At 45.7% G+C, this 115343-nt stretch carries 87 protein-coding genes (1 of these 87 running past the window's edge); 63 read left to right on the forward strand and 24 right to left on the reverse strand.

The window, feature by feature from the left end; translation table 11 throughout:
- Positions 1-1393, forward strand: a 1393-nt coding sequence (locus ACE3K2_RS24490; protein WP_421896106.1) for an S-layer homology domain-containing protein, incomplete at its 5' end; no start/stop codon positions are given.
- Positions 1394-1661: 268 nt separating this feature from the next.
- The gene (locus tag ACE3K2_RS24495; RefSeq protein ID WP_421896109.1) at positions 1662-3785 is read left to right on the forward strand and encodes a 5'-nucleotidase C-terminal domain-containing protein; all 2124 of its coding nucleotides are present in this window, start codon (positions 1662-1664) and stop codon (positions 3783-3785) included.
- Positions 3786-3876: 91 nt separating this feature from the next.
- Here the strand turns inward: ACE3K2_RS24495 and ACE3K2_RS24500 are convergent, their stop codons facing one another.
- On the reverse strand, positions 3877-4413 hold the full coding sequence (locus ACE3K2_RS24500; RefSeq protein ID WP_421896112.1) for a PadR family transcriptional regulator: 537 nt from the start codon (positions 4411-4413) through the stop codon (positions 3877-3879).
- A 217-nt stretch (positions 4414-4630) separates the two neighbouring features.
- Here ACE3K2_RS24500 and ACE3K2_RS24505 point away from each other — a divergent pair, with 217 nt between their 5' ends.
- The 4 genes from ACE3K2_RS24505 (at position 4631) to ACE3K2_RS24520 (ending at position 8223) form a co-directional block, all read left to right on the forward strand.
- Positions 4631-5899, forward strand: coding sequence for an L-lactate MFS transporter (locus ACE3K2_RS24505; protein ID WP_421896115.1), 1269 nt, complete (start codon positions 4631-4633; stop codon positions 5897-5899).
- Between the two features lie 345 nt (positions 5900-6244).
- Entirely contained in the window at positions 6245-6790 is a 546-nt protein-coding gene (locus ACE3K2_RS24510) for a 50S ribosomal protein L25 (protein ID WP_421896118.1), read from the forward strand.
- Between the two features lie 171 nt (positions 6791-6961).
- On the forward strand, positions 6962-7579 hold the full coding sequence (locus ACE3K2_RS24515) for a hypothetical protein (protein WP_421896121.1): 618 nt from the start codon (positions 6962-6964) through the stop codon (positions 7577-7579).
- A gap of 311 nt (positions 7580-7890) precedes the next feature.
- Positions 7891-8223 carry a hypothetical protein gene (locus tag ACE3K2_RS24520; protein WP_421896124.1) on the forward strand — a complete coding sequence of 111 codons (333 nt, stop codon included), beginning with the start codon at positions 7891-7893 and terminating at the stop codon, positions 8221-8223.
- A 115-nt stretch (positions 8224-8338) separates the two neighbouring features.
- Here the strand turns inward: ACE3K2_RS24520 and ACE3K2_RS24525 are convergent, their stop codons facing one another.
- Positions 8339-9061: a YheC/YheD family protein gene (locus tag ACE3K2_RS24525; RefSeq protein WP_421896127.1), complete on the reverse strand. Its 723-nt coding sequence runs from the start codon at positions 9059-9061 to the stop codon at positions 8339-8341.
- Positions 9062-9298: 237 nt separating this feature from the next.
- Between ACE3K2_RS24525 and ACE3K2_RS24530 the strand changes: the two genes are divergently transcribed.
- The 5 genes from ACE3K2_RS24530 to ACE3K2_RS24550 all read left to right on the forward strand — a co-directional run bounded on the left by ACE3K2_RS24530 (position 9299) and on the right by ACE3K2_RS24550 (position 17033).
- Positions 9299-10393, forward strand: a complete 1095-nt coding sequence (locus tag ACE3K2_RS24530; RefSeq protein WP_421896130.1) for a GtrA family protein — start codon at positions 9299-9301, stop codon at positions 10391-10393.
- A complete protein-coding gene (locus tag ACE3K2_RS24535) occupies positions 10393-12684 on the forward strand; it encodes a glycosyltransferase family 2 protein (RefSeq protein ID WP_421896133.1) in 2292 nt (763 codons plus the stop codon). Before ACE3K2_RS24530 ends, ACE3K2_RS24535 begins: the two co-directional genes overlap by 1 nt.
- 11 nt (positions 12685-12695) lie before the next feature.
- Complete coding sequence (locus ACE3K2_RS24540; protein WP_421896136.1) at positions 12696-14549, forward strand: hypothetical protein; 1854 nt, start codon at positions 12696-12698, stop codon at positions 14547-14549.
- A 235-nt stretch (positions 14550-14784) separates the two neighbouring features.
- Complete coding sequence (locus ACE3K2_RS24545; RefSeq protein ID WP_421896139.1) at positions 14785-15993, forward strand: ATP-binding protein; 1209 nt, start codon at positions 14785-14787, stop codon at positions 15991-15993.
- A 275-nt stretch (positions 15994-16268) separates the two neighbouring features.
- Entirely contained in the window at positions 16269-17033 is a 765-nt protein-coding gene (locus ACE3K2_RS24550; protein WP_421896142.1) for a leucine-rich repeat domain-containing protein, read from the forward strand.
- A 157-nt stretch (positions 17034-17190) separates the two neighbouring features.
- On the opposite strand, the gene ACE3K2_RS24555 is transcribed toward ACE3K2_RS24550, so the two are convergent.
- Positions 17191-18282 (reverse strand): GntR family transcriptional regulator, encoded by a 1092-nt coding sequence (locus ACE3K2_RS24555; protein WP_421896841.1) that lies wholly within the window; start codon positions 18280-18282, stop codon positions 17191-17193.
- Between the two features lie 440 nt (positions 18283-18722).
- Here ACE3K2_RS24555 and ACE3K2_RS24560 point away from each other — a divergent pair, with 440 nt between their 5' ends.
- The 5 genes from ACE3K2_RS24560 (at position 18723) to ACE3K2_RS24580 (ending at position 25685) form a co-directional block, all read left to right on the forward strand.
- The gene (locus tag ACE3K2_RS24560) at positions 18723-20339 is read left to right on the forward strand and encodes a xylulokinase (RefSeq protein WP_421896144.1); all 1617 of its coding nucleotides are present in this window, start codon (positions 18723-18725) and stop codon (positions 20337-20339) included.
- A gap of 1 nt (position 20340) precedes the next feature.
- A complete protein-coding gene (locus ACE3K2_RS24565) occupies positions 20341-21036 on the forward strand; it encodes an L-ribulose-5-phosphate 4-epimerase (RefSeq protein ID WP_047840995.1) in 696 nt (231 codons plus the stop codon).
- Between the two features lie 272 nt (positions 21037-21308).
- Positions 21309-22727, forward strand: a complete 1419-nt coding sequence (gene araA, locus ACE3K2_RS24570) for an L-arabinose isomerase (RefSeq protein ID WP_421896147.1) — start codon at positions 21309-21311, stop codon at positions 22725-22727.
- Positions 22728-22886: 159 nt separating this feature from the next.
- Positions 22887-23657: an AAC(3) family N-acetyltransferase gene (locus ACE3K2_RS24575; RefSeq protein WP_421896149.1), complete on the forward strand. Its 771-nt coding sequence runs from the start codon at positions 22887-22889 to the stop codon at positions 23655-23657.
- 333 nt (positions 23658-23990) lie between these two features.
- Positions 23991-25685 (forward strand): histidine kinase N-terminal 7TM domain-containing diguanylate cyclase, encoded by a 1695-nt coding sequence (locus ACE3K2_RS24580; RefSeq protein ID WP_421896152.1) that lies wholly within the window; start codon positions 23991-23993, stop codon positions 25683-25685.
- A gap of 72 nt (positions 25686-25757) precedes the next feature.
- Here the strand turns inward: ACE3K2_RS24580 and ACE3K2_RS24585 are convergent, their stop codons facing one another.
- Complete coding sequence (locus tag ACE3K2_RS24585; RefSeq protein ID WP_421896155.1) at positions 25758-26105, reverse strand: helix-turn-helix domain-containing protein; 348 nt, start codon at positions 26103-26105, stop codon at positions 25758-25760.
- A gap of 164 nt (positions 26106-26269) precedes the next feature.
- Between ACE3K2_RS24585 and ACE3K2_RS24590 the strand changes: the two genes are divergently transcribed.
- Together ACE3K2_RS24590 and ACE3K2_RS24595 are read left to right on the forward strand one after the other, a co-directional pair.
- Positions 26270-27073 (forward strand): DNA-binding protein, encoded by an 804-nt coding sequence (locus tag ACE3K2_RS24590; protein ID WP_421896158.1) that lies wholly within the window; start codon positions 26270-26272, stop codon positions 27071-27073.
- Between the two features lie 116 nt (positions 27074-27189).
- Positions 27190-27915, forward strand: a complete 726-nt coding sequence (locus tag ACE3K2_RS24595) for an NPCBM/NEW2 domain-containing protein (protein WP_338589529.1) — start codon at positions 27190-27192, stop codon at positions 27913-27915.
- 82 nt (positions 27916-27997) lie between these two features.
- On the opposite strand, the gene ACE3K2_RS24600 is transcribed toward ACE3K2_RS24595, so the two are convergent.
- Both ACE3K2_RS24600 and ACE3K2_RS24605 read right to left on the reverse strand, forming a co-directional pair.
- Positions 27998-28456, reverse strand: a complete 459-nt coding sequence (locus ACE3K2_RS24600) for a hypothetical protein (RefSeq protein ID WP_421896162.1) — start codon at positions 28454-28456, stop codon at positions 27998-28000.
- Between the two features lie 15 nt (positions 28457-28471).
- Positions 28472-29629, reverse strand: coding sequence for a WXG100 family type VII secretion target (locus tag ACE3K2_RS24605; protein WP_421896165.1), 1158 nt, complete (start codon positions 29627-29629; stop codon positions 28472-28474).
- Between the two features lie 151 nt (positions 29630-29780).
- Between ACE3K2_RS24605 and ACE3K2_RS24610 the strand changes: the two genes are divergently transcribed.
- Positions 29781-30323 carry a hypothetical protein gene (locus tag ACE3K2_RS24610; protein WP_421896168.1) on the forward strand — a complete coding sequence of 181 codons (543 nt, stop codon included), beginning with the start codon at positions 29781-29783 and terminating at the stop codon, positions 30321-30323.
- Between the two features lie 99 nt (positions 30324-30422).
- Here ACE3K2_RS24610 and ACE3K2_RS24615 read toward each other — a convergent pair whose 3' ends face one another.
- Entirely contained in the window at positions 30423-30848 is a 426-nt protein-coding gene (locus ACE3K2_RS24615; protein WP_421896170.1) for a hypothetical protein, read from the reverse strand.
- 230 nt (positions 30849-31078) lie between these two features.
- Between ACE3K2_RS24615 and nikA the strand changes: the two genes are divergently transcribed.
- The 6 genes from nikA (at position 31079) to ACE3K2_RS24645 (ending at position 38134) form a co-directional block, all read left to right on the forward strand.
- On the forward strand, positions 31079-32629 hold the full coding sequence (nikA, locus tag ACE3K2_RS24620; RefSeq protein WP_421896173.1) for a nickel ABC transporter substrate-binding protein: 1551 nt from the start codon (positions 31079-31081) through the stop codon (positions 32627-32629).
- Positions 32629-33576, forward strand: coding sequence for a nickel ABC transporter permease (nikB, locus tag ACE3K2_RS24625; protein ID WP_421896176.1), 948 nt, complete (start codon positions 32629-32631; stop codon positions 33574-33576). The genes nikA and nikB overlap by 1 nt, the downstream gene beginning before the upstream one ends.
- Entirely contained in the window at positions 33573-34427 is an 855-nt protein-coding gene (nikC, locus tag ACE3K2_RS24630; RefSeq protein WP_421896179.1) for a nickel transporter permease, read from the forward strand. The genes nikB and nikC overlap by 4 nt, the downstream gene beginning before the upstream one ends.
- Complete coding sequence (locus tag ACE3K2_RS24635; RefSeq protein ID WP_421896182.1) at positions 34424-35224, forward strand: ABC transporter ATP-binding protein; 801 nt, start codon at positions 34424-34426, stop codon at positions 35222-35224. Before nikC ends, ACE3K2_RS24635 begins: the two co-directional genes overlap by 4 nt.
- Positions 35221-36219: an ABC transporter ATP-binding protein gene (locus ACE3K2_RS24640; protein WP_421896185.1), complete on the forward strand. Its 999-nt coding sequence runs from the start codon at positions 35221-35223 to the stop codon at positions 36217-36219. The genes ACE3K2_RS24635 and ACE3K2_RS24640 overlap by 4 nt, the downstream gene beginning before the upstream one ends.
- Before the next feature lie 409 nt (positions 36220-36628).
- Entirely contained in the window at positions 36629-38134 is a 1506-nt protein-coding gene (locus ACE3K2_RS24645; protein WP_421896188.1) for a malate:quinone oxidoreductase, read from the forward strand.
- Between the two features lie 116 nt (positions 38135-38250).
- On the opposite strand, the gene ACE3K2_RS24650 is transcribed toward ACE3K2_RS24645, so the two are convergent.
- Positions 38251-41346 carry an ATP-binding protein gene (locus tag ACE3K2_RS24650; protein ID WP_421896191.1) on the reverse strand — a complete coding sequence of 1032 codons (3096 nt, stop codon included), beginning with the start codon at positions 41344-41346 and terminating at the stop codon, positions 38251-38253.
- Between the two features lie 177 nt (positions 41347-41523).
- Between ACE3K2_RS24650 and ACE3K2_RS24655 the strand changes: the two genes are divergently transcribed.
- From ACE3K2_RS24655 to ACE3K2_RS24665, 3 genes are all read left to right on the forward strand, one after another.
- Positions 41524-42660, forward strand: coding sequence for a response regulator (locus ACE3K2_RS24655; RefSeq protein WP_421896194.1), 1137 nt, complete (start codon positions 41524-41526; stop codon positions 42658-42660).
- Positions 42661-42871: 211 nt separating this feature from the next.
- On the forward strand, positions 42872-48001 hold the full coding sequence (locus ACE3K2_RS24660) for an S-layer homology domain-containing protein (RefSeq protein ID WP_421896197.1): 5130 nt from the start codon (positions 42872-42874) through the stop codon (positions 47999-48001).
- A 330-nt stretch (positions 48002-48331) separates the two neighbouring features.
- Positions 48332-50440, forward strand: a complete 2109-nt coding sequence (locus ACE3K2_RS24665; RefSeq protein WP_421896201.1) for a TerD family protein — start codon at positions 48332-48334, stop codon at positions 50438-50440.
- 89 nt (positions 50441-50529) lie between these two features.
- Here ACE3K2_RS24665 and ACE3K2_RS24670 read toward each other — a convergent pair whose 3' ends face one another.
- On the reverse strand, positions 50530-51261 hold the full coding sequence (locus ACE3K2_RS24670; protein WP_421896204.1) for a glycosyltransferase: 732 nt from the start codon (positions 51259-51261) through the stop codon (positions 50530-50532).
- A 286-nt stretch (positions 51262-51547) separates the two neighbouring features.
- Here ACE3K2_RS24670 and ACE3K2_RS24675 point away from each other — a divergent pair, with 286 nt between their 5' ends.
- The 6 genes from ACE3K2_RS24675 to ACE3K2_RS24700 all read left to right on the forward strand — a co-directional run bounded on the left by ACE3K2_RS24675 (position 51548) and on the right by ACE3K2_RS24700 (position 57593).
- Positions 51548-52420, forward strand: a complete 873-nt coding sequence (locus ACE3K2_RS24675) for an AraC family transcriptional regulator (RefSeq protein WP_421896207.1) — start codon at positions 51548-51550, stop codon at positions 52418-52420.
- 350 nt (positions 52421-52770) lie between these two features.
- Positions 52771-54396, forward strand: a complete 1626-nt coding sequence (locus tag ACE3K2_RS24680) for a rhamnogalacturonan lyase B N-terminal domain-containing protein (RefSeq protein WP_421896210.1) — start codon at positions 52771-52773, stop codon at positions 54394-54396.
- A 213-nt stretch (positions 54397-54609) separates the two neighbouring features.
- Complete coding sequence (locus ACE3K2_RS24685) at positions 54610-55587, forward strand: SMI1/KNR4 family protein (protein WP_421896213.1); 978 nt, start codon at positions 54610-54612, stop codon at positions 55585-55587.
- 367 nt (positions 55588-55954) lie between these two features.
- A complete protein-coding gene (locus tag ACE3K2_RS24690) occupies positions 55955-56689 on the forward strand; it encodes an SDR family NAD(P)-dependent oxidoreductase (protein ID WP_421896216.1) in 735 nt (244 codons plus the stop codon).
- A 66-nt stretch (positions 56690-56755) separates the two neighbouring features.
- On the forward strand, positions 56756-57175 hold the full coding sequence (locus tag ACE3K2_RS24695; protein WP_421896219.1) for a MarR family winged helix-turn-helix transcriptional regulator: 420 nt from the start codon (positions 56756-56758) through the stop codon (positions 57173-57175).
- Positions 57176-57206: 31 nt separating this feature from the next.
- On the forward strand, positions 57207-57593 hold the full coding sequence (locus ACE3K2_RS24700) for a winged helix-turn-helix transcriptional regulator (protein WP_421896222.1): 387 nt from the start codon (positions 57207-57209) through the stop codon (positions 57591-57593).
- Positions 57594-57640: 47 nt separating this feature from the next.
- On the opposite strand, the gene ACE3K2_RS24705 is transcribed toward ACE3K2_RS24700, so the two are convergent.
- Positions 57641-58711 (reverse strand): SDR family oxidoreductase, encoded by a 1071-nt coding sequence (locus ACE3K2_RS24705; protein ID WP_421896225.1) that lies wholly within the window; start codon positions 58709-58711, stop codon positions 57641-57643.
- Between the two features lie 259 nt (positions 58712-58970).
- Positions 58971-59468 carry a DinB family protein gene (locus tag ACE3K2_RS24710; protein ID WP_421896228.1) on the reverse strand — a complete coding sequence of 166 codons (498 nt, stop codon included), beginning with the start codon at positions 59466-59468 and terminating at the stop codon, positions 58971-58973.
- A 176-nt stretch (positions 59469-59644) separates the two neighbouring features.
- Here ACE3K2_RS24710 and ACE3K2_RS24715 point away from each other — a divergent pair, with 176 nt between their 5' ends.
- The 11 genes from ACE3K2_RS24715 to ACE3K2_RS24765 all read left to right on the forward strand — a co-directional run bounded on the left by ACE3K2_RS24715 (position 59645) and on the right by ACE3K2_RS24765 (position 73355).
- Positions 59645-60808: a response regulator gene (locus tag ACE3K2_RS24715; RefSeq protein WP_421896231.1), complete on the forward strand. Its 1164-nt coding sequence runs from the start codon at positions 59645-59647 to the stop codon at positions 60806-60808.
- Positions 60805-63948: an ATP-binding protein gene (locus ACE3K2_RS24720; RefSeq protein WP_421896235.1), complete on the forward strand. Its 3144-nt coding sequence runs from the start codon at positions 60805-60807 to the stop codon at positions 63946-63948. The genes ACE3K2_RS24715 and ACE3K2_RS24720 overlap by 4 nt, the downstream gene beginning before the upstream one ends.
- Before the next feature lie 168 nt (positions 63949-64116).
- Positions 64117-65436 (forward strand): ATP-binding protein, encoded by a 1320-nt coding sequence (locus ACE3K2_RS24725; protein WP_421896238.1) that lies wholly within the window; start codon positions 64117-64119, stop codon positions 65434-65436.
- Positions 65408-66301, forward strand: coding sequence for a response regulator (locus ACE3K2_RS24730; RefSeq protein WP_421896241.1), 894 nt, complete (start codon positions 65408-65410; stop codon positions 66299-66301). Before ACE3K2_RS24725 ends, ACE3K2_RS24730 begins: the two co-directional genes overlap by 29 nt.
- A gap of 330 nt (positions 66302-66631) precedes the next feature.
- Positions 66632-67429, forward strand: coding sequence for a transporter substrate-binding domain-containing protein (locus ACE3K2_RS24735; protein WP_421896244.1), 798 nt, complete (start codon positions 66632-66634; stop codon positions 67427-67429).
- A gap of 17 nt (positions 67430-67446) precedes the next feature.
- Positions 67447-68103, forward strand: coding sequence for an amino acid ABC transporter permease (locus tag ACE3K2_RS24740; RefSeq protein ID WP_249913114.1), 657 nt, complete (start codon positions 67447-67449; stop codon positions 68101-68103).
- Positions 68100-68822 (forward strand): amino acid ABC transporter ATP-binding protein, encoded by a 723-nt coding sequence (locus tag ACE3K2_RS24745; protein ID WP_421896247.1) that lies wholly within the window; start codon positions 68100-68102, stop codon positions 68820-68822. Before ACE3K2_RS24740 ends, ACE3K2_RS24745 begins: the two co-directional genes overlap by 4 nt.
- Positions 68823-69053: 231 nt before the next feature.
- Positions 69054-70064, forward strand: a complete 1011-nt coding sequence (locus ACE3K2_RS24750; RefSeq protein ID WP_421896250.1) for a FecCD family ABC transporter permease — start codon at positions 69054-69056, stop codon at positions 70062-70064.
- Positions 70061-71086, forward strand: a complete 1026-nt coding sequence (locus ACE3K2_RS24755; protein WP_421896253.1) for a FecCD family ABC transporter permease — start codon at positions 70061-70063, stop codon at positions 71084-71086. The genes ACE3K2_RS24750 and ACE3K2_RS24755 overlap by 4 nt, the downstream gene beginning before the upstream one ends.
- Before the next feature lie 24 nt (positions 71087-71110).
- On the forward strand, positions 71111-72052 hold the full coding sequence (locus tag ACE3K2_RS24760) for an ABC transporter substrate-binding protein (protein ID WP_421896256.1): 942 nt from the start codon (positions 71111-71113) through the stop codon (positions 72050-72052).
- Positions 72053-72230: 178 nt separating this feature from the next.
- Positions 72231-73355 carry an SGNH/GDSL hydrolase family protein gene (locus ACE3K2_RS24765; protein ID WP_421896259.1) on the forward strand — a complete coding sequence of 375 codons (1125 nt, stop codon included), beginning with the start codon at positions 72231-72233 and terminating at the stop codon, positions 73353-73355.
- Positions 73356-73471: 116 nt separating this feature from the next.
- Here the strand turns inward: ACE3K2_RS24765 and ACE3K2_RS24770 are convergent, their stop codons facing one another.
- On the reverse strand, positions 73472-74038 hold the full coding sequence (locus ACE3K2_RS24770) for a dihydrofolate reductase family protein (RefSeq protein WP_421896262.1): 567 nt from the start codon (positions 74036-74038) through the stop codon (positions 73472-73474).
- Between the two features lie 69 nt (positions 74039-74107).
- Between ACE3K2_RS24770 and ACE3K2_RS24775 the strand changes: the two genes are divergently transcribed.
- From ACE3K2_RS24775 to ACE3K2_RS24790, 4 genes are all read left to right on the forward strand, one after another.
- Positions 74108-75016: a helix-turn-helix transcriptional regulator gene (locus tag ACE3K2_RS24775; RefSeq protein WP_421896265.1), complete on the forward strand. Its 909-nt coding sequence runs from the start codon at positions 74108-74110 to the stop codon at positions 75014-75016.
- A 59-nt stretch (positions 75017-75075) separates the two neighbouring features.
- Positions 75076-76002, forward strand: a complete 927-nt coding sequence (locus tag ACE3K2_RS24780; protein WP_421896268.1) for an oxidoreductase — start codon at positions 75076-75078, stop codon at positions 76000-76002.
- A gap of 269 nt (positions 76003-76271) precedes the next feature.
- On the forward strand, positions 76272-76541 hold the full coding sequence (locus tag ACE3K2_RS24785; protein ID WP_421896271.1) for a CD3324 family protein: 270 nt from the start codon (positions 76272-76274) through the stop codon (positions 76539-76541).
- A gap of 179 nt (positions 76542-76720) precedes the next feature.
- Positions 76721-77269: a hypothetical protein gene (locus ACE3K2_RS24790; protein ID WP_421896273.1), complete on the forward strand. Its 549-nt coding sequence runs from the start codon at positions 76721-76723 to the stop codon at positions 77267-77269.
- Between the two features lie 189 nt (positions 77270-77458).
- Here ACE3K2_RS24790 and ACE3K2_RS24795 read toward each other — a convergent pair whose 3' ends face one another.
- The 3 genes from ACE3K2_RS24795 to ACE3K2_RS24805 all read right to left on the reverse strand — a co-directional run bounded on the left by ACE3K2_RS24795 (position 77459) and on the right by ACE3K2_RS24805 (position 80825).
- Positions 77459-78103, reverse strand: a complete 645-nt coding sequence (locus ACE3K2_RS24795) for an ABC transporter ATP-binding protein (protein ID WP_421896275.1) — start codon at positions 78101-78103, stop codon at positions 77459-77461.
- Position 78104: 1 nt separating this feature from the next.
- Positions 78105-80324 (reverse strand): bacteriocin-associated integral membrane family protein, encoded by a 2220-nt coding sequence (locus tag ACE3K2_RS24800; protein ID WP_421896278.1) that lies wholly within the window; start codon positions 80322-80324, stop codon positions 78105-78107.
- A gap of 114 nt (positions 80325-80438) precedes the next feature.
- Positions 80439-80825, reverse strand: a complete 387-nt coding sequence (locus ACE3K2_RS24805) for a lactococcin 972 family bacteriocin (RefSeq protein ID WP_421896281.1) — start codon at positions 80823-80825, stop codon at positions 80439-80441.
- Between the two features lie 583 nt (positions 80826-81408).
- Here ACE3K2_RS24805 and ACE3K2_RS24810 point away from each other — a divergent pair.
- The 4 genes from ACE3K2_RS24810 (at position 81409) to ACE3K2_RS24825 (ending at position 93208) form a co-directional block, all read left to right on the forward strand.
- Complete coding sequence (locus ACE3K2_RS24810; RefSeq protein WP_421896284.1) at positions 81409-83607, forward strand: ATP-binding protein; 2199 nt, start codon at positions 81409-81411, stop codon at positions 83605-83607.
- 4 nt (positions 83608-83611) lie between these two features.
- Entirely contained in the window at positions 83612-84310 is a 699-nt protein-coding gene (locus tag ACE3K2_RS24815) for a response regulator transcription factor (RefSeq protein ID WP_421896287.1), read from the forward strand.
- A 410-nt stretch (positions 84311-84720) separates the two neighbouring features.
- A complete protein-coding gene (minD, locus tag ACE3K2_RS24820) occupies positions 84721-85524 on the forward strand; it encodes a septum site-determining protein MinD (protein WP_421896290.1) in 804 nt (267 codons plus the stop codon).
- A gap of 589 nt (positions 85525-86113) precedes the next feature.
- Positions 86114-93208 (forward strand): InlB B-repeat-containing protein, encoded by a 7095-nt coding sequence (locus ACE3K2_RS24825; RefSeq protein ID WP_421896293.1) that lies wholly within the window; start codon positions 86114-86116, stop codon positions 93206-93208.
- Between the two features lie 71 nt (positions 93209-93279).
- On the opposite strand, the gene ACE3K2_RS24830 is transcribed toward ACE3K2_RS24825, so the two are convergent.
- Complete coding sequence (locus tag ACE3K2_RS24830) at positions 93280-93636, reverse strand: winged helix-turn-helix transcriptional regulator (RefSeq protein ID WP_421896844.1); 357 nt, start codon at positions 93634-93636, stop codon at positions 93280-93282.
- A gap of 153 nt (positions 93637-93789) precedes the next feature.
- Here ACE3K2_RS24830 and ACE3K2_RS24835 point away from each other — a divergent pair, with 153 nt between their 5' ends.
- A complete protein-coding gene (locus ACE3K2_RS24835) occupies positions 93790-94398 on the forward strand; it encodes a flavin reductase family protein (protein WP_421896296.1) in 609 nt (202 codons plus the stop codon).
- Positions 94399-94541: 143 nt separating this feature from the next.
- Here ACE3K2_RS24835 and ACE3K2_RS24840 read toward each other — a convergent pair whose 3' ends face one another.
- The 3 genes from ACE3K2_RS24840 to ACE3K2_RS24850 all read right to left on the reverse strand — a co-directional run bounded on the left by ACE3K2_RS24840 (position 94542) and on the right by ACE3K2_RS24850 (position 98848).
- On the reverse strand, positions 94542-96410 hold the full coding sequence (locus ACE3K2_RS24840) for an AbfB domain-containing protein (protein WP_421896299.1): 1869 nt from the start codon (positions 96408-96410) through the stop codon (positions 94542-94544).
- A 412-nt stretch (positions 96411-96822) separates the two neighbouring features.
- Positions 96823-98268: a DEAD/DEAH box helicase gene (locus ACE3K2_RS24845; protein WP_421896302.1), complete on the reverse strand. Its 1446-nt coding sequence runs from the start codon at positions 98266-98268 to the stop codon at positions 96823-96825.
- Positions 98269-98488: 220 nt separating this feature from the next.
- Complete coding sequence (locus ACE3K2_RS24850; protein ID WP_421896305.1) at positions 98489-98848, reverse strand: hypothetical protein; 360 nt, start codon at positions 98846-98848, stop codon at positions 98489-98491.
- 430 nt (positions 98849-99278) lie between these two features.
- Here ACE3K2_RS24850 and ACE3K2_RS24855 point away from each other — a divergent pair, with 430 nt between their 5' ends.
- A complete protein-coding gene (locus ACE3K2_RS24855) occupies positions 99279-100217 on the forward strand; it encodes a macrolide 2'-phosphotransferase (RefSeq protein ID WP_421896308.1) in 939 nt (312 codons plus the stop codon).
- A gap of 120 nt (positions 100218-100337) precedes the next feature.
- On the opposite strand, the gene ACE3K2_RS24860 is transcribed toward ACE3K2_RS24855, so the two are convergent.
- Complete coding sequence (locus ACE3K2_RS24860; RefSeq protein WP_421896311.1) at positions 100338-102629, reverse strand: 5'-nucleotidase C-terminal domain-containing protein; 2292 nt, start codon at positions 102627-102629, stop codon at positions 100338-100340.
- 253 nt (positions 102630-102882) lie between these two features.
- On the opposite strand from ACE3K2_RS24860, the gene ACE3K2_RS24865 reads away from it, so the two are divergent.
- On the forward strand, positions 102883-103845 hold the full coding sequence (locus ACE3K2_RS24865) for an endo-1,4-beta-xylanase (RefSeq protein ID WP_421896314.1): 963 nt from the start codon (positions 102883-102885) through the stop codon (positions 103843-103845).
- A gap of 106 nt (positions 103846-103951) precedes the next feature.
- On the opposite strand, the gene ACE3K2_RS24870 is transcribed toward ACE3K2_RS24865, so the two are convergent.
- From ACE3K2_RS24870 to ACE3K2_RS24880, 3 genes are all read right to left on the reverse strand, one after another.
- A complete protein-coding gene (locus ACE3K2_RS24870; protein ID WP_421896317.1) occupies positions 103952-105121 on the reverse strand; it encodes an MFS transporter in 1170 nt (389 codons plus the stop codon).
- Positions 105122-105430: 309 nt separating this feature from the next.
- The gene (locus ACE3K2_RS24875) at positions 105431-106771 is read right to left on the reverse strand and encodes a glycoside hydrolase family 30 protein (RefSeq protein WP_421896320.1); all 1341 of its coding nucleotides are present in this window, start codon (positions 106769-106771) and stop codon (positions 105431-105433) included.
- Between the two features lie 302 nt (positions 106772-107073).
- Positions 107074-108591, reverse strand: a complete 1518-nt coding sequence (locus ACE3K2_RS24880) for a leucine-rich repeat domain-containing protein (RefSeq protein WP_421896323.1) — start codon at positions 108589-108591, stop codon at positions 107074-107076.
- Between the two features lie 324 nt (positions 108592-108915).
- On the opposite strand from ACE3K2_RS24880, the gene ACE3K2_RS24885 reads away from it, so the two are divergent.
- From ACE3K2_RS24885 to ACE3K2_RS24915, 7 genes are all read left to right on the forward strand, one after another.
- Positions 108916-109806, forward strand: coding sequence for a diacylglycerol/lipid kinase family protein (locus ACE3K2_RS24885; RefSeq protein ID WP_421896847.1), 891 nt, complete (start codon positions 108916-108918; stop codon positions 109804-109806).
- A 147-nt stretch (positions 109807-109953) separates the two neighbouring features.
- A complete protein-coding gene (locus ACE3K2_RS24890; RefSeq protein WP_421896327.1) occupies positions 109954-110871 on the forward strand; it encodes an aldo/keto reductase in 918 nt (305 codons plus the stop codon).
- Between the two features lie 272 nt (positions 110872-111143).
- Positions 111144-112526, forward strand: a complete 1383-nt coding sequence (locus ACE3K2_RS24895; RefSeq protein WP_421896330.1) for a transcriptional regulator — start codon at positions 111144-111146, stop codon at positions 112524-112526.
- Between the two features lie 243 nt (positions 112527-112769).
- A complete protein-coding gene (locus ACE3K2_RS24900; RefSeq protein WP_421896334.1) occupies positions 112770-112940 on the forward strand; it encodes an aspartyl-phosphate phosphatase Spo0E family protein in 171 nt (56 codons plus the stop codon).
- Positions 112941-113039: 99 nt separating this feature from the next.
- Positions 113040-113420, forward strand: a complete 381-nt coding sequence (locus tag ACE3K2_RS24905; RefSeq protein ID WP_421896337.1) for a GntR family transcriptional regulator — start codon at positions 113040-113042, stop codon at positions 113418-113420.
- A complete protein-coding gene (locus ACE3K2_RS24910; protein WP_421896340.1) occupies positions 113417-114292 on the forward strand; it encodes an ATP-binding cassette domain-containing protein in 876 nt (291 codons plus the stop codon). Before ACE3K2_RS24905 ends, ACE3K2_RS24910 begins: the two co-directional genes overlap by 4 nt.
- Entirely contained in the window at positions 114289-114987 is a 699-nt protein-coding gene (locus ACE3K2_RS24915) for a hypothetical protein (RefSeq protein ID WP_421896343.1), read from the forward strand. Before ACE3K2_RS24910 ends, ACE3K2_RS24915 begins: the two co-directional genes overlap by 4 nt.
- Before the next feature lie 168 nt (positions 114988-115155).
- Here the strand turns inward: ACE3K2_RS24915 and ACE3K2_RS24920 are convergent, their stop codons facing one another.
- A protein-coding gene (locus tag ACE3K2_RS24920; protein ID WP_421896346.1) for a hypothetical protein crosses the window boundary here: on the reverse strand, positions 115156-115343 show its end. Its footprint extends 328 nt past the window's final position; 188 of the gene's 516 nt are visible here — the last part of the coding sequence; its start codon lies off the right edge, out of view; its stop codon occupies positions 115156-115158.

Below are 115343 nucleotides of genomic sequence, written 5' to 3' on the forward strand. Positions count from 1 at the left end.
TTCGAATAATTATGAGGTCTATACCACCCGGCCAACGGCGACGATTGTTGTAGCCGATACAACACTGACCATTGGCAAGACATCGCAGATAACGATCACATTCTCAGAGGCTGTGTCGGGTTTCGATAATGCGGATCTGACGGTTGCAAACGGTACACTGAGTGCTGTTCAATCATCCGATGGGGGTGTGACATGGACAGCAACGTTAACACCTCAAGCTAACGTGAGCAAATCAATCAACGTTATCACTCTACAGAATAATGGAGTGTCCAATGGTTACGGTAATGCAGGACAGGGGATAACGGAGTCCAATTCGTATTCCGTTTTCACTATACAGCCCGTACAATCCACAAGTCCGAGCAGTCCTTCTGTACCAATGGCTCCGATAGACAATACAGTTACTTCAACAACGGGTAAAATAACCGTTCCAATGAATAAATCAGGGTTGGTTAGCTTGGGCAAAGAGATTCAAATCTCCATTCCAGCGGGGGGATCACCTCAAGAACTTACATTATCGATTGATAAAGTGCCGAATACCGAAACGTTGCTAACCAATAAAGAGATTCTGGTCAGCTCGGTATTTGAGCTTATGAAGAATTTCAAGGAGAACTTCCTCAAGCCGGTCAAAATGACATTTGCATTTAATTCATCAGGACTTGAGAGTCATCATTCAGCAGCTGTATTTTATTATGATGAAGTGAATAAGGCATGGGAGAAAGTGGACGGAGGTATTATAAACGGGAACCAAATCACAGTCGAGGTCGATCACTTTACGAAGTATGCAGTCCTTGTTGTAGATAAAACCAGCGGAAAGCCCATCTTGAATAAGCCAGTTGAACCGACGACAGAAACTGGCTTTAGCGATATCTCGGGACACTGGGCAGAAGCAAGAATTAAACAAGCTTTAAGCAGCGGTATGATTACCGGTTATCCGGATGGAACGTTCAATCCGGGGAAAAACGTCACACGTGCCGAGTTCTCAGTCATGCTGATGAGTGCGTTGAATTCACAAAAAGCAGGAGTGGAACTGGTATTCTCAGATAAAACCGAAATTGGAGCTTGGGCCAAAATGGCAGTCTCGCAAGCCGTGCAAGAAGGCATTCTTAGCGGTTATCCGGATGGCACGTTCCGGCCAAACGCCAATATAACACGTGCCGAGATGGTAGTGATGGTTGCGAATGCGCTCAATGTATCTACTAAAGACAATGCTGCAACGTCTTTTTCAGATGAGAAATCCATTCCTGTTTGGGCAAAAACATCTGTGGCAGCGCTGAAGGAACTTGGCCTTGTCGAAGGTATGGGTAACAACGATTTCAATCCTAAATCACCATCCACCAGAGCAGAGGCTGTTGTTATATTAATGAACTTGTTAGATAAAACCACAGCAGAATAGTAGTTAACCGAGAAACAGCTTTACCTCTATAGAGAGTAAAGACATTGGGGTGAAAGATACGTTTGCGGTTGAGTGCTCCTGAGCTATTATATCAAGGAACTAAAGGCACCCTGTAGGGTGTCTTTAGTTTTATCCAGTAGTGACCATGCATCTCCACTATCAATCTACCAAACTTTTTTACATACATTTAATATAATCTATGACTTTTGTGAATTGAACTATGGTAAAATATCTCAGGATCTAAAATTGGAGAGGGGTTTTTTCATTCATGTCTTGGAAAAAAGTTTTGGGTAAAAGCACACTGCGTGTAGCCACTGCTGCACTGTTACTCACGCAACTATTGGGCGCAGCAGGCTCGGTCTCTGCCGCAGGCAACGATGTAGAAGTACACTTGATTGGAATCAATGATTTCCACGGTCAGTTGGATACGACATCCATTGTGGGTGATAAGAAGGCAGGATCGGCTCCAATTCTAGCAACCTATCTCAAAGAAGCTCAGGCAAAATATGAACATTCCCTACTCTTCCATAATGGAGACTCTGTTGGTGCATCAGCTCCAGTCTCATCTATGGATCGTGACGAGCCTACGATGGAATGGATGAACATGATGGGATTTGATGTAGGGTCTCTGGGTAATCATGAATTCGACCAAGGTATCGCTGCTTTGAAAGCACAGATCTTTGGTGGCCTTGATCCAAAAGAAGGTAAAGTAACTCATGCTGGTGCAAAATTTGATTACGTCAATGCTAACGTCATTGATACCGCTACTGGCAAAACATTGATCCAGCCGTATGTGATTAAAGAGGTAGGCGGCGTCAAAATTGGATTCATCGGATTAGTAACGAAGTCTACACCTGCCAAAGTATCCCCATCGGGTACAGCTGGTGTGCGTTTCTTAAGCGTAGAAGAAGAAGTTGAAGCCGTTAATAAATATGCGAAAGAGTTGCAAGATAAAGGTGTAGAAACGATCATTGTATTGGCACATGATCCGGCAACGACTAAAGAAGGCGTAACTACTGGAGAAGCAGCTGATTTGGCAAAAGCTCTCCCAGCAGATTCCCCTGTTGACGTTATCGTTGCAGGCGATAATCATGCTTTGGCTAACGGTGAAGTGAATGGAAAGTTGATTGTTCAAGCGTATTCCTATGGTACGGCTTTTGAAGATATCAAATTGATGATTGACCCTGCTACCGGAGATGTAACTGAAAAATCAGCTACGGTTACAACGACTTTCCAAGAAGGTGTAAAAGAAGACCCTGAGACGTTGGCTATTATTAAAAAATCATTGGATAAACATCCTGAGCTAACGAAGCCAGTAGGTACAACAGATGGTTCCGTCACTCGTACAGATGCTTATAATAACGAAGCCCCTCTAGGAAACCTGATTGCCGATGCAATGCGTCAAGCAGACTTTGGTGATAAAGCAAGCGCTGCTGACTTTGCATTTATGAACCCAGGTGGTATTCGTGCGGATCTGCCACAAGGCGATGTGACCTTCGCTGATCTTGCGAAAATCCAACCGTTCGGCAATACTTTAGTGAAACTGGAGCTGACTGGCGAACAGGTTAAAACCTTGTTGCAGCAGCAATGGGGTACCAATGCTGACGGTACACCTAATACCAAAACACTTCAAATCTCTGGTTTGAAATACACTGCAGATTTCAGTAAGCCGGTCGCGGAACGCGTTACGGGTCTTAGTCTTGAAGATGGAACAACGATTGATCCTGCAAAAACATATACGGCTGTAGTTAACAACTTTATGGCTGCAGGTGGAGATAACTATAAAGTGCTGCTGGATGCTAAATCATCTTTGGCAGGTCCGATCGACCTGGATGTATTCTACCAGTACATCGTAGATACGTATAAAGGCGGTAAAATCGAAGCTAAAAATGAAGGACGTATCACAAACCTGGCTGCATCTACCGAGCCAACAGAAACACCTGTATCTACAGAGGTCATCTCTCGTGCTGAATTTGTAAGTGCGCTGGTAGACCTGTTGAAACTGAACAAAGTAACGACAGCACCTGCATTCAAGGATGTAGCGGCTAATGCGACCTATGCAGATGCGATTGCTGAAGCTACGCAAGCTGGATTCATTCAAGGTTACGGCGGGAACTTCTACCCGGAACGTGATATTACTTTGGAAGAAGCAGCGACGATTTTGGCAAAATTGGTGAACAGCCCGGCATCTGAAGCAAATGCGGCAACAATTATTGCTGCTTTCGAGGATGGGAAATCCGTCTCTGCTTACGCAATTAATCCTATGGCAAAATTGATTGACAAAGGTATTCTGGGTGGAACAGACAAAAAGTCGCTTCAACCTAAACAAGGTCTTACTACGAAAGATGCCAAAGCTTTAATTGAAAAGGCAGTTGCAGCTAAAGCCTCATAATGTTGAACTTCATGTATTCATAATAAATATCAATTAAATAAACGACGAGGTCCATTCAAAGAAGGAGAATGGACCTCGTCGTTTTTAAGTTTTATTTGTGAGAATAAGCGATAATGCTTTCCAGCCATTGAATGATTATCATTTCGCGTTGAATTGCATAATCCAACACCAGATAATCTCCGAAATGCTCACTGTCCGCAGAAGGAATTTGACTATATCTTTCTTTTTTTTGTTGAAGATGTGTTAGTCGTTCCTGATGTTGAATCAGTTGATGATCCACCAGCTGTAATCGGGTTGCAGCATCAAGATGATGAGAGAAATACATTCGAAGCCGAAACACGTCTTTGGGCGTGGGTTCAATAGGCTCTTCTTTTTTCAACCATTGAACAAAATCATGCTTGCCTTTTTCCGTAATGGAATACAGCTTTTTCTCCAGAATTTCTCCACTAATTTGAATCTCGTACACGATCAGTTCCTCACTCAGCAATTTTTTCAACTCTGGGTATATCTGACTGTGCTTTGCTGTCCAAAATTCACCCAAATCCTTACTAAACTCTTTGCCTATATCGTAACCGGTCATGGGTTCCTTAGACAACAAACCTAATATTGCATATTTTAAAGTTCTCATAAGGCCCACCTTCTCTAGATAAATACGTATGAATTTTGTAATTATAACATAACTAGCCAATGAACCTTAATATAGATACAGATTTGAACGAACACGTTTATCAATTCATATAAATATGTACATGTTTTCATTGATATGATTTTTTGCCTGTGGTACTATTTAACTCGAAAGATAGTGAATTAATTCACAATATAAACATGAGGGAGAAAAGATCTCAGTGGAACTGACAAAAAAGAGATGGATTATTCTGATTGCAAGCTGTTTTATCAATCTGTGTATCGGCTCGATTTACGCATGGAGTGTATTTGCTGCACCAATGGCAGAGTATTTGAGCGGCATTACAGGACGTCTTTTAACTCCGGGGGATTTGGCTATTGCCTTTACAATCTGCAACTCGGTAGGGCCAATTACGATGATATCAGGTGGATGGATTAATGACAGGTTTGGACCGAAGAAAGTCATTTTGATTGGAGGCTTGTTATTCGGGGGCGGCATGATTCTGTCCGGATTTGCAACGTCTGTAGGATTTCTGGTGTTTGCTTATGGGATCGTACTCGGCTTGGGAACAGGGATGGTTTATGGGTGCACCATTAGTAACTCAATCAAGTTTTTCCCGGACAAACGGGGACTGGTCGGCGGTGTAACAACGGCTGCGTATGGATTAAGTTCTGTTATTATCCCTCCGATTGCCAATGCATTTATCAGTAATTCTGGGGTAACCTCTGCATTCTTTGTTACGGGTACTTCATTTCTTGTCATTGTCTGTGCCGCATCTTTCTTTATTGAAAAATGCCCATCCGATTTTGTTCCGTCAGGCTGGACACCTAAGACAGTCAACGTTAATTCATCTTTAAAAGCAGATAAGAACTGGAAGGGGATGCTAGCAAGCCCGCTATTTTACGTCATGATTCTGATATTAATAAGCGGAGCTTTTGCTGGTCTAATGTGTACGTCGCAAGCATCACCTATAGCTCAGAAAATGGTAGGTCTGTCTGCCGCAGCTGCGACAACCGTTGTTTCTGTCTTGGCTCTGTTTAACACGGGTGGACGTATCCTTGCGGGATATATTTCCGACAAAATTGGTCGAATCAATACGCTGGCAGTCGCTTCGCTCTTATCAGTAGCAGGACTCATCTTGCTGTATTTATCAGGTGGTAGCAATGTTGTGACATTTTATATCGGTATCTCTGCCATTGGATTGAGCTTTGGCTCCCTGATGGGAGTATTCCCCGGATTTACAGCCGATCAGTTTGGAGCCAAAAATAATAGTGTGAATTATGGAATCATGTTTATTGGATTCGCAATAGCAGGATACTTCGGGCCTTCGATTATGAGAAATGTATTCAGTGCAGACGGGAGTTATCAAAGAGCCTTTGTCATTGCAGCCATTCTGGGGTTGTCCGGATTTATTCTCACCTTTGTATATAAGTGGGTCGTCAAGTATCAGGAGAGAGCAGCTCATAAGAATCAGAAGGTTATCATCTAAAGTTTACGATATATCAGCTATAAGGAGTATGAGACCATTTGCTATATCCCCATGCAGGGTGTGTTTTTTGAATAAGGAAGCAGACATTTTTGATCATATGATGAGGTTAAATCGACAAATTGATGTTTCTATGATAGGGTGGAGGCATCCCATAGGCATTCTACTCTTCGGAGTAGAGTGCCTTCATGTATATTATGGGAGCTTACATTAAATGTATTTTAAATTCAATTGGATCGGTTATGGAGGTGGTGATGCTATGTTTCTCTCTTTAGCCCCAACAGGGGATGGTTGGATGAGTATGAAAATTGTGAAAATATCATTTAATAAAAGAGGAGCGAACATAGCATGACTACTCGTTTTCAAGCGGAGAACCGCATTCCATTAAATCCATCTCGGCTTAGGGATCTACGTAAATCCGGGCGTTTTCCAGGCGTTGTCTTTGGCAAAAATACGGAGAATCAGATGATTCATATTCCAACAATAGAATTTCAAAAATGGTTGAAGCAAGGAGCATCTGGTTTTATTGAATTGCAGTTTGAAGAGAAAGGCGCATTGACCGTATTGTTGGAAGACCTCCAACGTGATCCGGTTACACGAGATTTGCTTCATGTGGATTTTCAACAGGTGCAGACGAATGAGATCATGCGCACTAAAATTCCCGTCAAGTTCAACGGCACACCGATCGGCACAAAACAGGGCGGAGTCGTGCAAGTTCAATTAGCTTCTATTGAAGTGGAGGCCTTGCCGAGACACTTGCCAACTTCGATTGAATTTGACATTAGTACGATGGAACTTGGAGAAACGCTACATGTAAGTGATGCAACATTTGCAACAGAAGTAACGGTGATCTCTGAGGGAAATGAATCTCTTCTCTCTGTAGTTAAACCTTAACGATACCGAGTATGAACTACTAGAATAAGTCAAAATTAGCCGTACAGATAATAATCTGCACGGCTAATTTGTGCTTTCATTCGCAAAATCCAGATGTAAAGTAAGTAGACTCAGGACAGGTGCTCACTATAATGGAAATAAGATACATATACAGGGCGGTAGGCCAAAAAAATGGACAAATTAAAGAACGGCGGATTCTATACACTGAAGTTTTTCATAACTCCTGAAGAGTTGAAAGGTCTATTACAGCTCTTCGAGCAGAGACAGGTGCAATTCCATCATACCAATGCTGCCCGGACAGAGCATGATCTTAGTCAGGTGTATGAGGCGTATCAGACGTTCTATCAGTATTATGTGACAGGAGAACAGAGAAACGATGTTCGTCCCTTCTTTATATATTCCATTTCTGTTGCGTTCGATCGAGAAAGTTCAGGATTTTTTGTGAGAAATGAAGGTGTTTCTTTCCCATATCACGGACATTGGGCAGAGGATGAACTGCCGTGCATCATGCTTTCTTTTCCAAAAGGCGTTCAAGTTAATTTGGAAGATGAAAAAGGAAAATACTATATATATGAGGATATCCGGGGTCATAAGCCGCTAACCTATGCGCTTTTCGATGAAATTAGAGACTCTATCAAAAAAATGACAAAACCTCTTCGCTTCTCAGTCCATGATACCGATGCAATGAAGGAACAGAAGCCCTCGGTGCGTATAAGCCAGGATGCAATGCACGACTTGAGCCAATCCTGGATTTTCAATAAATATGGGCTTGTGATTCATGGCAAATAGGTAGCAAGCATGGTTGGCGGAGGCGGCAGAACAGAAGCATCCGTATTCGGGAACTACGACCATCTACGATATTCCATATCGACTTGATTAGCTCGTTACAATGATAGTAACCGTAGATCTATAATTCTCGAACCACCTTTGTACAGTGAAGGGTGGTTCTTTTCTTGTTTTCCTTGTATGAGTTACGACATCAAACGCCCCTCTCTCAACCATCGGACAAACACACTTTCTCGGTCTTGTCCACTTCTATCCCTGACCAAATCCAAATCCATTGCATCTAATAAACTATCAAAATAAAGGAGGTTTTGAGAATGGGAAATAGAAGAGTTCGGAGTTATCCCCCGGTTCGAATTTACAATTCCACACCATTTAATGCTACAGGAAGAGTAGAGTATGCATCTCTCTTTTGCAGCGATGACAACTATGCGGTACAGCGTGATGAGACTTGGCAGGCTTCTTCACGTGGAGTGTGCTTGGTGACAAGAATTACGGCAACGGTTAGAACACCGAGTGGCAACATCGAAGCTGAACCATATACGTCCTCGGGCACATCTTACAGCCAGTTTGCCATCATACAGGTAGGACCAAACCGTTTCCAGGTTACTCGTGTAGTAAGTACACCGAGACGAGGTTGCCGGAAGTAAGAATGAAGGATACGAACGTAATCTGAGCTGTAGTCCCCTTCAACCCAAAGAAAACGACTCGCCCAATCTACTAAGGGCGAGTCGTTTTCTTATCATGAAATTTAGAAATGGCGAATCAATGCTTCTGATACCATAATATGCGGCGATACATGGAGGAATCTTTCAGGCGTCGGAAAGGGCGCAAGTCGGGTTGATAGTTACCTTCAATAATCCAAATCCGAGCTTTATTGTCGATTCCGATGTCAAAGCCGACCTGTCTAAGATCGGGGTTGTGTTCTGCCAATTGTTTGGCAGCGAGGAGTGCAGTTCGTTCTGCCTGTACCAGCAAAGTTCGACCTCCGACACGTGCGAGTTGCAGTGCCTTAAGCGCAGGTAAGGTACGGCTGGCCACATTCGTGACTAGATATCCTCGCGATGCGACCTTGGCATAAGCGCCAGTTACTTTCCACTTCGATGGAGCTTCCTTTTTGCGTTGAACCATGATTCGAAGATCAAACGGTTTGTTACGGATTCGAGCCAGGTGCAGGCGTTGCTGGACAATGTAGGTACGATCTTTATAGGATTTGTCGAGCCATTCAAGCAGCTGATCTGTATTCAGCAGGGTAATGGTATGATTCTCATTCTGAATTCGATAGGTGTTGGAACGCTGACGTTCAATGAACACGATATCCCTTCCATAGCTTCCATTGCAAGGTTTCAGGACTAAGCCTGGGTAGTGTAGGAGCATGTTTGTTAAGGATTCCTTCTCAAGAAGCTGTGTTTCGGGTAACCGCTTGGCGAGTAAGGGCACACTGTGGAGCGTGCGATACTGCAACCATTTGTCTCGTTGAAATAACATCAGATCACTGCCTTTTTAAGGGTCTAACCTCATTCTAATTTATATAAGTCATCCATATAAGCTGTCATTGGTCTAAATTGGAGCGGAAAGTCACTGAATTTCAGTGCATACTTTACCAAGGTTCATGGAGATTCGAGATTGCAAACTTGTTCGTTTACTGTCCAACCCTACGATGGTATACTCACAATATTCAAACCAGAATTTTGAGAAAATATGTCGAATTGAGGCTTAATTAGGATGATGACAACTGAACAAAAGGACGGAACAATCATCCTTATCCCATCGCTGGAACCAGATGAGAGACTTCTATCCTATGTCCGTCAATTGAGAGACTATGGATTTATCAATATTGTCATAGTAGACGACGGATCGGGTGAGGCATATCAGCCCATCTTCGAGGAACTTGGAGAGAACGGATGCGCGCTGCTGAGACATGCGGAGAATCAGGGCAAAGGTGCTGCGCTCAAGACAGGCTTCCGTTATATTGCACAGCAATATGGAGCGGCTTCTTTTGTGGTTACTGCCGATTCGGACGGGCAGCATGCAGCGGAAGATGTATACCGTATAGCTCAAGAAGCCAGGCTTCATCCAGACTCGTTGGTGCTTGGTGTAAGGAATTTTAGTGAGGGGGACATACCGCCAAAGTCTTTGTTCGGCAATCGGATGACCTCCTTTATTTTTGCCATGCTCTATGGCAAGAAACTATCCGATACCCAGACAGGACTTCGTGCATTTGGTCCAGGGCTGCTTGCGTTTATGCAGGATGTGCGCGGTATTCGATTTGAATATGAGCTTCAGATGCTCATCTCGTGCATTCAATCCGGCATACCGATTCATACCATGCCCATCCAAGTCATCTATGAAAATGGCAATGCGGGAACTCATTTTAAAGCGATTCAGGATAGTGCTCGGGTCATGGGGGTGTTGTTCTCCAACTTCCTGCGGTTCATTTCATCGTCGGTGGCGAGTTCCGTTGTTGATCTGGGTATTGCCTGGTTTTTGATCGACGCGTTGCGGCCCGTACTTGGTGAGCAGCACTATCTAAGAATTCTGCTTGCAACCGTGATTGCGAGAGTGATATCCATTGTGGTCAACTATGTACTGAACAGACACTTTGTATTCCGTAAGGAAGATAGTCAGGGCAGTCTATGGCGCTATCTGACGTTATGTGGAGTGGTGATTTTGCTGTCCAGTACCGGCGTATATCTATTCCATACCGTTCTCTTCGTAGATGAGAAATTGGCGAAATTCGTCTGTGATGCCTTGCTGTTCCTGCTCAGTTTCCAATTGCAGCGAAGATGGGTATTTGCAGCAAGGAGGAAGCAGTTGTAGTGCAAAACGAAAAAAGACAGAATATCTTTTTTATCATCACGATGATTTTGATGTCGATATATCTGGTATGGCGTACGTTCTTTACATTGCCGTGGGGTGAAGGCGTGCTGAACGTCATCTTCGGTATACTGCTGATTTTGGCTGAAGCGGTCACCGTACTGACCACCTTTGAATTATTCTTTCAGAAGATGCAAAAAGAACGTACACAGCTCGACTTTCCAATCGTTCCGCCGGAGTATTATCCGGATGTGGATGTATTTATTGCTACGCATAATGAACCGGTTGATCTGTTATATAAAACCGTTAATGCCTGTACGTTCATGGATTACCCCGACAAGCAGAAGGTTCATATTTATCTCTGTGACGATGGAGCAAGACCTGAGGTGGAGGAGCTTGCCAGACAGTTTGGTGTGGGATATCTGGGGTTCCCCGGAAACAAGGATGCCAAGTCTGGTAATCTGAACAATGCCCTGAGCAAAAGCTCTTCTCCGCTCATTGCAACGTTTGATGCAGATATGATTCCACAGCACACCTTTTTGATGAAAACGGTACCCTATTTCATGCTCTCCACGTTTATTAAGGAGAATGAGGAATGGCGTCTTCGCCGAGATGATGAGATGGACCCTACGTTCAAGCTTGGGCTGGTACAGACGCCGCAGAGCTTCTACAATCCGGATCTATTCCAGTTTAATCTGTATGCAGAGCAAGGCATTCCGAATGAACAGGATTTCTTCTCCAGAGAAGTGAACATCCTGCGTAATGCCTCCAATGCGGTAGCCTATACAGGCAGTAATACAATCATTTCCCGGCAGGGTATGGAAGACATCGGAGGTTTTCCGCTGAATACCATTACCGAGGACTTTGAGACAAGCATCCGCTTGCAACAGGAAGGTTATATTACCTATGCAACGCAAGAGGTTCAGGCTGCCGGGCAGACAACAACAACAGTGAAGAGCATGATTAAGCAGCGGATTCGCTGGGCAAGGGGCATTATTCAGAGCCTGCAGAATACGCGTGCACCCGTATCCGGGAAGCTTCCTTTTTGGACGAGAGTGACTTACTTAAGCAGTTTCTTATATTGGTGGTCCTTCTTTAACCGGTTGATTTTCATTTTGGCGCCTATTTTGTTTGCGTTATTCGACTTCCAGATTGTGAACACAACCTTCTGGCAGATCTTAATATTCTGGCTTCCATCCTATTTCTTCTACAGTGTATCCATGCGATATCTGTCCAGCAATATTCGGAATCAGCGATGGAGTCAGGTTATCGATACAATATTTATGCCTTATCTCATCTGGCCTGTTCTCCTGGAAACGGTGGGCATTCGCGAGAAAAAATTCAAGGTTACCAACAAAAGCAGAGCGAACGGTCGACAATGGATGTCTGCTCTGTTATATGCACTTCCGCATATCTTCCTGCTGTTGCTCTCCATTGCAGCCGTGATTCGGTATGTCAACGGTAAGTACGGGATCGCGCTGTTCTTCAGCAGTATCATTATTTTCTGGCTGGTTCATAACATGATCGCGCTATGTTACGCCTTGTTCTTCATGATTGGCCGTCGTGCGTATCGGGAGACAGAACGGATTCGGGCACAGGAAGATGTTACGATTCACGACCAAGCCAACAATCTGCGATATCAGGCCAAGACGGTGGATGTATCCGAACAAGGGATAGCCTTCTATGTCCCTTATCCCATTTATTTGGCGGAGCAGAAGGTCATCTCTCTGATTGTCAAAACCGAGCGATATGAAGCCAATCTCGATGCAGTTATCGTGTATGTGAAACAGGATGGAGAGGGCTGGCGTTACTCCGCAACGGTTCAGCCAGTCGATGAGAATGATAACCGCCAATACATGCAGATCATCTATGACCGTAAACACTCATTGCCAGAGCAGATGAACATGTGGGATACGGCTTATGACGATATGTTACGTAATGTGAAAAAACGGATTGTACAACCCAGATCGGATCAGCGGAAAATGCCGCGGCTTTCCCTTCAGCTTCCAGTTCATTTCACGAATGGTGCCAGCTGTACGCTGCGCAGCTTCAATTATCGTTTCTTCTCCGCGAAGGAATTTCATGGTGATATTGCGGCAGGAGCGGTCGTTACTTTTTATACGAAGAGTAATATTGAAGTCATCCTGCAACATACGGGAAAAACGACAGTCCGTGAGCGCGAAGTACTCCTTTCGGTGGAGAATATCGATGATATTGTGGAGAAGGGCCTGATCGAGCAGTTGCTGACGGATCTGATTGAGCCACATTCCGATCGTTCCACCAGAGAAGGTTAGGGGAGATAATAATGCTCATTGTGCTTCAATTTGTGATGGGAGTTTTATTGATAATCTCCTTTGTTGGTTATATGCAGTTTGTTCGGAAGACACTTGCACTACGGTGGGAGTTTATCCCTGTATTTGTGTTTTCTGTGATAGCCTGCATCGTATATTTTGCTGGCTTGGCAGGTCAGCTCTTTATTGGAAGTATTATTGTGTTGATACTAGGCTTGTTTCTTTTTAGAGGTACGCTGGTTCGAGCTATCCGACAAAGGACCAAGCCGATTGTATTGTTCTCGTTATTTCAGTTTTCTTTTCTGGGCGGAACGTTCATCTTTTTGCTGGTTCTGTTCCAAAATGAATTGACACACTACGATAATTTCTCGCACTGGGCTATCGTTTTGAAGCAGATGCTGAGTACAAATGCCTTTCCGACACCAGACTCCAGCCTGATTGATTTTAAAAACTATCCGCTGGGGACTTCGTCATTTATTTATTATGTCTGTCGCTTCATGGGGCATTCCCAGTCCGTGATGCTTTTGGCACAAGGTCTGCTTATCTTTTCCTGTTTTTATGCCATGTTTGGTATCGTTTCAGAGAAGAAACGCTTTCTTCTGTACGCGTTTCTCGGACTCGGGTTATCAACGCTTTCTTTTTTCAACCTTACGATTCGGATCACCAATCTGCTTGTGGATTTCTTGCTTCCGATCTACGCGCTCGCGATCCTGGCGGTGATTTACCAATATCGGAATGAGATCAACAAGGCCTGTATTGTTGTTCTTCCGCTGGCGGGATTGCTGACGATCATCAAAAGCACAGGGATTATTTTCGCCGCGATCAGCCTGATCTTCCTGGTGTATACATGGCTGAGGAATGGGCAGCGCTCGAACTGGAAAGTCGGACTGGCTGTGCTGGGTACCCTTGGCGGTTCATTCCTTCCGTATTTCGGCTGGAGCTGGCGAATGGCGACGGTATTTCAAGGGGTTGATAACAAGTTCGAGGGTACAGCCGCGGTGATCAAAGCGGGCAAGACGGGAGAACAGAAATGGGAGATTCTGACGCTCTTCCTGAAATCAAGCATGGATATCACGTCCAGGCCTGTGCTCGGCATTGTAGTTTTCCAGCTTATCGCGATCGGAGCTTCGATATTTGCCGTTGTTGTGCTCAAGAAGAAGTGGAATTTATGGAAAGCTTTAATTGCGTTGGACGTTGTACTGGTACTGTACTATGCAGGCATACTGGCGTTATATCTCTTCTCCATGCCGGTCGATGAGGCTATTATCCTGGCAGGATTTGAACGTTATGCATCGAGTATCGTGGTCCTGTTCGCCGGTGGGTTGGTGTTGTGCGCTGCGATTGATCTGGAGCGTTCATTCCACTATCGGATTGGTGAAGTGCCTGATTATCAATCCTTTAAGACGGTCAAGACGAAAGGTCATTATCAAAAAGGCATTATCGGGTGTATGGCGGTTGCAGCCACCATTCTCTTGTCTGAATACAATGGTATCGTGTCTATCGCCAAAAGCTATGATACAACGCTCCCTTACAAGATTCATGCGGTTACCGGTGATCGGTGGTATCCAGGTGGGCAGGAGGATAACAACCGATATCTCTTTTACGCCTCAGATAAGGACCAGCAGGTCACGAACTATTACATGCAATATGTAGGGAAGTATTTCTTGTATGCTCCACATGTAGACGGGATCGTGTTGTTCTATGAGGATAATATGGACAACCTTCTGAGCAGTTACGATTATCTGGTGGTTGTCGAAACGGATCTCAACGCAAAATATTTGTTGAAAAAGCATTATGGCATCGACATGCAAGAGGGTATCTACAAAATCACCCGTTTCGGCGATCAGATCGTTCTTACGTTGACTTGAGTCAGTGGGTGAAGTTGTATTCCGGACAGTCGAACTGGATAGGCCCCGTATTGGAGGAGTGTGCAAAAACACACTTAAAAGCTGTACGGACATCATCCGTATGGCTTTTTAGTGCTCGTCAAATAAGATACAATGATACTTGTAGATAGCGGAAATCCGCATTGAAGAGAAGCTTCCATGATATTATGTTGGGGCCGTATCCACACGTCTAAATCCATCTCAAAGTGGTGAACTCATGAAGGAACTGCACAACCCGATTAATCGGAAAACGTATTACATTTCCATGCTAACCATCATTGCTCTGATGTTATCTGGATTAGTCCTGTCCACGACCGAGTTGAACGGGATTACCGCGGGGTATGTGATCCATTGTCTATGTGTTACCGTGCTGTCGGTATGTTTATTGATGTATCCAAAGGTAGAGACATTTCCCTTTCGATTAAGCATTATTCTGATTGGATTCGCTTACTTCTACACGCTTGCTTTTTTATATCCCCAGTCATGGACCACCTATATTCTCATCTGTCTTCTTCCCGCCCTCGCCATCCTGTTCTATGATCTGAAATTGTTCTATTGCTCATTGACTCTTAACGGGATTATGATTCTCATTACGTTTGGCTACAATCTTCTGTATAACCAAGGAAACGAGTATGCGTATTTACATACGGATGTGGTAGGCAATTTTATTAATATTATGGCGAGTCAAATCATTCTCTTTCTTATTTTTCACCTGACCTTTTCTCGGATGAGAAAGCAACAACTGTATTTTGAACAATTACAGCAATCGGAACGTTTGAAAATGATTGCCCATTTAACTGCTGCTGTTGCCCATGAAATTCGAAATCCGGTGACGGTTGTAAGAGGTTTCTTGCAGTTATATCGAGAAGATACATCTTTTGAGCAACCGGTGAGGAATAAGTTTGCTTTAATGATTGATGAACTGAATACCGTCGAGCAGGTGACCTCCCAATTCCTGACCCTTGCCAAACCCAATAGAGAACTAAGGCCAGAGAAGGTCGATGTTAAAGAGGTTCTTGAAGGAGTAACGGGTCTGCTCAGCTCCTACGCGATGTTATCGAATAAACATATAGAGGTACAGGTGGAAGAGGGCTGTCTAATTCTCATTAATACCATTGAGTTCAAGCAGTTACTGATTAATCTTATCAAAAATGCGTTAGAAGCTTCGGATGCAGGTACGACCGTCCAAGTGACAGCGAAGCGAGTGAAGCAGTGGGTGGAGATGCAAATAACGGATCAGGGAAGCGGCATGACAGAAGAAGAGTTGAAGTCGCTGGGGACTCCGTTTTATTCATTGAAAACCAATGGGACGGGACTTGGTTTAATGATCTGTTACAGTATCGTGGAAAAGTATAACGGGAATATCGAATACCGGAGCGCGAAAGAGCAGGGCACCTCGGTGACTATTCGCTTTAAAATCGATTAGGCTTAATAATGAGATAGCGACAGTTGGGACAAAGTGATCTTTCTCACCACTGCCGCTATTCGCCTATTGCGTGTGAAGGAATATCCTTTTCCGAACGAACCAGTTTCCTCTGAAGAGTACATAGATGAACACCTTGGACAGTGCTGCAATCACTGAAGCCAAAGAAACAATGGCCCCACTTGCATGAAGAACGAAATAGGGATGAGATAATACCCATGTAATTTATTCCAGATCATGGTATATTCCTAGTATTAAATAATGTAGGGAGATTCTATATGCATAATCAATTCATCAAAAGGTTGATCGTTTTATGTATGGTTTTTGTATTATTACCGGCAACGAGCGTTTTGGCTGCGTCGTCACTTATTAAGGACCCTGTCTTGGCCAAAGTGATTCGAGCAGATCTGAAGCTATCGGCTAAGAAGGCAATAAAGGCTGGCGATTTGAAAAAATTAAAATCCATCTATGCTATGGAAACGAAAAATAAGATTTCCAACTTGCAAGGTCTTGAATACGCCGTTAATATGACGGATCTATTCTTGCCTGGTCAAAATATAAAAAATATTAAGCCACTCAACAAGTTGAAGAAATTGACGTTCTTAGCTGTTGAAGGCAATCAGATTACAGATATCTCACCGCTTTCAGGCCTCACTAATCTGCAAAATCTGGTTATGGACAATAACAAAATCAAAAGCCTGGCTCCATTAAAAAGTATGCCTAAGCTGACCAGTCTGCTCGCCAGTGGGAATCAGGTGAGTGATCTTAGTCCTCTACAGAAATTAAAGCTGGAATGGATCATTATGAATGATAATAAAATTCAGGATCTGACACCTTTAAAAAATCATCCGACCTTGGAGTATCTTTATGTAGAAGATAATCTCATTAAGGATATTTCAGTGCTCGAAACCATCCCGCATCTGACAGAGGTATATTTGGCGAACAATCCGTTGAATGATCGAGCAGAGCAGGTTGTGAAAAACCTGGAGAAGAAAGGCGTCGTTGTAAGTTTGGTAAGCGAAGAAGCGGATCAGGCGAAGTAGTTTTGATTAGATAAGATGTATATGTACATGTAAGAAAAGGTTAATCCCTCATTATATTGAACAAAAAGAAAGAAGGCCGCAGATATTCTCGCGGTCTTCTTTAAGTGTGTTGGACAGAAACGCTCGGTAACAACTTACCGGCCGTCCCACAGCAATATTACTCCACTTCGATCTCCTTCACCGTCTCTCCCTCAACCAGCGTTGGTTGATAGTAGGTGTTCGTTGGCAGATCTTTTTTGCCTTGCAAATTCTTGATTACCCAGTCGGCAGCATCACGGCCCATTTGTTCTTGGGGATGGGTTAGCGTGGTGAGCCGAATGTTGGCGTTCTTGGCGATATACGAATTGTCCTGACCAATGATGGATAACTCATCCGGGATCGAGATACCCAGTTGCCTGCAAGCGTGCACGACCTCCAGCCCCACCTCGTCGTTATAACAGACGATTGCGGTGAGCGAATCCCTGTTTTCGTCCAGATACGTGGCTACATTGGAAGATAACTCTGGTTTTGAGGCGGTATCAAAGGAAAGTACTTGTTCCGGGTGGAACCGTAACTTCGCTTCACCCAGCGCTTTGATGTACCCCTTCATTCGGTATTTCCCTTGCAAATCATCCATTTTCGCAATAATGCCGATTTGGGTATGACCCTTGGCGATCAATTCCCGTGTAGCAAGATAACTGGATTGCACGTCATCCAGGCAGAAGAACGGAACCTCCAACTCTTCATAGAACGCATTAATCATCGTAAACGGTACATCCTGCTCCTTGAATGAGAGGTAGTACGCAATATTGGGATTATAGAGATTACTTTTGGTCGGTTCGACAATCAGGCCATCCACACCGTAGGAGAGCATCATTTCGAGTGCTTTTTTCTCCTGTGCCACATCATTATTGGTGCTGGCCAGCAGTAACGAGTAGTTGTCCTCATTCAGACGACTCTCAATGCCGCGAATAATGGAAGGAAAGATATAATCGGAAATGTACGTCGTGATCACACCAATCGTTTTCTTGGATGTATTACCGCCTGAGCGTGATCGATACTGATTGCTAACGTAGGTGCCTGACCCCTTTTCGCTTCGTAAAAATCCCTCATTAGATAACTCCAAAATAGCCTTCCGTACCGTCTGGCGACTTACGGTGTAGCTTTCCTGTAATGCCAGCTCGGTTGGAATCTGTTCGCCTATGCTATATGTCCCTGAAAGGATATGACTTTTTATATCATCAATGATGACCTGGTATTTTGGCTTCACGTAGTCCACTTCTTTCATCGTTACTCATCTATATTAACGTCGTTATTCCAATAGTTGTACGTACATATTCTAGCATGATTCAGATGGGAAGCAAATAAAACCGAACATTTTTTGAAATAAACCGTACATATCCGGCTTTTTTCATGGAGGTGTACCTTACAGCATAGCCGTTTTATAGCCGTATAAGACCTTTGAATGGTCAAATAGAGTACAATATGTGTTCTTTGTAAGTATAACTATTATATATTATTGACAAATGTACGTACAAAAAATATACTAAGGCTGTCAGAAAAGGAAAGCGCATTCTTTTAAGAAGACAGATTTTTTGAACCACCTTTATACCAAAATCGTGATTAGTCACTGCCATAAGTAGAAGTTTCACCTTATATATGCATCCTATGGGATGTGAAATCGCGACCGGAGAGGGGATACACGTGATTATGAGTCAACAGGACTTGAAAGAAGCCATTACCAATGGTGCTACTTCACTCGGGATTGAATTTGGATCAACGCGGATTAAGGCGGTGTTGATTGACGAGCGTTTTGAGACCATTGCGTCAGGCAGTTATGAATGGGAGAACCTTCTGAAAGACGGATATTGGACGTACAACCAGGAGGATATCATCACAGGTCTGCAGACGGCTTATCGTGAGATGAAGCAAGAGGTGGAACAGAAATACGGAATCACGCTGAGAACAGTCGGTTCGATCGGATTCTCAGCCATGATGCACGGATATATCGCATTGGATAACGCGGGTGAACTGCTGGTACCTTTCCGCACCTGGCGTAACGCGACGACGGGAGCAGCTGCAAGGGAGCTAACCGAACTTCTGCAATTCAATATTCCGGAACGTTGGAGCATCGCCCACTTGTACCAAGCGATTTTGAACGAAGAAGCGCATGTGCCACAGATCGATCACCTGACCACTCTGGCTGGATACATCCACTGGTTGCTGACGGGCAATAAGGCGATTGGCATCGGCGATGCTTCAGGCATTTTCCCCATTGACGAGTCTACACATAATTACCACCCAACCATGATCCAACAGTTCGATGAACAGATCGCGGGCAAAGGTTATCCATGGAAAGTCGAGGACCTTCTGCCCAAGGTATATCTCGCAGGTGAGAATGCAGGTGCATTAACGGAAGCGGGAGCCAAGTTGCTCGACCCTTCGCAAGATCTGCAAGCGGGTATTCCGCTCTGTCCGCCAGAAGGTGATGCCGGAACGGGTATGGTGGCAACAAATAGCGTGAGAAAACGTACGGGGAACATCTCTGTGGGAACATCCGTATTTGCGATGATCGTACTGGAGAAGGAATTGTCCAAAGTGTACCCCGAGATTGATATGGTCACCACGCCGGATGGCAGTCCAGTAGGGATGGTACATGCCAACAACTGTTCCAGTGATATCAACGCATGGGTGGGACTGTTCCGTGAATTCTCTCAAGCGATGGGATATGAAGTGGATAACGGCAAGTTGTTCAGCGTGTTGTTTAACAAGGCTTTGGAGGCAGACCCGGATGGTGGCGGCTTACTCAGCTACGGTTACTACTCCGGTGAGAACATTACGGGACTTGAGAAAGGCCGTCCCTTGTTCGTCCGCTCCCCGGAAAGCAACTTCAATCTGGCAAACTTCATGCGGACACATCTGTTCAGTGCATTCGGTGCACTCAAGCTGGGCATGGACATTTTGACGGAGCAGGAGCAGGTGTCGATTGACAGTATTCTGGCCCACGGTGGCCTGTTCAAAACGCCTGTCGTCGGACAACGGATTGTAGCTGCTGCGATGAACGTACCGGTATCGGTAATGTCTACCGCTGGTGAAGGCGGCGCATGGGGCATGGCACTTCTGGCTTCGTACATGATCAACAAGGAACAAGAGGAGAGCCTGGATGTGTTCCTGGAGCAGAAGGTCTTTAACGATGTTGAGGGAGTCGAAGTGGCGCCGGATGCATCGGATGTGAAAGGGTTTGAAGCATTTATCGAACGGTACCGGAATGGGCTCACAATTGAGCAATCAGCTGTAGATCATCTGGTAGAGAACGGGAGGGAATAACATGTTAGAACAACTGAAAGAAGAGGTATTCCAGGCGAATCTGGAACTGCCCAAGCACGGACTTGTGAAATTCACATGGGGTAACGTCAGTGCAATTGATCGGGAAAGCGGTCTGTTCGTCATTAAACCAAGTGGCGTTAGCTACGATGTGATGAAAGCAAGCGACATGGTTGTGGTTGATCTGGACGGTAACGTGGTGGAGGGTGAGATGAGACCTTCCTCGGACACCGCAACACATGCCGTACTATATAAGCATTACTCGGAGATTGGCGGCATCGTGCACACACACTCCACATGGGCGACCATCTGGGCGCAAGCCGGACTGGACGTACCTGTAATGGGAACAACACATGCGGACACGTTCTATGGAGCGGTGCCTTGTGCACGTTTCCTGAACCAGGACGAGGTGGATCGCGGATACGAAGCGGAGACAGGGCGCGTCATTATTGAAACGTTTGAACAGCGCGGGATTGATGTTATGGCGGTTCCTGCAGTACTGCTCCATGGTCACGCACCATTTACGTGGGGGAAAGATGCCAAGTCAGCCGTGGTGAACAGTGTCGTGCTGGAGGAAGTGTGCAAAATGAACCTATATGCGCGCCAATTGAATAACTTCGCCAAGGAACTGCCGCAAGGCATTTTGGATAAACACTATCTGCGTAAACACGGAAAAGACGCGTATTACGGACAGAAGTAATTAGGCTATAACAGTGATTGGAAGCATGTTCTGGCTTCCAAGTGGTTTAGTGTGGGAATGACTTGTTCAACTATACTTTTTACACGATAACGGAGAAGACAGAAGAAAGCTGGAGAAGCGGAGCGTTCGCCTTTATCACAGGATTTTCCCTTTAAAAAAGGGAATCAAAAAAATCCGGGGATAACCAGCGATCGAAAGATTATTCTGGCTGCGCAGTGTGCTAGTGTAAACCCACTAGTTCAACTATAAAATAATGAAATGAGGATGATTACATGTCAGCAGCAAAAGAATTCTGGTTTGTCGTCGGTTCACAGCACTTGTACGGAGAAGAAGCCTTGGGCGAAGTAAAAGCCAACGCACAGAAAATCACGGATGCCCTCAACGCAAGCGGCGTACTGCCGTACCCGCTCGTATTGCAGGATCTGGCGGTAAGCGCAGATAAAATCACAAGCACAATGAAGGAAGTTAACTACCGCGACGAAGTAGCGGGTGTCATCACATGGATGCATACATTCTCTCCGGCGAAAATGTGGATTCGTGGTACGAAATTGCTGCAAAAACCTTTGCTGCACTTGGCAACTCAATTCAACGAAAGCATTCCATGGGCAACCATTGATATGGACTTCATGAACTTGAACCAAGCCGCTCACGGTGACCGTGAATATGGCTTCATCAATGCCCGTCTGAGAAAACAAAATAAAATCGTTGTTGGCTACTGGGAGCGCCCGGAAGTGCAACAGCAAGTTGCCGACTGGATGGACGTAGCGGTAGCTTATAATGAAAGCTTTAACATCAAAGTAGCTCGCTTCGGTGATAACATGCGTAACGTAGGTGTAACCGAAGGCGATAAAGTAGAGGCACAGATCCAATTTGGATGGACGGTTGATTACTTCGGCATCGGCGACCTCGTGCAATACGTGAACGCTGTAACAGAGCAGGAAATCGACGATCTGATCGCTCAATATAAAGACCTGTACGAATTCGACTATGGCACAAACAGCAAGGAAGCTTGGGAAGCCAGCGTACGTGTGCAAGCGAGCTATGAGATTGCGATCAAACGTTTCTTGGACGAAGGTGGGTACAGTGCCTTCACAACGAACTTTGAAGATCTGCATGGCATGAAACAACTTCCGGGTCTGGCTGTGCAACGCCTGATGGCGCAAGGGTACGGATTCGCCGGTGAGGGTGACTGGAAAACAGCTGCGCTGGATCGCTTGCTAAAAATCATGGCCCATAACGAGAACACGGGCTTCATGGAAGATTACACATACGAGATGGCCACTGGACAGGAAGCGATCCTGCAATCTCACATGCTTGAAGTCGATCCGACACTTGCCAGCACGAAACCGAGAATCATTGTGTCCCCACTGGGCATTGGCGATCGCGAAGATCCGGCACGTCTTGTGTTCGACGGCAAAGCAGGCGAGGGTGTCGTAGTATCCATGGCAGACTTCGGAACACATTACAAACTGCTGATCAACGAAGTATCCGCATTTGAGCCAACCGTTCCAGCACCTAACCTGCCGGTAGCACGTGTTCTGTGGAGTGTGAAGCCAAACTTCCAGGACGGGGTAAAAGCATGGATCGAAAATGGTGGCGGTCACCATACGGTGGTATCCTTGAACCTGACAACAGACCAGATCGTAACATATGCGAAGCTGGTGAATCTGGAGTACGTTATTATTAAGTAGAAGTGGATTGGCAGCTACTGCCTGAACTTATACAATTTTTTCTCTGTGGCCGGGGGTTAACCCTCGGCTCTTTGTTTGTTATGCTGAGAAGCATGATAATGAGCTGAGTATGGGTTTAATTTTCCATCGAAAAGGGATAAGAAATGAAGGAGGAAGGACATGTATACCAAAGAAAGCTTGATGCAGCAACTAGAGCAGCTCGGATTGGATGGGCAAAGTACAGTGCTTATTCACTCTTCAATGAAAAGTATAGGCGAGGTTGAAGGTGGGGCAGACACGGTGTTGGATGCCTTTAGCGATTATATGAAAGACGGATTGCTGGTGCTTCCCACCCATACATGGTCTACCATCAATGCGGATAACCCAATGTTCCACGTGGAAAATTCTGTATGCTGTGTGGGTATTCTGCCTGAACTTTTCCGTAAACGTCCGGGTGTGGTTCGTTCGTGGCACCCTACGCACTCGGTAGCGGCACTGGGAAGGGACGCAGAGGCATTTACGAAGGATGATCATCTCTTCGACACACCATGTGCTAGAGGTTCAGCATGGGGGAAACTGCTCGATCGGAAAGCGACGATCTTATTAGTAGGCGTTGATTTGAAGCGGAATACATTTATCCATGGGGTAGAAGAGTGGGTGGACATCCCTGGCAGAATGACGGACGAGCATGAGATGCTGTATACGGTTTTACCGGATGGAAGCCAGATTTCAATACCGTCCCGCAGACATTGTGGGTTGCCATGGTCGGAGCATTTCTGGAAAGTAGACGAGGTATTGGTTCGTGAAGGCGCGATGCGTAAAGGAAAACTCGGTGATGCAGTCGTAAGAGTGTGTGATGCGGCTAAGACGGCGGAAGTAATCACGGAGATGCTGAAGGATAATCCTGATCTGTTCACGGATAATCTCCCTCTAAATACAGTAACCGAATGATACAAGGGCCGTCCGGTAGCCGGATGGCTCAATATCGATCACTTGATGATTTCTAATACCTCCCGAGCAGATGATGTACTCTCCTGTTTGCACTCCAAACCTTCAAAAGCATTCATAAATCATCAGAAATAGATCAGCATTTCGATCAGAGGTTGGTCTGACTTCCAGTGTATGGGCTACTCACCCTTAAAGTGGTGTGATAAGATATGGTTAAATTAACCAATAAGATTGCATAGCGGTATAGTATAGGTGTTTATTGAAGTTTTACATAAGAATCACATAGAATCATGAACAACCACGTTGTCATTGTAGCATCTAAGAAGGAGAAGATTCGTGAACCCATTAGTATGGTATGATCTCTTTTTATTTGTCCTATTGTTCGGTGTAGGTGTATATGTGTTTGCTACGGTTAGAATTACGAACTTACATAAGGTGTACTTTTTGTTTCACGGGTTGATGATGCTCTGGCCTTTCTGCCAATTTGCGAGCACACTCACGGATGATTCCGGTCTGCAGTTGTTCTATGTTACGTTGTCTTTTGTCGCGGTCTCCCTGCTGGGGAGTGGGTGGCTTCTATTGACGATCTTCATTACCGGTTACGCGGAGCGGTTGAGTGCAAAAGGAACCTTCCTGCTATTTGTGCCTGCGGTGATCGGGGCTATAGGTGTGGTCGCCAATCCATGGAATGAATTCGTCATTCCACTGGACGGTGGATACATCGAGCGGGCTTACGGCCCTTGGTTCTGGGTTGTGATGGCTATTCTGGTGAGCTATTTCTTGGCGTCCCTCGTCATTCTGTTCCGGGCGGTGTATTCATCACAAACATCTGCCATGATCAAAAAACAGGTGAGAATCACCTTGTGGGGCATCCTGGTCTTGGCTGTCTTTGCAACAATTGATGCCATTCTAAATGTCGTGCTAGCTCGCTGGTTGCCGATCATTCCTGGCATGACTTCGCTGGGGATCTTTCTGTCGGACCTGTTCTTTGTCTATGTGATCAAAAGATACAATGTATTCGATCTGGTCTCCATCGCACATGAGGACGTAATCAATACCATTCCATATGGCATCCTGGTACTGGATGAGAATGAGGTTATTGTTGAAGCGAACAAGGCCTCTCAATCCTTTATGAAAATGCATGTGGGGGATTCTTTTGATATGGGAGCCTTCCTGGAATCTGTCTATGTCGCGGGTAGTTATCGGGAGTTCCTGAATCATTACAGGCAAAAGGAAAATACCCTGGCTCATATTGAACTGATTGTGGAACGGGACGATACGATTCGGCAATATATCCTGCAATCGTCTCCGATTGTGGATTCGTCTCTTGTGCCGATCGGTCACATCCTTACGTTCCAGGATGTCTCGCAGGAGCGCTTCTATGTGAAAGAGATGAATCGCCAGAACGAGACGCTTCAGGAGCGAAATCAGGCGCTGGACCTGATCCGTCAGGAGTTATCCGAGGCCAATCGCAAATTGGAGGAACTTGCGCTGACGGACAGTTTAACCAACTGTTACAACCGACGTTATCTGACCCAGCACCTGAATCACGAGGTCATTACCAATATTCAATACAAAACACCGTTCTCACTCCTGCTGCTCGATATCGACTACTTCAAGGCGGTTAATGATCGCTACGGACATGTCATCGGGGATGAAGTGCTCGTCCGCACGGCGGAGGCGGTCAAACAATCGATTCGCAGTACGGATATTCTGACGCGTTATGGCGGGGAAGAGTTCATGATCTACCTTCCGCATACGGAGCATGATTTGGCGAGTCAAATCGCAGAGCGCGTTAGAACAGCTGTGGAGTCCAACCGCATTAGGGTGGATCACGAGATTACGCAGGTGTCGATTACGATTAGTATTGGGATTCTGTCCTTTGAGGATTTTGAGGTTGTGCATGTGCCGGAGAATCCGGAGGGGTATTTGACGCAGCTGTTCGCTGCGGTGGATAAGGCATTGTATCAGGCGAAGCAGAATGGGCGTAATCGGGTGGAGTTTGGGGTGTTGGAGCGGGGAGTTGTTTGAGGGAAATAAGAGAAGAGTGGGGATGTACTCCACTCTTTTTTGTATTAAAGAATGATGTTGATACAGATATATTTAATCGGAATTATTATGTGATTTTTCGATAGCAATTAAAACTTCTTTGTTAATTTTAGTCAATGATACGATTGTATCTGTACTCTTGCCGCTTATTAAAGTTATATGTTCGTCCAAAGCTCTTTTGTACTCCGAGTCTTCTTTGAATTTAAAAATTTCTTCAGCTGTGACCTGCAATCCATTTATTATTTTCTCAAGAGTCTCCAACGAAATGTTACGATCTCCCCGTTCAACTCCACCAATATAGCTGTAATGAAGACCTGCAGCTTCCGCCAGTTGTTCCTGAGTCCAGCCTTTTGCCTTCCTTAACTCACGAATTCGATTTCCTACGTCCTCTGGTAAACTCATTTGATCACCTCCACTTAAGGTTAGAAGAGGTTATAGAATCCTTACAGACTAATATGTGCAAACTGTATTGTTTAATAAAAGTACTTATAAGTACAATTTAGGTTGATCTTCTTTTGATTTATCTATACAATTATAAAAAAATGGATAATTAAGGAGGGACCTCTTTGCGAAAATCTATCCTAAAATCACTCAAACCGGATATCATTGTTGAAATGTTGGAGATGGCTATGGCTTTTGAAAATTGGAACAAGGTAATCGAGAGGGCGGACATGTTATATCAATGTGTGCAGTCCATCCATGAAGAGCGGCAGGAGTATCAGTCAAAGGGAGTGCCTGCACCACATATACACATCGAGCGGCCCTTGGTCTACTATTACGGGTTCAGTCACCTAATGCGGGGCATGGCTCACCAGAAGATGGGGCAGGTAGATCAGGCGAGGGCATGTATCGATCAATATGCAGAACTGGGATGGATGGAGGATCTGGATGAGGTAGGTATGCAGGTGGTGCAGGAGTTCAGGTATAAGGCACAGGTGAATCGGTATGCTCTTGAGATTGAAGCTGGCCAGGTGGAACTGCTGGAGGAGCTTGTGAACTTTTTGCTGGAGCATCCAGAGGAATGGTTGGCAGGTCTGAAAGTGATTACGGAAGCCGCAGTGCGGTATAGGTGGCAGATTGATCGGGTTTTACATGTGTTCGAGGATCAAATGCAGGGCGATGGCAGAGAAGTGGATTCTTCAAACAACGATGATATGTACCATTACTGTTATCAGCGGGCTTTGTATGAACAGTGGATGGGAAGACCACAGGAGGCCGTTGAATTCATTTTGCAGGCGATTAGGTTAGCGGATAAGCTAGGGATGGATCGGTATGTTATAAGGTGCACGGCATTGTTGGAATCATTGCGGGAAGAGGCGACAGCAGAGCAGATTGGACGGTATCGGGTGATGCTGGAGGGGATGGTATAGAAGAACGAATAAAGCTATTGTCTCATCTAACAACATTACTATATACATCAGCTTCCTTTTTGGGTATTATTGGAATGCTTATCAAAATTCAAGAATACCCAAAAAGGAGAGAAGACATGAAAGACAAAGTGAAAGGTTTAGTTATAGGTGTATTAATAGGTTCATTATTAACAGGAGCAACAGCTTTTGCAGGAACTAATACTAAGATTAGTGTAGTTATGGAGAACGTTAAGATGATGTTCAACGGAGTACATAAGAGCACGACCCAATCAATCGTTTATAATGGTAATTTGTACGTACCTGCTAAAACAGCAGCTCAAACTATGGGGGAATCCTTCACGTATGACGGGAAAAGTAAGACAGCCTCTTTCGGTGCAAAAGCTGGTACATTTAAGTATTTAGAAGAAGTTTCCTATGCTAGAATAGATGGTATTGTTGATAGAATTTATTTTAAGAATTGGGAAAACCCTAAAGGTTTGAAATTCACTATAGCGAATCAAAAATATCTTCATGGTGTGGGCACCATTCTAGATATACCTTGGGGTGGTTCTAGTGATGATAAGGTTTCTATAGATTATAATCTAAATGGTGCTTATAAAAAATTAACGGGATATATCGGAATTGATGACTACACACGTAATTCTATTAATTCTGGTTCGTTAATTGTTAAGGGCGACGGTGTAGAGATATTCAGAAAAGATGATATGAAAGGTGGAGACATGCCAGAAAACATTAGTATTGATGTTACGGGAGTACTAAAACTCCAAGTTTTCTTTGAAGCTTCTTTAAACAATGGAGAGCAAATCAATATTGTTCTTGGTGAGGCTAAGTTGATTAAGTAACATTTGTTATAATAATACGAAGAGGCCTGCCTGTGATCCTATAGGATCGTAGACAGGCCCTTGCTTTAATCCGGATCTATACTTAGTCACGATCAGGGAGAATGGGCTTTTTATTCTCTAAATTAAACCAGTTCTCAACATGATCACTTAAAGATGGTATATCACGGATACCTTTTTCGCATATTTCGTTATATTTTTTGTCTAATATCTCCTTTAGGTTATGATTTTCCTTATATTCATCTGTTAATCTTGCCTGATATGCTTCTAATGGTTCCAAACTGTAATTTTGGTTTCGAGTCTCAAGGCCAAGATACAACTTCCATTGTAACTCTCCCTGAAAAGCATCTATACAATCTGTTAATTCGTTATACAAATCCCCTGCATTATGAAATCTGAAGTGAAATCCAGGGACTCTATTATAGATATCCTCTTCAGCATACATATTGTATCTCACCCATTCGTAAGTAGATAGTTTGGATAGACTGTATGCTACTAAATTAGACAAATCAACATCTTTTTTATCCATAGTGTAAATGTTCATTACGTAACTCTCTCCTCATTCATCGAGACTCTTAATTGAAACCTTTAGGTTACCATCATTTTGTGTTCCTATATTTTTTAAATAAACATCTTTAGGTATAGGGTTATCGCTATATCTGGGATCATAAACATATTTTCCATCAGAATATACGGTATGGTAGTCAAACTTTTCCTTCACTCCATATTCGTAGACTTCTATACTTCCATACTTCTCTGAAGAACGTAGTGTGATTATCTCTCCTTTGCCCTTAGCTGCATTGGCTAAGTCTTCCGCTATCTCTGAGCAGTCATAGTTAAGGTCATCGCGGTACTTTGCAGACTTATCCAACATTTCTTGGTGTACAGCAGGCGTTCCTGTATAAGAGGCTGAATTATCATTGGATGCCTCACGCTCAAGTTCTTTATTTCTATTATCTCCCCCACCAGAATCGGTATGGGGCGAGTGATGCTGTTTGCCATCAATGGATTTGATCCCGACTTTTCTACCGAAGATTCCGAGGAGCATAGAAGTTGTGATATTTGCTGCGTACTCTGCTCCGCCTTCTTGCTTCATTTTATCGAACTCAGCTGCAATATGCTTTTCTGCCTGTTCTCGGGTATCTCCGTTATCCCACGCATAGTTCCAACTAAAGGCGATTCCACTCCCTATGTCGGTAACGGTACCAATGGTATTATCATACAAGAAGTTACCCGCAGTATCTAACGGATGTTCGATAAGGTCTTTACCTAGTTGCAGGGCAGAGTCCCCAATCGCTAATATGTTTTCTCCGGCCTGATTGAAAAAGGCATCCACATGTTCCTCAACGCTACGTTTAGGAGGGGGATCGTTAGGGCCGCAAACAAGATCATTGGTACGAGGTGTGCCCGGATTGGCCTGATACTGTAGTAACGCAGAGATGTTAACCATAGTGGAATCGGTATCGACAAAGCGTTCCCGAATCTGTTCCAAACGAAGAGATATTGTATGAAGCAGCTCCAGGGTGGTATTCAGATTTTTCTCTGCATAACGGTATAAGTGGGTAAAGCGCTCGGCTGTCTCGCCTTCAAAACCATCGAGTAGGGGAGTAAGTTGGCCGTTTAATCTAGTCAGTGTTTGTTGCAAGTGCCCGTGTCCTATCTTAAACACGCCAATCGTGTGTGTCATTTGATCCACAGGGATCTGTATCTTTGTCATCGTCTCAATCCTCAGTTCTTGATCTATACTATATTTTAATCCATGTTAGATGCTGTTTGTGAGGACCTATAGTTCTATTTGTTTGTACCCATTCTCCTGAAATTCTCAAACGGATAAAATTAGTGATTTAATAGATTAGGGGGGTTCAAATATGTTCACTATTTCATTTAAAGCAATTGATAACTTTGATGAAATTAAACAAATGTCTGCAAAGCGGTTTGATCTAACGAAACAAGATATCGAGGGAATTATTGAATTGGACTTTAACGGAAATAAGTACGGTATGTTCTTTGACGATTGCCCATTTGGTAATGAAAGACTTATTAGATGGTTTGTGGACTTACTGACCATAGTCCAGAAGATTAGTATACATCAATATGTTGCTTATCGAATTCCTGATAGCGCTAATCTGTGGCTTGAGTTTAAACAGCAGGGAGTCGAACTACAAGTTAGTTTAGTAGAAGATATTGATCGGGAAGTTATTCTGGACTTATTTATTACTGAACCAAATGAGGAATTTAGATATTCAGATTGGAATGGTGTTAATGTAAGTTCGGCATCCTTTACAGAAGAAATTATGAAAAATGCACATCAGTTTCTGGATTTTGTTACTGAATTGAATCCTGACATACTGCAGAGTACGAGTATTCAAATACTTCAGGAAAAGTTAAACGATGTAAAGCGATTGACTTAATAGAGAACCTACTTTGCTGAAAATGTGGATTACGAAGGATAATTTCATATCGAACTTGTCAGCATGTAGTCACTTTGAATACAGGCTATGAGAACACTCTTATTCTATGGCATCATAAAGTTCCGACATTCGGTCAGCCAATTCCAACTGCGGTTGCATTCGCTGATGATTCATATCGGTAGGTGTCATATACAATACTTCTTTTCCCTGCTCAAACATTGTGACATGGAACAGTACCCCTGTAGTATCTTCTTGATCCGGATCAAGTACGATTTCTAAATCGCGCACCTTTTCAATCCATTCCTGAATCTGTACTTGATCTGTAGTGGTTCTTTTAGTACCATCACTGCCGCTCATCATTTCAATAGAATCAACCTGTCTAATATCGCCAGGATAGAAGGAGTGTAATTCCTTGGGCACTTTACTATCTCCAGATTGATCGGGCTTATTAGAACTTTGGCAGCTGCTAAGAATCAGGATCATAACAGTAGCAATCATTAAGATGATAAGTGAATATCTTCTCATCGTACTCCCCCTCTTTAGTCCCTAAACGTAATTTGTATTTGAAATGTTCCGCATAAACTCATAAAGCCCTCATATGTAACAAAAAACATGAAGAATCCGCTCTCATCCGAGAGTCGGATTTTTTCTCGTTTCACCACCAACATAACTCTTGTCAAAACGTAATCATTACGATATGATAATACTCATTGTTCAAATGATAATGATTACGATTAAGAGAGAGGGGCATTACCTTGAATAAAAAGACGCCACTGCTAGCGCTGGTCTCCTTGGCCTTGAGCGCTGGACTGTTGAGCGCCTGCGGATCATCTGAGTCCAGTCCCGCTGCGCAACCATCCACCGATAATAAAAATGTTCACTTCCTATATAACTTCTCCACCAGCTCGCTAGATCCGCATGTGGATTCTAGCTATGTGCCGCTGCGCGCGGGCATTACAGAGACTTTGGTGCGTCTCGATGAGGAGAATCTGACGGTTGCTCCATGGCTCGCCGAGAGCTGGGAGAGCGAAGATGGACAGCATTGGACAATCGATCTGCGAGATGATGTGACCTTCCAGAACGGCAAGCCAATGACGGGTGAATCCGTTAAGGCATCTCTTGAGCGGGCGCTGGAAGAGAATGTAGCGATCCAGAACGCACTGAAGATCGATACAATTGAAGCCGAGGGCGACAAGCTGGAGATCACCACAACGCAGCCGTTCCCGGAATTTGCTTCCGAGCTGGTGAACCCCAACACGGCGATTATCGACGTGAGTGAGCCGGACATTGTGAACAAGCCGATTGGTACAGGCCCATTCAAGCTGACTTCTTTTACCCCAGGCAGCAAGCTGGAACTGAATCGGTATGATGAATATTGGGACGGAGCATCGCCACTGGATTCCATCACGTTCTCATTCAATGAAGATGCCAACGCTCGTACACTGGCGCTCAAATCTGGGCAGGTTGATATCGTATACCGTCCAGAAGTCGAAAGCCTCGAATCGCTCAAAGCGATAGACGGCATGAAGGTGGAGTCCACATCGACATTCCGCGTGCATCAGCTGACCATGAACATGCAGCGGGAAAGTATGAAGGACCTCAATGTTCGTCGTGCGCTGGATGCGCTGATTGACCGTCAGGGTATTGTGGACACGATTCTGCTCGGCTATGGGGAACCGGCTATTGGACCGTTCTTGCCATCACTGCCATTTGCGCCGACCTATACGGATACAACAACGGAATCCGGAGCCGATGTCGCTGTAAAATATCTCAACGAAGCAGGGTACACGCAGCAAAACGGCGTGATGACCAAGGATGGCAAACCGTTGCAACTGATGCTGCTGACGTATTCGGCTCGTGCCGATCTGCCGCTGATCGCCCAAGTGTTCCAGTCTGATGCGAAGAAGATCGGGATCGACGTGCAGATTCGCCAGATCGACACGCCGGAAGATTATATGGCATCCAACCGTGACTGGGATATTGCAACATACAGTAATTTGACAGCACCTCGTGGGGATGCAGGCTATTACCTGAATGCAACGTACCATCCGAAGGGTGCGCTTAACTTCAGTGGATCGGAAGATCCGGAACTGACTAAGATCATCGACGAATTGAATCTCACGGTTGCACCGGAGAAGCGCGCAGAGCTTGCCGAGAAGGCAGCCAACTACGTGCATGACAATGTGCTGAATTCATTCGTGCTGCATCCAGGTACGATCGTTGCCTACAACGGTAAGAAGATCAAAAACTGGGTTACCACCCGCAGTGAATATTACATGATTACCAATAAGCTGGATGTGATGTAATGTTCCGCATTTTGCTTCGAAAGTTCCTGGAGGTATTTATCTTTCTGCTGTTCATCATGTTTGTGAGCTTCCTGTTCATTCGTTTGGCTCCCGGTGATCCGGTACTGACGATTCTGAACGTAGACGAACTGTCCGTCAGCCAGGAGCAGGTCGAAGCTGTACGCGAGGAGATGGGCTTTAACGATTCGCTTCCTGTCCAGTTCGGCAACTGGTTGCTCGATTTTGTTCGGCTCGACTTCGGTGTATCGTATTCGACAGGCCAGCCCGTCATGCAGACCCTGATGCGTGCACTGCCAGCTACGGCTGAACTGACGATTGGCGCGCTGCTGGTCATGCTCATCATAGCGATCCCGCTCGGCTCGCTATCAGCGCTTCATCGTGGGAGTTGGATTGACCGCGGATGTCGGATGCTATCCATTGTGGGTGCGGCGGTGCCCAGCTTCTGGCTGGGTCTGATCCTGATCGACATGTTCGGCGTACGCTTCGGTAATCTGCCGACCATGGGCCGGGATGGATTCACATCACTTATTCTGCCCTCTCTGACGCTGGGACTCGCCATCTCCAGCGTCTATGTGCGTCTTTTGCGTTCCAGCTTGTTAGATTCACTGAGTCAGGAGTTCGTTCGGTCCGCTCGGGCAAGAGGGTTATCTGAAGGCCGGATCTTCATGCTTCACGCGTTTCGGCACAGTCTGCCGCCTGTCATTACGGTATTTGGCGTCAGTCTCGGCAGCCTGATTGGCGGAGTTGTCGTGATTGAAGTGTTGTTCGCTTATCCGGGGATCGGCAAGCTTGTTGTTGATGCCATCCGCCAGCGTGATTATCCACTGATTCAGGGTTACATCCTGATCATGGCTATCGTGGTATTCCTCGTGAATACGGCGGTTGATCTGTCGTACCGTTATTTGAATCCCGAAATGAAACTTAAGGAAAAGGAGGCCCACCGATGAAAACCATGCCCCTGCCCATTCCAACGACAAAATCGAAAAAACATAGCTGGCAGGCGATCATTGGTCTGCTGTTTGCTCTGCTGGTCATCGCGGCCTCCTTATATGCCTTTTTATACTTGAAACATGATCACACATTAACAGATCTGCGCGGACGATTGCAGGGTGCAAGTGCTCTCCATCCGTTCGGCACCGACCATTTGGGTCGTGACGTACTGACACGTCTGTTGCTTGGTGGTGGTCAAACGCTGGGTTATAGCTTGCTGGCACTTGGTGCTGCCCTGCTGATTGGTATTCCGTTTGGCTTGATCGCAGGATACAAACGCGGCGGGGTCGATAAGCTGTTCATGCGGATTGCGGATGCCTTTCTTGCCTTTCCTGATACTATCGTCGCCATTGTGCTCAGTGGCCTGCTTGGTGCGGGAATCGGTAATCTGGTATTGGCGATTGTGATCGTAAAGTGGGTTAGCTATGCGCGTCTCGTTCGGAGCACCGTCCTATCTGAGTCCCAAAAGGATTACATTCGCATCGCCCGAACCAACGGACTATCCGACGGTCGTATCATGAGAAAACATCTGCTTCCACATATCGCAGGTCATGTGCTCGTGTTGGCGAGTCTTGATCTGGGCAAAATTATCCTGCTCATCTCATCATTGTCCTACATCGGCCTTGGCGCACAGCCGCCAACACCTGAATGGGGTGCGATGCTGAACGACTCACGGACTTACTTCCAGTCACGGCCAGAGCTGATGATCTATCCGGGCCTTGCCATTGTCTCGGTAGTGCTGCTTGCCAACATGCTGGGCGATTATCTGCGAGACCGGTTTGACGTGAAGAAGGAGGTACAGCCATGATTCTCTCCATTGAGGAACTGAGCATCTCCAGTCGGGATCGTACGATCGTAGACCAGGTTTCTCTGGCTGTTCGTGAAGGTGAATTCATGGCGTTGGTTGGACAGAGCGGTAGCGGCAAAAGCTTGCTCTCGCAAGCCATTGGTCGTCTGCTGCCGCCCAACCTGCATGCGTCGGGGCGAGTCATGTTCGAAGGCAGCAACTTGCTCGAACGGAAGCCGAAGGAGATGCGCGCCCTGCGGGGAAGCCGCATCTCGTATATTTTTCAAGACTATCAGGGAGCGTTTACGCCCTTTCGCAGCATTGGTGGACACTTTGATGAATACCAGAAGGTACATGGGGAGAAGTCTTCTGCCATCCGCAAGAAACGGGCTGAGGAAGCGCTGGAATCCGTTGGCCTTGGCTCTGAATTGCTGCGCCGCTATCCGTTCCAATTGAGTGGTGGACAGCTTCAGCGGGCCTCCATTGCCACATCGCTGATGCTCTCCCCTCGTCTGCTGATCGCTGACGAAGCGACAACGGCACTGGACAGTGTGTCCGGGCATCGCGTGTTGGAGTTGCTGGCACGCAAGCAAGCGGAGACGGGCTGTGCGATTCTGTTTATCACGCACGACTGGCGCCATGTACGCCGCTATGCCAGCCGTTTGGCTGTTATGAAGGAAGGTCAGATCGTCGAATCGGGCGGAAAACATCGCATTCTTGACCATCCCCAGCATGAATATACGCGCCAGCTGATCGAGGCGGCTCCCGTTCTGAGTCGCTCGCTGAAGTCGGGATTGAAGGAGGCGGGAACAGAATGAGGACGACTGCAAATGAAGAACACCATGGACTCATACAGTCCGAAGAGTCTGGTGTGCGAAGCCACGACTTTACGAAAGACGTAAACCATGCAGAGATCAATGCAGACACAGACAATGTGGTCATAGATACTACGGGTACAGAACAGGCAGTCATAACTACTACAGATATGGATCATACCGTTACAGATAAAGCCGTTGCAAAGACTGTTTACTCGCCCAGCATGCTTAATCAACCTGTGCTTCATGTGGAACATCTCAGCCGAACGTATGCAGGTGCAGACCGACCGGCTGTAAATGATATTTCCTTCATCCTGAACCGCGGCGAGTGTCTTGGCCTGGTTGGCGAGAGCGGCTGTGGCAAGAGTACACTCGCCCGCTGTCTGCTGCGGATTGAAGATGCAGATACAGGCTCGATTACACTGGGCGGACAGGATATCGCACGGCTGAGCGGCCGACGGTTGCGACCTCATCGGCGGAAGATGCAGATTGTATTCCAGAACCCGATGGCTGCGCTGAATCCGAAGCTCAAGATTGCGGATTCGCTGATCGATCCGTACGAACAACTTGCACGTAACGCCGAGCTGTCCCACTTTACCTATACGTCCAAGGATGCTTACGTGCAAAAGTTGCTTGAAGCGGTCGAGCTTCCAAGCGATATAGCTGGACGTTACCCCCATGAGCTAAGTGGAGGACAACGTCAGCGTGTAACGATCGCACGTGCCATTGGCATTGAACCGGACGTTGTCGTTCTGGATGAACCGACGGCCAGCCTGGACGTGATCTCGCAAGGGGCTGTTTTGCAATTGCTCACCGATCTGCGGACATCGCTTGGTCTGTCATACCTGTTCATCTCGCATGATCTGGCTGCGGTACATCGCATGAGCCAGTCCATCATCGTTATGCGAGAAGGCCAGATCGTTGACCGTTTTGGTGCGGATGCGTTGTTCGCTGAAGAACGCCACCCGTATACGAGTGAACTGATTTCGATATTCTGAGTACTCCCGGAGACGCCGGGGGGTGGTAAGGGTTAATCTTAAATATATAGCCGCTGACGAAGCGATTCGAAAGCGGCTTTTGGCGCATCCATTTTCAAAAAATTAATAAGGCTATCCAACATTTCATGTGCCAAGTCCCCCTAAAACCGGGCTCCTTTCTTTGTTTTGAACAAATATATCTTTCAGGCCTATAACCGGGCTAACGTTCCGATGTAAACTAGCGTATACTGATGGAATAGCAAATATCTTGAAATTGCATATTTAAATTGCTCTATATTATTGATACACTAGATCCATGTTACATTCATTCAGAGAAGGTGCAACCCCGTTCAAGAATGGGTTTGCTGCAAATGCCAAATCGATAACGCTTACATCCTTTTGGCAAATATAGGATATAAGGACGGTAGACATGAGCCAGGGACAAACGAGTACAGATGTTATCTTGATTGGTGCCGGAATTATGAGTGCAACTTTGGGAACTTTGCTAAAAGAATTGGCACCAGACTGGAATATTAAGGTTTTCGAAAAGCTAGCCACTGCAGGAGAGGAAAGCTCCAACGAATGGAATAATGCCGGAACCGGGCATGCTGCATTGTGCGAACTTAACTATACCGTTGAACGACCAGACGGAACCGTAGATATTAGCAAAGCGATTAAAGTGAATGAACAATTTCAGATCTCAAAGCAATTTTGGTCCTATCTCGTCAATAGCCGTCTGATTCGTAATCCGCGGGATTTCATTATGCCGATTCCTCATTTGAGTTATGTGCACGGAGAGAGCAATGTCCAGTTTTTGAAAAGACGTTACGACTCCTTGTCGAATCATCCGCTATTCGCAGGCATGGAATTCTCGGATAACAAGAAAGAGCTGGCGAAATGGATGCCGCTGATGATGAAAGATCGTACAAGTAATGAACCTGTTGCGGCGACCAAAATTGACTCCGGTACGGACGTTAACTTTGGTGCTTTAACGCGTATGCTAATCGGACATTTGAAGGAACAACACGTGGCGATCCATTACCAACATAGCGTGAAGAATATGAAACGTACCAGCGATGGGCAATGGGAATTATCCGTGAAAAATCTGAAGAGTGGTGCGGTCGAACGCCATAAGGCCAAATTCGTCTTTATTGGTGCGGGCGGCGGAAGTCTGCATTTACTTCAGAAGACGGGCATTCCGGAAGGCAAACATATTGGCGGATTCCCGGTCAGTGGCATCTTTATGGTGTGCAAAAATCCAAAAGTCGTGGAGCAGCATCACGCCAAAGTATATGGCAAGGCTTCGGTAGGGGCTCCGCCCATGTCCGTTCCGCATCTGGACACCCGTTTTATCGACAATAAGAAGTCGCTGCTATTTGGACCGTTTGCCGGATTCTCGCCGAAGTTCCTGAAGACCGGTTCCAATGCCGACTTAATCACGTCGGTTAAGATGCACAATCTGCTTACGATGCTCGCAGCAGGTGTCAAAGAAATCTCTTTGACCAAGTACCTGATCCAACAACTGATGTTATCGAAAGAACAACGTATGGCAGAATTACGTGACTTTGTTCCGGGTGCGAAGAGCGAGGATTGGGATATGGTTCTGGCTGGGCAGCGTGTGCAGGTCATCAAGGATACCGTCCAAGGTGGCAAGGGTACGCTCCAATTCGGTACGGAAGTAGTTACATCTGCAGATGGAACAATCGCGGCTTTGCTGGGTGCTTCACCGGGTGCGTCCACTGCGGTTCAGGTCATGCTTGAGATTCTTCAGCGTTGCTTCCCGCAGCATATGGAGGCATGGGAGCCGAAGATCAAGGAAATGATTCCGTCCTACGGCATCTCACTTGTGGAGAACCTGGATCTTCTCAAAGAGGTTCATTCTTCAACAGCCAAGGCGCTGGGATTGTCGAATGAGAAGCAGACGCTGCATGTGTAGCGATTAATCTCATCGTGTTAGATAACGAACAACCAAAAGAAGAGCTAAGCCGGGATGAAACCCGTGCTTAGCTCTTTTTTCGTTTTATTTGATATTTCATAGAACGATCTTATCACTCAGACTCCTGTGCTGCGGTCCAAAGGGATGACAAAGGATACTTTCGTACCTTGGCCCGGTGAACTGACGATTCTTAGGCCCTGTCCGTACATTTGAGTTAACCGGCGATGTGTATTGGTTAATCCGATCCCTCCGGTTCCCCCCGATCCTTTCTTGGGCCACGCCAGTGCGCGTTCAATCTGCTCGGGCTGCATCCCCACACCATCATCCTCAATCTCAATCAGGGTGGACGCTGTTTGGTTGATGATTCGGATATGCACGGTTCCACCCTCCACTTTGCTCAAAACACCATGTCGAACTGCATTTTCAATGAGCGGTTGAATGGTAAGTGGCGGCAACGATAGATCAAGATCATCTGGAATATCCCAGATGACATTCAACCGATCCATGAAACGTTCTTTCTCAATGTAGAGATAGGCACGGGAGAGATCCAGCTCATGAGTGACTTCAACCATTTTCTCCGAATTGACAAAATGAAAGCTGGTCTGAAGATACTCGATAAAGGTATCACCCAGTTTCTGCATTCGCTCCGTATCCATCTCACTAAGCACCATGATGGAGTTGAGCGTATTAAAAAGAAAATGGGGCTGAATCTGTGCTTGTAAGTAAGCAGCCTCCATGCGCAGCCGCTCATCGATGGATTGTTTGAGCACGACTAGGGATCCGATGCGATGCCTTAACTCAACGGCATCAACGGGTTTGGTGACATAGTCCGTAGCACCCGCCATGAATCCGGCGTAAACATCCGCTGGTTCGTTACGGGCCGTCAACAACAGGATGGGAAGTTCTGATACCGAATAACGCTTGCGTACGTTCTCTGTCAGTTCATAACCCGACATATGAGGCATCATGAAATCCGCAATCAATAAGTCCCACGGCTCCTGATCCAGCAATTGTAGTGCTTCAAGCGCCGAGGCCGCAGGTTGAATATGATACGGTTCATTCGCAAGCATGGAGATCAATACTCGCAGATTGACAGGATCATCATCGACAGCAAGAATACGGGCGGCAGTCTTGTCCTGAGATAGGGTCTGCTGCTGCGGCTCTGTAATCGCAATCTCATCGAAGCTGTGAGCGTTCCATTCCTCCTCGGTCTGATCCGATAGCGTTGTGGTATCTTCCCGCGGAAGCGAAATCTGGAAGATTGATCCTTGTCCAGGTACAGATTGCACGGTGAGCTGGCCGCCATGGAGTTCGATGAGCTGTCTGCTGATATTTAGACCGAGGCCAATTCCTCCACTTAAGCGAGCTTCTGGAGTCCCCTGCTCATACGCCTCGAATATTCGCTGTTGTATCTCCTCACTTATGCCAACACCTGTATCTGAAACTTGAATCAAAACGCTCTCTCCATGTTCCTGAACAGAGACGGTAATCGAACCCTCATCGGTGAATTTGAGCGCATTATGCAACAGGTTGTAGAGAACCTGAACAAGTCTTCTCTCATCGGCCTGAATAAGCGGTAAGGCATCCGGGATATTCACCTGCATATGGATCGGCTTACCCTCTGCCATGAATCGGAACATACCGATTACACCTGGAATGACAGATGCAAGAGATAATGGTTTCTTCTGAAGCTTGATGCGTTTTTCCTTCAGGCGAATCACATCAAGGAGATCATCAACGAGTTGGGACATGCGTCGGCCGATGGTAACTAACAGTTTCATATCTTCTGTCTGCTGCTTACCACCTGATGTACGCCGTTCACGGACCGCGAGGCTTTCGGCAATATTGATGATGCCATGCAGCGGTGTGCGAAGCTCATGAGCTGTATTCACAAGAAACTGGTCTTTCTGGCGATCCTCCTCTTTGAGCTGTTCGTACAAATTTTCAATTTCGGTAGAATTACGGAAGTATTTCCTGAACCAATACGCAGCAAAGCCGAATATGGCCGCAATAACATCTATTGGATAATACACATTGGTAATTTCGCTATGTGAGTTCACAATTCCCCATAGTACGCTGGATAAGCTGCTGGTTGCCGCAAATAACAAAAAGCTGGCGTCCCTTCGCTTATCGGCAGCCATGCGGAAGAACAGGTACACAGACCAGCCGATGGCAAATAGATATAGGAAATTAGAAAGTCCTGTCTCCAGCACATGGTAGACAAGAGTCACCGGTGCAATGAGTAGAAATACAAAGTAGACACCAAACACAGTGGCATAGGCATGAAAAAGTTTGCACCATTGCACGCTATGGGAGAAACTTCTAGCCATCTGTAGAAGGAAGAATGCGAACAATGGATAAGACAATGCTTTGGCCTTAACCATCCAAGTGAAGTTCAGTGGCATCCAGCTCAACAACAGACTGTCATGGTCGGAAGCGACCGTGAGGGCAGCGGCGAGCGTTAACAGAGAAAATGTCAGCAGAGCTCGTTCCTTCCGGATAAACAGAAACATGACAAAAGCGTATAAACTGTGCAAGAGCAGTATGGCAAAGGTGATCTTTTGCAAATCGATAGATAATCCTCGTTCACTTCCAATGGCTTCTGGAGAGCCAAAATAGAGAGAGCGTGTGATCCCACCGCTATATGGATCGTCAAAATTGGCTGTCTGTACCAGAAGATCGAGTTCGGTGGAGCCGTCCAGCGCATAGGAAGTCGTAAATGCGGTCCTTTCTGGTCGATAGGCTTCGGCATGGGTGGCAGGTTGACCGAACTTGGCAACAATGGTCCCGTTCATCTCAATGATCGAAGATGTCTGGATTTTCTGAGCCCAGAGAGTGACTTCTTCCACAGATGGATCTAAAAGAATGCGAAGACGGTACGTACCAGACCCATAAGACGATGCGGATTGTGGTAACCCATTCCGCCAGTCACCGGGAACTTGAATCCGAATGGTGGATAGATTTTCCGTTATTTTCGCGTCACGATTCGAGATTAACGCATGAGGGTAAAATTCCCATTCCCCATCCAGGGATATGGGTGAAGCATTGGCGAGGTCCCAACCTCGAAGATCCAGCACGCCTTTCACGGGTTCTGGATGATTGGGTATAGAGAAAGACTCAGACCATATCCAGCGAAAACCAAGTAAAATAATCAGGAATAGAATCGACAGCAATACATATGGGGGTATTTTTCTATAGGTTAATGGTTTCATGGCAGACTTTAGTTTTCGACAGTTTAATGCAAATTCCTGCATGCCGTCTGGTAAGGAAGAACATTTTTTTGAATACCGGAACATAGATTCTATATTCAAATGATAGCGGTACCACGTCAGGATTTATGGTAAAATTATAGATTAAAGGATGATCAGTGAGCCAGAGGAGTTGTGCATATGAGAGTGATTTTGGTAGATGATGAATATCTCGCTCTGAGCAGGTTGAACAAACTGTTGGAAGAGAGAGAGGATTGCGAAGTTATCGGCTCTTTTCTGACGGCACAAGAAGCCATCGATCAGATCGGACTTCGTCTGCCGGAAATCGTCTTCATGGACGTACAGATGCCGGGGATGAACGGAATCGAGGCAACCGAACGGATCCATGAGGTTTCCCCTGGAACAGAGGTTATTTTTACAACAGCCTATAACGAACATGCATTGACGGCCTATGGGCTTGAAGTGCTGGACTATATCATGAAGCCTGTAACACGTGACCGTTTGGAAAAAACGATGAAGATGTATCAACGCCGAATGGTGCCCGCAACTCTGAATACAGCAGAAGGGCCATCCATGGTCATCCGCTGTCTGGGAATGCTTCAGGTCCAACTGCACCCGAATGAGCCGCCAAAACATATGAAGTTCAGAACAACCAAAATCAGAGAGTTATTCGCCTATTTGCTTCACCATCGGAACAAACCGATTAAGCGGGACACGCTACTTGAACTGTTGTGGCCAGAGTTGGATGAGCGGAGAGGCATATCCAATCTGCATAGTGGCATCCATCGCTTACGCAGCATGATGAATGAATTCATGGGCGAGGACAAGATTCCCATTCGTTATCAGCAGTTTGGTTATCTATTGGAAACGGGAGAATTCAGGGTTGACGCGGAAGAATGGGAGAGTTGTCTTAACCGATTGTCTCTATTATCTTCGTCTACAATAGCTGAACATCGGCAGACTTCAGATCAATACGAGGGTAAATATTATGGCGAGGACGATTACGTATGGGCTGAGCTGGAACGTCAGCGCTTGCATGCGCTTTGGCGTAACCACGCCATGCAGCTTGCAGAGTACTATATTGAACTGGGACAGCACACGGAAGCCCTCACGTTATATCATCGGGTACAGCAATTCGAGCCATCATTGGAGCAAGTTGGACTGGCGTTAATGAAGACCTATGATCGATTAGGTAATAAAGATCCTGTAATCGCCCAATATAATCAGTTAGTTACTGCGTTAGAGCAAGAAGCGGGCGTACGTCCTGGCTTGGAAGTGGAGTTGTGGTACCAGCAATGGAAACAATCCAATATGTAATTGAAAATATACAGCCTTGCAGCTTCATTTGCAGGGCTGTTTTTTTGTTGTATTTGCTGGCGAAAGGTTTGGTAAGAGTTTGGTAAGAGGCTATGTGTAGAATAAAAACGATATGTGTCAGATAACAGCTGGGACTTAGAAGAAGCAGAATTGCGTTAATGTTTGCCCAGGATGACCAAAATATTCGAATCACATAGGAGGTTAAGTGAACTTGAAAGTATTTAAGGCTATAAAAATATCGTTTTTGGCTTTTGTGGTCCTATTGTCAACCATATCGTCGCTGTTTGCTCCGATAGCAAGTGCGGCCGATGGCAATGTCTACGTATCATCGACGGGAAGTGATGCCGGTGGCACGGGTACGGCAGAAGCGCCAGTGGCAACAATAGGAAAGGCACTTGAATTGGTTGATGCAACAGGATCTATAATCCTGCAAAGTAACATCATCCAGGAGTCCACCTTGGTGATCTCTTCTGCTGGGAAGAATATTATAATAACCTCTGCAGAGGGGTATGCATACTCCATTATACGTGGTGAGAGTTTTGTTAATGGAAACTTGATTCAGATCAGTGGTGGAAGCAGATCGAATAGTGTAACTTTTGAGAAGATCATCATAGACGGCAATCATGTAAATACAAACGGACAGATATATGGGATTAGTAATGCGGGCGGTACAGTGAATTTTAAAGAGGCTGAAATTAGACATCACAACGTGAAAGCGAGCGCTAGTCAGCCTGCAACCGTTATATCCACTAGCGGGGGTAATTCAATGGTTGTCATTGAGGAGGGTACCCTAATTCATGACAACAAGGTATCGGGAAATGTAAAAGAGAACCCTCCTTCGGTACTAAGTGCTGGTTCAGGAGGCTCTCTGGTCATTGAGGATGGTCTGATTACGGATAATGAAATTTCAGATGGAAATGGAGTCATTATTGGGGTAGGACTATATCAAAGTCCTAACTTCAGGATGACCGGAGGCAAAATAACAGGCAACAAATTGTTGGGAACCGAATTAAGCGAAGGTGAAACAATAGGGAATGTTGCTGTATATATGCGGGGAAGTGCCGCCGATGCTCGTTTTGATTTCGGAGGAACAGCCTATGTGTATGATAATTTTAATACCGATGGGAATCAACGTAATGTGTACCTGAAGAATACGACAGCTACCGGTAGTGCTTATCTGACCTTGGTTGGTCCTATGCAATCGGGATCGAAGGTTGGCGTGTATGCCAAGATCATGCCTGATGAAAGTACGAATCCGGTGGTCGATATTGCTATAGGTCGGGCTCCGTATCAAGCAGTACAAGAAGACCAGACATTCTTTGTATCTGATATCAATACGACGGCAGCGGTGGCATACGATAATCAAGCGAATAAGGTTATTCTGACATATCGTATGCCCGTGCATCTGGAACTGGATACTCCTTTGGAACTTTCTACTGTGAGTGCCAAGCCTACCGTAAAAGGTTCAGTTACATCTGGGGCTGTGGTAACCATTACAATGGTAAACAAATCTGACCCAGCAAAGAACATTGTCGGTGAAGCTACAGTCAACCCAGACGGAACATGGGAATTTACACCTTCCTCTGCATTGTCGCCTGGAGAATATACATTGCGGGTTACAGCGACGAACAACGGAATCTCTGCTGAACCAATACGCAGGGATATTACTGTAGTAGACAAGTCAGTTCTACAAGGCAAATATGACGAAATTACAGGTGAGAACCTGGAAGAATCCAAATATACATCAGACAGTTGGACTGCGCTTCATGATGCGCTGAACACAGCAGAACAAGTGCTAAGTGAACCAAATGTAACACAAGAGCAAGTTAACAACGCGCTTCAGGAACTAACAAATGCACGGATAGGACTTACCCTGGTGAGTGGTGGAAGCACAGCCGGTCCAGGCGGAGTTGGTGCTCCTTCACTATGGCTTCGATCTGATCTGGGCATGGAAGTTACCAGCGGCCAGAAGGTGAGTATCTGGGAAGATCAAGGCAGTAAAGTAAATAACGCAACGCAAGATGAGGTCAATAACCAACCAACTTATTGGGATGATAAGAGTCATAATATTAATTTCAATCCGGTACTGGAATATAACGGAACGAGTAGTTTTATGAATCTGGACGTAAATAAGCTCCCGCAAGGGAAGAGCCCCAGATCGATTGTTACGGTTAGCAAAACCAATAGAACTACAGGCATCAAATATATCATTTCTTGGGGAGCCCAAACGAGTGGTTACACTGGTATAGGGATGCTTCAAAATGGCACAAGAGGTGGCTTAACCACATTTAACAGTACCATGAGTCAGACATTATACACTCCTGACGGATTCCTAGGAACGACGTTCCCGAACGAACAATTTGTGACTTGGACAGGCGGGGGTACTGAATCTAACATAGCTAGATTGTACAGTAAAATGAAGCAGGTACAGGAACTAGGTGGGTACGGACAGGATGTTCCTAAGCTATGGGATACGGGTAACTCTGGTGGAGCAGTAGTCGGTAAGCTTATTCCAGCAGCTGCGAGTGTTGAACATTGGCAGGGCACGATTGAAGAAATTATCGTATACGATCGTGCGCTGACGGACGAGGAACGCCAAAAAGTGAGTACATATCTGGCGATCAAATACGGCTATACGTTGGATCAGACGACAGCCAATTCATATGTCGATTCAAATATGGCTACGGTCTGGGATTCAAATGTGAATGCAGCCTATACCCATCGCGTTACAAGCATCGGTCGAGATGATCAGAGCGGCTTGCTGCAGAAACAAGCCAAGGCGCAGGAATTGGGGGCCATATTAACGATTGCATTGGGCAACAGTATCGAGGATACAAATTCTGCGAATCAGAATAGTTTTTCAAACGATTCTTCTTTCTTTACGTTTGGTGATAATGGAGCAAGTACCGAGTTCAAAACACCGATGACGAAAGATCAAGAAAAACTGCTTGGGATGGAGCGAATCTACAAAGTACAGAAAGCAAACTGGACTGAATCACAGATTACACTTCAGTTAGACGACACCGGAGTTACCTCAGCGTTGCCTCAGTATCTTGTGATCAGCGATGATGCTCAATTTGGTAATTCAAACTCGTTACATTTAATTCAGAACGGTCAAGTAACGCTTAACACCTCGAATTTTGGTCCGGATTCGTACTTTACCATTGCAACTGCTGTCACGCCTTTGACAGCACCAGACGTCACACTGACCGATGATGAATTACAATGGGAAACGGTTGAGCATGCAGATAAATATGAAGTAACGATCGAAATGGAAAATGGTACGAAGCGTACAGTAGAGGTGCCTGGAACGGTACTTAACCTGTCGCAATTGGAACCACCGCTTAATGCTGGCGCCTACACGGTGACAGTTACAGCGAAGACGAACAATCCAGCATATGCAGACTCAGAAGCATCAGATGGAAAGATTTACGTTGTTATTATTGACAAGGCGAAGTTGAAAGCGAAAATCGATGAGATTAACGGTAAGATCGAAACAGGCGAACTGGACACTGAGGAGTACACGCCAGAAACATGGCAAACGCTGCAAGATGCGTTAGAAGTTGCTCAATCCGTGTTCGATGACGAAAATGCAACAGCGGAACAAGTGGAAAAAGCGTATCAGGATTTGGTGGATGCCCAAGAGGGCCTTACCAAAGTGATTGGTACGGACACATCAACGCTGCAAACGTTGATTCCGTCTACAGGAAGCTTGTCCCCAGCCTTTGATCCGGCCAAAGACACGTACACCATCTCTGTGCCAAATAGCGTATATCAATTTCAATTAACGCCAACGGCACTTGATCCGTTTGCTAAGATTGAAATAGCAGTCGGAGATGGAGAATGGAACGAGGTTACAAGTGGTACTGCAAGTGAGAATTTACTGCTTCAAGTTGGCGGAAATACCATTGTTGTTAAAGTCACAGATTCACTTGGCCATGTTACGGAGTACAAAATCAACGTAAACAGAGCATCCAGTGACAATGGTAACAATGGTGGAGGTAATAATGGCGGTGGCAATACGGGAGGAGGTAACGGTGGAAGCACTCCTGCACCTGCGCCAGTACCGACCCCAACTCCCGCACCCGTGAAGGATAATCTGGAAACAACCCGGGATGGCAATCATCAACCATTTGCTACATCCAAACCATCGGACAACAAAGAAACATGGGTTGAAGTTGATCCAGCCAAGCTGAATGACGCCATGTCACAAGGCACAGGTCAGCAATTCGCCATTCATTCGCCGAACGATGGGGATATGAAGGTGGACGGACTAACTCTTGAAACACTGAAACAATTAGTAGATCAAGGCTCCAAACTAAACATTAGCAATCCGTTGGCGATCTATCCGGTACCTGGCGGCAAAATGGATTTAAACGGTGTCTCCAGGCAGCTTGGTGATGCAGCATTGAATGATATTGATGTCCATATCGATATCGCACGTTCATCGGATACGTTGATTGACAGCGCCGAAACAAGAGCCGCTTCCCGAGGATACGAGCTACTTGTCACACCGGTTGATCTGGATCTCACGTTCTCAAAGGATGGACAAACGGTCAGATCCGGGCAACTGAACGGTTATGCACCGAAGTATATTGCACTTCCGGAAGGGATCGATCCGAACCGGATTACGACAGGCGTGATCATCAACCCGGACGGAAGCATCTTCCATGTACCAACGGTTGTCACTAAAGTCGATAGCCGTTACTACGCGCTCATTAATGACTTGCGCAGCAGCGGAAGTTATTCAGTTATCTGGAATCCGCAAGATTTCGAAGATGCCAGATCCCATTGGGGCAAAATTGATGTGAACAACATCGCTGCGAGATTAGATCTGAAAGGTAACGGAGATAACACATTCTCCCCGAACCGTCAGGTTACTCGTTCCGAGTTTGCCGAGATTGTTGTACTTGGACTGGGCTTAATGCGTCAGGATGCACCGCAGAATCTATTCCCTGACATTAACGATTCGGCGTGGTTCCGCAATGCGGTAGCCCTTGCGAATGAATTCGGTATCGTTCGCGGATACGATAATGGAAACTTCTACGGTAATCAGGAAATCACGCGTGAGCAAGGATTTGCCATGGTTGCTCGTGCCTATCGTCTGATTGAACCGGATGCGGCAATCACCCCGGATCAGATGGACTCTGGACTGGAACGTTACAGTGATGCAGCGGATGTATCGAATTGGGCGAAAGAGGATGTAGCCCAGTTGATCGCCGCGGGGATCATTCAAGGTAATGGACCAGAGGTTCTGAGTCCGAAGACCACGATGACCCGGGCTGAGGTCACTGCATTGATTGCAAGAATGTTGAAAGTAACCAACTTGATTGATAAGTAAACCCATCTATACAGAAAAGCCTTTGCTGACATTGGGGGTCGGCAAGGGCTTTTTCATATTTCATCCAATTCATGTCGTAATACTTTCACCCTGTTGGCAGATCGTGGAATCTGAGATGATGGGTTCACCAGAGGTTCGGGTGACAAACTTCGAACCGCTGGCCTTCAGGCTATTGCGATCCTTCCTTCTACAATCATTGGAGATCATAGGGTCGCAGCTCTCCTGAAGATTTCATTATCAGAGAGGAGGCGTCCAGGCTATCACATTTCTTCCTTCTAACCCTAACCTTTCACGTTATATAGGGATGTGGCTTTCCTGGACTCTTTTATCATGAACAATACGATCTATTTGCGCAGAGCGAACAAACTCATTATTGAATCAAACGAAGGGAAACAACAGTTACCGAAGACACATCTGGCGACGGCCCTCAAAAATATGGAAACACTCGGATACACCTTCTCGAATGACTTAATGCAGGCGATGCGCCAGCTGTCCAAGGAACAATTTGAAGCAGTATATCATCAACTTGTGGCTGATCTGAAGGTTATGGTTGGCGCACATGTGCAGTACCAACCGATGTATGCAGGATTCCCGATGCAGGTGATGCAAGCGGAAGAAGCGGAGTTATACCTTAATGCGATTATTCATTATCTGACCAACCTGACTGTGGTCTATACAGATCAACCATCTGTGGAGAGAATGCCTTTGCTGGAGAAGACGGAGTTAAAAGTCATTGGTTTGGGAAACAAAGAAGCATTCCAGACACTCATCCGTCAGATCATTGAAGCGAAAGGTTCCATCTCTGAGACGGACAAAAAAGATATTGATACCGTGTTGGAGTGTGCAGAACCAGAAGAAGTGGATGCGATTCTACCCGCCGAGATTCCGTTCAAAGAAAACGTAGGCTTCGTGGTCTCCTCGCTGTTAAAGCATGAAAAGGCGAACATCGATCGGATCGGTCCGTATTTCAAAACAGCAAGTGATGTCCTGCGTCTGGCTGTTGCTTGGTCCGATGGGGATGTCAGCCTGGCGGCGGCTTCTCCCTTTCGGAAATTCAAACGCCGTGAGAGACGCCTTTTGCTCGGATTATTGGAGCAATGTGGCTCTATCACGGAGGATATGCTGCGATATAAGGATCGTTGGATTCGCCTTGGTGAAATTCTGCATCCTTCGGAGTATAAGCTTCGGTATCCACGATGCGAAGAAGCCTTTGATATTTTGCGTAATAATAAGCCGTATTCGACCTTCAATGGAAGTGTGGAACTTGCCTTCCAATATCGGAATGTCTGGAGTCTGATTGATCTGTTGTCGCAGCGTCCAGGTGAATTTGCGAGAAAACTGGATCACTTGCTGCGTATGACCGAAGATGAAGCGTATGTACTGCTGGCCTTTGGTGAAGTGGCTGCACAGGTATCCACGCCCGTGTTATTACAGGTGAGACAGCATTTTGCACAGCGGAATGAAGAAACGGATTTGCGGGTGTTTTTTCCGAAAGGCAATGTAGCCAAGGCTTTTGGCATCCCAAACGAGCTGCCAGAGATCGATGAAGCCACGTGCCAGGAAGTCGTACATTTGTGCGAGCAGGCTTTGATTACACGGTTCGCTGACTTCCCAGCACTCGGAAGGACGTATATAGATGAACGTCTCCAGCATTATCTGGTTCCTTTTTCACAACGATCCGCGAGCAAAGCTTTACGAACCATTGTGCGTGGAAGCCGCATCCCGATGGGTGAAGGAGATACGATACGTTTCTTCAGCTGGTGGAAAGAGGGCGAGGTGGACGGCACACCTACCGGGCGCGTGGATATCGACCTGTCAGCGGTCATGTATGACGAGAATTGGAATTACGTTGAACATATCTCCTACACCAATCTGCGATCCGTCAAATACAAAGCGGCCCATAGCGGGGATATTGTGACTGCACCTCATGGTGCCAGTGAATTTATTGATCTGCATATCCCCTCAATTGTGAATTATGGCGGACGTTATGTGGTGACGACACTGCACTCCTTCACCAGCCATCCGTACTGTAATTTGCCGGAATGTTTTGCAGGCTGGATGATGCGCAAGAAGCCCGGTTCAGGCGAAATCTATGAGCCATCCACGGTGGAGAACAAGATCGATATCACTGCAGACACCCAGATTGCCATTCCGGTTATTCTCGATTTGGTCGAGCGAACAATCATCTGGACGGATCTGGCGCTGACCAGATATCCGGACTACTACAATAATGTCGAGGGAAATCAGAAGGGCATTGTGCTGATGGGCAAGGCGATGACCACCTTACGTAAACCTGACCTGTATGACTTGTTCATGCTGCACGCCAAGGCGAGAGGTGAACTGGTGGACACGAAGGATCAGGCCGATACCATCTATGCGGTCGATGAAGGTGTGACGCCATATGATATCGAGCAGATTATGGCGGAATACCTGGCTTGAGTCCAAGTGCATGTGAATACCGGGTCGAGAACAGAGAAGAGCAGCGGAATGCTGCTCTTTTTTTGAGATTTAATGGGTTGTTAACGGGGTCAGCCTTTTGGTTTCTTCTGCACATATTTCTTGTAATTCGTAACAGAAGGTATTATTCGGCTTTGAGATAGGAGTTCTTTATCGCTAATGATCCAAGTATGGTTGGATGAGTTTCGCCTGCGGATCGCAACAAAATTATTTTTTCCAGCAGAATATATGCGATAACCCTTTTGTTTGCTTCTAATGCAAAATAGATCGTCCTCACCGACGCTTTGATTCGGGAACGGTACGTGGTTTACTACCTTGCGTTTAAAAACAAGCGTTGCGCCAGGGATTAGGGTCACCGGTCGATGTTCATCATGAGGAGAACGAAGGATAAACATCTTAGATCCGCGTAAATACATGTAATGAGCCTTCTTGCCAATGACATCAGCATTGGTTCTCTGAAAGGTCTGCATACTTTCCTTCAAATAGTAAGGAGCGTAATAATCATCATCGTCAAACTTGGCAATATAGTTGTATTTCGTCTTCTTGATAGCATAATTGAGACAGGCGCCGAGGGAAGTGCGTTCTGGAAGACGATAGACGTGTACGTTTGGAAGTTTGTTGGCTAGACTCAGATATGGAGCAAGGGGAATGTTATTTTTATTGACAATAATGATAAGTTCCTTCCTGGCGTGGATCTGTCGACTGTAGTTATTGAACAAGTTTTTTATATAGCTTTGACGTTTCGTGCAGGCAATAATAGAAACTCCCTGCTTTTGGATAGATTTTTTTGGCCTGGCTCCCATTTTGACCGCTCCCCTTATCCGTTATGATCAAAACTATCTCTCTTTAAAATATGTGTACGGCAAATAAGAGGAACGGCATATCTGCAAAATGGAGAATACGCACAAAAACCTGTCAATGTACCTGTTCGTTCCTTTGTCTTCTGCATGTTGAAGTAAATCAACCAAATCCTTCTGTATGAATAAGCGGGATTTTTGCAAGAGAAGAGCTACCTACAGAATGGTGCAGGTAATGTCGGATGCAAAGAGAATGACTTTGCTAAGCTTAAATTAACGTGGGAGGGATGATATGGATACGCTGAGAAGGTTAAATGAAGCCTTGAATTACCTGGAGGAGCATCTGATGGACGTCGTGGATATGAAAGAGATTTCCCGAATTGCCTGCTGCTCGGAGTATCATTTTACACGCATGTTCTCTTTTCTTAGTGGTGTAACGCTCTCGGAATATATTCGGCGTCGCCGCTTGACGCTCGCGGCTATGGAGCTAAGCCAGAGTGAGTGCAAAATCATTGATATTGCGCTGAAATACGGGTATACATCGCCAGATTCGTTCGCTAGAGCGTTTCAAAGCATGCATGGCACTACACCCTCCGAAGCGCGAAATCATGGTCCGTCCCTTAAGGCCTTCCCGCGGATGACATTTCAACTGACCATTCAAGGAGGAAGCGAAATGAACTATCGCATTGAAGATAAAGAGGGGTTTCGAATCGTGGGAATTAGCAAAAGGGTATCGATCGTATTCAACGGGGTGAATCCGGAGATCGCTGCAATGTACCAGAGTCTTACGCCGGAGTTAATTGATACGATTAAGGGGGCATCCAACGTCCAGCCTCTGGGCTTAATCAGTGCTTCGGCCCATTTCAGTGAGGGGCGGATGGCAGAACAGGGAGAACTGGATCATTATATTGGCGCAGCTACGACAAAAGAAGCGCCTGAGGGCTTGGCACAGCTTGAGGTTCCTGCTTCCACGTGGGCAGTATTTACCGTCGTGGGTCCGTTTCCTGGCACACTTCAGGAGGTGTGGGGCCGGATCTACGCAGAGTGGTTTCCTTCATCGGGTTATGAGCTGAGTGAGGGGCCAGAAATACTATGGAATGAGCACAAGGATGTTACTGTTGAGCAATACAGAAGTGAGATATGGATACCTATTCGGAAGGGATAATAGCATTTCTTGTACAATATCTAAAGCGCAGCTTTTGAAGCTGCGTGTTTTGTATTCAGAAATTGAGAAATTGCTAGCGGAAATACGGTTCATTTCCATTGCGAATATATGTAATATAATGGTATTATTTTATTGGAATTGTAAGTATTGTATCCAGAAGATTGATTGAAGAAGGGGGTGGCGAGATCAGATTACATAAAGAGGCGACTCTACTCTACATGCACCAAGACATAACATTTCATGGATGATGGACATGCCCGCATAGCAGATATATCGATGTGAGACGGAAGTGTCAGTTGTTATACATTATGATGTAAGCGCTTTATTAAAATCCAAGGAGGGATTTACTCATGACCCAACGTACAGTGAGAAAGGCGCTTGGTATCTTTTTGATTGTCGTTATGATCGCAACAGTTGCTGTATTCCCTGCATCTACGGGACACGCAGCAACGATATATGTTACCGATAATGGCTCCCGAATTGAAGTAAATACCGGTTCAGGATTAGTCTACGTGGTCAACAAAACCAATGGGGATATCATATCGGCCAAAATGAACGGTACGGAACTGAACAGCAATAGAGGATCGCACATCGGGTCAGGTTTGGGTTCATCCGCCAATGTGACTTGGAATACCTCTCCTTCTGGATCGACCGTGTTAATCACGGTATCTACAAGCACGCTAACTCACTATTATGCTTCGCGTGGCGGTGAGAACATCATATACATGGCAACGCATATCACGGCTCAACCTTCGATTGGGGAGCTACGCTACATTTTCCGTGGTAATGGTAGTGTGTTGACAGGCGTTCCTGCCAATTCAAATAATCGGGGCAACACAGGAGCGATCGAGAGTCAGGATGTGTTCGGATTCGCCAATGGACAGTCTGCCTCCAAATATTATGGTAATGATCAGGCCAAAGATTTATCCGTACGTGGAGTTACGGGGAATGGCGTCGGTGTATTTATGGCCTACGGCAATCGGGAGAAAAGCTCTGGTGGTCCATTCTTCCGTGATATCCAGTTCCAAAGTGGAACAGAGACGGAAGTATATAACTATATGAACTCCGGACATGCACAGACGGAAAATTGGCGCCTGGGTCTGCATGGGCCGTACGCTTTGATCTTCACCACAGGCAGTACGCCGAGTGTACCCGATTTCAGCTGGATGTCTGGTCTGAATCTGCAGGGGTGGGTATCCAGTCGAGGGAACGTGGTGCTTAATGGTCTCTCCGGGATGGATACGGGTTATGCATATACAATTGGGTTCGCCAATAGCAACGCCCAGTATTGGGTGGGTACCTCTTCTAGTGGGGCAGCCGCCAAATACAGCATGATCCCGGGGACATACACCATGACAGCCTATAAGGGTGAACTGGCCGTATATACGGAAACAGTTAATGTCACGGCAGGACAAACGACGACACTGAATACACGTACGATTAACAATGACCCGAGTCAAGCCGCAAGCATCTGGCGAATCGGTAACTGGGATGGTACACCACGAGAGTTCCTGAATGGACAGACGATTCCGATTCGTCACCCATCCGATAGTCGCAACCCAAGCTGGGGGCCTGTCACCTATGCTACCGGTAGCGCTACCAATCGATTCCCAGCCATCCAGTTCCGTGGTGAGAATTCTCCAACCACAATAACGTTTAACTTGAACGCATCTCAAGCGGCATCTGCTCATAAGCTCAACATCGGGATTACTGCAGCCTACAATAATGGTAGACCGAGTGTAACGGTTAATGGACATGCATTAAGTAATCCTGCCGCGTCTTCACAGCCCAATTCTCGTAGCTTCACCATTGGTACGTATCGTGGCAACAACACAACCTTTAGCTGGAATGTTCCAGCATCCTACTTTGTGAATGGTTCCAACACGATCACAATTACACCGATCAGCGGTTCCAGTGACTTGGGTAACTGGTTAAGTGCAGGTTGGGTCTATGATTGTGTGGAGTTGTTGAATTAAGTTAAGCATTCAACGTAGTGGAAGGAATAAAGGAGGTAGCCTGCCTGGTTTTCATAACCGGGTTCAGGTTACCTTTTTAGTTTTGGCATTGAAAATGATAAGATATCGATTCATAATACGCCTAAGAATCTTACGTTGGTGGAGATGGTGATCCGGATAGTGGTATAATTTTCAATACGTAATCATGAGTGAATGAACGGGGAGGCCAAAGGAATGAGAGACGATCTGTTGGTTCAATTGCAAGAGTGGCATGAAGAAGATGAATTTCAGGAAATTGTAGATGCAATTCAAGCGATTCCTGTGGAAGAAAGAGATTATGAGCTGGTCAACCATTTGGGACGAGCGCTGAATAACCTGGAACGGTATGAAGAAGCGGTTGAACAATTCCTGACGGTTGCCAAAGAGGGCACAGGTGACCCACTCTGGCATTACCGGATTGGACTGGCTTATTATTATCTGGAGCAATATGCGCATGCGCTGCAAGCATTCGAAAGAGCGGATGAATTGGACCCTGAGGATGAAGATACGCTGGAGTTTCTGGAATGGATTCGAAGCAAAATGGCGGAGAAACCCACAGAGGAATCGGTGGAAGAATCCGTAGATGAGTCGGTGAGCAACCACCCATCTGTCTCTGAAATCTCAACCGCACCTTTTAGTATTAGCCATCTGGAACCAACGGTTTTTTGGAATGATAGTGCTGAAGCCGTGGACCAATATGTGCTGGCCCCACCTACCGATGGACAGATCGAGTCCGTAGAAGAGCAGTTGGTATTCAAGCTGCCAACATCCTATATTAACATGATGAAATTACATAATGGTGGTGTTCCCCACTATCGGTATTTTCCAGTTAGCCAAGCAGAGGCTGCCAAGAAGGTCCGCGTTGAGATCGCGGCAATACTGGGTATTGGACGGGAGAAGGCACACTCATTAGGTGGTGAAGTGGGCAGCCGGTTTATCATCGAGCAGGAGGGTTACCCCGAAATCGGTGTTGTTGTATGTGAGTGCTCTTCCGATTCGGAGGTGGTGATGCTGGATTATCGTGAATCCGGCAATGCAGGTGAGCCCGAGGTTGTTCATGTGGATAAAAATGAAAACTACAAGATCACTTGGCTTGCGCCCAATTTTGAAACCTTTATTCAAGGTCTGTTGAATGAGGAAAATCAACCTGCAAAGCTTCAAGGTTCACTGTAAGTAAGGGGATGAGCTTCTCATTATACAATTATACGAAACGTTGAAAAGGCTGCATCCGTAATGACGGATGCAGTTTTTTTTGTTGCCTAGTTATACGGGATAAGCCGGAAATGTCGCTCAAACTGAGCTTTTTTTCAACTGCACTAGCTTCGCTAAGGAATCCAAAATATGTATATAGAGGTGTGCTTGTTGCATAAAGGAAGTTAGTTTGCTAATATTTAGACATATAATAATTAGTCATCTAAATATTTTATATCTAAACAGTTTGGTTTCTTCAAAAAAGGGGCTTAAGCATCATGTTAAGAATGAAAGACAAAATAGCCCTTGTTACTTCCAAATAAAAACCAATACGTTAGGAGCAATTCACATGGGAAAATTAGATAATAAAGTAGCCATTATTACGGGCGGAGCCTCGGGAATCGGGGAGGGCATGGTTGATCTTTTTGCACAGGAAGGCGCCATCGTCATTGCAGCAGACATTAATGAGGAGGCACTGGAAAGAGCCAGCCAAAAAGAGAATGTGTACGGAATGAAGTTGAATGTATCTTCGGATGAAGGTTGGCAGGCACTGGCGAAGGTCGTGAATGAACGTTTTGGAAAAATTGACATTCTGGTCAACAATGCAGGCATTTCTTCGGAAAAGCCTTATGAGGAAATCAATGCACAGGATTGGGAGAAAATGCTCTCCATTAACGGCTTCGGCCCATTCGCTGGCATGAAACATGTCACTCCTTATATGGCAGCCCAGAAAAAAGGTTCCATCGTTAATATCTCATCATACACCGCTTTAATTGGACAAGGCTTTAACCATTACTCGGCTTCCAAAGGCGCGGTACGTGCATTATCCAAAGCCGCTGCGACCACCTTTGGACGTCAAGGTATTCGGGTGAATGCTCTTTTTCCCGGGATCATCGAGACACCAATGACCCAATCCTTGAACACATCGAAGGAACTGCTTGAACGATTAATTCAGGCAACGCCTTTGCAGCGTCTGGGTCAGGCTATTGATATTGCCAAAGCTGCGTTGTTCCTTGCGTCGGATGATTCTTCGTACATTACCGGATCTGAACTGGTGATCGATGGTGGCTACTCAGCCCAATAGCGTGTAAAATGATGACAGCCCTTAAGTTATATGAGGGCTGTTGTTTATTTTTTCGAGGAGGATCTAATGGAAGAACAGAACATTTTTGAGCTTATACACAACATGGATAATTTCACCAATAAATTGATCATACAATGGAACAAATCATTTAATGAGGACCTTGGTGTCTCTCATGTGCTTGTACTCAGCCATCTCCATCAAAATGGAAAAAGCCGACCTTCGGATATTGCAAAAATGTTAGGGTTCACTCCGCCTACACTCAGTTATTTATCTGACAAGATGGTAGCCAAGGAATTAGTCGTCAGAATGGTAGATGAAGCGGACCGTCGCATTATTTATTTGAACATTACGGATAAAGGGACCGAAGTCCTCGGAAGAGCCATATTGGAGGGTCAGAAGCTGCGTAAGAGTTTGTTCGAGAAATTAAACGAAGAGGATCGGGCGCAATTGGTTCGTATTTTTGAGAAGATGAATCGGGAAGATTGAGCAATGGACTGGAAGGGAGACCGAAGGTGATATGGAGGAACCGCTCAAAGTATATAACACCGCAGTTGAAGCCTTTCTTGAAGTGATCGGTGGAAAGTGGAAGCCTGTTATTCTATTCCATCTTACGTTTGGCAAGAAACGTAATGGTGAGCTCATGAAACTGATCCCTGCGATCACCCAGAAAGTGTTGACTCAGCAACTTGGTGAACTGAAGGAGGCGGGGGTCATCGTCCGAATCTCCCATCACCAGGTCCCGCCTAAAGTGGAGTATGAGTTAACAGAGTATGGGTGGACGCTTAAAGAGATTCTTCATCTGATGTGTAGGTGGGGCGATATACATGTGGACAATGTTTATGGAGATCGAGGAAAAATTCTGTTTAAGCCGCCAACTGCTACGACTGTTGAGGGACTTATATAAGCCGATTCTGGAATTCAGGAATCGGCTTATTCTGCATTTTATTCACTTTACGGAAGGATCCTGCGATCACGTAGATTTCTGAAAATATTCATAAACATAGCCTCAGTGTCAATGAATTCATGAAATCCGAAGCGGCGAGCTTTGGAACCATCGGCGAAGAAGTCATAATCCCACGAGAAGACAAAATCACCAAATGCCCAGGAAGAGACATCATCATAAGGGGTATTGACCAAATCATATTTATCAATCATGGACTTCCAAAGATCTTCTTTATCTACCATCACTGTTGCTAGTGAGAGGGGGAGTGGCGGAGCGGTTTCCAATTCAAAAAATGCAGCGATTCGGGGCCATAGCTCATTCCAGCGAAACAGATCGCCATTGGTGATATTAAATGCCTGATTGGCACAGCGAGGTTCGGTTGCCGCCCATACGGTTGCATGAGCCAGCAATGTTGCATCCGTCATCTCAAGAAGCGAATGATACGCTCCCGGTTTCCCAGGGAATCGAAGTGGCAAGCCAAGCTCCTTGGAGATCGCCGCATATACGCCAATAACCATGGCAAGATTCATTGGGTTGCCCAGGGCAAATCCACACACCACAGATGGGCGCAGGGCTGACCAAGTCCAGCTACTTCCGAGTTGCCGATCCTCGAGAAACTGTTGCTGATCGACATTGAATTCAGGGGGCATATGATATGCGTCCGTTTCTTTGGCAGGTGTTTTGAATGGACCCAGATGTGCACCGTACACTTTATAACCTTGCATTAGACTAATATGTTGGAGATTTGGAGCGATCGGTTCGATGGTATTCACCACATTGATGAGCATCGCCAAGTTGGGTTGTACCAATTCGGCCCAGGTTGGGCGATCCTGATACGCGGCGTAGAAAATATGCGTAACGGTCGTTAAATGACTCAGTTTGTCTTGTGTGTCTGCTTCGTTCAATAAATCAGCTGATATATAACGTAACCTGGGGGCATCTTCCCCTCCGCGGCGGGATACACCAATGACATTCCACTCGGGAAGTGTCGTCAGATAATCAATTAGGTTTCTTCCAATGACACCTCCAGCACCGATGACAAGCGCTGTATAACGGGTAACCAATTGTTCGGTTTTCAATGGACATGCTCCTCTCTTCTTCTGTACATATTGTGGGTCAGAAAAAGAAAGATGAGAAGTACGCACCTCAAAGTCATATACGTACTTTGAAGTAATATATGAGCCTGGAGCAGGATATGAGCGTTAGAAACAGCACTGCATTGGAAGTTACTTGGGATGTTACTTGCCAACAACCACAAGAAGCTGTAAAAGGAACAATCGTCCTTTCACAGCTTAGATGTGTCTGTATATTCATCCAATAGATCTGATGTTAATAGGGTTACGCCGGGTACCCGCCTCCTGGTGGTGGCCATGCGCCGTAGAAACGACGAAGCAGAACAATTTCACCCAGGTGGTACGAGTTATGGGAAGCGATATTGCGCAGAAGTCCTGCTTTGGTCTCCCCGGGGAAATAGGGGAGTGACTCATCTAATTGCGCTGTTTCTGCAATGGCTACGGCTTGATCAATCCCATTCAGGAATGCCTGAATATCTGCCTTCCACGCAGCCTCGTCCTGTGGGCCTTTCTCTTCAGGCCAGCTCTCACTCACGTTAGCAGGGAGCTGTGGCTTGCGTCCTTCCAAGTGTTCGAGCATGAATTGCTGCCAATAATGCATATGCTTCACCAACTGATAGATCGTGTATGGCATGGCCTCGTGTGTACGAGCAGCAAGTGTGACATCGATATCGGGTAGAGCATGAGCGATGCGGATATGACCGCGTTCCCCCACTAATGATTTGACAAGGGCTTGCCCAAAGTTATGATTTGCATCTGACATAAGTTACCTTCCTCTCTTTCAAGACCTGATCTGTTAGATCGTCTTCTGTTAAATATTATACAATTAAATTGTTAGAAATTAAAATTTGGAAACAAGAACCTAAATACTTAAAATGCCTATGATATAATAGTGAAAATAAATCTCAAGACCTCAGGGTCGAGGAGGAAGAAGCTCCGGTGAAAGTGATATTGGTTGACGACGAACGTCTAGCGTTGATAGGCCTTCAAAAATCACTAGAAAAAGAAGTAAACGGCATCCAAATTATTGCTACATATATGAACCCAACAGAGGCGATGGCAGGGATTGTGGAGCACCGACCCGATGTTGTATTTCTGGATATCCATATGCCAGAGATGGATGGTATGGATCTGGGAAGACAGATTCAGGCGGCAACACCGGGCACCGAAATTATATTTGTGACCAGTTACGATCAGTATGCGGTGCATGCTTTTGAACTGCAAGCTTTGGACTATGTGATGAAGCCCATCCAAAAAGATCGATTGAAGCAGACCGTGATCCGCGTAAGAGAGAAACTGAACGTAAAACGTGAGCAGCGGTCAAAGGATACAAACGTACCTTTCATTTGCTGTTTTAATCAGATTCAGTTTAAGCTTCCAGGAAAGGAGATCCAGGTTGCCAAATGGCGCACAAGCAAAGCGCAGGAGCTGTTTGCATACTTGCTTCACCATCGGAACCAGGTCATACATCGCAGTACGCTGCTGGAGCTTCTGTGGCCGGGAATGGAAGAGGAGAAGACGGCACACCAACTCTACACGACGATGTATCATGTCCGCCAAACCCTGAAAACTTGCCATATGGATATGATTACGATTCAAAGTGGACACCTGGAGGCAGGTTATCGACTCGAATTGGGTGAGGCTCAGTTGGATAGTGAACAGTGGGAACGGGAAATCAGGCAATGGAAAACCGTAGACGCAAGTACCGTTCAAGCTTATGAGCAAGCGCTTCATTTATATAAGGGTACCTATCTTGGCAATTATGAATACATGTGGGCCGAACCTGAGCGGGAAAGATTACGCTATCTGTGGCTGTATCATATGAGACAACTAAGTCTGTATTACCAGCAGCATGGGCTGGCGGAGAAAGTGATTGAGAGTACACGACGTATTCAGCATATGCTTCCGGATGAGGAAGAAAGTTATTTTATTCTAATGAAGTTATATGATGAAATGCACAACGATCTCGGTGTGGAGGAGCAGTATCGTCTCTTAACCACCAGAATGGAGCAAGATTTGGAGATACCGATTAGTGAAGAGGTTCGAGAATGGTACAGGAACTGGAAGCTCGGTTTGATCAAGTCAGGGCAACGTAACCAATGAATGTACGACATACAAATCCCGTGAGACGATTCAAATATGTGCTGATCCTGTCGATCATTTTAGCAGCATTGTTCGGCATGCGCTGGGTCTGGTCGCAATTCTTCCCTACCTTGGACAATTATCACGCTGTGAATGGTGTAGTTGATTTGCGAGGTGTCGATCTGGAGCAAGTCCCGGTCATGTATCTGAACGGAGAGTGGGAACTATATTCGAATGAATTACTGACTAGCAAGGATACTGTGCATAGGGGAGGAATGCAGGCGGCGGATGTGGTCCAGGTTCCGGGAGATTGGAAAAATGCCGAGAACCGCGATCAGGGGAGTTCACTTGGATATGCCACATATCGATTGCGTGTGTTGACGGATCCGCTTCAGGTACCTGTGACCTTCTGGTTCAGAAACATTCGAAGCTCATCCGAGATTGAACTCAATGGGAATATCGTGGGTGGCATGGGGAAAGTATCGGAGGATGCCGATACCTATGAACCGAGAAGTAACTCCTATACAGCAACCTACGAAGATGAAGGTGCTACAGAGATTGAATTACTCATTCGTGTAGCCAATTATGATAGCCCGTACATAGGAGGGATCGGTAAACCCGTTCGCTTCGGTTCCCAGGCGGCGGTTGATTACGCACGTTGGTACTCCATTGGTTTTCAACTGGCCATTTTTCTCGTTTTACTCCTTCATGGCATGTATGCTTGCATTCTGTTTGTATTCAATCCCCAGGAGCGCGCCTTACTCGTCGCAGCCATATTAACCTTATCTGTGTGCATGGTGGTTATGCTCGGTCATGATAACATTCTGATGTTATGGCTCCCGATAAACTATACGTGGGGGATCAAGCTTCGTCTGATTGGTCTGCTGCTGCAAAATGCGTGTATTCTGCTGTTGTTCCAAAGGTTGACCTTGGTACATATACAACCAAAGATTCTTCAATTAGGTGTTGTCACGACAATAGCTTATATTGCTGTTATTCTGGCAGTGCCCATTCACGTTGTCTATGCCATGGTTCATTACGCTTTCATCGACATATTCTTTCTCGTCTCTTCTCTCTGTTTTCTGTACATTGTGGGTGTCATGCTGTTCAGGAAACAGGCTGATCGGGATATGGTCTTTCTACTCCTGACCGCTGGAGGCATCATATCCAATATGTTGTGGAGTACAGGTGAGACATCGAAAGATGTGACAACCGTCTATTATCCCATTGATATCATCTTTGCCATTACCGGCTTCTCCGCCTATTGGTTCAAGAAATACTTCAGGAATGCCAGGGAGAATATGAAGCTGAATACAGAACTGCAGAAGGCTGACAAAATTAAAGATCAGTTCTTGGCGAATACATCCCATGAACTGCGGACCCCGCTGCACGGGATCATTAATATCGCTCACAACGTGGTCACCCGGGAGAAGAGCAGATTGGATGAACGGAGCCTGGAGGATATGGAGTTGCTGATTACCATCGGTCGACGAATGTCCCATCTTCTTGGTGATCTGCTGGATGTAGTTCGGTTGAAGGAACACCGCATTGTGTTACGTCAGGTTCCTCTTTCCATACAATCGGTTGTGCCTGGCATTATCGCCATGCTGCAATTCATGGCAGAACGCAAACCGGTCCGCCTTCAGATGGAGATACCGGACTCGTTCCCATTGGTCATGGCTGATGAAGAAAGGCTCGTTCAGATTTTGTACAATCTGCTTCATAACGCGCTTAAACATACAGAGGAAGGCACGATATCCGTAAGTGCCGACATTCATGAAGGACATGCTCTGATTCATGTGACGGATACAGGCATTGGCATGGACGAGGACACGCGGATGCGCATTTTCCTTCCGTATGAACAAGGGTCGTATGGAATCAGTGATGGACAAGGCATCGGGCTTGGACTGAACATCTGCAAAGAGCTCGTCGAATTGCACGGCGGGGCGCTAACGGTTCACTCGGAACCTGGAAAGGGCTCGGTATTCAGCTTCGATCTGCCGCTCGCGAATGAAACCACCCATCAGGTTCAGCCACAACTTCCCCTAATCTGGGAACAGGCCGCGGAGATGATGGAAGACGCACCTAGCGGATTCCTGTTACCTCGCTCAGGTATGGGGGATGCGGAAGCCCTGGCGGCGTCGGAGATGGCTCCGTTGTTAAAAGAGGGGAAAGCCAACATTCTGGCTGTAGATGATGATCCGGTGAATCTGGATGTGCTGGTCAGCATTCTTTCGAATGAACCCTACACCATAACTACGGCCCGGTCGGGCCAGGAAGCCATGGAACTGCTGGGCACACGCCAGTGGGATCTGCTCATTACGGATGTGATGATGCCCCATATGTCCGGATATGAATTAACCCAGAAGGTGCGGGAACAATTCTCCATGTCAGAGCTTCCCGTGTTATTGTTAACGGCACGCAGCCAGCCACCGGACATATATACCGGTTTTGCATCGGGGGCAAATGATTATGTCACGAAGCCTGTAGATGCGTTGGAGCTAAAATATCGGATACGTGCATTGACCATGTTGAATCAGTCCATTCAAGAGCGCTTACGCATGGAAGCCGCTTATTTGCAGGCTCAGATCCAGCCCCACTTCCTGTTCAATACACTGAATTCACTTATGGTCCTGAGTGACATTGATACAGAGCATATGCGGAAGCTTGGTGAAGCTTTTTCCTCCTATTTACGGATCAGCTTCAATTATCTCAATACAGGGGAACTGGTGAAATTATCATACGAGCTGGAACTCGTGGAAGCCTATCTTTTTATTGAGAAAACAAGATTTGAAGATCGATTGTCGGTGGTATTAAACGTAGAGCCGGATCTTCCGTTACTTCTCCCACCGTTATCGATTCAGCCCTTGATCGAAAATGCCGTAAGACACGGGTTATTAAGCCGTAATGTGGGTGGCACAGTATGCCTGTCCATTACTCGCCATGAGGGTTATACCCGTATTGAGGTGAAAGATAATGGCAAAGGCATGGAACCGGAGAAGGTTGCAGAGCTGCTACATGCTACGCCAGGTGGAAAAGGCGGAATAGGCATTGTGAATACAAACCGCAGATTGTTGCAACGGTATGGTCAGGGATTATCAATTGTAAGTGAGCCGGGTGAGGGCACGATGGTATCATTTGATATTCCGGACGAGGTATAGGGAAAAGGCCGCAGAAGTGAAGACTTCCGGCCTTTTTGTGTTGCCTGGATGTTCATTCCCTAATTTTATTTATTTCTAATGCATCTTTCATATGTTAGTATATTTAACATTAGAAGCGCGGATTCCGGCATTGAGCGCTAAACGTTGGTATAGTGGGTGAAGAGATCAATGCGCAATTGGGTTAAAAATGAGAATGTGCAGATGACGGCCATTGCCTTTGCCACAGCGGTAGGGGCACAATTCAAGATAAATCCGTTCCGGGAAGATTACTTCCGAATCGGGCTGGGGGTCAGCATTCTTTTATTTCTGCTGATGATCATGCCACACCTGTCTTATGTGAAGACAGGAATCCTGACAGGTATCGCAAGTTTCCTGTTTCAGTCGGCAGATCTCATCAGTCATGTACAGACCGTCTCCATACTGGAAAGCATGCGGGACAACCTGGGGGCAGGCGTGTATTATGTGGTCTTTGCCTATGGGCTTAGCAAGTTCAAGCATCGATTCCATGAAATGCAGCCTCTTTTGCTCGGCGGGCTGATTACATGTATCGATTTCTCCTCTAATCTTGTGGAGCTGCTTCTTCGCGGCATGTTAAGCGGGACCAATATCTTTTATATGAAGGAATGGTTGTATCTGCTTGTGGTGGGCGGCCTGCGAAGTTACTTTGTGATTGGGCTCTACAACAGCTTTGCAGTGAGACAGATGCGGCTCTTACATGCAGAGCAGGAGAAGCGGATGGAGCAGATGCTGAGTGTGAACTCGGGTCTGTATGGTGAAGTCTTTTACCTGAAGAAAGCAATGAATACCATCGAAGGTATTACGGCAGACAGCTATGATCTATATCGAGATCTCCGGGAGCAGGACATGAACCAATACAGTCAGCGTACACTGGGCATTGCACAGCAGATTCATGAAGTGAAGAAGGATTCACAGCGTATTCTCGCGGGTCTGCTGAAATTGTATGATAACGAAAAAGCGGTCAACATGAGCTTGTCCGAAGTGCTGAACTTTGCCAGCAAAGCCAACCGAAAATATAGCGAAATGTTGCATAAGCAGGTGGAGATCGACATCGAGCAACAGTATGATTGTGAGTCTCCGTATTACATTCCTCTTCTAACGGTAATGAACAACCTGATTGCCAATGCGGTAGAGGCGATTGAGCATGATGGGACGGTCCGAATTCGTGTGTATGAGCAGGAAGATGACGTGCATTTGGTCGTGATGGATACTGGGAAAGGCATACCCGAAGCCAAACGGGATGTGATCTTCGAACCGGGCTACACAACGAAGTTTAATGAAGTCGGCATTGCCGCAACAGGTATTGGTCTGTCCCATGTACGTGATATCGTCCAGTCGTTGGAGGGAAGCATCAAGGTTGAATCTGCACCTCCGGGAGCGAAAGGTACTCTATTTGCTATAACTATTCCCAAAATGAATCTAATCAAGGGGGGCGATGCCGATGACACTTTCTATCATGATCGTGGATGATGATGTGGTAAGCCGAAGCATGCTGCATGATATCATTGAATCCTGTGGAATCGGCGAGCTTGCAGGCATGGCAGAGGGCGGCATAGAAGGAGCGCGGATGATCATGGATCTGCGCCCCGATGTGGTGCTGATTGATCTGCTGATGCCGGATCAGGACGGAATTGAGACGGTTGCGAAACTAAAGCACAGCGGATATACCGGCAAATTCATCATGATCTCTCAGGTGGAGAACAAAGAGATGGTCGGAGCGGCCTACCAGAACGGGATTGAATTCTTTATTCATAAACCGATTAATCGGGTGGAAGTGGAGCATGTGCTCAGCAAAGTGAATGAACAGTGGAAGTATGAACGCTACGTCCTGGAGATCAAGCAGTCGATGGCCCGATTGAATCTGGTGGAAGCCCAAGCCCCTGTCCAAGGTCGTACGGTACGGGATGCGGCGAGAAGCATTCTGATGGATCTGGGGATTATCGGGGAAAGTGGCAGCAAGGATATTGTGGCGCTTATGGAGTATGCGATTGATCAGAAGCGCGCCGGAGAGTGGCCGCCATTGAAGGAGTCGTATGAAGCGGTGGCCCGGACATACAAGTCTACACCCAAGGACGTGGAGAAAGAGAGCAAGGCGATGGAACAACGCATCCGTAGAACGGTAATTGCCGCGTTAACGAACATGGCCTCGATTGGACTCACCGACTATAGCAACCACAAGTTTGAGCATTATGCCCCCCTCTACTTCGACTTCCAGGATGTTCGAATGAAGATGAGAGCGATGGAAGAAGATCAGGCAGGCGACAAAGGCAAGGTTAATATCAAAAAGTTTCTGCATGTGTTCTATATGGAGACGATGGAAAAGATGAATAACTGAATAGCTGAATAATTGATAGTTGAGATATTCCATCTCTTAACCAAAAGCCGAATTCCCGGAAGCAACAGTTCATGGGTGTTCGGTTTTTTTGTGTTTCCACACTGTAATTTGTCATATAACATGACATAAATTAATCAAAACGGATGTTTTATTAGCATTTTATGCCCTTTTATCGATCAAAAATCATTATATGTTAATTTAATTTTCATCAATTGTAATTATTTTATGTAGGATCATGTAGGTTGGCGTAGGGAGCAAACTAGAATACGTATATAAATACAAATGGTCGATTCGGTCGATCCCAATCTAATTCGGAAAAGGGGTTTTTCTATGAAAAAGGTAGCATCCATTGTAATGGCGTCCGTTCTTGCTCTAACACTTAGTGCCTGCGGTGCAGCGAAATCGGGTGAAGAGAATAGTGCTCAGTCGGCAAGTGGTTCAGCTGTTGAGAAATACACATTTGGTACCGATGCAACGTATCCCCCTTTTGAGTTCCAGAAGGACGGCAAATATGTAGGGATCGATATTGACCTCATGAACGCGATTGCGGAAGAAGAGGGCTTCGAAGTAGAGATCAAACCGATGGACTTCAAAGGCATTATTCCTGCCATTACGGCAAATCAGTTGGACGGAGCCATTGCAGGCATTAGCATTACGGACGAACGTAAAAAAGTTGTGGACTTCTCGGACCCGTACTATCAGGCCGGTCTGTCCTTAATCGTACATGAAGATAACACGGACATCCAAAGTCCTCAAGATTTAAAAGGAAAAACGATTGCGATTAAAAAAGGAACCTCAGGTGCCAATCTTGCAGATGAATATGCAAAAACCTATGGTGCGACCGTGAAATATTTTGATGACAGTCCATCGATGTATCAGGAAGTCGCGAACAAAAACGCAGATGCTACGCTGGAGGATTTCCCGGTCATCTCCTATAAGATTGCCATTGATCCTAACGCGAAGCTCAACATTGTTGGAGACCGATTGAACGGTGACTTCTATGGTATTGCTGTTGCCAAAGGTGATGCCGAGTTGCAGAAGAAGATCAATGATGGACTGAAGAAATTGCAGGAAAACGGAAAGTACGACGAGATTGTCAGCAAGTATCTGGGAGAAGCGGCTAAATAGAAGGGAATGTGGTACGGATGGACTCCTCCTTGCAAGTCATAATAGACGCACTGCCTCTTCTGTTAGAGGGTACAGTCGTGACGTTGAAACTAGTCGTGATCTCGCTCATCATTGCGATGGTGATCGGATTGATCTCAGGTCTGATGAGTACTTCCTTGAATCGATTGTTACGGCTGGTAGCCACACTTTACGTGGATATCATCCGTGGTACACCCCTTCTGGTGCAGGTATATTTTATCTACTTCGGACTACCGGTGTTCCTGGATATGCGCATTCCGGCGATGACCGCAGGTATTATTGCGATTAGTCTGAATGCCGGAGCCTACATCTCGGAGATTTTCCGAGCGGGTATTAATTCCATTAGCAACGGGCAGCATGAGGCGGCACGATCCCTGGGCTTATCTCGTTTTCAGACGATGAGACTGGTCGTATTGCCTCAAGCAACGCGGCGCATGATCCCTACCTTTGTGAACCAATTCATTATTACGATTAAGGATACATCGCTGTTGTCTGCGATCGGTATCGCAGAATTAACGCAGAGCGGGGAGATTATTATTTCCTCCAACTTCCGGGCATTCGAAATCTGGGGTGTGGTGGGCATATTCTATCTGATCATCATTGTGCTGTTGTCCCGGGCTTCCCGGTTCATTGAGAGGAGGTATGCAATCCGATGATTACCGTAGAGAATCTGAAAAAGCAGTTTGGTGCCAATGAGGTATTGAAGGATATCTCAACAACGATTCAGGAGAAAGAAGTCGTATGTGTCATCGGACCTTCCGGGTCAGGTAAAAGTACGTTTTTACGCTGTCTCAATCTGCTGGAGGGTGTGACATCTGGAAAGGTGATCATCGGCGGTGTCGAGGTGACTTCGCCCAAGACGGATATCGATCAGCTGCGAACCAATGTGGGCATGGTGTTCCAGCAGTTCAACCTTTTCCCGCATCTGACTGTGTTGGAGAATATCATGCTCGCGCCGAAGCATATCAAGAAACTGAATAAGGCCGAGAATGAGAAAAAGTCAATGGAACTGCTCGGCAAGGTCGGGCTGTCTCAGAAGAGGGATGCTTATCCCGAGCAGTTGTCAGGTGGCCAACAACAGCGTGTAGCCATCGCACGTGCACTCGCCATGAACCCCAGTGTGATGTTGTTTGATGAACCTACGTCTGCATTGGACCCGGAGATGGTTGGAGAAGTACTGCAAGTCATGAAGGACCTCGCTCATGAGGGGATTACGATGATTGTGGTTACGCATGAGATGGGCTTCGCCCGTGAAGTGGCGGACAGAGTGATCTTTATGGACGGCGGATATATTGTAGAAGAAGGCACGCCTGAAGAACTCTTTCAGAATACCCGGCATGAGCGGACCAAGGCGTTTCTGGGTAAGGTTTTATAACGATATTGGAACAACATAAGAACTTGAAGAATCCCCTATGGGCAGACGTTGGTTTTAGCACATCTATTGTGATGGACTTAAACGTGGTTTGCTTGCAGGGGATTTTTCGCGAATTGAAGGAGCGGGGCCTGCTGAGATAGGGGGAAAAGGTCATTTTGCTTGACTTCATAGAACAGGTAGGTTAAAATTCATTAATTGAAAATGATTATCAATGAGAAATGAGACATCCGAGTGAAGAAGCAAACAGGAACTCCTCTTCGTTTCACGCTGATCCTACTTTCAGCAAGTGTGTTATTGTTATTCTCCATGTTCATAGCAATTTCTATGGGCGCAAAATCGTTAACCCTCCATACTGTGTGGGATGCAGTCTTTAACTATAACCGTAGTCTGAGTACCCATCAGATCATTCAGGTAATTCGTCTGCCCCGAGTGCTCGCTGCCGCTGTGGTTGGAGCCGCATTTGCCGTAGCAGGTGCTCTGATGCAGGGAGTTACCCGTAATCCTCTTGCTGATGTTGGTGTGCTTGGAATCAATGCGGGTGCCATGTTTGTGGTTGCGCTAAGCTTTGTCTTTTTACCGCAACTTCCGTTCTCTGTGTTAATGTTACTGTCGTTCACGGGTGCTGTTCTAAGCACGCTGCTCATCTATCTATTGGGTTCCGGTTCTCCGGGTGGATTAACACCTATGAAGCTGACTTTAGCAGGTACCGTTGTTGCGGCCTTGCTGCATTCGTTAACTTCAGGGATTGCGATTTATTTTGAACTCAGTCAGGATCTGGCGTTCTGGTATGCTGGCGGGGTAGCTGGGGTAGCGTGGGAGCAGCTTCGTATCGTGTTGCCGGTTATTCTGATTGCGATAATTCTCTCCATAACCTTGGGCAGATCCATTTCGGTTATGGCCTTGGGCGAAGAGGTTGCATCCAATCTGGGCATCCGCATAACAAGAGTTCGTTTGTATGCCATCACGATTGCATTAGTATTGGCTGGAGTATCCGTTTCAGCTGTAGGTTCAATTGCCTTTGTGGGACTGGTTATTCCGCATATTGCAAGAAAGCTTGTAGGGGTGAATTATACATATGTTATTCCGCTTTCGGCGGTGCTGGGAAGTGTATTGCTTGTTCTGGCTGACTTTGGCGCAAGAGTTGCTGATCCTCCGAAGGAACTGGCCGTTGGTGTTATTGTCGCCCTGATCGGTGTACCTTTCTTCCTCTATGTTGCGCGAAAGGAACAGCGGAATTTATGAAAAACAAAGCAAATAATCGGTACCAACGTACGCTTTTAACAGGGGGAATTCTGGTCTTTATCGTATTTGCCTCCATTGCGATTGGACTGAGTACAGGCTCAATGCAGATTGCACTACCTGATCTCGTTCTGACACTGCTGGGTAAAGGTACGGATATGCATCACATGGTGCTCTTTGATTATCGTTTACCTCGTATATTTATTACAATGCTTGCAGGAATGGGGCTCGGTATTGCAGGGGCTATGCTGCAAGGTATCACCCGTAATGCCTTGGCAGACCCAGGGATTCTCGGGATTCACGCTGGAGCGTCCTTTGGTTTGTTAATCTATGTAACCTTTTTTCAGTCATTAAATACCCTTCCCGTACTTATGATTCCCATGTTTACTTTTGTGGGAGGGGTACTGGCGGCAGCCCTTATCATTCTGTTCGTATGGGATCGGCAAAAGGGATTCATACCCGCTCGTTTAATTCTGATCGGGATTGCTGTAGCGGCAGGATTTAATGCAGCAAGTCTTTATTTATCTTTGCAACTGGATGAAAAGACGTATTCGTTTACTGCAAGTTGGCTGCTAGGGAACATTTGGGGAAGAGACTGGATTAACGTTTATGCCATGCTACCCTGGATGATTTTGCTCATACCACTGGCTTGGGCCAAGAGTAGAAGCTTAAATGCTCTGGCGCTTGAGGATTCATCTGCAGTTAGTATTGGTACGCCAGTGGAGAGAGAGCGAATCCAGATTTTATGTATTGCCGTTGCGCTCTCCTCAGTAAGTGTATCTATGGCTGGAGGTATTGGATTTATCGGGCTGGTGGCCCCGCATATGGCACGTAGGCTGGTAGGCCCTGCGTTTCAGTACCTTATCCCGATTTCGGCTCTGCTAGGTATGTTGATTCTTGTTGTAGCGGATACGGTAACGCGTGCTGTTTTTGACCCCAAAGCAATTCCTGCGGGAATTGTAGTGGCTGCTGTAGGTGCTCCCTATTTTTTATATTTACTCCGAAAATCCAATAAAACCAACTAGAATATGCCGAGAGGAAAAAATAAAATGAAAAATGTAACAGCTATAATGATGAGTTTGTGTATGGTATTTATTCTGGCGGCCTGCGGGTCGAATGAAGCTGCACCACAATTGAACGAGGATGCAACTGCAAAAACAGAAACCATGGAAACGGCGGATTCAACCGGAAGTACAGAAAAAACTTATGACAAAAAGGTGGCTTCTATCTCCATTTTCCTGACAGGAGATCTGATGGCTCTGGGAATTAAACCGGATGGTACAACAACGAGTGATTATCTGCCCATCACCGAGGCGCGGTATCAGAATATTGAGTATCTGGGCTTCACCAAAGACCCGGATATGGAGGCTTTGATTGGTCTGCAGCCAGATGAGATCTTTATTGATGCAGAGTTTGCAGAGAAATTGGGCTTGGAGAAGCTGGAGAAAATTGCAACAACGCATGTAATCAATTTGGATGAAGGTTCATGGAAGGATCAACTCCGTAACATATCGAAGATCGTTGACCGTGAAGAAACGGCAGAGCAATTTATCGCATCGTATGATGCCAAAGCAAAGGAAGTATCTGCATTGGCCAAACAGGTCATAGGAGACGGAAAGGTCATGGCAGTCCGAATCTCAGCCAAAGGCTTGCGCGTATACGGCATGGAACGTCCGTTAGGACCAATTCTGTTCGAGGATCTGGCTTTAACTCCAGCCAAAGGAGTTGAAGCCATCACAAAGAACTGGGAGAATATCTCCAAAGAAGTGTTGCCGGACTTCGACGCAGATGCCATATTTGTACTGGTTTCTTCCGTAGATGAAGGTAGTGAAGGAGTTTTTGAACAACTGAAGTCTGATCCGATCTGGATGGGTCTTAAGGCCGTTCAGAATAATAAAGTGTATGTGATTACAGAACAACCATGGCTTGATTATTCCGCTTCGGGCAACAAGCTGGCGCTGGAAGATTTGGAGCGAATTTTGTCCCAATAAGATCAGTTGGAAACCCCTGTGGCTATTCGATTAGCACGGGGTCTTCTTATGTCTGAATGGGAATGTTCTGACTTTTCTGCATTCATGGAAGGGAAACGGAGTGTTTAGAGAACATACATGTAAGGTATTCCCTAATCACAGGTATTACTTTGATATGACTATATGGGAGGTTTGCACCGTGATATCTAATGAGAGTTTAAAGGTATATGCTCTGCCTGAGATTGAAAATCTCAAAGTGCATGGCAGAACAACTGGAGAGCTGGCGCCGTTGACATTATTTTGGACGGGAAGTGCAGTTGAACTTAATGTACAGGGTGCCGAACTATGGGTTGAGTTGGAGTCACAGTATGCCATGTATGAGTCATGGATTAGCATTCTGATCAATGGTGTTCCGGTGAGCAGACAGATGTTAACGGCGGGAAGGTACTGGGTCTGTGTATTCCGGGGGATGAACGCGGATGTGGTGAAGAATGTTCGGATCGTTAAGGATGTTCAAGCGATGAGTGGTGACCCGGGTTGCTCTTTGCAGATTCATGCGGTGAAATCCGATGGAGCGTTCCTGCCTGTGCAGCAAAAACCGTACAAGATCGAATTCATCGGTGACAGCATTACATCTGGCGAAGGTGCAATTGGGGCTAAAACGGAGGAAGATTGGATTCCGATGTGGTTCAGCGCCATACATAATTATACGTATATGACAGCAGAAGCACTGAATGCAGAATACCGGGTCATCTCGCAGAGCGGATGGGGTGTGCTGACCAGCTGGGATAACAATCCGAAGGGCAATATCCCCGATGTGTACGAACAGGTCTGCGGCTTGCTTGCCGGTGAACGTAACAAAGCGCTCGGCGCAGGAGATGAGCATGATTTTGCTTCGTGGCAGCCGGATGTGGTCGTTGTGAATCTGGGCAGCAATGATGGGGGTGCATTTCAGTCACCTGAGTGGACAGATCCCGACACGGGCAAGGTGTACAAGCAGCGGCTGAACGAAGATGGTACGTATCATGAAGAGGATTTGGCTGCTTTTGAGAAAGCGGTGGAGCAGTTCCTGTTCAAACTTCGAAAAAACAATCCGGAAGCACATCTCGTATGGGCGTATGGCATGCTTGGTTTTCCGATGATGCCTGCCATCTACCGTGCGGTTAATACGTATACGAAAACGACAGGAGATCGCAAGGTTACAGTTATCCAGCTTCCTGATACAACCGAAGAGACGGTAGGGGCGCGCACTCATCCAGGCGAGTTATCTCACCGCAGAACGGCAGAGGATTTGGCGGAATATGTACGAGGCATGCTAGGATAGCCTGAAATAGGGTCATGGAAAGACCACTCTTTCATGAACGGTACCCCAATGGTTAGATATGTTTCACTGTATGGGGCCGTTCATCATAGAAGTGGTCTGTTCCTTTTCCACATGATTTAGATATTCAAGGGTGTGTCCTCTGTATCATTGTTCTGTACCTTATAACGAATCGAGATGATCTGTCCGAGCGTCTGGGTTCGGATCATTTTGAATTGACTTGGTACAGTGCCTGTTGGGAATAAGGGGATGCCTTCACCAAGAACTTTCGGAATAATGGCGACTTCAATCTTATCCAGTAATTTTTGGGCCAACACAGCTTCAACCAGTATGCCTCCACCCACAATCCACACATCTCCATCAGAATTCTGCTTTAATCGAGGGATGAGCGTATCTACCGTCTCGGTTGTAAACTGTACATGTGGAGCGGGCGGTTGTTCCGAGCGAGACAGCACATACGTTGGCCGATCCGCATAGGGGAATTCTTCAGAAAGTGTGAGCACCTCTTCATACGTATTACGTCCCATAACGACGCTACCGACCGTTTGATAAAAGTCAGCATACCCGTTGTCTCCACCGTCACCCTCCACATCAAACAACCAATCTACCGAACCGTCTAGTCTTGCGATATATCCATCCAAACTCATTGCAATGTACAAGATTGTTTTGTTATCTTTCATATTCATCGCTCCCTTCTACAATGTATGATACACTCTAACTATGACAAAAGATGACGTAGTTAGGGTGTTGAATTCATGAATAATCGGAAGCTGGCCATCATGCGTCTGATGGATTCCAGACAGAAGTTTACAGCCCGGGAGTTGGCAGAACGGTTTGACGTATCGGTTCGAACGATTCAGCGAGATTTGGATGCATTGCAGGCACTGGGCTTTCCCTTGTACACCGAAGTTGGTGTGAACGGGGGATATCGGGTGTTGCCCAATCGGATTTTGCCACCTCTTCAACTGACGCAGCAGGAGGCATTAGGGCTATTTATGATGCTGGAATATCTACAGCAAGTCCCGGATTTTCCACACGGTTCCATGCGTGGACATCTGGCTGAACAGTATTTTTCCACTTTGCCTGCGGATGTACAGGACCTGATTATGCGAATGAGAGAACATATCACCTTTGTCCAGTATCCTGGTGAGCATGCAGAGCCTTTAACAACCGGGATATTGGATGCAGCGGTAGAAAAGAGAGAAATTCAGTTTATATATCATGCCCGTAGTGGTCGTAAAACAGTCAGGGTCTTTCCCTATGGCATCTACTATGAGCAGGGGAATTGGTACATGCCAGCCGGGAAAAAGGATCGCGTATTGTTGTACCGTGTGGATCGTATGCAGCGGTTGGTTGTTATGGATTCAACGGATGAATCTGTTCCGAGCCTGAAGGCATGGCTAGATGCCAAAGAAGACAGAGAAAGCGTAGAAGTGGTGCTGCATTTCACGGAATTTGGAGCGAGGATTGCTGCGTCAGATGTGTTGTTCAAGTCGGTTCAAGGCCATGAGTGGCGCGGACTTGTTCCGCCGGAGGAGTTTTCTTTTACAGCGCGAAAATTACTCTCCTATGGTCCGGAAGTGAAAGTGATCTCGCCCCCTGAATTGAAGCAACAGGTTAGAGAGTTGCTCGAACGGAGCACAAGCCAGTATGACAGGGGATAAAGGCTGCATACACTCGATAATTGGTTATTAAGAAAAAGACAAGAGAGATGTGTAGAGACATGAGCACAGTGTGGACGAAAGAAACCATCCCGACTGTATCCAATAAAGTAGTGATTGTGACAGGTTCGAACGGTGGGTTAGGGTATGAAACGGCATTGGCGTTAGCTGAAAAAGGCGCGAAAGTTATCCTTGCCGTTCGCAATTTGGATAAAGGTGAAAAGGCAGCTTATCAGATAAAGTCGTCTGTCCATGTCGCTGGAGAGGTAAGCGTTATGCAGCTTGACCTTAGTGATTTGGCTAGTATTCGTAAGTTTGCAGCCGATTTTCTTGAGCAGTACGATTCCTTGTCCATTCTCGTTAATAATGCAGGAATTATGAATCCTCCATTCCAATTGACGAAGGATGGCTTTGAATTGCAGTTTGGCAGTAATCATCTGGGCCATTTTGCGCTTACGGGCCTGCTAATGCCGCGATTGATTTCTACTCCGAAATCGAGGATAGTTACTGTAAGCAGTTTGGCAGCTGGTAATGGTGCAATAGATTTTAATAATTTGGATGGCTCCAAAGAATATGCTCCCATGAAGTTCTACAGTCAAAGCAAGCTGGCCAATCTGATGTTTGCGAGAGAACTGCAGAATAAGTTTAATGCCGCTCACATTGATTCGATGAGTATCGCCGTTCATCCAGGAATCTCGCATACCAATCTATTTTCCTTCGGTTCGGGGAAACAGGCTAGTATATTCATGCGCAGTCTTCTGAAAATCATAAGTCAACCTGCACATATGGGGGCATTACCTACCTTATATGCTGCAACAGATCCGACGATTACGGGAGGAGAGTATATTGCTCCTGGCGGTATTGGCGGCACTAGGGGCTATCCCAAGAGCGCCAAGATTATCGAAAAATTATATGATGCTCACATTTCAAACAAGCTGTGGAGCGTTTCAGAAGAATTAACAGGAGTGTACTACCAATTTGACGCGTAGATTTTGCCATTCAGAGAAATATTCCTTATTATGGTATGGATAGTTAAAAATACTTTAGCATAAATATGAATGATTGAATGGGGGGCTACCATGATTCGATTCATAAGAAGTTTCACGACCCGCTCTATGCAGAGTCCATGTGATGAACAACGGCGGTTGTTTGCATAGAGCCTGAAATTCATTTCCGCCATCCATTGTAGTGCATATTCAATGTGTTCATCGTAAGACTCTGCTGCCTTAAAGATCTTAAATTTAAGGAGTGGAGCAACGTGAAATATATTAATGCGGATACAATCTTCCCGGAAGAATTGCTTAGAGAAATACAGCGTCATATCCCTGGTGGCTTAATCTATATTCCGAGGCCCAAGGATGCCCATAAGAAGTGGGGCGAGAACTCGGGTGGCAGAATGCTTGTGCAGGAACGGAACAACGAGATTCGCAAGCTGTTCACCGCAGGTACAACCATTGATCAGCTTGCAGAGCAATACTGTTTATCCGTGGATAGCATCAAGAAAATTGTATATGGCAAAAAGGGATGAAACTATAGAAGCCACGTTCGAGCCATCGAATGTGGCTTTTTCGTATGTAGAGAATGATTAATAAAGATTTATTACATATTCGAGTGCTATAGCTGAGCGTACAATTCATATGACGGACAAAGGATACCCGAAGAGTGTTCTTTAACTAGATTTTTTTCATCATCCGGAGGTTGGTGAATATGAATATAGAAGTGAAATTAACAAATAAGGACGAGGCGTATGTGATTAAAAATATGTACCCGCTATATCTTCATGATCTATCCGGTCATTACGGTCTGGGTGGAGAGCATACCCCGAATGAACACGGCATTTTCGAACCAAGTCCTGATTATAAAACGTTACAGGATCAGTACGATGTGCAGAACATCTGGTGGGAAAAACCGGAGTGTCTTTATCCGTTTCTGATGATTGTAGATGGCATTCCAGCTGGGTTTGCATTCGTAGCCACGCCGCCTCATTGCTCACAAGGAATAGACTTCTTCGTACATGAATTCTTTCTGATGCGGCCGTTTCGAGGGGTAGGCGTGGCTGAACACGCAGCGTCGAAGATCTTCGGAATGTTTAGAGGAAGTTGGGAGTTGTTCACCAATCCATCGGAGAACAATAAGATCGGCCAATCTTTCTGGCGGAAAACGGTGGCTAATTATACCGAAGGTAACTATCGGGAAATGTACGGGCATACGTTTGATGGCTATAAATTAATATTCCAATTTTCCAATCATCTCTGAAAGTAAATGTACGGATCTATATCACGTAAAAGAGAGAGAACGTCTCCCTTTGTGGAAGTATTCTGGCATCCATAGACTGGACTCTTTGAAAGAGGAAGTTTAGTGCATTGGTACCAGAATACATATCTCCATTTTTATTTATTTCCAGTAGGTATCATATTTCACATTACAATCTGTTACATGTTTTATTCACAATTCAATAATGTGTTCACATCGTCCAGCCACAACTTCATCGTGAGTAACAATTACAATTGTTTTACCCTGTTGGTGAAGCTCAGTCAGCATACTTATAACAAAATCACGATTGCTTACATCTAGCGAACCTGTTGGCTCATCAGCCAGAACAACATCACAAGGTTTTAATAATATTCGGGCTAGTGCCACACGTTGTTGCTCTCCACCGGATAATTCATAGATCTTTTTGCTCAAAGGGATAGACAACCCTACTTTATTTAAAGCTCCTATTTTCAGCTCATGCTTTTCTTTTTTTGATTTAAGACTGTAGCAAAGAGCCATATTTAGATTCTCATCCACACGGTCATTGTCTACTAAAGCGTAATTTTGGAATAAATACGAAATTCTATTACGTAATATAATGGACTGCTTTTTGCTACCTGGTTTAGGGAAAAGCTCATTATAAAATTTGAGACTTCCGTTGTCAGGTTTCTCAATCATGCCAAGCATGTTCAATAGTGTTGACTTACCAGAACCACTCTTTCCAACGATGGCTACCATCTGACCTTGTAGAATATTCAGATTAAGGTTACTCAATACGTTGTGAGTGCCGTAACGCTTAGATACATTGCGAAGTTCGTATACCAATGGAAGGTTCAATTTATTGCCCGCCTTTCAATAATTTGATGATATGTTTAGACGAAAGCCGAGTCAGCCAAAATACTGAGAAGCATAGCTCTAACAAAATAAGAGCAAAGAATAAAAATATAGGTAGTGCCAAAATCATAACACCCAATAAACAGCAACAGATTCCCGTTATTATCCAAGAGATGCCGAAAATATAAATGAACTCTTTGTACTTTCTGGATATAGACAGGCCAAATACTCCCCTGATAATAAACTTTTGTTGAAATTTATTGAACATAATAGATAGATTTTGAATAAGAAGAAAGCAAAGAATGAGCACGCTGATTGCTAAAGCAAACGAAGTAGAATAGAAACGTTGCTGAAGTGCATATACTTTCTCTGCAATGTACTGATCAACAGTAATTAGATAGTGCAGGTTATCATCCAATTTTAATTCTTTCAAAGTTGATTCTAAAAAGCGATATGTTTTAGCAGTATCACCGTCGATTAATTTGATTTTAATGGGATCTGAACTTCCGTTACCGAGAATTGCATCCCGATCTCCTACTAAGCTATTTTTTTCAGTAATGACCTGAATAATAGGCTCTGTTATTAAATTATTTTTGCTGGGGTTCACATCTGGATTAAAGCTAAAGATGTCCTGATGATTGGCATACCACATAATTTGAATGTTTTGCATTTCAGTAGATGGTGAAATCTTATTTTTAAGTTGTTCTCTTTCAAATACAATTCTTTGATCGCGTTCATCCCTAAAGAATTTGACAATCTGTTTTTCCTGATTTTTTAATTTTTCAGGAACGAGAATAATCCAACTTACTTCTTCTTCAGGTATATAAATTGGTGCACCTTTTGTATCATATACGGGAAATTCCTTCAAATAATTGGGGTTAATTTGCAAAGAACGCATTCCTTCATAATTTTCATTTAACAAAAGTGCCATTTCCTCGTACTGTCGTGAATTAATTAAAACGGAGCCGAGTTGGTTCAAAACAGGGTAAAGTTGGCCTGCAGTTGTTTTTATAAACTGCACAGCGCTGTTCTGAAAATCATTGGAATCATATCCTGCGCTTACAGGATAAAATACACCATATTGATTACTTCTTTTCCAACTTTCAAGGTCGTCTTGTTCACTTTTGAGAGTACTATATTGACCAGATAATGTAGAAAATAGAGATATGACAATAATCGTAGTACTTATTTTAAGCAGTGTATTCATTGCAAATATGATTTTAGTATACTTTTTATTCTTAATTGCTTCTTTTATGTTTGTACGAGAAATGTAAATATAGGATGGTAATGTTAGAACAACTATTATTATTAGCAATTTCAATTGTTCATAAAGTGAATAAAAAAAGAAATGTACGGTAGAGTTGGGAATTATAATAGATAATATTAGAACCATGATTAAATTTATAAAGGAAGATATAACAACTGTTTTACCTATGAAATAATACCATATTTTCAATGTAGGAATTCCCAGTAACTTGTAGATACCCACACGCTTGGTTTCCTTGAAATTATAATAAAGCATATAAAAGGCTGTTATTATAACTAGAATATATAACATGTTGGTTACATCAACCATGGATATTGAAGGGAAACCGACTTTTGTAGAATTATAATTTGTAAATGTAGCAGGTGAATATTGAACGGATATCCCTTTTTGGTTGTAAAACTCACGAAGATTAAGAGAGAACTGTTTTAAAAAGGGAATCAGGTTTTTTTCACTGGTTTCAATGTAGTAGTATCCGCTTACAGGCAAATAATCATAAGAACTTATAAGAGGCTTTATCGTAATAGTGTTATTTCCACCAAACTCTTTAATTACTCCTACCTGATCGGAATCTAGACTAGATGTGGTTGAAATATATCTTTCTTTATTTTTAGAGTCTTTAGTATTAAGAACTCTTCCTGATTCCAGTTTAATGTTATCAAACATAGAGCTTTCACGATTAAGCAATATGTATTTCATGAATTCCATTTGGTTATCAGGTTTATTGTTAATAACTGAACGAAATATATTTACTTGAAGGTCTGAAGATGTGTCTGCCAAAATAGGATAAATTACGTCTGGATCAGCCAGTAACTCAGTCTCCGGAATGAAAAACTCATAACCGATATGTTCATCTAGTAAATAGAAATTCTCTAAAGCCTTTTGATCATAGAGTTTGTAATTGCTATAGAATGTTAACAAAGAGGCGCACAAGATAAAAAAGATTATAATTTTTTTCAATTTTCTAATTCCTTTCCAAGAATGCAAAATAAATGGAAACGAACTAAACTCCGTAGTTAAACATGGAATTTAGTTCGTTTTACTAATATAACAACGTTATATTAAGTTTAAAGTTTAGTACGTATTCCAGTAGGCATGGGTTGAATCCCCAGTTTCACCGGTTGCACTAGCATAGGAAGTTAAATTTTTGTTGACTTGCCCGCTACGTGAAATAGTTGTACCTATACTGGCTGTAGATGAATGTATTTTTGTAGGATGGTTGTAGTTGGACCATACTTTTTTCTTAATAGAAAAACCCGATAACACTGGAGAAGTCCCATAATCCCAAGTGCCGCCACCAAAATCATCTTGTTGAGTAGTAAGATCATTTGAAACAAATCTTACATTAGTCAAATCTACAGATCCTCCATCGGTTGGTTTGATAGTATCTGCCATTGCTTGGCTCAATGGAACCATAAGAACGGCTACTGCAAGTGAAAGACTAACAAGCTTTTTTTTCATTTGTATAATCTCCTCTATACATTTTATGTAGAATCCCGGAATTCTTCATAAAATATACCATTGATATATATATAAGTAAAGTAAAAAAAAAGTAAAATATTTTGATTTCGCAAAAAGGTAGTGAATCCATGAAAAATCTCACCTTTCGGTTCTTAAATCCTCTTCTACAGATCAGATGCTTTAATTCGATGAAGATTCAGGATATATCCCGTAAATTCTCAGTTCAGTTCGCTAATGTCTGTCCAAGGGAGAGGAAGTAATTGGAGTGGGGCTTATTTAAGCGAATCGAATTGGTTGAAACAAACACATTAATCACGTATTTCTACGACAGCTGCAGAGGGCCCGTCTTTTGAGTACGCCGTAGCGTGTCACTCCATCATCCACTAAGATAATGGATAGTGTGTAGTCGAATGGAGTTTATGTTTCCACAGGGAATCTGCTCGAATGTTCCATTACGAATAAATTCTTCAAAAAAAAAGTACGGACTTCAAAGTGTGTACTTTTTTGGTGACCCACCTAGCGAGCGCGTAGTTTTGCATGAAATTTGCAGGGTACATTCTTCCGTATTGATGATATTATTTGGATGAACAACTTACTTATTGCGCTCTTATGGATTGGGGTTGGGTTCATCGTGAGGGGGATTCTTCGTGTCGGTTTTAGTAAGGTCTGGTTTTATATCGTTGCTGCCATTGTTGTTGGTTTGGTTGCAGGCTATGTCGTCCTCTCTGAGCCAGACTCTCCTAAGTTTCAAAGTGAAGAAGGTATTCTGGATTTAACGCAGGTTCAGCTCCGTACGAATCCCCAAAAGTTAACAGGGGTGTGGGCGTTCTACTGGCAAGAGCTGTTGTCGCCTGAGAACATACGGGTTCGTTCGGCAAGGGAAGGAAACCAGGACCACTGGATCAATATCCCGAGCTCTTGGTCAGGGTACCGCTTAGAGGGAGAGAAGCTGGGTGGGACAGGCTATGCAACCTATCGATTGGTCATCCAACTAAGCGAGCAGGATCAACAAGAACGTCTTGCCCTGCGGCTACCCAGCATTTTTCATGCGTATAAATTATGGGTGAATGGCGAGCTCTTGGCACAAGTTGGTACGGTTGGTCAGGACAAGAACAGCATGACCTCGCATCTGGCACCGAAGCTGTTATTTGTTCAGCCTGAAAGCGATACGTTAGAGTTGGTGATGCAAGTATCCAACTTCCAACATAACCGGGGTGGGATTACCAAGTACATCGAGCTGGGCGGCAGTGATGTGCTAACGACCAAGACCAATCTGAATCTTGCCAGAGACATGTTCATCACGGCAAGTTTGCTGGTGATTGGCCTGTATCATCTGTTGTTGTTTATTTTGCGACGCAAGGACAGAGCGCCGTTATATTTTGGCCTATTCACTGTATTGCTTGGTGTCCGTTCCTTACTCAACGGTGAGCTTGTCCTTACACAATGGCTGCCACGTTTCCCTTGGGAATTGCAATTCAAGATCGAGTATCTGATACTTTGCGTCAGTGGATATATCATCAGGATGTATTTTGATTGCATTTTTCCGAATTATGTCTCACGCTGGTTTCGTTTTGTCACCGGGATCGCAACGGGGGCATTTTGTATCTTTGTTTTGGTAACCCCTGCGCTGGTCTATACTCCGTTTCTGCTGGTAATTGGTGTGATGGTAGTTCTACATATGGTGTATCTGATGGTCGGACTGGTTCGAATGGCTGTGCTACGTATGGAGGGAGCATTGATCTTCCTGCTGGTGTCGGTGGTTACTTTGATCACGGTTGTCAACGATTTCTTATATTACAACGGATGGTCGCTGATCGGAAATACATCGCCGTTTGGTTTATTGATATTTACGATTGCACAGATGATTCTGCTTTCTTCGAGATTTACGAGGACGGCATCCAATGAGGAGAGAATCTCACGTGAGTTGCAGTATGCTAACGACAAGCTGATTGAAATGAATATGAATCTGGAACGGACCGTGGAGGAGCGCACACAGGCCTTATCTACAGCTCATAATGATCTGCGCACTTCGTATGACCGGCTGGTTCACTCCGAGCAAGGGAGGAAGAAGCTTCTTGCCTATATTACACATGATCTGCGTATGCCGCTGTCCAGCATGCTAGGATATGTAGAAGCTATACAGGACATGGTCAAGCCGGAGCGTAATGAACAATACCTGAAGTATATCCGGGAGAATACGATTAGGATTAATCGTATGATTGAGGAGTTATCCTTTTTGTCGCATTTGGAGACCGGACAAGTCTCGTACCGAATGGAGCTGGTTCAGATCATTCCCTTCTTGCGACATTTTTTTGAGCACTATGAGCTGGTTGTGCGTGACGCAGGATTGGATTTCATATTGGATCTCGGAGATGTGGAGGATCAACGATCTAACTTGCCTGTTGTCGAGATGGATGCGAAAAGAGTGGAGCAGGCCTTATTTAATCTCGTGTCGAATGCCATGAAGTTTACCTCCAGGGGAGGGCTGGTACGTATTGCGTTAGCAGTGGATGAGGTAAATCATGCTCGCCATGCGATCGTTAGCATACAGGATTCTGGAATGGGTATTCCGCCGGATCAGCTTGAGCAGATCTTTGAACGGAATTACAGATACGATCGTCCAGGCTTGGGGAATGGAATAGATGGCAGTGGGCTCGGGCTGGCGATTTGCAGGGAAATTGTACTCGCACATGGAGGAACGGTTCGAGCGGAGAGCGACGGTAAGATGGGGGCGACATTCTATGTAACGCTTCCTTGTATCGGGAGTGAAGGAAGGGGTTGATGGGGTGCAAACTCACAAAATAATGATCGTCGATGATGATCCCCATATATGCGAGATTGTTCAGGTGTATTGTGACAGGGAAGGGTTTATCTCCACATACAGTCATAGCGGGACAGAAGCGATGGAGCTGCTGACAACGTTCGAGCCTGATTTAATTGTATTGGATGTACTGCTGGCTAATGAAAACGGTATTGATTGGTGTAGGAATGCGCGTAGCATGACCAGCGCGCCGATCATGTTTCTGAGCAGCCAGGAGGAAGATGAAGTGAAAATTAGCGCATTATCCTACGGTGGCGACGATTATGTGACCAAGCCGTTTAGTCCGGGCGTTCTCATGGCCAAGATCAAGGCTCATCTTCGCAGAGTATCAACGGGTAGAAGAGAGCAGCTGCTGGAGTTGCCAGGCTTGACACTGGATTTCTATACGCAGTCCGTCAACATGGGGAGTGAACCTATCTTTTTATCCAAAAAAGAGTTCAGTCTGTTGTCCTATATGGCGCAAAACGTGAATCGCGTAGTCAGTGTCGACACATTGTTTCAACTCATCTGGGGGATGGAAAGCCTGGAGGATACGAGAACGGTCGCTGTACATATCAGTAATTTACGCAAAAAAATTGAGGCTGACCCTGCTGATCCTGAACGAATCATTACGGTTCGGGGGAGCGGTTATATGCTGGTTGCTACCAGTGCGTCACAAGCATGAATATAGCGATAAGGATGATAGTCTGCCATAAGTGGGGCGAGATATTTGTGAAATATTAGGTTAAATTTTCCTGAACCAGGTTTTAAATAGTTTTTTATAAATGGGAAGATGGCGTTCGTGCAGTACTTGACGCTATTTTCCCATTTTTTATTCATTCCTTTAGTTTCATAATCGACTCAAAGTATTGAATCCCTCAACAGAAGTCTGCGCTCTTCCATCCTCGTCAAAATGATGTGCCATCTTTCCGAAGAATTTAACGATCCAACACGCACGGATTTAAAGTTTTCTTTAGGTTTCTCAAGTAGGGTAATCCATCATGATAAAATTACAGTGGTCGATATAACGGCAACACGTGAAGAAATGGTTGTTATGCTGTCTCGCAATAGTACTTGAAGAAGGAAGTGGCTCCAATGGCACGAGTTATATGTATCACATCAGGGAAAGGTGGAGTTGGCAAGACGACGGTGACGGCTAATCTGGGGACTGCCCTTGCCTTGTCGGGACACAGGGTTTGCCTGATCGACGCTGATTTTGGATTGAGAAATCTGGATATTCCGCTTGGTTTGAGCAATAGGGTAAACTATCATATTTCCGATTTTCTGACCGGTCGATGTGCTTTACATCAAGTGATTGTCAAAGACAAGCGGATCAGCACCTTGTTCTTTATTTCCTGTAGTAACGACGTGATGCATCACGATGATCCGCAAGTTTTTCGCGAGGTTGTGCAGTTGATAGCCCAAGATTATGATTATGTGCTGATTGATTCGCCGGCAGGCATTGAAAATGGATTCTGGAATACAGCTTTAGCTGCAGATGAGGCTATTGTCGTTACTACCCCTCATCGTACGTCGCTTCAGGACGCCGATCGTGTAATCGGATTGTTAGAAAATATATTTCAGGCTCCTCCGCAGCTCATCATTAATATGGCCGACGGGCAGGAAGCTCGTTCGGCAACGGTAAAGATGGAGGATATCATCGATATTCTCAAAATCGGTGTGATAGGCGTGATCCATAGCGATGTAGAAGTTATACGTTCCGTACATAAAGGCATTCCGATTGCACTTGATCCCGAGTTCGAAAGTGGGCAGCGTTTTCGGCACATCGCCCACAATGTGGCGAAGAATCAGCAGAAGACTTTTATTTCAATAAATTCCAAGAAGCATAGAAGTATTTTTTTGCTTTCTCAAAGACTGCTCTGGGGGGAGAGCAGTTGATATATTTGATTCTGGTATATGAATCGTTTGGATGCGAATCATCTGGATGGTTTACAGACTAGCTAAAGAATTCATGAAAATTAGTGGTGTGGGTGTTACTCTCCCTAGCCGCTATTTTTTGATGTCTATGATGTTCTCGTTTGGAGTAGCTGCTTACTTAAAGTTTTCTTTATAATTCACAAGCGTCCCTATCCCGCATGATAAAATACGGAAGAAAAAAAGACATGATTTGCCTGTATCGGTCACAATTCGACTGCGACTGATAAGAAAGGTCGGTGAACGACTTCATTCTGTGAAGTTGGTAGCATCGTAGCCAGAAGCAGTCAGATCTCTCCAGTCGGATGTTTAGCTGACGTTGATATTCCGAACGTGCTGAACGCCGCAGCTAGGACAATGCCATTTCTGTATGTAAAGTTTATTTCCCCGTTTGATCTCCACGTGCCGAGCGAACTGACTCGGAGGAAACCAATGATCCCCATCGGGGTCAATGGTTTCCGCTATTAGTCTGGCTTTATTGATTAGCTTGGTTAGCAACCCATTTTGGACGGTCTTTTTTAGTTTGATCTATACATAGAAGGGATGAATGAACGTGAAAAAAGTAAGACAGGGATGGAAGGTGGGCCGTCAGGTCTTGATGTGGATGCTGATGATCAGCTTAATCGTGTCTGCCGTGCCCATATTACCAGCGCAATCGGCAGCAGCAGCTGAACTGCCGATGCAGCAGACCAAAGTGACCATATCCAGCGGGTTCAAGGATGTGAGTCCGACGGACTGGTTCTATGATGCAGTCGTCCATGTGCAGGAGAAGGGCATATTCAGCGGAACGAACGCGAGTAGCTTCTCTCCTAAGGGAACCATGACACGTGCCATGTATGTGACGGCACTCGGACGGATGGCCGGAGTCGATGCGGGGGCGTACTCCACTTCGAGCTTTGCTGATGTACAGGCGGGCAGCTGGTATGCGCCATATGTCGAATGGGCGGTTAAGAAGGGAATTACCGATGGCACGGGGGATCGGAATTACTCGCCGGATGCTACTGTATCTCGAGAGCAAATGGCAACGATGACATTGCGATATTTTGAAAGCAAACAGATTCCATATCAGACCGAGAATCCGGTCACGACAGAGCCGGCCGATCTCGCGAATGTATCGCCTTGGGCGACTGATGCGGTCGTCAAGCTGTGGCAAGCTGGTGTGTTCACCGGAGACGCCGAGGGCAACTTCAATCCGCGTGCGCAAGCGACTCGCGCTGAAGCAGCAGTTCTCTTCATGCGCAACAACGCGGTTGTAGAGGCGTGGAAACAGCAGAATCCAACGCCAGTGACGCCAGCACCTGAACCAACGCCGACGGTGACACCAACACCGACATCGCCAGTGACATCAACGCCAACGCCAACGCCGTCACCGGGCGGTAATAACGGTGGCGGAACGCCTGGAGATAACGGTGGTAATCCGGGTACGGGTTCTACTGCGTATACGCTAACGTTTGAGAGCAACGGGGGCACGGCGATTGTTGCGCAGAAGGTGCGAAAAGGCCAGGTGCTAAACAACCTACCGGCTCCAACAAAAGAAGGGTATATATTCCAAGGGTGGTTTACAGATAGTGATTTTTCGCTCATCTTTGCAGAGGGTAGTAAGCTAACTGAGGATATGAAGTTGTATGCAAAGTATACGGATAGCATAGATAAAGCCGTACAGAGCACACCAAGCTATTCCGTGCTGGATGTGGCACCGGACTTCACAATTGCAGTAAACGATGCATCAGGCAACCTGACAGTATCCGAGGTCCAAGCGGGTATGACGTTCACAGACACGGCAAATCCCGACTTTGCTGGAGTTACCGTCACTGGCGGGAACGGGGCTTTCACGGTAGCGTCCGCAGCTGAAGACGGAAAATTCGTTGAAGGCAATACGTATCAACTGAAGTTGAATAGCGATAACCTGTCCTTCCAAGGTCAGGATGCGACGACGAGTATTTACGTTTTTAGTGTCGCTAAGCAAGAGGTTCTGGACATTCCGCTGAACCCTAACATGATCTACCTTCCATTTACGGATGTCACGGGCATGATATTGAATGGCGAAGCTGTGGGTTCACCAGCGATTTCGGTAGTTGCCACGACGGTGGGCGGTAGCGAAAATGCGCTTGCCGAGGCGAATGCGAGCAGTGGAACGTTCGTGTATTCCGGCAGCACCGTGATTCAAGTCGGCAATACAGTCGCCATCTATCAAGGGGTTCGCCCTGATCTGCGTACGTTAGCAACAACGGGTGAAGATGATGGCGATGTTGCCTATGTCCAGATCACAGAGGTAGACGGAAACACCTATACCTATGATCATGCAGATACCAAGCAAGTCTTGCTCAAGCCGGATGTTCTGCCGGTGAGTGTGGAAGCGGACACAGATGGAGATCCGAACAACAACTCCATCACAGTTGAGCATACCCAGATGAACTACAGCGACAGCCTGTATGAGCCTTTCGGCTTGGATGAGTTAACCACGGTGGATGTGGGTGATTTTATCGGTTTTTATGAAGGTGAATTTGCCCAAGAAGGTTCTAAAGTAACCGGTTATGGACGCATTACGTCGATTACGCCTGAGGCAGAGATGGACGTCATCAAATATACTGATGCCACGATTGAAGATATTGAGAATGTCTTCAACATCTATCAGAAGCAAGAGATTGACGGCGATGATCTGTTATCGGAAGAGCAGATCGCGGAGCTTGAAGCGCAAATTGAGAAGCAAGCGAGAGACAGCGGATTCGTCAATGAAGCTGCGGATTATCTGTCGGACATCGCCATGGAGACGAAGGAAATTCAGGAGATCAAGGCTCAGTCCTCCCTGGCGTCCGGTAAAGGGAGCCGGGTAAGTGTGGAGAATCTGACCGTTGTTGCTTCACTCGGCACGAGGCTGAAGAATATTGACGGCCGAACCTCAGGCGTAAGCGCTACATTACAAGTGGGTGCCGATATTGTTGTCAGTATCAATGAAGACAGCGATCTTGTCATCCATATGACAGGTACATTCGTTCAGGAGATGAGTCTGGATCTCGGTATTAATGGGGATATGCAAGGACATTGGTTGAAAAAGTGGGGAATTCCTTACTGGTACAGCATCGATGATTACGTAATTACGGCTAATCTGGATGCTTATAGCTATACCGGGATGAACATCACAGCAGAGATAGCTCTCGTCGAACACGATAAGCTAAACGATGCACTGAATGACTGGATGGGCGAGAAGAATTCTGGAAGGTTGGGAAAGGTTCAGAACATTGCGACACAGATTAAAGCGGTAATGGCGGGCGTGCAGGATACTGCCGTAGATGCCGAATCGTTGAAGGAAAAGTATCAAGAGATGTTGGAGCAAGACACGGAATGGGTTCCGTTAATCAAGAAGGAGCTCTTTGAAAAGAGCGTACGCGTGGCTTTAGGTATTGTGGAAGTCAAATTTGAAGCGGAGTTTGTGGTCAGCGCCCAGGTGAACCTGACGGTGGGGGCAGATTTCTACTATAAGATGGCCAAGCGTTACTCGGTTAGCTTGCGCGTATTGAGTTTTAGTGGTTCGAGCAATACGGTCAGCTTGCCGGGAGACGGAGATTACCAATTTACCTTCTATGTGATGGGGACGATCGGTTTACGAGCTGGTATTCATATGGAGGTCAAAGCGGGGATTGGAAGCGTCAAGTTGAATAGTATCGGGCTTGCTGTAGAACCTGGTGTGTATGTGAATCTGTGGGGCTACTTCTATTATCAATTGAAAAATATTAGCGGGGTGGAGAGTACGAAGTCTCTAGGCGCCCTCTTCGTTGAGATTGGCATCTATTTGGAGGTTGAACTCGGTGCTCAATTAGGAGATGGCGCACTCTCGGGCGGCGTGGAGCTGGTCGATGAAGAGTGGCCACTGTATACGATTGGAGAAGAACAGAACGTCTACGACTTTGCCTATCCTCAGGATAAGTCGCTCAAGGTGAACATGGCGGGTTCTGCGTCATCCATCGCTGTACCGGAGTTGTGGGTCACGATGAATACCTTTGATTTGAAGACAGGCGATACGGATGAACAGGCGTATGATCGCTTGAATTTCGATATTCAGGTGGACAATCCAAACTTCAAGTATGACGCAGCAAACGGGATGATTGAAGTGGTGGACAAGAACATTCAGGTGAGTGATGGCAATCTGGTTATCACCTGGAAGGGGTCGCCGGGGTCGTTCACGTCCGATCCGCTCAAGCGTACGATTCAGTTAAGCTGGCTTGCCAGAGTAGGTGACTACATCCTTCAGCTGGATCCGCAGAACGGCGGAGTGACCCAGGTTGTGGCGGCTCCGTATAACGCGCCTATTAGCGTGGTCACCCCAGTATATCTAGGATACACCTTTGACGGCTGGTATACGGCCGCTTCCGGCGGCACGAAAGTCACGATTCCGAGCCGAATGGCTGCGGAGGATCGGAAACTGTATGCGCACTGGATTGCGAACAAGAATACGCCGTATACCGTTGAGCATTATGTGCTAGACCCGAACAGCAGAACATTGGCTCCGCCTGTGGATACGGAGAATTTGACCGGAACAACGGACACGGAGATTCGCATCAGCTCCGACAGGTTTAAGGAGCAAGGATATTCGACAGGTACGGTAAGCGGCGTATTGATCAAGGGTGACGGCACAACGGTCGTCAGAGTGAATTACTCTCCGGCGAATCGTAAAATGACTTTCGCTGGGGGTTATGCCGGTGCGCCCCAAATCTCGGTAACAGAAGCCGTTGGCAAGAACATCGCTACTCGTATACCTGTGCCGACAAGGCAGGGATATACGTTTGCCGGTTGGTCGCCAGAAGTTCCAAGTGCGATGCCGATTGAGGATACTACGTATACAGCGAAGTGGACGGGGAGAGAGGGTACGCCTTATCAGGTCGTATACTTGCTGCAAAATATCGGAAGTGACACCTATACGGTTGCAGATACGGAATCGTATCGTGGAGTTACGGGTACTGAGGCGAATATGAAGGACGTCAAGCCGAGATCCTATGATGGCTTCGTGCGGGACGACAGCATTTCGGTACTGACGGATCTAATCACGAGCAACGGCAAAACGACGCTAAAGGTATATTATAAGCGTGATGTATACCAAATGACGGTGGATTATAACGGTTCTGGAGCAGCAAATAAAACGGATAATGTTCCTTTCGGAGCAACGATGCTGTTGCGTCTGGGCACTCCGACATGGCAGGGATATAGCTTTACGGGTTGGTCGCCAACGCCGCCGACCACGATGCCTGCCGAAGATGTCCATTTTACCGCTCAGTGGGCAATGAACGACTACACCGTAAATTTCGACAGTAATGGTGGGTCCGAAGAAGTGCCGGCTCAGACTGTAGGGTTTGGCGCTACGATTAGTACGCCGACTGAACCGACGAAAGATGGTTATGAATTCGGCGGTTGGTACAGTGATAACACGTTGACGAATGCTTACGACTTCGCTGCAGCAGTGACGGCGGATCTCACACTGTATGCGAAGTGGCTGATCCCTTACACGATAAGCTTTGAGAGCAATGAAGGGTCGGAAGTCGCAGCCCAGACAGTGAACGAAGGCGCCAAGGCGGTGGTCCCTACTGCTCCGACGCTGGAAGGCTATGTATTTAGCGGCTGGTACAGCGATAGCGAGCTAACGAACGCCTATGATTTCACGACTATGGTGGTAACGGGAGACCTCACGTTGTACGCGAAGTGGACGGTTTATGTAGCGAATACTTATACCGTAACTTTCGAGAGTAATGGCGGATCGGTAGTCACAGAACAGACTGTGAACGAAGGCGCTGTGGCTACTGCTCCTGGTGCTCCGACACTGGAAGGCTATGTATTTAGCGGCTGGTACAGCGACAGTGAAATGACGAGGTCTTATGGTTTCACGGAAGGTGTAACGGCGAATGTAATGCTGTACGCGAAGTGGACGAAGAACAGCTACACAGTGAGCTTCAACAGTAACAACGGATCGTCGGTGAGTAATCAGTCTGTAAGTGAGGGTGAAACGGCAACGATTCCTGAAGCGCCGACACGTGCAGGGCATGTATTTGAAGGCTGGTATAGCGATGCCGGTCTGAATGAATCTTACAGCTTCACGACACCTGTAATGAACAACCTCACATTGTATGCGAAATGGACGGCTATTTACACGGTCACCTTTAACAGTAACGGCGGATCACTGGTGGCTGACCAGAATATGCAAACCGGCGGTAATGCTACGGAGCCTGCCGTACCAACAAGGGATGGTTACACGTTCAACGGTTGGTACAGCGACGCTGGACTGAATGAAGCGTATAGCTTTACGACATCGGTGACGGGTAACCTCGTGCTGTACGCGAAGTGGACATTTAACAGCCGCACGGTAGACTTTGACAGTAACGGTGGGGCAGCAGTAGGTAGTCAGACGGTGGTTACTGGCAACAAAGCTGTGGCACCTGCTGCGCTGAAGTGGGCAGGGTATCGATTTGAAGGTTGGTACAGCGATCCTGATCTGGAGATCGTCTACGACTTCGGGACGCCGGTGACGGCAGACATCACCCTATATGCGAAGTGGACCATGACATCGTGGCTGCAAGTAGGTGATGAATTGGAATTGAATAGTAAGTCCAATGTCATCTTCGACAGTCAAGGGACTCCTTACGTGGCTTATATAAAGGACAATTACGAAGTATTTGTAATGCAATATAAGGGAGGCAAGTGGCAGTCCTTCGGCAATCAAAGCGATCTTGAAAAAGCGGGAGGATTAGGGAGCTCAGCTATATCGCTCGGAATAGACAGTAAGGACAAGCTTTATGTTGCTTATAAGAACAGCTCAGGTCAAGTAAGTTTTAAGAATTATAATGATGAACATAAGTGGTGGAGACCAGTATCTACTATCTCTGATTTCAGTTGGAATGATGGAAAGGCGAGCAGAAAAGTGGATAAAGTTAATGATAGTTTCTTCATTACCTTCGATAAGGATGATAATCCTTTTCTGATGTTTAGAGGTGTTTTGGTCGGTAATGCTGCGGAACCGTCAATGCTCATGTCATGGAGATATTATAGCGATAGGGGACGGATACAAGAAGCGAGAATACAGGCATTCGCAGGTCTAAGAGCCTTCCTCGCACCATTACCAAACAACGGCATGTATTTATTTGCTCCATTCAGGTCATCTAGTACCCCTGTGGCAACAGGATATAGTCTGGCAGATGGGTCATGGAAACAATTAGATCCTAAATTATATCCATATCAAATAACTCCGAATATGGATGCTGCATCCGCGCTTGATCCATCTGGTGTACCTTATATGATCTATCTCAGCAGTTCCAATGGTGTTGAAATGTGGAAATATCCGCACTCCACTCCATCAGAAGATACAGCATGGGAAAAGGTGAGCACTCCCGGATTCTCGGTGGGTTCATCTCAAGAAGTAAGCATGGATATGGCCTTTGACAGCGAAGGAACGCCTTACGTTGCTTATCGAGATGCAGCAAACGGCAACAGGGTGACTGTGATGAAATATGAGAATATGGACTGGAGACCCGTAGGATCTGCCGGATTCTCCGCTGGTGATGTTCTTCAGCTAGACATCACCATAGACAGCACCGATAACATCTATGTGAGTTATAAGGAACAAGGTAAAATGAACATGATGAAGTTTGATCCTAATTTCAAATAACCTTAATAGATCAGACTGGCAGAAGAGCCTACTCCCATCGGATTAGGCTTTTTTTGCATATATTCTATAATTCATTGTAATTCATGCAGCGTTTGTGTCTCAGGTACGTTATGCACACCCCATTTGCAGATTTCCTCCAGAATGGGCATTAAACTTTTGCCTCGGGGGGTTAAGGAATACTCCACTTTGGGCGGAGTCTGTTCATACTCCACTCGTTTGATCACACCTTCACGTTCCAAATCGTTCAGTTGAGAGGTTAATACCTTGTACGTGATCCCCGGGACACGCCTTTTGAGTTCGCCGTAGCGTGTGACCCCATGAAAGGCAAGTTGATACATGATCTTCATTTTCCACTTTCCGCCAATGATCGATAGGGTATAGTCGAATGGAGTTAGTGTTTCCACTGGGACTGTGCTCGCATTATCCATCACGAATAAGCTCCTTTATGCAGGTACGCACTTCAAAGTGCGTACTTTTTTTGTGGTGGACAAGTGTATATTCTTATACCAACTATATGTTTCCCATGGGGCTTTGTAAACCGAAGGAGCTGCTCAGGGACAGGGTAGAAAGGAGCGAGTTAATTGGCAAAAGACAATGCATTTGAGTTTGCAGCAGATGATATCACCCTCGAACAAATGTATAAATTGATGATTGGTTCCGTGGTGCCACGGCCCATTGCTTGGGTCTCTACGCGAAGTAAGGAGGGAGTGCTTAACCTTGCTCCTTTCAGTTTTTTTACCGTTGCTTCACGCTATCCGGCGACTTTGCTTATATCCATTGGACCGGGTGTAGGTGAGAGAATGGGCACGGTGAAGGATACGCTTGTGAATATTCGAGAGACGGGCGAGTTTGTTATTAATATGGTCCCGGCTTCACTGGTGGAGTCGATGCAACGATCATCTGCGGATGTGGCGTCGGGTGAGAATGAGTTTGAACTGGCGGGGGTTACACCCAAAGCAGGCATACGTGTAGATGTACCTTCCGTGCTCGAATCTCCGATTGCATTTGAACTTACACTGGATCGGATTATTGCGGTGGGTACAGATCATCTGGTTCTTGGAAAAGTAGAGCACGTAAGGGTCGATGCAGAGGCATATGCCGGTCATTATAAAATAGCCCTGGAGAGCTGGCAGCCACTAGCCAGTCTGGCTGGGAATTACGCTCTAATGAAACCTGCATTTTCAGTCTGAGATAGGGTTACGTAATCTCTATCTAAATGGCGCAGTAGAAAGAACCGCTTCTTCAGTTGTTACTCCTGAAAAAGCGGTCTTTCCCGAGATTTTAATTGAAGATGTAGGTGGCTAAGCCGAAATCCTCATCTCCAATTTTTGCTCTAGTAATTAGTCCGTCCAAATGTGGCATCACCCTTCACTGTTGCACTGCTGGATGCATTGACAGCATCCAACTGCAATACATAATCATAATGCCGGATATAATATCCGGGCTGACTGTAAGATTGAAGGGATACTTTGGTGCTGTCCGCCCAACCAGGGCTGCTTAGGAACGTAGCATCTCCCTTGTAGGCAGTGGTGTCGGCGTAGGCTTCAAGTACAATTTTGTTGCTGGCATTACGCTTCAGAAAGTAGCCTGGGAAGTTAATGGACTCCAGTGATATTCCCGTGGAGCTGGCAAGACCCGGTACGACGCGGAATTGTGAGTCCTGGGCAGGAGAGACGTTGGCATCCACGCGAGCGGTGTAATTGGCATGACGGATGTATCGATCCGGAACGTTGTGTGAATTGAACCGACTGTACCCCGTGGCTTCCGGTGTGGCAGGACCCAACATTTTGACCTCATGCAGGGTTGGGGTATACCAGTTCCCCGGATTATTCCACAAGACGGCGTTCACCATATTGATCCGTACATAACGGGCGGTGAAATGCACAGCATCCGTGGTGAAACCATAGGTCAGATTGTTGGTACGATCCACAGTGGAGTAATTGACACCATCGTTGCTAATCTCGATTTTGTATTTGTAATAGCCCTCAGAACCTTTATACATAAACCAGGACGTGTCGATCTCGGTAATCGTCTTCGGTGTACCGAAGTCCACTTGCCACCATGCGGGCCAACTATTGGAGGAAGCCACCCACGACGTCTGGTAGTTGCCGTCATTGACGTTGGATGCAGACGAACCGGAGGCTGTGGAGCTGGCGGTAGCTGTTTTGCCTTGTGCATGGTTGACGAGGGCAGGAGGTGTTACTACTCCTGTTGCTGCATCGATATTCCACGTTGTATACCATTCCAGTGATGCTGTTCCGTTCGAATCATTTAAGTTTAGCGGCAGCCAGATATGTTTGTGCTCCCCAAGGTTCATCGGATTCCAGCGATCCCCCATGTAGATGTAAGATGTGGTGTTGCTGCCTGTAATCGTGGCAATATCATGAATCTGCGAACCGAAGGCAGATGGATTGCCATATGGCGTAAGCGCAGTCCATGGTCCCGTCATGGAAGTTGCTGTAGCGTAAGCACCCTGATTTGGATACCAGCCAGCGGCTTGGGAGGTGAAGAGGTAGTAACGGTTTCCTTTTTTCACAACGGCGGGTGCTTCACGATAGGCATTCTCGAACAGCCAGCCCTCGAAGGATTGTATTCCGGTATAACTTGCATTCATTTTGAAAATCGCCATCGTATCATTGGCGCCGCCATTTTTACGTGATGCGGTAACCAGATAACCTGTGCCATCTGTATCAACAAAGACAGTCATATCACGGGATTCATAATTGAGTGGGCGGAAGCTGCCTTCATAAGTGAATTTTCCATTCGGGGTATTACTTGTTGCAACCGCTACACGCCCGAGGTTGTAGTCCGTACCGTTCTCATAGTGTGCCCAGAGCACATACTGATTGGTGTAGGCGTTATAGATGACTTTGGGGCGTTCGATCTTGCTGGAAGCCAGCTCGGTTGCGGAATCTTTCGTCAGGATGGCGTTGCTGAAAGTCCAGTTCTTCAGATCGGTGGAGGTGTAGACGTTCACACTGTCGAACTTGCCGCTCACCGCATGTTCACCGTACAGGTAATACGTCGAGCCTACCTGAAGAATATTGCCGCTGTTCGCATGGATGGGATTGCCCGCGGTGTCGAGCCAATCGGTGCCATTGTTTATCTTGACACTTGCTGCGCTTGTTCGTTCAGGATGAAGTCCAAACAGGGTGAACGTGAGTGCAAAGACCAGAAACCAGACCGCTTTCCTGTTACCCATTACATACACCTCCCGTAAGATATCGTTTTAAATATAGCGCTTTCATTTATATTTTAGTTGGACTAGACTCTTTTTCAAGTGAACAATTCAGCCATTGCTGAACAAACCTTCATCTCTTCGGGGTTGAGCGGTGAGAGCGGAGGAAATGTTTCAAAAAGTCATGTACGATGATGTGAAGAGGATCAGGTGCACACGTTAAAATGAAGATAGACTCATTTTAACAACATATCTGGAGGGGGAACCATCAGGGACAAGTTTATTGTAGGTGAAGAGCTTCAAGTGATATTGCACAATGAAGAAGATGGTATATTAGTGACATATATCGAAAAAGAGAGAAAAAAGGGATGGCAGACTTAGAAAAAGGTCCACGATCCCTGTTTGAATTCCTATTTATTTGAAGGTGTTTACCAATCTATTTGTGACCTTTGCGGACTTTGAGCTGCATCTTTTTGATCGTTGTATTCTGCATAAGCTCAAGTACGAGTGGGCCTTTGCCGTTCAGGATCTCCACATCCGTTACATTGTCCTGAATGGTAATGATCCCGATGTCATCAGCCGTAACGCCTTCAAGCTTGGCGATGGTACCGACAAAGTCAACGGCACGAAGTTTCTTCTTCTTGCCTCCGTTGAAGTTCAGCTTCATGATCTGTTGGTTCAACTGTTCACGCTTGTCCTTTTTACGTTCAGGCACAATCTTCAATCGCTTCTCGAAGTCTTCTCTTCGGCGATCCACAGCTTCTTCGGAAGGTGCTTTCATAACAGGGATTTCGAATCCAATATAGGATTCAATCTCCGCCAGACGTCTGCCATCTTTCGGTGTAATCAACGTGATGGCTTTACCTGTTTTGCCTGCGCGCCCCGTACGGCCTGTACGGTGAACATACCCCTCTTTTTCCAAAGGAATATCGTAGTTGATGACATGGGTAATATTCGTGATATCAATACCACGTGCGGCTACATCTGTCGCGATCAGATAACGGAATTGTCCCCGTCGGAATGCGTTCATCACTTCGATCCGCTCATCTTGCTCCATGCCGCCATGGATACGATCTGCTGGGTAGTCAAGGTCGGCCATAACCCGGAACAACTTATCGACATTCTCCTGCGTACGGCAGAACACGATGCAGCTATCTGGGTTTTCCGTAATGAACAAGTCCTGAAGCAACGCGGTTTTGTTTACCTCTGGCACGTGAATCACAGCATGTTCAATGGTTGCTGTTGTCAGTCCACTTGCTTTGATCTCGATCTCCACCGGTTTGTTCATATATTTACGTGACAGCTTGGCTACATCTTCAGGGAACGTCGCGGAGAACAACATCGTCACTCGCTCCTGCGGCAGTTTCTGAATGATCGCTTGTACCGTCTCGATAAAGCCCATATTCAGCATCTCATCGGCCTCGTCAATAACGAGATAGGCGATCCGTTCGAGTGGCAGTGTGCCACGTTCGATATGATCCAGTACCCGACCTGGCGTACCAACAGCCACATGAGTTCTTTGTTTTAACTCGGCTTTTTGAATATGAAAAGGGGACTGTCCGTATAGTGCGGTTGCTTTAATACGCTTAAAGCGACCGATATTCGTAATATCTTCGTTAACCTGCAAAGCCAGTTCCCGGGTTGGGGTAAGAATCAGAGCCTGAGGCTTATTCTCATTCCAATCCACCAGCTCACAGAGCGGAATGCCATAGGCGGCTGTTTTACCACTACCAGTCTGTGATTTGACCACAAGATCCTGATTCTCGAGTGCTACCGGAATAACTTTCGTTTGAACCTCGGTTGGTGTCTCATAGCCCAGACTGTCCAGTGCTTTTACGATCTCTTCACCAAGTCCATAATCTTTAAATTGTTGCTCGCTCATCGTTTACCTCTTTTGCGTTAGTTTTTGTACAATTATTGCACCGTACATTTATCGTATACCTCTTCATTATACTCTATATGCAGGCAGGCTAACGGAGTAAATGCATCAAGTGGTTAAATTGTTTCCATTCATTCCGATATTAGACGCAACCGCCCGTTGCTGTGCGTAGGTGTATCATAACGTTCCACGTGAAACGAAATGTATCGGCGTGTGCTTGGTGTTAATGAATGACCATTTTCACAGCCTTGGTTTGGGGAGGGTAAGATTGAGCAATAACTCCATTGATCCACACTTCCGCACTTCGACCAACGAGTGTCTCATCCAAAGAGACGGCGACAATCTCTCCTCCGACGATGAGTTCGGCGTCCTTGCTGAGCGAGATCCAGACTGGTCCTGGATCAACACCGCCATCTTCTTTATTCTCGATGAGTACCTGACCTCTTTCTTCCTCAAAATCCGTAATCATTCCTCGTACATGTGGTTTATCTTTCCCTTGTTCCTCGGATTGCTCTGCGCATCCAAGCGTTAGCAGAAGCAAGATTACCACTGGTAATAAGGATAACCTTTGTACAATGGACATCAGGTTGTTCACCTCTCATCCTTTTTAATACATCTATAATCATGGACGTTACCTGAGACGACGAAGTTCCTGTATATCAATAAAAAAAGAACCTAAATCATTCGATTCAGTCTGGAACTGGGATATGGAATATGTTAGCATATGGGTAACTTACAGAACGGAGGGATACGTGTGCTAAATTTTTCCCGATTGAGATAGTATGGCGAAACGTTTGTTTGCGCTTGCTGTTTTCTGCCTGTGTGCAGCTCATCGGGATTGGTTTGCCATTTTACACGTATGCCGCTAGTCGTGAAAGAATCACTTCTTGAAGTGGTTCTTTGATGTACTACTATTTTTTGTGAGCATTCAGGTATGCCAATATCCAAAATGAGCTGCACAGGCGAACATGTCTGTGTTTTTTATTTTATCCAGGAAAAGGGGAGTACCTGATATGACAAAACCGAACTTGAATGAGCATTTGGCAATTCAAAAGGAACTATTATCTTTAGCAAATCAGAATGGACTTCATATCGTTGCGGAATCCTTGGAGATGAACGAGTCGGGTATGGATTTTCGTGTAGCATTGGCTACGGATGAAGAAGGCCGCAGATGGGTTCTACGCCAGCCGCGACGCGAAGACGTATGGGAGCGAGCCGAGAATGAGCGCAAGGTGCTGGATGTGGTCCGAGGAAGTATACCCGCACAAGTACCAGATTGGCGGATCTGCACGCCGGAGTTGATCGCTTATCCTTTACTTGAGGGTGATCCGATCGCAGTTGTGGATCCCGCAGGGGGAGGGTATGTATGGCGATTCCCTCAGGAGAGCTTATCAGATACATTCCTGGATTCACTGGCTACGACTCTCGCCACGCTGCATAACATTGATCCACACGAGGCGAAGAAAGGTGGAGTGCGGATCAAGACACCTATGGAAGCTCGCAAAGAATTTGCGGCAAATATAGAGGAGGTTAAACAGAATTTTACGGTGCCAACCGAGTTAGTTGAACGCTGGACGGTATGGCTGTCTATGAATAGCTATTGGCCGCAGCACTCGGCGTTCATCCATGGTGATCTGCATCCGCCGCATATTATTGTTGATGATGCCCAGCGAGTAACTGGACTTATTGATTGGACGGAAGCGGAGATTGCAGATCCGGGTAAGGACTTTGTTATCTACTATGCACTCTTTCAGGAGGATGGGCTGCGTGAGCTTTTGAGTCGTTATGAGAAGGCAGGGGGAAGAACATGGCCCCAGATGCTGGAGCATATTCGGGAGCAGTGGGCAGCCTATCCTGCAATAGTTGCCAAGTTTGCACTAATTACGGGCAAGGAGTCGGACATGGAGATGGCAAGAGGCATGCTTGCAAACTGGGATGTAAAGAGAGGTTGAGCAGTAGAGGAACAGCAATCGCATAACCATTCGTTAACCTAACAAAGGGCGATTCCTTCCATGATATCCATGGGAGAATCGCCCTTCCTTTTTGTTAAGCGTGGTGCGTAACGATTGGTCTTATTTTAAAATACTCACATATTTCCCATATACAAAGGCTGCACGTCCATCCAGCTTCACTTTGACCCAGCCATACTTGTCTGTACTGATTACCTCAAGCAGGGTACCTTTTGGCACGGCAGCAACGACCTTGGCTTTGGATGAAGCGCCAGCACGTACGTTCAGGTATGTCGCAGTAACCTTGGCTTGTTTTCCTTTGTTGGCGGTACCCGGTTTACCAGTACTTGGTGTTGATGGTTTACCAGGTTTCGACGTGCCTGGAGTTGGTGTTGGTTTGGGTACTGTTGGTGTAGGCTTCTCAGGAGTAGGCGTAGTTGCTCCCTCGCCATTGCCAGCCGCTTTGCGAGCTTGGTTCAGCTGTTGATAGAACGCTCCCTTGGTTTTCACACCGGCGAACTGTGCTGCACTCACACCTGCTTTGGCAGATAGGGCATCAATCTCTTCCTGGGTCACGGCATCCAAAATGTTAATGGAGGCAATGTTGGTGTACTTGCCATCTTCTGTTGTTGGCACAGACATAATGCCATCGTTAACTAACTCCACCACATCTGCACGCTCTGGTGCAGTCAGGTTTACGCCAGTGATTTTCCAGTTGTGCTGAATCTTCGGTTCGTAGACACCTTTCATGACATCTTTCAAATAAGAGATGGACAGGTTGCGAATCGTACCTTGAATCTCACCAAATGCCGAGGCATCCTTGGAGGACCAGAGCTGCTTGAACTTACGCCCCTCCATGGCGCCGCCTTTGGCAATTAGCGCTTCCATTCGGTAGGCGTTCATACCGAGCTTCAACGTATCGTCTTCTTTTACGGCCTCACCGTTGCTGTACTTGAGGTTCGTAATTCGACTGCCATATGGCTTGGTCAGGTCAATCTCATACGTTACGCCGCCGAAGAAATCATCGGTACTGTATTTGGAAGCACGTCGTTTCGGATCAAAACTAATGGTCACATCACCCGGGCGTGTGGAGTTGAAATACCCCGCTGACCACTCCATATAATCCATCAGATCGCGTCCGGTTACTTCATATACGGTCACTTCACCGAAGGTGTATTGGTAGTTGAACGCAATATCCTTCTTCTTGATCGGGCCTACATCCAGCTTGGCCTTGTCATTATCAATCTGGTGCGCGACGACGTCGGCATCACTGTAATGCAACATCACTTCTGTGAAAAAGTCAGACAAAGGTGTTTCCTGGATCTGCACCGCAGGGATACCCTTAATCTCATCGGCAGGGACCAGGTTGGTTCCTTTCAGTTCAGCCACTTCGATATTGGCATCGGCACGAGCGAACTCATGGAACGGGTGCAGGGTCTCTTCCAGCGCAGGATCGGAGACTTCATATGTTCCGTCTGCTGCTTTTACAGCGAGTGCTTGAGCTTCCTTGCTTTTCAGCACAACTTTGTCGCCGTCTTTAGCAAATGTCAGATCGATTCGTGAAATATGTGAGCCATATTTATTCGGTTCGGAGATCAATACACCGTTAATCGTTTGGGATTCAATCAAGGTATGCATGTGTCCGGCAAAAATAGCAGCCAGCTCCGGGTTGGCATTGGCGATATCCGTCACTCCGGTTCCCGGATTTCCGTTCTCGTTATCCAATCCCATATGCATGAGTCCAACCATGACATCGACTTTGCCTTTCAGCTCAGCAATGGCCTTCTTGGTCTCTTCCACAGGATCTTTGACGATGATACCGTCCAGGTGATCCGTACCTTTCTCAAACTCGGTAATCATAGGTGTGTTCATTCCGATGACTCCCACTTTGATGCCGTCTTTCTCGATAATCGTATAGGCAGGCATGTAGCGGTCGCCGTTTTCTTTGAAAATGTTACCCACGAGAGGCTGTCCATTGAATTGGGAAGAGATTTTCTCCAGGACGTCCAGCCCGAAGTTAAACTCATGGTTACCCATAACCCATGCGTCATATTTCATTTCGTTCATTGCAACCATCATGGGAGATTGGGGTTGATCGTTAAACAACTCAGCCGAGTTATCCTGAATCATGTCTCCTGCGTCCAGCAGGATCGTATTGGGATTCTCTGCACGGACTTTTTTCACGATAGTGTAGAGTTGTGTCATACTTCCGGTTGGGTTTGGACCGTCCAGAGCATAGTCCCACGGCATGAATCGACCATGAATATCCGATGTACCCAGCAATGTAATCTTGGTTTCCTGATCTGCCTCAGCAGCCTGAGTTGGTGTGGTAGCAAAAGGGGCAAACAAAATGGAGGCACATAAGAGGAACGATAAAGGCCATCCGGCGAAACGTTTCGTTGAAATTTTGCGCATGTTGTAATCTCCCTTGTTATCTAGTGTATGTAAAGATATGTATCATTTCATACTAGATAAACATGTGGTAAATGTAAACTCCAATGTAAGAGTCATGTTGGATTTAAGAGGGTGAATCTATAAATATAGCTGACTATTAATTTACGATTTTTGAAAATAGTATAATTTGCAGGTGTTAAAAGCCAAAATTATCCAGTAAAATGATGTTTGTAAGCGCTTAACAATTCTAAATAATGATTAAGGAGGAATTTCATTGTTCAAGTCCAAGTGGTTCAAGACGGTTGGTTCACTAGCGTTGGTAGGCGTTCTCGCTGCTTCGGTTGCAGTTGGTAGTGTGAGTGCTGGTTTGGCAAAAGGCAGCAAATTTTTAGGCAATATTATCGCTAGCCAGGTTCCTTCGAATTTTAGCCCGTATTGGAATCAGGTAACTCCAGAGAACTCCACCAAGTGGGATGCTGTGGAAGGTACACGCAACGTGATGAACTGGGGTCAGGCAGATATGGCCTACAACTATGCGGTCAACAATAATTTTCCGTTCAAATTCCATACCCTCGTATGGGGAAGTCAGCAGCCGAATTGGATTAACAGTCTCTCCGCCGCTGATCAGAAGGCTGAAGTGACACAATGGATTAACGCCGCAGGACAGCGGTATCCAAAGGCAGCATTTGTAGATGTCGTCAATGAGCCGCTGCATGCCAAGCCTTCTTATCGCAACGCAATCGGTGGGGATGGAGCAACAGGTTGGGATTGGGTCATCTGGTCATTCCAGCAGGCGAGACAAGCCTTCCCGAACGCCAAATTGTTGATCAATGAATACGGAATTATCGGTGATCCGGCCAAAGCGGACCAATATATTCAGATCATCAACCTTTTGAAAAACAGAGGTCTGGTGGATGGTATTGGTATCCAAGCACATTACTTTAATATGGACAACGTCTCTGTGAACACGATGAACACGGTACTGAACAAGCTTGCAGCGACGGGGCTGCCAGTCTATGTATCCGAGCTGGATATGACAGGCGATGATAATACGCAATTGCAGCGGTATCAACAAAAATTCCCTGTGCTTTGGAAGCATTCTGCCGTTAAAGGTATAACACTGTGGGGTTACAACCAGAATCAAACATGGGTGAGTGGTTCCCATCTGGTCAATAGCAACGGTACAGAGCGTCCAGCTCTGCAATGGTTGAGAAATTATCTGGCGAATAATCCATAAGCGTGCATTTTGACGAGTCTGAGTTTCCCTTGTGAAATTCGTTATTATATAACACCAAATAGCGCCTGTTCCACATGTTAAGCATGGGAATATGGCGCTATTGGTGTTAAGCAACCGAGCGAGAGGAGAAGCATTTGATTTTAATCCCTATCAATACAAAAGCGATCAGTGCAAATATCATCCCACTCCAGATCAATTGATGTATTCCGAAGTTCGCAATGAACCATCCGCCGATGGCAGTACCTAGTGTAATGCCAAGGTTAGAAAAGGATACATACAAGCTGTTGCCGAATTCAGGCGCATCCTGCGCTTCAGCGGTTAACCAGGTTTGGCTTACAATTAATCCTCCTGAATGTACAGATGCCCAGATAATGACTACCATCATCATCCACATGAAGTGGGGACCGGCCCAATAGACGAGTGCGTAAGCTACTACATACAGCAGGGGGAACATGAGGACAGTATGGATCACACTCTTCCGCAGAAACTGTCCAAACCCCAAATTTCCAATGATCATGACAACACCGAAGACGGTAAGCATGACACTAATCCATGATCCGCTCATTCGGGTGACCTGCCCCAGATACTCGGCGAAATAGCTGTATACAGAGAACATGGCGGCGAATATAAAAATGACTGCGGCAACATTCAGCCATAATTCAGGTTTGCGCAGAATACCGAGCTGCTTGCCATAGGACATCTTTTCCTTCACGGGAATCGAGGGTAGCCAGATCCATATGCCGATCAAAGCGACTAGACTGACCATCGCACCAAATAGAAAGGCGATTTCGAGGGATAGGCGTTCAGCAAGATACGATGTCAGCGGCACACCAAAGGCAAAGCCCGCGGTAACTCCGGTAAATACTTTGGCAACCGCCTGGCTGCTCTTCTCTGCGGGAACAAGTTGGGCACTTGTGACCAGAGCTACGGAAAAGAAGACGGGATGAAATAACGCGGGTATGATACGGAAGATCAGCATGGTATCGAATGTTGTGGCGTAGGCATATACGACGTTCGAAATGGCAAACATCAGCACAGCAGCTACAAGGATAATTTTGCGATTAATCCCGGATGCCAGCAAGGTGAGAAAGGGACCCGCAATAGCTACGACCAGCGCAAATATACTGACCAGCCAACCTGCCTGTGCAGCCGTGATGTTAAATTTGTGCGCAACCTGAGGCAACACCCCCACAATCCCCATTTCTGTTGTGATGATTCCGAATACACCCAGTGCCAGAATCAGGATAAGGAGCGGATTGACCTGTTGTGATTTCATGTAAAGCGGACCTCCAATGAATTTAAATATACAGAAAAATAGATATATTGCTCTAAAATGATCCTGCCTTGCCTCCTATCATGTAATGGACATGGAAGTAAGTTCTCTGGATTACATTATATCTAGATTTATAGATTTGTAAATATAAAACATGAAATGAGTAACCGCAAGATCTTCCATAAATTGTATTATACCAAACTAATAATAGTGACAATACACATAGTCTTGCGCATGAAAAATAGCGTCAGCTCAAGGGATTCTCGAGTCTGACGCTATGGATGTCTGCACTTTAACGATCTGTAGAGTTTGTTACTTCAGTTGAATTACCATGCTGTTGAATGAATCGCCCTCCAGCTCCATGTAGAGGGTCTGACCTTCTTCAAGGGTTAGATAGAGGTCGCGACGGTCCTGGAATGGATTGTTGATGACAATGACGAGACTGTTATCCGGGTTGCGGAAAGCCACAGATTTACCGCTCCAGGCCCCAGACAGGCCGACTCTTCGAGCACCAGGGACAATATGATGTGCAAAATGTTTCATCACATAATACTCGGGGTTCCGAGTAACTACTCTCGTGTCTGGATCTACCGTGATCATGGAGTTCTGCTCCCAGCCCCATGTGCTACGGCCTTTGGGTTCCAGAACCATATTCCAGTAGATATAGGCGTTCACGCCGTTGCTGAAGTAATGCTGGTAGAGATTATATACATATTTGGCATAGTTCCATGAGTTGTTGCCATCACCGCATTCGTTCTCGGTCTGCATGTAACGCAGCTCCGGATAACTTGCCGCGGTACGTTGAATGGCATTTTTGCCAGCCCATTGATACCCAACACCCTTGATATAGGAATAGGCCTTTGGATCACTCAGGACAAGTCCGGCGTACTCATCGAAGTCATTTGTTTTTTTCTTGATCAATTCTTCCCATGGATCAGGGGCGTTGATCGTCCCCAGCCAGATTTCCGTATCCAGACCGTGTTTGTCAAAAGCCGGGCCCAGATAATCGGCGATAAACTCCCGAAGCTGCTCGCCTGTCCACATGCAAGAAGGGAATTTCTGATCTGCAATCACTTCGTTCTGTACATGCACCTGATGAATTGTAATGCCTGCATCACGGTAAGCCTGTACAAATTTTACGAAATACAGGGCGTAGGCCTCCAGAATATCTTTCTCCCAACGAAGCGTGCCATAGTTATAGGCTTTGGGCGACTTCATCCACGTTGGCGGACTCCATGGCGAGGCGAAGAATTGCAGGTTCGGGTTATACGTCAGAGCTTCCTTGATGTAAGGAATCAGATATTTGAAATCACGTTCGATCGAAAAATGTTCCATGGCCACGTCGCCGTCCACCTCGTTGTGGCTATACCACTGCTCTGCATAATCACTTGCGCCAATCGGCAGGCGACAGATGTTGAACTTGTGCTCACCCTCCGGATGGAAGAGAGAATGAAATACTTCATGGCGCTGCTCCTCATTCAAGTGGGACAGAGACATGTAACCAAGCTCGTTGAAACATCCGCCAAACCCTTCCACAAGCTGGTGCTCTTCACCTGTGAGTTTTAAGTTAGCGCTTTCATTTGTCGATGCATAAGATAACTCTTTCCATGGGTCACCTTGGGTTGTGGAATAACCAGAGAACGTCAATGTCATATGAATTTCCCCCTCGCTTGGACTTAAGCTGTCCTATATATTACGTTCAGTATAACAACTCCCGAAGCAAAAGAAGATAGGCTAAACCGTGTAGAATTTGCCCTAATCCAAGATAGAGCAATACAAATTCATGTCCGCACAGACAGAAGGTATGCTGTATTTGCTTGGGACTGGCGATGTCCGTATACCATTATCCAATGTTGTAGCAATACTGTCATGGCATAACAAAGATCCCCGCTGATTGTTCAGACGGGGACTTCGCTGGGTTTCTCTTATGGCTGAAATTGAACGTGAGACACAACTTAAGGCTGCACACTCTCACCAAGCTGTTTATTTTCAAAAATCAGAGTCGTTTTGCTGCTTCCGATATACGCAACCGTCGTATTAAATTGCTCTGAGATGAAGCGTACCGGAACAAAAGCTTTACCATTTCTCATCAACAGAGGGGCATCATTGATTGCAAGTGCATCGTTCACGACAACCTGCTTGTTGCCCACGCTCCAGCGGATCGTCTTGTCATTCTGTGTGATCACCGCTTCCCGTGTGCCGCTGTTCCAGTTCACTTTGGCATTCAACTGCTCCGAGACAAAGCGCAGAGGCACATAGGTCCGGCCTTTATCAATAAAAGGCGCAGCATCCAGTGCATAAGCGCGATCGCCAACATAGGCGGTAGTAGACCCTTCAATCAGACGCTGGAAGCTGCCCTGCGGCGTTCTTTTCTGCTCCCGCACATTCATCCGGTTCAGAAGCTGCATCGTCTGACTGCCACTTGCGACATCCAGATAGTTGTTCTGCACCGTAAGTCCCGCAGGTTCAACCTCTGAGACAGAGGTCTGGATACCAGAGGATAACGAGGTGGACGCTGAGATATCCTGTATGGCATTCGCTGCTGACTGATCACGGGTAAACGTAAAACCTGCGATCGGTGTCAGATCCCACACCCGGTTATTGGATAACTTTAATACGTCCAGGCTGGATAGTTGCCGAAGAGGTTCCAGATCATAGATCTGATTGGATTCTGCATTCAGCTCCTTCAGCCCAGTCAGTCCCTCAATCCCCTTGAGGTGTTGTACTTCGTTACCAGAGAAATCAAGTGTCCGAAGCCGTGTCATGTGCTCCAGTGGTGTCAGATCCGTGATTTGATTGCCTGCCACATTCAGATTCCGCAGCGTATTTGGCAGTTTAGCAAGGACTTCCAGCGACTGGATCTGGTTGTTTGCTACATTGAGTTGTTGAAGCCGGGGTTTACCCATGAGTGGTGTCAGATCGCTAATGGAATTGTTTGAAATCTCAAGCCACTTCAGTGCATCCGCATCCGAGAGGGCCGTAAGACTGTTAATCTGGTTACCGCTGGCGTGGAACGTATGTAATCGGTTGAACCCACGTACAACCTCTATGGATGAAATGGAATTGTTGCTGATATATAGCCGTCCCAAGTCTTTCAATTCAGCCAGTGCTTGTATGGATGTAATGTAATTATTGCGAACATCGATCTCGCGAAGCTGGGTTAGGTGCTCCAGCGGTGTGAGATCCTCAATCTCATTCCCATATAAACGGAGGTGAGTCAGATTGGTGGCATATTCCAGACCGGACAGGCTTTGAATACCTGCATTGCTCAGATCAACCACCTCGAGCTGCTCCAGATCAGATGAAGTCAGTGGAACATCCAAAGGTTTGTTCAGGATGAGCTTCAGTCCGTCCTCAAGCAGGGGATCTTCAATGATTCCTTCGCCTAAGTCTGAAGTCGTGTAAGCCATGGCTTGCCCCGATGCCCCGAGACTCAGGATGAATACTAGAAATAGTAGCGTCATTCTTCTCATTGCATGCATTCCCTCCGATTTTTAGAATTATATAATCATACGAACAGATTGAGTTAGATAAGTATCATATTTACACGATAACGGAAGGTTGTTCTGCCCAAAAGCACATCTATAGTTATTAACCCATCAACAGGAAAAAGGAACAAGAAATTTCATAAGGGATATTCCTATACTTCTATTCTATATGAAACAAACCCTGCCCTGCACTCTTCATAGACATGTTTATCAAAAAAAATAGAACATCTCTCGCGGGAACCTATTCAATCTACCCTTGAAACGGGTAAAGATGAAGTAAGATGCCAATTTGGAGGGGAAGATGTGAGTATGCGCCAAGCCATGATCATAAGCAATCCGTCGTCAGGTAAGGAAGAGGCCGAGCAGTATGTATCCCAAGTCAGAGAAATTCTGGAGTCACAGCAGTATGAGATGGTTGTTAACGAGACGGCCGGGGAAGGGGATGCGACGGACTATTGCCTGAATGCCTGCAAGGACGGCTGTGATCTGGTCATTTCCATCGGAGGCGATGGTACACTGCATGAGACGATTAATGGCATGATGGATCAGGAACACCGTCCTAGACTGGGCGTTGTACCGCTGGGTACAGTGAATGATTTTGCGCGTGCGCTGAATATCTCGCTTAACCCGGAGGAAGCCATTCGGCAGTTGAGTTCGGATCACACCCATATCGTGGATATCGGGAAAATCAATGATCGGCTGTTTGCCAACGTAGTGGCGGCAGGTTCTTTGGCAGAAGCTTTATTCTCCGTGTCCTCGGAAGAGAAGTCGAAGCTGGGTTCATTCGCGTATCTAAAGGAAGGCTTGAAAGACCTGGTGAATACCCCAGCCAATCATCTGACCATTGAATATGACGGCCAGATCTGGGAGGGAGAATCTCCTCTTTTTCTGGCGGCGCTGACCAATTCGGTTGGAGGATTCCAGAAGTTGTCCCCGGATGCTGAGGTGGATGATGGTCTGATACATTGTTTTGTTGTTCGCAACATCAGTGTGTTTAACAGCCTGACATTAGGTACTTCCCTGTTCTTTGGTAATCTGAAAGACCATAAGGATGTGGACTATTTTACCGCCAAAGAGGTTCATGTTCGCTCAGACGAAGCCATTCGCACAAATGTGGATGGTGAGGAAGGTCCTGCCTTGCCTATTCACATCCGTGTCCTGCCAAGACATATTGAGGTTATCATACCGGAGGAAGTATAACTTATTCTTCTGTAATGATAGGCTGGAATTAAGAACCTATCATTTCGCCATATGAATGTAGGATAAATCTATTGAAACCGATTGCAAATGTGTGTCACAATTAAAGGTAAGATACACGATAATATTCGAATATGGAGGGAAAACATCTTGAGAACCATTAAATTGGGCAGCAGCACACTAGAAGTACCCGTAGTCGCTGTCGGTTGCATGCGGATTAATTCACTAGACGGTAAGGAAGCTGAACATTTTGTTCGTTCTGCAATGGAAGTTGGGGCTAATTTCTTTGACCATGCCGACATATATGGTACAGGAACATGTGAGGAGATCTTCGCCGAAGCGGTACAGATGAATCCCCAAGTTCGTGAAAAGTTGATTCTTCAATCCAAATGCGGTATTCGCAAAGGGATGTTTGATTTCTCCAAAGAACATATCCTGACTTCGGTGGATGGTATTCTGCAGCGTCTGAAAACGGAATATCTTGACGTTCTGCTGTTGCACCGTCCAGATGCATTGGTTGAGCCAGAGGAAGTGGCAGAAGCCTTTGATCAACTGGAGCGCGAAGGTAAAGTGCGTCACTTCGGGGTATCCAACCAGAATCCGAACCAGATCGAATTGTTGAAAAAATACGTGAAACAGCCACTGGTAGCCAACCAGTTGCAGATGAGTATTACCAACACTACGATGATTGACAGTGGAATCAACGTGAACATGGAGAACGATGCCGCGGTTAACCGTGACGGTAGCATTCTTGACTATTGTCGTCTGCATGATATCACCATTCAGCCTTGGTCCCCGTTCCAGTACGGATTCTTCGAAGGTGTATTCCTGGGTAGCGACAAGTTCCCTGAATTGAATGCAAAGATCGACGAGATTGCTGCGAAGTATAACGTGAGCAATACAACAATTGCAATCGCATGGTTGCTTCGTCACCCTGCGCATATGCAACCGGTGACAGGTACGATGAATATTGAACGTCTGCAAGACTGTGTGAAAGCAGGAGATGTTCATCTCACTCGTCCGGAGTGGTATGAAATTTACCGCGCGGCAGGTAATATACTGCCTTAAATGCAAGTTATAGTGAGCATACTGACTAATGAGTCAGTTGAGAACACGAGCCGATAGATGGCTCGTGTTTTTTGGCTAATTTCAGGTTTGATGCCAAACATGTTTCCGATATAAAATAAAGATAGGGAACTGTAATTTAATTAAAGGATTAAAATGTAATTATTACAAATTAGTTGAATTTATTATATTGACCGATACTTTCGAATTACATATAATTACTTTTGCATACCGATAATCCTGTTTATGTTTTTATTTTGGAGGGTGGTGTTCGTTTGGAGCCGACAACCACGATACGCGATCATTTAGAAAGTTATCTGAAGCGTGAACAGATGTCCATTAGTCATTTTTCGGAGACGTCAGGGATTAATTCGGGTACGCTGAGCAATATTTTGAATAAAAATCGACCTATTGCCATGCAGCAGTTGGATCGTATTACTTCCGCCATGAGATTGGAAGAGGGTTACTTCTATGAGTTATACATAGATGAATGTTTTGTACACGCAACCCCGGACTGGCGAAGACTGGGACCCTTCCTTCAACGCTGTGCCGAGTTGGACAAGTTGAACTGTATTGAAGAGGTTATTCGTCTGATGATGGATAATCTATCCTATATTCCTTTGTTATTCGAAGTGGCTGAAGAATTCTACCAAGCGGGTAAATTCAAACCGGCCATTCTTCTATATGAGAACATCGCTGAAAGTGAGAAAATGCAACATTCCGAGCGGCTTGCCCTCTGTCAGTATCGACTGTTCAGGTTGGGGCTAACCAATGATCAGCAACGGAATTTGATTATTGCGGCTCGTTTCGAATACTATGTGGATCGGCTGGACGAACGTTATCAGTTGGATGCGCTTAACGAACTGATTAATGCTTTTGGAGCATTGCATAGATGGAACAAGGTTCAGGAGTTGTCTGAAAAATTGAAAGTAAAAGCGTCCATCCATTATGAGATGAATGGCCGACGGAAACAAGAGGAGACGAAAAGACCCATTGTCTTCTATATTCTTTACTCTTATCTAGCTGCCGGAAGTGCCTGTTATCATTTGAAGGACTACACTGGGGCACTTAGATATGTTTCTTTATATTCAGATAATCGCTGGGTGAGAGACCCGGATCAAGATGAAATGGTCGTTATGAATCAGTTTCAGGAATGGGCTGAAGCGAATCGTTATATATATCATTTAATGGGTGGTCAGTTTGAGGTATTACCTGATTATCTGGCGTATATTTCAACAAAGGAAAATGAGATATTCCCAGCGCTTTGTGATATTGTAACGGCAGCTAATCGCTATGATAAGGATATTGATCATGTACTCAAACAGTATGAATCCTACTTCACTTATCAGGAGCAGAGTAACCGAATTGGCAAAGTGAGCAGACAGGTTACGGATGACCGATATTTACGACTTTTAGCAGATTTGGGCGCATACTATTTAAAGAAAGACGAGTTTCATTTAGGGATTGAATTTGTTCTGGATAGTTTAAAATTCTCTATTGAAATTAGCAGTGGACGAGGTATGCTTAGAGGTGTCGGACTGTTTGAGCAATACCGGGAATTTGCATCTGAGACGGCGAAACAGCAATACAAAATGATAATTAGTGAGGTGCAGAAACTCAATGAAGAGAAAGTTGACTTTGCTGATAGTTACCTGTAGTTTCGTTGTATTCATCGTAGCTCCTGCTACGGAACCTGTCCCAGACGAGAAAATCCCGAACCCCGAAATTATGAGACCTGCTGATCATGGATTTGGAACTTAATAAAATGTTAAAAGAACGCTTCTGATTTATTTCAGCAGCGTTCTTTTTTGTGTATCAAAGTGGAAGAATAAGTATGTCGTATCTCACATGCGCTTTTGATTGGCATAATACACTAAAATATGACAAAAAGGAGGGGTATTATGGATCGCCTGGATTTGATGTTACGGATCGAAGATGCCAGACAGTTGTTATATCGCATGCATATGGAATACGGCAGCCTGCTTCATCCGGAAGTGATCCAGCAATCCGTAGTCCTCGACGGTCTGATTAATCAATACAACAGAGTCAAGGTAGGTAAGACGATGAATTAAGTTCGCCTATTTACATTTGCGTTTTTGTATACTATAGTTAGTTACATGAGTAACTAACCGACTAACCAGCCAATGAATACGTATGAAAGTTGGAGACACATGAAATCGACTTTGGATGAATCTCAGCCTATTTTTCATCAGATTGCCACGATGATTATGGACGATATTGTGGAGGGCAGATTGAAGGTGGAAGAACAAGTTCCCTCAACCAATGAACTGTCACGCTTCTACAATATCAATCCGGCTACAGCCCGCAAAGGGCTGCAAGAACTTGTGGACAAGGGGATTATATACAAACAGCGAGGTGTTGGGATGTTTGTTGCAAAGGGAGCAAGAGAAGCTTTGCTCGTTGAACGGAAGCAGGATTTTTATGAAGAATACATCAAGCCTTTACTTGAAGAAGCCAGACGGATTCACATGGATGAAGATATGATCATTGATCTGATTCGCGGCAAGAAGGATAAGGAGAGTGAGTTATGATTCATATGGAGCAAGTTAATTACAGTTATCAAGAGACGCCCGTTCTGAAACAGGTTACGCTACACGAGAGTGAGCCAATCATTAGTGCGATCTGGGGGAGAAATGGAGCGGGCAAAACAACCATGATGAGTTTACTCGCTGGACATAACCGCCCGGATCGTGGAACCGTTCAGATCATGGGTCAAGATCCCTATAATAATCTGGCTGCCCAAGAGAATCTATGCTACATCCAGGAGAATCATCCCCTGGGGAAAAACTGGACGGTTAATGACATGCTTCAAACGGCGCAATATTTCCATCCGCAGTGGAATCAGGATCTCGCTGAGCGTTTAATTGATGTGTTCGAACTACCAACGAAGAAAAAGATCATTAAATTTTCGAAAGGCATGAAGACTGCCGCCCAGATTATATTGGGTCTAGCCAGTAATGCCAAGATAACCATTCTGGATGAACCCACCAATGGACTCGATGCTGAGAAGCGTAAATTTTTCTACAATGCGCTTCTGGAAAGTTATGAAGATAACCCGCGTCTGATCCTGATATCCAGCCACCATATTGAGGAGATTCAGCCTTTGTGTGAGTCCCTTATCGTTTTGCAAGCCGGAGAGGTGTTATTAAATCAGCCTATGGAAGAGATGCGCGAAAAAGGAGTTCTTCTAACAGGGAGAATGGAAGATATTCATCGAGTGACAGCAGATGTTAACGTTATAGAGTCTTCCCAGATGGGATCAACTGTAAAAGTGATGATTGATGAGCCTTACTCGAAAATGTGGAAGGATATCGCTCATGCACAGGGGCTTTCCATTGAGAAAGCGACATTACAGGATTATTTGGTTAACAGGACCCGTAAACAAGAGGGGGTTAAACCATGAATGCAGTAAAAGGCACGAATCGACTGATTCGGGAGGATATGCGATTGTATCTGGTCATATTCACATCCATTTCGCTAATGCTCACCGTTGTATATCTGGCCATTGGCTTCATATTTGATGTCTCGTATGCCACACAACTGTTTGGTCCCATGTATGGAGGGATATGTACGTTTGCGATCGGCGGAATCATTACACTGTTTCCGGTTGCGATCGGTATGGGCAGTACGCGAATTCAATTCATGAAATCTTTCTATATGAACTCGGTATGGATGGTTGTAGGTACCATGGCCATTCTACATGTGGTGTATTTCCTCATACACCTGCTTCAGGGAAGTGGTATTGTTGACGTTACCCTCTACCAACCCGGCATGTTGTATTCAAACAAATATCATTTCTTATCCTACCTGTGGATCGATCTGATGTGTGGCTTTCTCGTATTGGGAATGTCTGTCTTCCCAACGGTTTGCTGGATGCGATTGGGGTTGCGTAACTTCTTCATTATGTTCTTTGGGGTTGGCTTGGTCATTACGCTGATCATTACATTGGGCGATCCTAGAGAATTTACCTTGTGGATTGCCAGGATTAATCGCATGACATTGTTCACCGTTCTGGGGTTCATAGGTGGTGCGCTACTTCTGTCGACGTACCCAATGATGAAGAATGCGCCGCTTACGATGAAATCCAAAAAAGACTGACAGTATTTTGACACATGAATGTACACCGGGGCTAATGAAACGATACGAAAATTCCTGTAATCCAAAAACACGAGTGCGAACACGCCTCGTGTTTTTGCATATCACTTAGATTACTGAATATATCTGTTCAACCGTCTTTGTGCAATCCAAACTGAATGTATATATACGTTAAGCCTGAGCTTGAGGTTTGAATCCTTCGTCATGGAGATACTCCCCAGCTTCGCTACGCGTTTCAAAAGCCATATCCAGATTAACACCGGAATACACATACCACATGTCATCTTCATATTTTAAAGTCAGTGTATGTCCATCTTCATCGACCCATGTTCCGCCACCCGTAGAGGTTGTCGCCAAGG

It is taken from the genome of Paenibacillus sp., assembly GCF_048976745.1.
Lineage (GTDB): Bacteria > Bacillota > Bacilli > Paenibacillales > Paenibacillaceae > Paenibacillus.

Bases quoted from the DNA above. Each gene is read 5' to 3' on its own strand.
- ACE3K2_RS24530 (WP_421896130.1), top strand. From the start codon at position 9,299: ATGATGACAACTGAACAAAAGGACGGAACAATCATCCTTATCCCATCG.
- ACE3K2_RS24775 (WP_421896265.1), top strand. From the start codon at position 74,108: ATGAATAATCGGAAGCTGGCCATCATGCGTCTGATGGATTCCAGACAG.
- ACE3K2_RS24700 (WP_421896222.1), top strand. From the start codon at position 57,207: ATGGAGGAACCGCTCAAAGTATATAACACCGCAGTTGAAGCCTTTCTT.
- ACE3K2_RS24910 (WP_421896340.1), top strand. From the start codon at position 113,417: ATGATTCATATGGAGCAAGTTAATTACAGTTATCAAGAGACGCCCGTT.
- ACE3K2_RS24520 (WP_421896124.1), top strand. From the start codon at position 7,891: ATGGGAAATAGAAGAGTTCGGAGTTATCCCCCGGTTCGAATTTACAAT.
- ACE3K2_RS24740 (WP_249913114.1), top strand. From the start codon at position 67,447: ATGGACTCCTCCTTGCAAGTCATAATAGACGCACTGCCTCTTCTGTTA.
- ACE3K2_RS24730 (WP_421896241.1), top strand. From the start codon at position 65,408: ATGACACTTTCTATCATGATCGTGGATGATGATGTGGTAAGCCGAAGC.
- ACE3K2_RS24605 (WP_421896165.1), bottom strand. From the start codon at position 29,629: ATGACAAAGATACAGATCCCTGTGGATCAAATGACACACACGATTGGC.
- nikC (WP_421896179.1), top strand. From the start codon at position 33,573: ATGAAAACCATGCCCCTGCCCATTCCAACGACAAAATCGAAAAAACAT.
- ACE3K2_RS24695 (WP_421896219.1), top strand. From the start codon at position 56,756: ATGGAAGAACAGAACATTTTTGAGCTTATACACAACATGGATAATTTC.
- ACE3K2_RS24915 (WP_421896343.1), top strand. From the start codon at position 114,289: ATGAATGCAGTAAAAGGCACGAATCGACTGATTCGGGAGGATATGCGA.
- ACE3K2_RS24645 (WP_421896188.1), top strand. From the start codon at position 36,629: ATGAGCCAGGGACAAACGAGTACAGATGTTATCTTGATTGGTGCCGGA.
- ACE3K2_RS24685 (WP_421896213.1), top strand. From the start codon at position 54,610: ATGAGAGACGATCTGTTGGTTCAATTGCAAGAGTGGCATGAAGAAGAT.
- ACE3K2_RS24725 (WP_421896238.1), top strand. From the start codon at position 64,117: ATGCGCAATTGGGTTAAAAATGAGAATGTGCAGATGACGGCCATTGCC.
- ACE3K2_RS24600 (WP_421896162.1), bottom strand. From the start codon at position 28,456: ATGAACATTTACACTATGGATAAAAAAGATGTTGATTTGTCTAATTTA.
- ACE3K2_RS24510 (WP_421896118.1), top strand. From the start codon at position 6,245: ATGACTACTCGTTTTCAAGCGGAGAACCGCATTCCATTAAATCCATCT.
- ACE3K2_RS24885 (WP_421896847.1), top strand. From the start codon at position 108,916: ATGCGCCAAGCCATGATCATAAGCAATCCGTCGTCAGGTAAGGAAGAG.
- ACE3K2_RS24830 (WP_421896844.1), bottom strand. From the start codon at position 93,636: ATGGATAATGCGAGCACAGTCCCAGTGGAAACACTAACTCCATTCGAC.
- ACE3K2_RS24575 (WP_421896149.1), top strand. From the start codon at position 22,887: ATGTATACCAAAGAAAGCTTGATGCAGCAACTAGAGCAGCTCGGATTG.
- ACE3K2_RS24500 (WP_421896112.1), bottom strand. From the start codon at position 4,413: ATGAGAACTTTAAAATATGCAATATTAGGTTTGTTGTCTAAGGAACCC.
- ACE3K2_RS24545 (WP_421896139.1), top strand. From the start codon at position 14,785: ATGAAGGAACTGCACAACCCGATTAATCGGAAAACGTATTACATTTCC.
- nikB (WP_421896176.1), top strand. From the start codon at position 32,629: ATGTTCCGCATTTTGCTTCGAAAGTTCCTGGAGGTATTTATCTTTCTG.
- ACE3K2_RS24655 (WP_421896194.1), top strand. From the start codon at position 41,524: ATGAGAGTGATTTTGGTAGATGATGAATATCTCGCTCTGAGCAGGTTG.
- ACE3K2_RS24860 (WP_421896311.1), bottom strand. From the start codon at position 102,629: ATGCGCAAAATTTCAACGAAACGTTTCGCCGGATGGCCTTTATCGTTC.
- ACE3K2_RS24595 (WP_338589529.1), top strand. From the start codon at position 27,190: ATGAAAGACAAAGTGAAAGGTTTAGTTATAGGTGTATTAATAGGTTCA.
- minD (WP_421896290.1), top strand. From the start codon at position 84,721: ATGGCACGAGTTATATGTATCACATCAGGGAAAGGTGGAGTTGGCAAG.
- ACE3K2_RS24650 (WP_421896191.1), bottom strand. From the start codon at position 41,346: ATGAAACCATTAACCTATAGAAAAATACCCCCATATGTATTGCTGTCG.
- ACE3K2_RS24710 (WP_421896228.1), bottom strand. From the start codon at position 59,468: ATGTCAGATGCAAATCATAACTTTGGGCAAGCCCTTGTCAAATCATTA.
- ACE3K2_RS24850 (WP_421896305.1), bottom strand. From the start codon at position 98,848: ATGTCCATTGTACAAAGGTTATCCTTATTACCAGTGGTAATCTTGCTT.
- ACE3K2_RS24495 (WP_421896109.1), top strand. From the start codon at position 1,662: ATGTCTTGGAAAAAAGTTTTGGGTAAAAGCACACTGCGTGTAGCCACT.
- ACE3K2_RS24855 (WP_421896308.1), top strand. From the start codon at position 99,279: ATGACAAAACCGAACTTGAATGAGCATTTGGCAATTCAAAAGGAACTA.
- ACE3K2_RS24805 (WP_421896281.1), bottom strand. From the start codon at position 80,825: ATGAAAAAAAAGCTTGTTAGTCTTTCACTTGCAGTAGCCGTTCTTATG.
- ACE3K2_RS24900 (WP_421896334.1), top strand. From the start codon at position 112,770: ATGGATCGCCTGGATTTGATGTTACGGATCGAAGATGCCAGACAGTTG.
- ACE3K2_RS24550 (WP_421896142.1), top strand. From the start codon at position 16,269: ATGCATAATCAATTCATCAAAAGGTTGATCGTTTTATGTATGGTTTTT.
- ACE3K2_RS24675 (WP_421896207.1), top strand. From the start codon at position 51,548: ATGGATACGCTGAGAAGGTTAAATGAAGCCTTGAATTACCTGGAGGAG.
- ACE3K2_RS24665 (WP_421896201.1), top strand. From the start codon at position 48,332: ATGAACAATACGATCTATTTGCGCAGAGCGAACAAACTCATTATTGAA.
- ACE3K2_RS24565 (WP_047840995.1), top strand. From the start codon at position 20,341: ATGTTAGAACAACTGAAAGAAGAGGTATTCCAGGCGAATCTGGAACTG.
- ACE3K2_RS24735 (WP_421896244.1), top strand. From the start codon at position 66,632: ATGAAAAAGGTAGCATCCATTGTAATGGCGTCCGTTCTTGCTCTAACA.
- ACE3K2_RS24760 (WP_421896256.1), top strand. From the start codon at position 71,111: ATGAAAAATGTAACAGCTATAATGATGAGTTTGTGTATGGTATTTATT.
- ACE3K2_RS24770 (WP_421896262.1), bottom strand. From the start codon at position 74,038: ATGAATATGAAAGATAACAAAACAATCTTGTACATTGCAATGAGTTTG.
- ACE3K2_RS24635 (WP_421896182.1), top strand. From the start codon at position 34,424: ATGATTCTCTCCATTGAGGAACTGAGCATCTCCAGTCGGGATCGTACG.
- ACE3K2_RS24680 (WP_421896210.1), top strand. From the start codon at position 52,771: ATGACCCAACGTACAGTGAGAAAGGCGCTTGGTATCTTTTTGATTGTC.
- ACE3K2_RS24615 (WP_421896170.1), bottom strand. From the start codon at position 30,848: ATGAGAAGATATTCACTTATCATCTTAATGATTGCTACTGTTATGATC.
- ACE3K2_RS24525 (WP_421896127.1), bottom strand. From the start codon at position 9,061: ATGTTATTTCAACGAGACAAATGGTTGCAGTATCGCACGCTCCACAGT.
- ACE3K2_RS24720 (WP_421896235.1), top strand. From the start codon at position 60,805: ATGAATGTACGACATACAAATCCCGTGAGACGATTCAAATATGTGCTG.
- ACE3K2_RS24845 (WP_421896302.1), bottom strand. From the start codon at position 98,268: ATGAGCGAGCAACAATTTAAAGATTATGGACTTGGTGAAGAGATCGTA.
- ACE3K2_RS24640 (WP_421896185.1), top strand. From the start codon at position 35,221: ATGAGGACGACTGCAAATGAAGAACACCATGGACTCATACAGTCCGAA.
- ACE3K2_RS24870 (WP_421896317.1), bottom strand. From the start codon at position 105,121: ATGAAATCACAACAGGTCAATCCGCTCCTTATCCTGATTCTGGCACTG.
- ACE3K2_RS24880 (WP_421896323.1), bottom strand. From the start codon at position 108,591: ATGAGAAGAATGACGCTACTATTTCTAGTATTCATCCTGAGTCTCGGG.
- ACE3K2_RS24780 (WP_421896268.1), top strand. From the start codon at position 75,076: ATGAGCACAGTGTGGACGAAAGAAACCATCCCGACTGTATCCAATAAA.
- ACE3K2_RS24610 (WP_421896168.1), top strand. From the start codon at position 29,781: ATGTTCACTATTTCATTTAAAGCAATTGATAACTTTGATGAAATTAAA.
- ACE3K2_RS24585 (WP_421896155.1), bottom strand. From the start codon at position 26,105: ATGAGTTTACCAGAGGACGTAGGAAATCGAATTCGTGAGTTAAGGAAG.
- ACE3K2_RS24905 (WP_421896337.1), top strand. From the start codon at position 113,040: ATGAAATCGACTTTGGATGAATCTCAGCCTATTTTTCATCAGATTGCC.
- ACE3K2_RS24540 (WP_421896136.1), top strand. From the start codon at position 12,696: ATGCTCATTGTGCTTCAATTTGTGATGGGAGTTTTATTGATAATCTCC.
- araA (WP_421896147.1), top strand. From the start codon at position 21,309: ATGTCAGCAGCAAAAGAATTCTGGTTTGTCGTCGGTTCACAGCACTTG.
- ACE3K2_RS24755 (WP_421896253.1), top strand. From the start codon at position 70,061: ATGAAAAACAAAGCAAATAATCGGTACCAACGTACGCTTTTAACAGGG.
- ACE3K2_RS24670 (WP_421896204.1), bottom strand. From the start codon at position 51,261: ATGGGAGCCAGGCCAAAAAAATCTATCCAAAAGCAGGGAGTTTCTATT.
- ACE3K2_RS24875 (WP_421896320.1), bottom strand. From the start codon at position 106,771: ATGACATTGACGTTCTCTGGTTATTCCACAACCCAAGGTGACCCATGG.
- ACE3K2_RS24790 (WP_421896273.1), top strand. From the start codon at position 76,721: ATGAATATAGAAGTGAAATTAACAAATAAGGACGAGGCGTATGTGATT.
- ACE3K2_RS24690 (WP_421896216.1), top strand. From the start codon at position 55,955: ATGGGAAAATTAGATAATAAAGTAGCCATTATTACGGGCGGAGCCTCG.
- ACE3K2_RS24840 (WP_421896299.1), bottom strand. From the start codon at position 96,410: ATGGGTAACAGGAAAGCGGTCTGGTTTCTGGTCTTTGCACTCACGTTC.
- ACE3K2_RS24560 (WP_421896144.1), top strand. From the start codon at position 18,723: ATGAGTCAACAGGACTTGAAAGAAGCCATTACCAATGGTGCTACTTCA.
- ACE3K2_RS24810 (WP_421896284.1), top strand. From the start codon at position 81,409: ATGAACAACTTACTTATTGCGCTCTTATGGATTGGGGTTGGGTTCATC.
- ACE3K2_RS24745 (WP_421896247.1), top strand. From the start codon at position 68,100: ATGATTACCGTAGAGAATCTGAAAAAGCAGTTTGGTGCCAATGAGGTA.
- ACE3K2_RS24515 (WP_421896121.1), top strand. From the start codon at position 6,962: ATGGACAAATTAAAGAACGGCGGATTCTATACACTGAAGTTTTTCATA.